95 protein-coding genes and 1 pseudogene are annotated in these 115,343 nt (G+C 54.5%); 43 read left to right on the forward strand and 53 right to left on the reverse strand.

What is annotated here, in order from left to right:
- The first annotated feature begins 165 nt into the window (after positions 1–165).
- Positions 166–435, forward strand: a complete 270-nt coding sequence (locus tag N5098_RS14580) for a DUF5827 family protein (RefSeq protein ID WP_267638623.1) — start codon at positions 166–168, stop codon at positions 433–435.
- A gap of 7 nt (positions 436–442) precedes the next feature.
- On the opposite strand, the gene N5098_RS14585 is transcribed toward N5098_RS14580, so the two are convergent.
- The 5 genes from N5098_RS14585 to N5098_RS14605 form a co-directional block, all read right to left on the reverse strand.
- A complete protein-coding gene (locus N5098_RS14585) occupies positions 443–1,024 on the reverse strand; it encodes an MBL fold metallo-hydrolase (protein ID WP_267638624.1) in 582 nt (193 codons plus the stop codon).
- A gap of 54 nt (positions 1,025–1,078) precedes the next feature.
- On the reverse strand, positions 1,079–1,651 hold the full coding sequence (locus N5098_RS14590; RefSeq protein WP_267638625.1) for a hypothetical protein: 573 nt from the start codon (positions 1,649–1,651) through the stop codon (positions 1,079–1,081).
- Positions 1,648–2,907, reverse strand: a complete 1,260-nt coding sequence (locus tag N5098_RS14595; protein ID WP_267638626.1) for an iron transporter — start codon at positions 2,905–2,907, stop codon at positions 1,648–1,650. Before N5098_RS14595 ends, N5098_RS14590 begins: the two co-directional genes overlap by 4 nt.
- 5 nt (positions 2,908–2,912) lie before the next feature.
- A complete protein-coding gene (locus N5098_RS14600; RefSeq protein ID WP_267638627.1) occupies positions 2,913–4,157 on the reverse strand; it encodes a DUF7405 family protein in 1,245 nt (414 codons plus the stop codon).
- A gap of 82 nt (positions 4,158–4,239) precedes the next feature.
- Positions 4,240–5,049, reverse strand: a complete 810-nt coding sequence (locus N5098_RS14605) for a sulfite exporter TauE/SafE family protein (RefSeq protein WP_267638628.1) — start codon at positions 5,047–5,049, stop codon at positions 4,240–4,242.
- Between the two features lie 124 nt (positions 5,050–5,173).
- On the opposite strand from N5098_RS14605, the gene N5098_RS14610 reads away from it, so the two are divergent.
- Positions 5,174–6,205 carry an amidohydrolase family protein gene (locus N5098_RS14610; RefSeq protein ID WP_267638629.1) on the forward strand — a complete coding sequence of 344 codons (1,032 nt, stop codon included), beginning with the start codon at positions 5,174–5,176 and terminating at the stop codon, positions 6,203–6,205.
- A gap of 45 nt (positions 6,206–6,250) precedes the next feature.
- On the forward strand, positions 6,251–6,697 hold the full coding sequence (locus tag N5098_RS14615) for a universal stress protein (protein ID WP_267638630.1): 447 nt from the start codon (positions 6,251–6,253) through the stop codon (positions 6,695–6,697).
- A 33-nt stretch (positions 6,698–6,730) separates the two neighbouring features.
- Here N5098_RS14615 and N5098_RS14620 read toward each other — a convergent pair whose 3' ends face one another.
- The 4 genes from N5098_RS14620 to N5098_RS14635 form a co-directional block, all read right to left on the reverse strand.
- Entirely contained in the window at positions 6,731–7,657 is a 927-nt protein-coding gene (locus N5098_RS14620; RefSeq protein WP_267638631.1) for a biotin--[acetyl-CoA-carboxylase] ligase, read from the reverse strand.
- A gap of 97 nt (positions 7,658–7,754) precedes the next feature.
- Entirely contained in the window at positions 7,755–9,593 is a 1,839-nt protein-coding gene (locus tag N5098_RS14625; RefSeq protein ID WP_267638632.1) for an acetyl-CoA carboxylase biotin carboxylase subunit, read from the reverse strand.
- A gap of 16 nt (positions 9,594–9,609) precedes the next feature.
- The gene (locus N5098_RS14630) at positions 9,610–9,903 is read right to left on the reverse strand and encodes a DUF8022 family protein (protein WP_267638633.1); all 294 of its coding nucleotides are present in this window, start codon (positions 9,901–9,903) and stop codon (positions 9,610–9,612) included.
- 1 nt (position 9,904) lies between these two features.
- Positions 9,905–11,455 carry an acyl-CoA carboxylase subunit beta gene (locus N5098_RS14635; protein ID WP_267638634.1) on the reverse strand — a complete coding sequence of 517 codons (1,551 nt, stop codon included), beginning with the start codon at positions 11,453–11,455 and terminating at the stop codon, positions 9,905–9,907.
- Between the two features lie 371 nt (positions 11,456–11,826).
- Between N5098_RS14635 and N5098_RS14640 the strand changes: the two genes are divergently transcribed.
- Together N5098_RS14640 and N5098_RS14645 are read left to right on the forward strand one after the other, a co-directional pair.
- A complete protein-coding gene (locus N5098_RS14640) occupies positions 11,827–13,254 on the forward strand; it encodes a methyl-accepting chemotaxis protein (RefSeq protein ID WP_267638635.1) in 1,428 nt (475 codons plus the stop codon).
- Entirely contained in the window at positions 13,247–14,011 is a 765-nt protein-coding gene (locus tag N5098_RS14645) for a bacteriorhodopsin (protein WP_267638636.1), read from the forward strand. The genes N5098_RS14640 and N5098_RS14645 overlap by 8 nt, the downstream gene beginning before the upstream one ends.
- On the opposite strand, the gene N5098_RS14650 is transcribed toward N5098_RS14645, so the two are convergent.
- Genes N5098_RS14650 through N5098_RS14670 form a run of 5 tightly spaced genes read right to left on the reverse strand, consistent with a single transcriptional unit; the run spans position 14,008 to position 18,472 of the window.
- On the reverse strand, positions 14,008–14,820 hold the full coding sequence (locus tag N5098_RS14650) for a 2-amino-3,7-dideoxy-D-threo-hept-6-ulosonate synthase (RefSeq protein WP_267638637.1): 813 nt from the start codon (positions 14,818–14,820) through the stop codon (positions 14,008–14,010). The genes N5098_RS14645 and N5098_RS14650 overlap by 4 nt on opposite strands.
- 42 nt (positions 14,821–14,862) lie before the next feature.
- Positions 14,863–15,693: a tryptophan synthase subunit alpha gene (gene trpA / locus N5098_RS14655; RefSeq protein WP_267638638.1), complete on the reverse strand. Its 831-nt coding sequence runs from the start codon at positions 15,691–15,693 to the stop codon at positions 14,863–14,865.
- Positions 15,690–16,964 (reverse strand): tryptophan synthase subunit beta, encoded by a 1,275-nt coding sequence (gene trpB / locus N5098_RS14660; protein WP_267638639.1) that lies wholly within the window; start codon positions 16,962–16,964, stop codon positions 15,690–15,692. Before trpB ends, trpA begins: the two co-directional genes overlap by 4 nt.
- Positions 16,961–17,740 (reverse strand): indole-3-glycerol phosphate synthase, encoded by a 780-nt coding sequence (gene trpC / locus N5098_RS14665; protein ID WP_267638640.1) that lies wholly within the window; start codon positions 17,738–17,740, stop codon positions 16,961–16,963. The genes trpB and trpC overlap by 4 nt, the downstream gene beginning before the upstream one ends.
- 51 nt (positions 17,741–17,791) lie before the next feature.
- Positions 17,792–18,472 (reverse strand): class I SAM-dependent methyltransferase, encoded by a 681-nt coding sequence (locus N5098_RS14670; protein ID WP_267638641.1) that lies wholly within the window; start codon positions 18,470–18,472, stop codon positions 17,792–17,794.
- Between the two features lie 96 nt (positions 18,473–18,568).
- Here N5098_RS14670 and N5098_RS14675 point away from each other — a divergent pair, with 96 nt between their 5' ends.
- From N5098_RS14675 to N5098_RS14685, 3 genes are all read left to right on the forward strand, one after another.
- Positions 18,569–19,498 carry an HhH-GPD family protein gene (locus N5098_RS14675; protein ID WP_267638642.1) on the forward strand — a complete coding sequence of 310 codons (930 nt, stop codon included), beginning with the start codon at positions 18,569–18,571 and terminating at the stop codon, positions 19,496–19,498.
- 241 nt (positions 19,499–19,739) lie between these two features.
- A complete protein-coding gene (locus N5098_RS14680) occupies positions 19,740–21,434 on the forward strand; it encodes a sensor histidine kinase (protein WP_267638643.1) in 1,695 nt (564 codons plus the stop codon).
- A gap of 45 nt (positions 21,435–21,479) precedes the next feature.
- On the forward strand, positions 21,480–23,279 hold the full coding sequence (locus N5098_RS14685; RefSeq protein WP_267638644.1) for a PAS domain-containing protein: 1,800 nt from the start codon (positions 21,480–21,482) through the stop codon (positions 23,277–23,279).
- Between the two features lie 111 nt (positions 23,280–23,390).
- On the opposite strand, the gene N5098_RS14690 is transcribed toward N5098_RS14685, so the two are convergent.
- Together N5098_RS14690 and N5098_RS14695 are read right to left on the reverse strand one after the other, a co-directional pair.
- A complete protein-coding gene (locus tag N5098_RS14690; protein WP_158832887.1) occupies positions 23,391–23,534 on the reverse strand; it encodes a hypothetical protein in 144 nt (47 codons plus the stop codon).
- A gap of 108 nt (positions 23,535–23,642) precedes the next feature.
- Positions 23,643–23,870, reverse strand: coding sequence for a HalOD1 output domain-containing protein (locus tag N5098_RS14695; protein ID WP_158832885.1), 228 nt, complete (start codon positions 23,868–23,870; stop codon positions 23,643–23,645).
- 508 nt (positions 23,871–24,378) lie between these two features.
- On the opposite strand from N5098_RS14695, the gene N5098_RS14700 reads away from it, so the two are divergent.
- The 6 genes from N5098_RS14700 to N5098_RS14725 all read left to right on the forward strand — a co-directional run bounded on the left by N5098_RS14700 (position 24,379) and on the right by N5098_RS14725 (position 30,065).
- Positions 24,379–25,428, forward strand: a complete 1,050-nt coding sequence (locus N5098_RS14700) for a two-component system sensor histidine kinase NtrB (RefSeq protein ID WP_158832883.1) — start codon at positions 24,379–24,381, stop codon at positions 25,426–25,428.
- Positions 25,429–25,596: 168 nt separating this feature from the next.
- Complete coding sequence (locus tag N5098_RS14705) at positions 25,597–26,616, forward strand: PAS domain-containing response regulator (protein WP_267638645.1); 1,020 nt, start codon at positions 25,597–25,599, stop codon at positions 26,614–26,616.
- A gap of 23 nt (positions 26,617–26,639) precedes the next feature.
- On the forward strand, positions 26,640–27,809 hold the full coding sequence (locus N5098_RS14710; protein WP_267638646.1) for an ISH3 family transposase: 1,170 nt from the start codon (positions 26,640–26,642) through the stop codon (positions 27,807–27,809).
- A gap of 123 nt (positions 27,810–27,932) precedes the next feature.
- Positions 27,933–28,094 (forward strand): hypothetical protein, encoded by a 162-nt coding sequence (locus N5098_RS14715; protein ID WP_267638647.1) that lies wholly within the window; start codon positions 27,933–27,935, stop codon positions 28,092–28,094.
- 138 nt (positions 28,095–28,232) lie between these two features.
- Positions 28,233–29,189, forward strand: a complete 957-nt coding sequence (locus N5098_RS14720) for a winged helix-turn-helix transcriptional regulator (RefSeq protein ID WP_267638648.1) — start codon at positions 28,233–28,235, stop codon at positions 29,187–29,189.
- Positions 29,190–30,065 carry a hypothetical protein gene (locus N5098_RS14725; RefSeq protein WP_158832877.1) on the forward strand — a complete coding sequence of 292 codons (876 nt, stop codon included), beginning with the start codon at positions 29,190–29,192 and terminating at the stop codon, positions 30,063–30,065. It abuts the gene before it with no gap.
- Positions 30,066–30,637: 572 nt separating this feature from the next.
- Here the strand turns inward: N5098_RS14725 and N5098_RS14730 are convergent.
- Positions 30,638–32,815 (reverse strand): Eco57I restriction-modification methylase domain-containing protein, encoded by a 2,178-nt coding sequence (locus tag N5098_RS14730; RefSeq protein WP_267638649.1) that lies wholly within the window; start codon positions 32,813–32,815, stop codon positions 30,638–30,640.
- Between the two features lie 772 nt (positions 32,816–33,587).
- Between N5098_RS14730 and N5098_RS14735 the strand changes: the two genes are divergently transcribed.
- Together N5098_RS14735 and N5098_RS14740 are read left to right on the forward strand one after the other, a co-directional pair.
- Positions 33,588–34,025 carry a hypothetical protein gene (locus tag N5098_RS14735; RefSeq protein WP_267638650.1) on the forward strand — a complete coding sequence of 146 codons (438 nt, stop codon included), beginning with the start codon at positions 33,588–33,590 and terminating at the stop codon, positions 34,023–34,025.
- 252 nt (positions 34,026–34,277) lie between these two features.
- Positions 34,278–36,551, forward strand: a complete 2,274-nt coding sequence (locus tag N5098_RS14740; protein ID WP_267638651.1) for an Aq_aa27 family P-loop NTPase — start codon at positions 34,278–34,280, stop codon at positions 36,549–36,551.
- A gap of 43 nt (positions 36,552–36,594) precedes the next feature.
- On the opposite strand, the gene N5098_RS14745 is transcribed toward N5098_RS14740, so the two are convergent.
- Entirely contained in the window at positions 36,595–37,281 is a 687-nt protein-coding gene (locus N5098_RS14745; protein WP_267638652.1) for a hypothetical protein, read from the reverse strand.
- A gap of 181 nt (positions 37,282–37,462) precedes the next feature.
- Here N5098_RS14745 and N5098_RS14750 point away from each other — a divergent pair, with 181 nt between their 5' ends.
- The 4 genes from N5098_RS14750 to N5098_RS14765 are packed head-to-tail and all read left to right on the forward strand — an operon-like array spanning position 37,463 to position 45,079.
- A complete protein-coding gene (locus N5098_RS14750) occupies positions 37,463–38,647 on the forward strand; it encodes a DNA repair exonuclease (RefSeq protein WP_267638653.1) in 1,185 nt (394 codons plus the stop codon).
- Complete coding sequence (locus tag N5098_RS14755; protein ID WP_267638654.1) at positions 38,644–41,913, forward strand: AAA family ATPase; 3,270 nt, start codon at positions 38,644–38,646, stop codon at positions 41,911–41,913. The genes N5098_RS14750 and N5098_RS14755 overlap by 4 nt, the downstream gene beginning before the upstream one ends.
- Positions 41,913–43,199 carry a DNA double-strand break repair nuclease NurA gene (locus N5098_RS14760; RefSeq protein ID WP_267638655.1) on the forward strand — a complete coding sequence of 429 codons (1,287 nt, stop codon included), beginning with the start codon at positions 41,913–41,915 and terminating at the stop codon, positions 43,197–43,199. Before N5098_RS14755 ends, N5098_RS14760 begins: the two co-directional genes overlap by 1 nt.
- Complete coding sequence (locus tag N5098_RS14765; protein WP_267638656.1) at positions 43,199–45,079, forward strand: ATP-binding protein; 1,881 nt, start codon at positions 43,199–43,201, stop codon at positions 45,077–45,079. The genes N5098_RS14760 and N5098_RS14765 overlap by 1 nt, the downstream gene beginning before the upstream one ends.
- Before the next feature lie 99 nt (positions 45,080–45,178).
- On the opposite strand, the gene N5098_RS14770 is transcribed toward N5098_RS14765, so the two are convergent.
- The 14 genes from N5098_RS14770 to N5098_RS14830 form a co-directional block, all read right to left on the reverse strand.
- Positions 45,179–46,696, reverse strand: coding sequence for a hypothetical protein (locus N5098_RS14770; protein WP_267638657.1), 1,518 nt, complete (start codon positions 46,694–46,696; stop codon positions 45,179–45,181).
- Positions 46,693–47,943, reverse strand: coding sequence for a hypothetical protein (locus N5098_RS14775; protein ID WP_267638658.1), 1,251 nt, complete (start codon positions 47,941–47,943; stop codon positions 46,693–46,695). Before N5098_RS14775 ends, N5098_RS14770 begins: the two co-directional genes overlap by 4 nt.
- Positions 47,944–48,335: 392 nt before the next feature.
- Positions 48,336–48,617 (reverse strand): hypothetical protein, encoded by a 282-nt coding sequence (locus N5098_RS14780; protein ID WP_267638659.1) that lies wholly within the window; start codon positions 48,615–48,617, stop codon positions 48,336–48,338.
- Positions 48,618–48,991: 374 nt separating this feature from the next.
- Positions 48,992–50,155: a hypothetical protein gene (locus N5098_RS14785; RefSeq protein WP_267638660.1), complete on the reverse strand. Its 1,164-nt coding sequence runs from the start codon at positions 50,153–50,155 to the stop codon at positions 48,992–48,994.
- A gap of 67 nt (positions 50,156–50,222) precedes the next feature.
- Positions 50,223–50,957, reverse strand: coding sequence for a hypothetical protein (locus N5098_RS14790; RefSeq protein ID WP_267638661.1), 735 nt, complete (start codon positions 50,955–50,957; stop codon positions 50,223–50,225).
- A gap of 453 nt (positions 50,958–51,410) precedes the next feature.
- The gene (locus tag N5098_RS14795) at positions 51,411–53,942 is read right to left on the reverse strand and encodes a hypothetical protein (protein ID WP_267638662.1); all 2,532 of its coding nucleotides are present in this window, start codon (positions 53,940–53,942) and stop codon (positions 51,411–51,413) included.
- Between the two features lie 271 nt (positions 53,943–54,213).
- Entirely contained in the window at positions 54,214–54,375 is a 162-nt protein-coding gene (locus tag N5098_RS14800) for a hypothetical protein (RefSeq protein WP_267638663.1), read from the reverse strand.
- Between the two features lie 203 nt (positions 54,376–54,578).
- On the reverse strand, positions 54,579–55,664 hold the full coding sequence (locus tag N5098_RS14805) for a hypothetical protein (RefSeq protein WP_267638664.1): 1,086 nt from the start codon (positions 55,662–55,664) through the stop codon (positions 54,579–54,581).
- A 1-nt stretch (position 55,665) separates the two neighbouring features.
- Complete coding sequence (locus tag N5098_RS14810) at positions 55,666–56,763, reverse strand: hypothetical protein (RefSeq protein WP_267638665.1); 1,098 nt, start codon at positions 56,761–56,763, stop codon at positions 55,666–55,668.
- Between the two features lie 287 nt (positions 56,764–57,050).
- Positions 57,051–57,314: a DUF8172 family protein gene (locus tag N5098_RS17815; protein WP_465261609.1), complete on the reverse strand. Its 264-nt coding sequence runs from the start codon at positions 57,312–57,314 to the stop codon at positions 57,051–57,053.
- Between the two features lie 145 nt (positions 57,315–57,459).
- On the reverse strand, positions 57,460–58,764 hold the full coding sequence (locus tag N5098_RS14815; protein WP_267638666.1) for an SAVED domain-containing protein: 1,305 nt from the start codon (positions 58,762–58,764) through the stop codon (positions 57,460–57,462).
- Positions 58,761–61,097, reverse strand: a complete 2,337-nt coding sequence (locus N5098_RS14820) for a ThiF family adenylyltransferase (RefSeq protein WP_267638667.1) — start codon at positions 61,095–61,097, stop codon at positions 58,761–58,763. The genes N5098_RS14815 and N5098_RS14820 overlap by 4 nt, the downstream gene beginning before the upstream one ends.
- Before the next feature lie 17 nt (positions 61,098–61,114).
- Positions 61,115–62,224 carry an SMODS domain-containing nucleotidyltransferase gene (locus tag N5098_RS14825; RefSeq protein WP_267638668.1) on the reverse strand — a complete coding sequence of 370 codons (1,110 nt, stop codon included), beginning with the start codon at positions 62,222–62,224 and terminating at the stop codon, positions 61,115–61,117.
- Between the two features lie 104 nt (positions 62,225–62,328).
- Positions 62,329–63,492, reverse strand: a complete 1,164-nt coding sequence (locus N5098_RS14830; RefSeq protein WP_267638669.1) for a hypothetical protein — start codon at positions 63,490–63,492, stop codon at positions 62,329–62,331.
- Between the two features lie 230 nt (positions 63,493–63,722).
- Between N5098_RS14830 and N5098_RS14835 the strand changes: the two genes are divergently transcribed.
- Entirely contained in the window at positions 63,723–64,607 is an 885-nt protein-coding gene (locus tag N5098_RS14835; protein ID WP_267638670.1) for a hypothetical protein, read from the forward strand.
- Positions 64,608–64,622: 15 nt separating this feature from the next.
- Complete coding sequence (locus N5098_RS14840) at positions 64,623–65,813, forward strand: DsbA family protein (protein WP_267638671.1); 1,191 nt, start codon at positions 64,623–64,625, stop codon at positions 65,811–65,813.
- A gap of 80 nt (positions 65,814–65,893) precedes the next feature.
- Here the strand turns inward: N5098_RS14840 and N5098_RS14845 are convergent, their stop codons facing one another.
- Entirely contained in the window at positions 65,894–66,880 is a 987-nt protein-coding gene (locus N5098_RS14845) for an HNH endonuclease (RefSeq protein WP_267638672.1), read from the reverse strand.
- 77 nt (positions 66,881–66,957) lie between these two features.
- Complete coding sequence (locus tag N5098_RS14850) at positions 66,958–67,200, reverse strand: DUF8139 family protein (protein WP_267638673.1); 243 nt, start codon at positions 67,198–67,200, stop codon at positions 66,958–66,960.
- Between the two features lie 193 nt (positions 67,201–67,393).
- Here N5098_RS14850 and N5098_RS14855 point away from each other — a divergent pair, with 193 nt between their 5' ends.
- From N5098_RS14855 to N5098_RS14870, 4 genes are all read left to right on the forward strand, one after another.
- Positions 67,394–68,407 carry a type II restriction enzyme NmeDI-related protein gene (locus N5098_RS14855; RefSeq protein ID WP_267638674.1) on the forward strand — a complete coding sequence of 338 codons (1,014 nt, stop codon included), beginning with the start codon at positions 67,394–67,396 and terminating at the stop codon, positions 68,405–68,407.
- Between the two features lie 80 nt (positions 68,408–68,487).
- Positions 68,488–69,558 (forward strand): hypothetical protein, encoded by a 1,071-nt coding sequence (locus N5098_RS14860; RefSeq protein WP_267638675.1) that lies wholly within the window; start codon positions 68,488–68,490, stop codon positions 69,556–69,558.
- A gap of 55 nt (positions 69,559–69,613) precedes the next feature.
- A complete protein-coding gene (locus N5098_RS14865; RefSeq protein WP_267638676.1) occupies positions 69,614–70,309 on the forward strand; it encodes a hypothetical protein in 696 nt (231 codons plus the stop codon).
- 231 nt (positions 70,310–70,540) lie between these two features.
- Complete coding sequence (locus tag N5098_RS14870) at positions 70,541–71,209, forward strand: tyrosine-type recombinase/integrase (RefSeq protein WP_267638677.1); 669 nt, start codon at positions 70,541–70,543, stop codon at positions 71,207–71,209.
- A 41-nt stretch (positions 71,210–71,250) separates the two neighbouring features.
- Here N5098_RS14870 and N5098_RS14875 read toward each other — a convergent pair whose 3' ends face one another.
- Complete coding sequence (locus tag N5098_RS14875; RefSeq protein WP_382231189.1) at positions 71,251–73,431, reverse strand: Eco57I restriction-modification methylase domain-containing protein; 2,181 nt, start codon at positions 73,429–73,431, stop codon at positions 71,251–71,253.
- Between the two features lie 179 nt (positions 73,432–73,610).
- Here N5098_RS14875 and N5098_RS14880 point away from each other — a divergent pair, with 179 nt between their 5' ends.
- Complete coding sequence (locus N5098_RS14880; RefSeq protein ID WP_267638679.1) at positions 73,611–77,243, forward strand: Eco57I restriction-modification methylase domain-containing protein; 3,633 nt, start codon at positions 73,611–73,613, stop codon at positions 77,241–77,243.
- A 30-nt stretch (positions 77,244–77,273) separates the two neighbouring features.
- Here the strand turns inward: N5098_RS14880 and N5098_RS14885 are convergent, their stop codons facing one another.
- Both N5098_RS14885 and N5098_RS14890 read right to left on the reverse strand, forming a co-directional pair.
- Positions 77,274–81,086 (reverse strand): helicase-related protein, encoded by a 3,813-nt coding sequence (locus tag N5098_RS14885; protein ID WP_267638680.1) that lies wholly within the window; start codon positions 81,084–81,086, stop codon positions 77,274–77,276.
- A gap of 343 nt (positions 81,087–81,429) precedes the next feature.
- A complete protein-coding gene (locus tag N5098_RS14890) occupies positions 81,430–81,642 on the reverse strand; it encodes a hypothetical protein (RefSeq protein ID WP_267638681.1) in 213 nt (70 codons plus the stop codon).
- A gap of 218 nt (positions 81,643–81,860) precedes the next feature.
- On the opposite strand from N5098_RS14890, the gene N5098_RS14895 reads away from it, so the two are divergent.
- The 9 genes from N5098_RS14895 (at position 81,861) to N5098_RS14935 (ending at position 88,538) form a co-directional block, all read left to right on the forward strand.
- Positions 81,861–82,460 carry a DUF8112 family protein gene (locus N5098_RS14895; RefSeq protein WP_267638682.1) on the forward strand — a complete coding sequence of 200 codons (600 nt, stop codon included), beginning with the start codon at positions 81,861–81,863 and terminating at the stop codon, positions 82,458–82,460.
- A gap of 2 nt (positions 82,461–82,462) precedes the next feature.
- Positions 82,463–83,428 (forward strand): hypothetical protein, encoded by a 966-nt coding sequence (locus N5098_RS14900; RefSeq protein ID WP_267638683.1) that lies wholly within the window; start codon positions 82,463–82,465, stop codon positions 83,426–83,428.
- On the forward strand, positions 83,425–83,742 hold the full coding sequence (locus N5098_RS14905) for a hypothetical protein (RefSeq protein ID WP_267638684.1): 318 nt from the start codon (positions 83,425–83,427) through the stop codon (positions 83,740–83,742). The genes N5098_RS14900 and N5098_RS14905 overlap by 4 nt, the downstream gene beginning before the upstream one ends.
- Complete coding sequence (locus N5098_RS14910; RefSeq protein ID WP_267638685.1) at positions 83,717–84,577, forward strand: DUF8168 family protein; 861 nt, start codon at positions 83,717–83,719, stop codon at positions 84,575–84,577. The genes N5098_RS14905 and N5098_RS14910 overlap by 26 nt, the downstream gene beginning before the upstream one ends.
- A 448-nt stretch (positions 84,578–85,025) precedes the next feature.
- Positions 85,026–86,015, forward strand: coding sequence for a hypothetical protein (locus N5098_RS14915; RefSeq protein ID WP_267638686.1), 990 nt, complete (start codon positions 85,026–85,028; stop codon positions 86,013–86,015).
- Positions 86,015–86,698 (forward strand): 3'-5' exonuclease family protein, encoded by a 684-nt coding sequence (locus tag N5098_RS14920; protein ID WP_267638687.1) that lies wholly within the window; start codon positions 86,015–86,017, stop codon positions 86,696–86,698. The genes N5098_RS14915 and N5098_RS14920 overlap by 1 nt, the downstream gene beginning before the upstream one ends.
- Before the next feature lie 49 nt (positions 86,699–86,747).
- Entirely contained in the window at positions 86,748–87,488 is a 741-nt protein-coding gene (locus N5098_RS14925; protein WP_267638688.1) for a hypothetical protein, read from the forward strand.
- Between the two features lie 253 nt (positions 87,489–87,741).
- The gene (locus N5098_RS14930) at positions 87,742–88,044 is read left to right on the forward strand and encodes a CopG family ribbon-helix-helix protein (RefSeq protein ID WP_267638689.1); all 303 of its coding nucleotides are present in this window, start codon (positions 87,742–87,744) and stop codon (positions 88,042–88,044) included.
- Entirely contained in the window at positions 88,041–88,538 is a 498-nt protein-coding gene (locus N5098_RS14935; RefSeq protein WP_267638690.1) for a PIN domain-containing protein, read from the forward strand. The genes N5098_RS14930 and N5098_RS14935 overlap by 4 nt, the downstream gene beginning before the upstream one ends.
- Positions 88,539–89,070: 532 nt before the next feature.
- Here the strand turns inward: N5098_RS14935 and N5098_RS14940 are convergent.
- Positions 89,071–90,354, reverse strand: coding sequence for a hypothetical protein (locus N5098_RS14940; protein ID WP_267638691.1), 1,284 nt, complete (start codon positions 90,352–90,354; stop codon positions 89,071–89,073).
- Between the two features lie 172 nt (positions 90,355–90,526).
- Between N5098_RS14940 and N5098_RS14945 the strand changes: the two genes are divergently transcribed.
- Positions 90,527–92,293: a macro domain-containing protein gene (locus N5098_RS14945; RefSeq protein WP_267638692.1), complete on the forward strand. Its 1,767-nt coding sequence runs from the start codon at positions 90,527–90,529 to the stop codon at positions 92,291–92,293.
- A gap of 145 nt (positions 92,294–92,438) precedes the next feature.
- Here N5098_RS14945 and N5098_RS14950 read toward each other — a convergent pair whose 3' ends face one another.
- The 7 genes from N5098_RS14950 to N5098_RS14980 all read right to left on the reverse strand — a co-directional run bounded on the left by N5098_RS14950 (position 92,439) and on the right by N5098_RS14980 (position 101,744).
- Positions 92,439–94,952, reverse strand: a complete 2,514-nt coding sequence (locus tag N5098_RS14950) for a phospholipase D-like domain-containing protein (RefSeq protein ID WP_267638693.1) — start codon at positions 94,950–94,952, stop codon at positions 92,439–92,441.
- Positions 94,949–96,856, reverse strand: coding sequence for a hypothetical protein (locus N5098_RS14955; RefSeq protein ID WP_267638694.1), 1,908 nt, complete (start codon positions 96,854–96,856; stop codon positions 94,949–94,951). The genes N5098_RS14950 and N5098_RS14955 overlap by 4 nt, the downstream gene beginning before the upstream one ends.
- 131 nt (positions 96,857–96,987) lie before the next feature.
- Positions 96,988–97,932: a hypothetical protein gene (locus N5098_RS14960; protein ID WP_267638695.1), complete on the reverse strand. Its 945-nt coding sequence runs from the start codon at positions 97,930–97,932 to the stop codon at positions 96,988–96,990.
- Positions 97,933–98,319: 387 nt separating this feature from the next.
- Positions 98,320–99,363: an HNH endonuclease gene (locus N5098_RS14965; RefSeq protein WP_267638696.1), complete on the reverse strand. Its 1,044-nt coding sequence runs from the start codon at positions 99,361–99,363 to the stop codon at positions 98,320–98,322.
- 156 nt (positions 99,364–99,519) lie between these two features.
- Entirely contained in the window at positions 99,520–100,035 is a 516-nt protein-coding gene (locus tag N5098_RS14970) for a DUF8154 family protein (protein WP_267638697.1), read from the reverse strand.
- On the reverse strand, positions 100,028–100,720 hold the full coding sequence (locus N5098_RS14975) for a nucleotidyltransferase domain-containing protein (protein ID WP_267638698.1): 693 nt from the start codon (positions 100,718–100,720) through the stop codon (positions 100,028–100,030). Before N5098_RS14975 ends, N5098_RS14970 begins: the two co-directional genes overlap by 8 nt.
- A 100-nt stretch (positions 100,721–100,820) precedes the next feature.
- Complete coding sequence (locus N5098_RS14980) at positions 100,821–101,744, reverse strand: hypothetical protein (RefSeq protein WP_267638699.1); 924 nt, start codon at positions 101,742–101,744, stop codon at positions 100,821–100,823.
- Positions 101,745–102,181: 437 nt separating this feature from the next.
- Here N5098_RS14980 and N5098_RS14985 point away from each other — a divergent pair, with 437 nt between their 5' ends.
- The 5 genes from N5098_RS14985 to N5098_RS15005 all read left to right on the forward strand — a co-directional run bounded on the left by N5098_RS14985 (position 102,182) and on the right by N5098_RS15005 (position 106,856).
- Positions 102,182–102,973: an ABC transporter ATP-binding protein gene (locus tag N5098_RS14985; RefSeq protein ID WP_267638700.1), complete on the forward strand. Its 792-nt coding sequence runs from the start codon at positions 102,182–102,184 to the stop codon at positions 102,971–102,973.
- Positions 102,974–102,977: 4 nt separating this feature from the next.
- A complete protein-coding gene (locus N5098_RS14990) occupies positions 102,978–104,717 on the forward strand; it encodes a hypothetical protein (protein WP_267638701.1) in 1,740 nt (579 codons plus the stop codon).
- A gap of 219 nt (positions 104,718–104,936) precedes the next feature.
- Positions 104,937–106,361 carry an alpha/beta hydrolase gene (locus N5098_RS14995; RefSeq protein ID WP_267638702.1) on the forward strand — a complete coding sequence of 475 codons (1,425 nt, stop codon included), beginning with the start codon at positions 104,937–104,939 and terminating at the stop codon, positions 106,359–106,361.
- A gap of 4 nt (positions 106,362–106,365) precedes the next feature.
- Positions 106,366–106,587 (forward strand): hypothetical protein, encoded by a 222-nt coding sequence (locus tag N5098_RS15000; RefSeq protein WP_267638703.1) that lies wholly within the window; start codon positions 106,366–106,368, stop codon positions 106,585–106,587.
- A 59-nt stretch (positions 106,588–106,646) separates the two neighbouring features.
- On the forward strand, positions 106,647–106,856 hold the full coding sequence (locus tag N5098_RS15005; RefSeq protein ID WP_267638704.1) for a hypothetical protein: 210 nt from the start codon (positions 106,647–106,649) through the stop codon (positions 106,854–106,856).
- Between the two features lie 49 nt (positions 106,857–106,905).
- Here the strand turns inward: N5098_RS15005 and N5098_RS15010 are convergent, their stop codons facing one another.
- The 6 genes and pseudogenes from N5098_RS15010 to N5098_RS15030 form a co-directional block, all read right to left on the reverse strand.
- Positions 106,906–107,721 carry an ABC transporter ATP-binding protein gene (locus N5098_RS15010; protein ID WP_267638705.1) on the reverse strand — a complete coding sequence of 272 codons (816 nt, stop codon included), beginning with the start codon at positions 107,719–107,721 and terminating at the stop codon, positions 106,906–106,908.
- Positions 107,722–107,728: 7 nt separating this feature from the next.
- Entirely contained in the window at positions 107,729–109,363 is a 1,635-nt protein-coding gene (locus N5098_RS15015) for a hypothetical protein (protein ID WP_267638706.1), read from the reverse strand.
- A 21-nt stretch (positions 109,364–109,384) separates the two neighbouring features.
- The gene (locus tag N5098_RS15020) at positions 109,385–109,585 is read right to left on the reverse strand and encodes a helix-turn-helix transcriptional regulator (RefSeq protein ID WP_267638707.1); all 201 of its coding nucleotides are present in this window, start codon (positions 109,583–109,585) and stop codon (positions 109,385–109,387) included.
- 3 nt (positions 109,586–109,588) lie between these two features.
- Positions 109,589–110,008, reverse strand: a complete 420-nt coding sequence (locus N5098_RS15025) for a DUF2178 domain-containing protein (protein ID WP_267638708.1) — start codon at positions 110,006–110,008, stop codon at positions 109,589–109,591.
- Between the two features lie 318 nt (positions 110,009–110,326).
- A pseudogene (locus N5098_RS17650) lies at positions 110,327–110,763 on the reverse strand (toxin-antitoxin system TumE family protein).
- Positions 110,756–111,322, reverse strand: a complete 567-nt coding sequence (locus tag N5098_RS15030; protein ID WP_267638709.1) for a DUF7342 family protein — start codon at positions 111,320–111,322, stop codon at positions 110,756–110,758. The pseudogene N5098_RS17650 and the gene N5098_RS15030 overlap by 8 nt, the downstream one beginning before the upstream one ends.
- A gap of 712 nt (positions 111,323–112,034) precedes the next feature.
- Between N5098_RS15030 and N5098_RS15035 the strand changes: the two genes are divergently transcribed.
- Positions 112,035–112,535: a hypothetical protein gene (locus N5098_RS15035; protein WP_267638710.1), complete on the forward strand. Its 501-nt coding sequence runs from the start codon at positions 112,035–112,037 to the stop codon at positions 112,533–112,535.
- Here N5098_RS15035 and N5098_RS15040 read toward each other — a convergent pair.
- Both N5098_RS15040 and N5098_RS15045 read right to left on the reverse strand, forming a co-directional pair.
- A complete protein-coding gene (locus N5098_RS15040) occupies positions 112,523–113,806 on the reverse strand; it encodes a Cdc6/Cdc18 family protein (RefSeq protein ID WP_267638711.1) in 1,284 nt (427 codons plus the stop codon). The two genes, N5098_RS15035 and N5098_RS15040, sit on opposite strands and share 13 nt — an antisense overlap.
- A gap of 557 nt (positions 113,807–114,363) precedes the next feature.
- On the reverse strand, positions 114,364–114,765 hold the full coding sequence (locus tag N5098_RS15045) for a MarR family transcriptional regulator (protein WP_267638712.1): 402 nt from the start codon (positions 114,763–114,765) through the stop codon (positions 114,364–114,366).
- Positions 114,766–115,343 lie beyond the last annotated feature (578 nt).

A 115,343-nucleotide genomic window follows, 5' to 3' on the forward strand; every position in this document is an offset into this window, starting at 1 on the left:
TTTCGTTGCGCTCTGCCTCCGGGTTGTCATTGCAATCACCAACTATGAGCGAGGAAACGAACCGGGCTGTGAGAAGCTATGAGATGGATTCTATGACAGGCTCCACTGCAGTAATCGTTGTTTGGGACCGGTGTGTTTACACTATGGCTTCCCCAACGAGGTGGTATGCCAATTCAACGAGACGAGATAGGCGACCTTCGCCCGCTTGAGTTCCGTGAGCCAGAGGAAGTTTTAGATGCAGACAAACTGTACACCATCTACGAGATTTCCCGTCTGTTACAGGGACTAGAGGTCGATGCGGAACTCGATGTCGAAACAGAAAACGTCCTGCTTGATTGGACAATTCCGTGGATGATGAAACACACTGACGCGTTTGTTTTCGCGGAACCACAGGAAGAGTCAGAGCCAGGATACTACGGTCTGACTGCTGAGTAGGGCCGTTTTAGGCACTCATTTTTGCTGCCTGTAGTGCGAGTTCAATATCGTGATATGGGTTTGCAGTGACGCTCTGTCCGTGCCCCACGTGGAGCGCTTCGAGCGTCTCATCGACCGTATCGGCAACGCGATTAATGCTCTCGATGAGTTGTCGTCTGTTCCCTTCATCTAAGTCAGTCCGACCGAAGCCACCGTTGGCAAACACGAGGTCGCCTGCAAACAGCACATCTCCCGAGTGACCGTAGAGACAAACGTGGTCATTCTTGTGGCCCGGTGTATGGAGGATATCGTATGTCTCGTTACCAAGCGTGACGGTTCCGCCATCTTCGAGTTCGTGGTCTACGCCGGGCTGAGAGGTATCGTATCCCCAAACATCAATATCAAAGGCATTGACTACGCTGTCGAGATTTCCGATGTGGTCAGGATGTGTGTGCGTTAGAACGATTGCATCAACATCGTCGACGTAGTCGGTAGCTTCGTCCACGATGTCGAACTCGTTGCCAACATCGACAAGTACGGTCCGTTCACCGGTCACGAGAAACGTATTGCTCGTGAACCCAGTCTGTCGGGCTGCGAGGTTCTGAATCATACCCGTAATAACATGTGGCCCCGTTTGGATATGTCGGTTACTGCCTGTCTTCTCTCAGGATTCGTTTGTCGTGTTGCCGACCGTAACAGTGAGTACGGGGGTCGTCCAGACAACCGTGTCGCCCGATAACAACTCAAAGAGCAGTTTCCCTTCCCCGGCTGACAGTCCATGGAAGTTGAGGAGTTTCCCCGTAACTTTCACTTCGAGCAAGTCAGCAGGGGTATCTTCAGTCCGCACGGCTCGGATGTGAAACTGCTCATCAGACCCGAGCGGGAGAACTTCGCTTTCGGCGTTGTAGACGCGAGCATTGACAGGACGGTACTCTTCGAGAGGTATCTCGAATGGGACAAAATGCCAGTGACTGAACTCAGTATGCCAGTGTACCTCGGAAACGCGCTCTTTGGAGTTCGTATCGTACAACCGAATCGGGAACGAGGAACGGAGTATTTCGCCGTCGATGCGGCGCTCCTCGTCAACGTCGTCGTAGCTCTCGGTCTCGTTTTGCTCATCGTCGCTGCTGTCGTCTCCGAGACAGCCAGCAAGGGCGAGGGAGCCGGCAGTTGTCAATCCTGTAAGATACTCTCGCCTGTTCGATTCCGTTGGGCCGCCATCGAACAGAGCAGTCACTCTGATACCTCCACAGTCATCGATTCCATCTCAAGGAAGGCAGTCTCGTACCCAACGTGGCGTGCCACCTGGGGCGGTGAGTCGACGGTCAACTCCACAGTATCACCCGGCGCGAGACTTCCAGCCAGACCGTAGTGATGACCGAGGTTGCTGTCGAGAGTCTGGACCAACTCTCCCTCAACTGCGCCTGTAACTGAGAGTGCCATGTCAGCAAGCGGAACGCGGTTGTACGGTGTCCGTGCCGAGACGAACAGATAGCCGTCCTCAACGGGTGCTGTGTCGGTCAGATACCGAACCACGAAGGAGGCGTCTCCGCTTGTCGGTTCACCAACTGCCTGTCCGGGATAGGAGTTGGCAGCCGGGAGTGACGAGTAAGGCATCATTCCACCACCCATCTCCATTCCGCTGTCGTCATCCATCTTCGAACCATCGCCGCCGTCGTTCATATCCGAGCCGCCCTCGTATGTTCCCTGTGTACTTTCGTCACCACCCATACTCATGCCACCCATTGGCTCCAATGCTTCTTGTTTGCCCCACTGTTTTTTGTCGAAGTATGTGATATTATTGACAAGCTGTTCCTGTAGCTCTTCGTCGAACTCAAACTCGAACGTGGCCGTCTGCGTTGTTTCAAATGTGTTTGCAAACTCACCGGTGCGCCTGACTGTTATCGGGTTCAACTGGACCTCGACGGTGTACGTTCCCGGTCCAGCAAGCGAGATGTTGTCGCCAAAATGGAAGCCCATCGTCTGAGAAATCATCGGCCAGGGCGACCGTGTGTCGACAATCTCGCCGTCGCGGCGAACCTGTGTCTGTGCTCCGACATCAACTGGTAATACCGTTCCTGTTTGTCTGTCCCAGACCGAGAACATCAGGTGTACTCCCGGTCCCTGCGGACGGACCCGTTCGGCCTTGGAGCCGGTGACTAACCAGAACGAGTGAGGATAGCTGAGCATCGGACTCACCATGTACGGTCCGGCTTCGACCGCGCCGAGGTGGTTCATGTCCGCCATGTGAGCTGGCCGGTAGACTGCCTCTGGTGGGTCCGAGACTTCTGGGATTTGTGGGCTACTGTCAGTGTCTGCGACTGGCGGCGGTGTCGGTGTTGACTCGTCAGGTCCTGACTTGTTGTCTCCGTCGCCATCGGAGCCAAGACAGCCGGCTAACGCTGTGAGCAGCGTTGCTGACCCACCGGCAAGAATCTGTCTTCGTGGCAAGCGATTCCGCTCGTGTACTGTCGTGTCTTCATTCGATGTCATGAGTATTAATCAGCAGGCAGCGCCCGGTTGTCCCGTGGCGGGATAATAAAGTTCCCTCGTCGACGGACGAACACATACTGAAGAATGCCGTTATTGAGTCGCTTACCGACACCTTCTCCGGCGATATCTTCACCAGCCATCGCTTGACGAACACGGGCAAAATCCGCGATACGCCGCTGGTGTGCAAGGAAGTGGACTCCCGGTGTCCCATTGTCGGTCGTATTAAAGTCCCGACGGAGCAATGGTGGTGCCCCGTCTTCATCCCGCTCGCGTGCGGCTTTCTGTGCGTGACCGACGGTTCCGAGCTCGCGGGCATCCTGTTCGGTTCTCTCGGCGATTTCGCCGGCAACTCCCGTCTCCCGTTCGAGCTTTTTGCCTATCTCGCCGACGCGTTCGTCCATCGCGTGCTCGGGGCTGAACAGCTTTGCTACACGCTGGAAGTGGTTGTCCTGTTCGAACCACGTTTCGAGTTGCAGTGTGAGTGATTCGATATGTGTTGTCGTTCCTCCGGAATAGGGTCCCTCTTGTATTGTTACCCGACTCTCCGGAGCCTGACTTTCGGCGAACCCTGACCGAAAACCCATAAAAAAGGGTGCGTCCTCCGGAATCGAATCGGGCACTTCCGGCATGTCGGTGTGTTCGGCGGGTAGTCCCGGCCCAATAAATCCAGTCCGACGTGGCTCACCACGCTCAAACACGCCTTCGAACGTCGCATCCATCTTAGCACCGTTAGGCGACACCTCGCCAAAGAGCGCTTCTTCGGCTTCAAGTACAACCTCGGGGTTATCACTCGCCAGGTGTACTATCGCATCGAAGTCGTCGAACTCTGGTGATTCGAGCGTCGTCATCGTTTCCGGCTCTGGCACAGGTGAGTCACTGCCAACCCGCTCGAAGTACGACGACGTATAGCCAACGGTAAACAGCAAGCCAGCGGGGTCATAGGCATACGCAGATTCCAGAGAACGGAGAGCCATCTCGACTTGCTCTCGTGTCTCCTGTGTGATAGTAGCGCTCAGTTCCAGTGCGAGCAGAACGTGGTGTTCGGGCGACTGGGGATTCCCATCGTCGTCAGCTCTGAGCACGCCATTCCAGGCATGTTGACGTGGTGGGCGTTCTGTCGGATCGCCCGCCGGAACAGATGTATCCCCAGGCGCATCGACACAGGCAGCGAGGGCAGCAGTACCACCGGCAGCAACCAATGCTCGCAGATAATCCCGTCTCGATAACGTTGACGGATCCGGTAGTCCCATTGTTCTGTTGTTAGGGCTCCTCTTGTTTTCACGTTGTGGTACAGTCGTCGAATGAGAACGAATAGAGCGCGAGGTGTCGAAGCTAGTGACCCATCGGGGAGTCAAGTGGGCTCCAAAACGGCAGGCCAGGGTGGGGGATATGGTACCCAAGGCTCATCAAGCCATGAGCAAACAGAATATACCCGAGAACGATGAAGGCGAGACCAAGAACCCGGTGAAGGCGACGACGATGAGCGGCGTCAACACTGTCGATGAGGGTTCCATAGATAAAGACAGCCGGAATTGTCCCAACGCCAAGTGAGGCGAGTGCAACACCGCCTGCCAGTGCTGAGCCACTCGCAAAGGCATAGAGGTATGCTGGATAGAGAATTGGACAAGGCAACAGTCCGTGCAGCGCACCGAGGCCCATGATACCGGGCCCGCCAGCGAGTCGTTCAACCCAGTTTGTCATCCATGCTGACACTCGACTTGTCCCGGGGAGGTGAAAGCCCATAGTCGTCCGGCCAGCGAGGTAGTACCCGCCCATCACGACGACAAGTGCACCGATGCCGACACCGACAACACCGCGAACGTTGTTTGCAACTGTCGTCACCTCATCCATGCTCAGATAAAGCAAGCCGCCAATAGCCCCCATCAGCGCGCCAATGAGTGTATAACTGATTGTCCGGCCGATGTTAAATAGAGCATGTTGACGCACCTCGAACAGTGTCAGGTGCGCTCCTCGCCCGCCTGCAGTTGCGGTTTGAGTGCCACCATCTGTGCGGGTTGCCCCCATGTTCTGTGCATAAATGGTCACGAGTGGCCCACACATCCCGATGCAGTGGGCACCGCCAAGCAACCCGATCCCTAAGAACAGGAGGACATCTACCCCAATCAGTGCTGAGAGTGCCATTAACATTCAGTAGACCGCCACTACATTAAGAATCATTGGTGCAGTCGTCTCATGAACTCAAACACACCGTTTCGTGATATCTCAATCCTGAGATACAAGTAGTATCCCTCCGTCAAACCTACCCATGTTACTCGAAGGGACCATCCTCGCTGGCCGTCTGTTCGACCCAGTACAGGGTCGGGTTGTCGTTGAGGATGGCCACATTCAGGACATCGAAGAAGGGGAGGCCCGGAGCTCTAATATCATTCTCCCAGCCTTCGTAAACGCGCACACCCATCTTGGAGATTCTATCGCCAAAGGTGCCGGAGAGGGACTCTCACTCGAAGAACTCGTCGCCCCTCCGAACGGGCTCAAACATCAACTGCTCAGTCAAGCAACAAACGAGAGAAAACGCACTGCGATGTCGAACTCACTGGCGTTGATGGAGCGAACCGGAACAGCCGCATTTATCGAGTTCCGCGAGGGTGGCGTTCCGGGGGTAGAGCTCATCAACGATGTCCTCGATAGAGTTCCCCTGAAAGGGCGTATTTTGGGCCGGGGAACTGTCGAAGCGATAGAGGCAAGCGACGGATTCGGTGCAAGCGCTGCGAGTGACGGTGAGTTTACGAGTGAGCGAACAGCGACTGGTGACGCGGACAAACTGTTCGGTATTCACGCCGGAGAGGTCGATAGTAGCGATATCAATCCAGCACTCGATCTGGAGCCAAATTTTCTCGTCCACATGGTCCACCCAGACCCTCTCCATTTGGAACGCATCGAAGACAGCGAGACTCCGGTTGTTGTCTGTCCGCGCTCGAATGCATCAACAGGCGTCGGGCTTCCCCCAGTTAGCTCTCTGCTTGACCGGACGACAGTTGCCCTTGGGACAGATAACGTCATGCTCAATAGCCCCTCGATGTTCCGAGAGATGGCGTTTACAGAGAGAGTTACCGATGTCTCCAGCCGTGAGGTCCTCTCAATGGCGACGCATTACGGGGCAGATATTGCAGGCTTTAACTGTGGCTGCATCGAAGAGGGGCGAGATGCGGCCTTGCTCATCCTTGACGGGGAGTCTCCGAACCTCGCGGGCGTGACCGACCCCGTCCGAGCAGTTGTCCGACGAGCCAGCGTGGACGATGTTTCCGAGGTTATCTATCCGTGGAACTCCAGTTCCTAACAATCTGCAACTGGAATTAAATACCTGCTCGTTGTATGTTATCATATGTACAACAGCATACTCCTCCCAACCGACGGCTCAGAAGAGATGGATTCGGTTATCAGCCAGGCAATCGAAATCGCTGAGATACACGATGCGACGATACAGGCCGTCTACGTGAAAGATACCGCCTCGTTAAGCGGTTTACCAACAGAATCGACGTGGGAAGGCCTTGGAAAGGCTCTCGAAGCTGAGGGACAGGCATCACTCGATGCGGTGGCGACGCGAGCTGACACAATTCCTGTCGAGACAACAGTTCTCGACGGCGATCCACCCATTGAAATCGTCGACTACGCAGAGAACAACAGCTGTGATATCATTATCATGGGAACACACGGGCGCTCCGGTGCCGAGCGATTGTTGCTTGGGAGTGTCGCCGAGCGAGTCGTTCGAACCGTTTCGATTCCCGTGATGACTATCCCAATAGAAGATGCCACCCGTGCTAAACAGTAGGCCCACCACAGTCACCGGGTAATGGACTCGTCACTACTGGGGGCGGAGATGTTCACAGTCGCCGACAGTCACACGTTCGGTGCCGTTGTCGGTCTCGACAATGAGTGCGCCGGGGAACGCTACGTCAACTGCTTTGCCGGTAACTGTTCCGTTCGGCGTCTCGACTCTGACGTGCCGGCCGAGTGTTCCTGATAGAGACCGCCATGCTGGCAGAATGTTGTCAGTCTCTGCAAGCAGGTCACTCAATGTTTCGAGTACTGTTTTGACGACATGTCTGCGGTCAACTGCTCCACACTCAACCTGCAGGCTGGTTGCGTCTGCATCCTCCGGTAGCTGGCTTTTGTCGACATTCGCGTTGAGTCCGATACCGACAACGAGCCAGGAAATTCTGTCAGCTTCCCCTTCCATTTCGGTGAGAATCCCTGTGAGTTTCTTTCCATCGACCAGTATATCATTTGGCCACTTGATTGTCGGCTCGACACCGGTGGTTTCGACAGCTCGTGCGGTCGCAACCGCAGCGGCCATTGTCACAATTGGCGCGTGTGTCGGCGGGATTGTCGGCCGTAGCAGTACGGAAAGCCAGATACCACCGCTCGGAGACGACCAGTCACGGTTGAGTCGACCTCGTCCACCGGTTTGCTTGTCTGCGACGACAACAACGTTCTCGTTGCCATCAGTGGCGATTTCCCGAGCACGATGGTTCGTGCTTCCGATTTCGTCGTGATATTCGACAGCAAAAGGAGCCTCCAGGCCGAACTCGATTGCCTCCCCACCGTATTCGGGGACCTCCACAAGCTCGTAGCCGGTGCCGGAACTCGATATCTCAAAGCCCGCCTCTCGGAGTGCTTCAATGTGCTTCCAGACGGCGGCACGCGTCACATCCAGTTGCTGGGCAAGCTCCGGGCCAGTCACTGGCTCCGCAGATAGCGCTTCGAGAATTTGCGCTCGCGTCTCCTGCATACTCATGCCGTCGGTGCGGTCCGTAATGGTGGTTTGGGTCTTAGACGATGAGGCCGTACTTGCTGTCGGAGACGTTGGCACCGGCAACGACGAACCCTCAGTCGATGACGAACAAGAGGTCGCCCATGTCGACGCTCTCGTCTCCCGAGACATGCACCTCTTCGACGCTCCCGCCGTACTCTGCGACAACGTCATTTTCCATTTTCATCGCCTCTAGTACACACAGCACGTCACCCTGTGACACATCGTCGCCTTCGTCAACGTTGACTTCAAGAATGGTTCCCTGCATCTCCGCAGTGACTGTCTCGCCCTCACCAGCAACCTCGGTTTCATTGTCGTCATCACCCGGGCCAGCGCGGCCAGGACGTTCTGACGACGCCTCAGCTTCTTGGACCTGAACTGCGGGCGCGCCGTGCTCTTCGAGTTCGACACCAAAGCGCTGTCCGTCCACCTCAACGGTAAACTCACGGGTTGTTACGTCTTCGCTGTCGCTGCCGGCGGTCTCGGTTCCCCACTGTTCTTGTGCGTCAGTGATGCGCGAGCGGTCGATGTGCTCGTCGAGATATTTCGTTGTGTGTTTCCCGGCGACAAACTGCTCGTCATCAAGCATCAGCCGGTGGAACGGAATTATTGTGACAATTCCCTCGATGTCGAACTCGCCCAGCGCGCGTTTGCTCCGGGTAATCGCCTCTGTCCGGTCCGAGCCGGCGACGACCAGTTTGGCAATCATCGAGTCGTAGTCGGTAACCAACTCATCACCCTGCCGCAACGCGTCGTCAAGACGAACGCCAATACCACCTGGCGGGTCGTACGTATTCAATGAACCACCGGTTGCCGGCGCAAACTCGTCTGCTGCATTCTCTGCGTTGATGCGGAACTCAAAGGCATGCCCCGCAATCTCGACGTCGTCTTGCTCGAAAGAGAGTGGTGTACCCTCGGCAATACGAATTTGCCACTTGACAATGTCGATGTCCGTAATCTCCTCTGTGACCGTATGCTCGACCTGAATACGGGTATTCACTTCGAGGAAATAGAAGTCTGTCTCCGGGCCGAGCAACTCATCAGGGTCTCGCCCAGGGTCTTCCTCGACGAGAAACTCGACGGTTCCAGCGTTTGTATAGTCTGCTTCCTTGACGCCACGGCGGGCTGCTTCCCCAATTTTCTCGCGCAACTCCTCTGAGATTGCTGGAGAGGGTCCTTCCTCGATAACTTTCTGGTGGCGTCGCTGAAGCGAGCAGTCACGCTCACCGAGATGACGCACATCACCCTGCTCGTCGCCAAGAATCTGTACTTCGATGTGGCGAGGCGTTTCGAGGAACCGCTCCAGATAGACTGAGGCGTTGTCGAAATACGCCTCACCCTCGCGTTTTGCGCTTTCAAGCTTGTCGGCGGCCTCATCGGCACTTCGCACGACTTTCATGCCGCGGCCACCGCCACCACCTTCGGCCTTGATAGCAACTGGGTACCCATACTCATCACCAAACTCGATGACTTCGTCCGCCGAGTCGACAGGGTTCGTCGTTCCCGGAACAATTGGCACGTCTGCATCCTGCATAATCGTTCGGGCGTTCGTCTTTTCGCCGAGGCGCTCCATCGCATCGCTCGATGGGCCAATCCATGTAATTTCGTCTGTTTTCTCGACTTTGTCCGCGAACTCAGCGTTTTCAGCGAGGAACCCATAGCCGGGGTGAATTGCATCTGCACCGGATCGCTTTGCGGTGTCGATAATTTCCTCGTGGTCCAGATATGAGTCGGCGGCCCGAGCGGGGCCGACGTTGTAGGCTTCGTCGGCGTACCGAACATGGCCGCCATGTTTGTCAACGTCGCTGTAGACCCCAACGGTCTCGATGCCGAGGTCACGGCAGGCCCGCATGACCCGCACAGCGATTTCGCCACGGTTCGCAATCAGTATTTTCTCGAATCCATTGTCCTTCATGTGTATCACCTTGTGTTTACCTATTGAACCGATCCCGTCTGCCTGCTGCTGTCCACCCGTCAGTTGGTGCGGTCCGTGGGACTCTATTCCCACTGCCGTTCAACCCTTCCAGTCGGCCCGCAAATGAGAACCGATTTCCGTCCCATGTCTCTTCGTCGCTTCCGGAGTCTGCCGCCAAGGCAGCCGCTGCTCGCTGGTCCCGGATATGTGCCCCGACTGCCGCGACGATAGCGGCAACCTGCTCCGGGGAGGCGTTTTCGGGCACAGTCAGTGCGCCCGAGTCGGTCGAGAGCGTTATCGTCTCGTCCATGTTAGAGTGGGATGTTGCCATGCTTCCGTTCGGGCTGTGATTTCCGTTTCGAACGCAGCATTTCGAGGTCGCTGATTAGCTGTGGCCGGGTTTCTGGAGGTTCCAATACGTCGTCGACGAACCCGCGGTCAGCCGCAATATACGGGTTGGCGAACTGGTCGCGGTACTCGTCGATAAGCTCTTGTCTGCGCTTTTCAGGGTCCTCGGCGGCTTCTAGCTCGTCGTCGTAAAGCACGTTGACCGCACCTTTCGGTCCCATGACGGCAATTTCAGCGGTTGGCCACGCGTAGTTAACATCCGCACCGATATGTTTCGAAGCCATCACATCGTACGCCCCACCGTATGCCTTCCGAGTGATGACTGTCATTAGCGGAACTGTTGCCTCGGAGAACGCGTAGAGTAGCTTTGCCCCCTCCATAATGATACCATTGTGCTCTTGATCCGTGCCCGGCATGAATCCGGGTACGTCGACGAACGTGAGGATTGGAATATTAAAGGAGTCACAGAATCGGACGAATCGTGCGCCTTTCTTCGAGGAGTCGATATCCAGTGTTCCCGCGTTGACCCGAGGCTGATTGGCAACGACACCGATGGCATGACCGTCTAAACGGGCAAACCCGGTGACAAGGTTACGTGCAAATGCTTCGCCCACCTCGAAAAACGAGCCTTCATCAGTAACGCTGTCGACAACATCGATAATATCGTAAGGTTTCTGTGGCGCGTTAGGAACGATTGATGTGAGTTCCTCGTCTTTACGTTCAGGGTCGTCCCATGGGTCGACTCGGGGTGGGTCCTCGACATTGTTCTGGGGCAGATACGAGAGGAGGTGCCGAAGGTCGTCGAGTGCTGCTTCCTCGTCGCCTGTGGTGATGTCAGCAACGCCAGACTCAGAGGCATGGGTGTTTGCCCCCCCAAGCTCGTCGAAGCCGACCTGTTCGCCGGTGACTGTCTCGATGACATCCGGGCCGGTGATGAACATGTGACTGGTGTCTTCAACCATCATGATGAAATCAGTGATAGCCGGTGAGTAGACCGCCCCGCCTGCACACGGCCCCATGATTGCGGAAATCTGTGGAACAACACCACTTGCTTGCTGGTTACGGTGGAAAATCTCTGCATAGCCCGCAAGCGAATCGATACCTTCCTGAATGCGTGCCCCAGCGGAGTCGTTTAGACCGATGATTGGTGCCCCTGTCTCCATCGCCTTGTCCATCACTTTTGTCACTTTCTCTGCGAACACCTCGCCCAGTGACCCACCGAAAATTGTGAAGTCATGCGCGAAGACGAAGACAGTTCGACCGTCGACGTCACCGTAACCCGTCACGACACCGTCACCGAGGAACTCTTTGTCCTCCATATCAGCGGCATGTGACCGGTGCGTTCGGAACTGGTCGAACTCAGTAAACGTTCCATCATCGAGGAAATACTCGATTCGCTCACGAGCAGTCATTTTCCCGCGGTCGTGTTGTTTCTCGATGCGTTCTTGCCCACCGCCTTTTGCAGCCTCCTCGCGAAGCTCGCGTAGCTCCTCGATTCGGTCATCTATTGTCATGAGTAATGCCTCCAAGCCGTCATTGGACAGTTCACCGTCCAGCGTCGTAAAAAGGATTCTGCAATCGACTCGATAGCCCGCCTTACGGATTTATGATTTGGAATTTTTCTGCGTATCATACCCGATATTTTGCACATAACATTTTAGTAATAGTCCTCGGTTGTGTGAGATGTTATCGTAAAACGTGTCATATGGTAAACGCAATTAACCGAATCCGAAGGCGATACAGCTATAAAATAAGTGGTATTTTAGCTGGTATATTTCTCCTGACACTGTTTTTTGCAGTATTATTCGGATTACACGTTAGTCGCAGCCCCCCAGAAGAAGCGGCACAACGAGGTATCGCAGCAATAACTGGACTTGTTGTCCTCATGTTGTTGAACCTCGGTCTTGCTGGCATCATTTTGGGCGGGAATGTGGCGCTTTCGTTACGTCGACTCAGCAACCGGGCCGAGCGCATCGGGGCTGGGGAGTTTGATATCGAAATATCGACGAGGCGAACTGACGAAATTGCAGACCTGTACGATTCGCTTCGGGTAATGCGCAACTCGCTGGATACGATGGTGACAGACCTTGATGAGACGCGCAAGCGGATACAAGAAGAGCGCGAGCGCTCGGAGAACGCCAAAGAGAACGCTGAGCGACTTACCGAACAAGTACAGGAACAAAACGACGAACTGCTTAAAGTCGCTGACCAACTCTCGTCGGCGATGGCGGCTTCTGCCAACGGTGATCTTGAGCAGCGAACAACTGTGTCAACCGAGGACAAGGCGATGCAAGAGATTTCAGACTCGTTCAACGAAATGGTTGACAGACTCAGTATAGCAGTAGCCAGAGCCAAAACCTCCGCTGAACGTATCGACGAGACGTCTACGACACTTGATACGTCGAGTCAGGAAATCCGCCGTGGTAGCAACGATGTAGCGGAGGCGATTCAAGAAATCGCACACGGTGCAGACGAGCAGACAACAGAACTCAACGATGCGGCCAGCCAGATTAGCCAGCTCTCAGCCTCAACCGAAGAAGTAGCGTCAACGACTGCCGAAATTGCGTCTCAATCGGCTGCTGTCAGCCGCATAACTGCTGAGGGACAGGAGATTTCAGCGACGACTGCCGACCAGATTGAACAATCCGTTGAGCGAACTGCAGAGGTAGTCGAGACAGTCGATACCCTCGTCGCGGAGGCTGAGCAAATCGAGTCGGTTATTGCCACTATTGACGATATCGCGGACCAAATCAACATACTCGCGTTAAACGCGAACATCGAAGCCGCACGCGCCGATGTGGGGGCCGGTGGAGAAGGGTTTGAGGTCGTCGCGAACGAAGTCAAGGAACTCGCCGAAGAGGCGATGACCGGCGTCGAAGATATTGAGACGACGCTCCAGCACGTCCGTAAGCGGGCCAAAGAAACGGCAGCTGGCGTCGAAGAGGTTGATGAAACGATACGTACTGCGGCTTCGGATGTTTCGGAGCTACAGCAACGATTGAATCAAATCTCCAACGATATTGATGCTGTTGACACGAGCATCCAACAGATAACCGAGGCTGCCGACGAGCAGGCAGGGACGGCACAGGAACTCTCGTCGATCGTCGACAATGTCTCCGAGATTTCCGAGCAGACATCCAACCACACGGAGGATGTCTCCGCAACGGCTCAGGAAGTAACCGCGTCGACAGAAACTGTTGCACAGTTAGCGAGAGAACTCGACGGTGAGGCACAGGAACTGGCCGAAATAATGGGCACATTCCACGTCTCACAGGAAACGAACCCTGAGATGGAGGTAAGTACAGATGACTGAACAGCTTCTCATCGGACAATCGCGTCTGTACCTGTTTACCGCAGGAATGTTCCTGCTTGGCGCGGTCTTATTCGCGCTGCTTGCGCTCCGTCAGCCATCCGGCCCCCGCCGCTTTCTCCTTATTTCGACGATACCGCCGGCAGCAATGGCGATTACGTACATACTCATGGCACAGGATGTCGCAACTGTCGAGGTAACAGCTGCCGGGCGCCAACAGTCCGTTATGCGGTTCGTGGGGTACACTGTTGTTCTTTCTGCCCTCGGGCTTGTCTTTAACCGGCTTGTCTCTCCCTCTAGACGGCTGTTTGCCGTTCTGTTTGCTGTGTTTGTCTTCACCCCATGGGCAGCACTGGCATCGTGGCTTGTGTCAGGGGCTGCTGAATCGCTGATGAACGGACTCGTTTTCGTCGGATACCTGACTGGGTGCTATCTTCTCTTTGGGCCAACAGAGAGGAGTGCCAAAACAGTCTCTGACGGCCGACGATTGCTGTTTGCCAAGCTACGGAACCTCTTTGTCATCTGCTGGGCTGCGCTGATTATCCAGTCTGTCGTTTCCGAGCAGTCGCTCGGGCTGACCAACTTTTTCGTAGGCCAGATAACTGTCGGATACACCGATGCCGTCCTCGCATTTGGTATCTTTGGCCTGGTCTATGCAGGAAAGAATGCACTCACCGATGATTCTTCTACTGAGAGTCGACAGAACAAGCAGACAGACAACTCGATTAAAGAACCAACCGAGCTGCGTACGCAGGACTAGGGTTCGACAGTCAAACCGGTTTTGTCGGCCGCTTCGTGTGGTGATTTCCGTTCGTGAACGACTCCAGATATTGCCTCAGTGATGGCACCGGGTGCGCGGTGCTGGAATATAGACCGTCCCATTGAGACTCCTGCAGCTCCAGCATCCATCGCGCCGGCAACCATCTCTAGGGTCTCTTCGTCGGTTCCTTTGCTTCCGCCGGCGATGACGACAGGCAATCGGGTCGCCTCAACAACGCGTTCAAACGTTTCAGGACTCCCGGTGTAGCCGGTTTTGACCACATCAGCACCGAGTTCCTCGGCGAGCCTGACCGCATGGGCTACGTCTTCGGCGTATCCATCGGGGTCATCCTCTGGGTCCCGAACATCCGGCCCACGGGCGTAACTCATCGCAAGCACTGGCATGCCATACTCCGCAGCCTCTGTCGTTAGCTCGTTGAGGTCGGTAATCTGCTTGGGTTCGTACTCACTGCCGACATTGAGATGCATCGAGACAGCGTCAGCCCCAGCACGGACTGCGTCTTTGGCGGTGCCAGTGAGACGCTTATCTCGTTCGTCGGGACCGATTGTTGTCGACCCGTTGAGGTGTGCGATATATCCCTTCCCGTTCTTATTTCCGTGAACGCGCGGTGCGATGCCCTTTTGGGTGAGAACCGCATCGGCACCACCTTCGGTGACGGCAGCAATTGTTGACTCGATATCTGCAAGCCCGCCGACTGCCCCGAGCGTGAGACCATGGTCCATCGGGACAATGAGGTATCGTTCGTCTGTACTGATTCGTGTTAGTCGTGCCTGTACGCCTGTGTTCATCGTGTTCGCTGACCTCCTGTGTGCATATGTCGTATGAGTTGATTACTGCTTTTCCGGTGCTGGCTGCTGGCTGGTTCCAGCGAGTGCACCGTCTTTGAGTTCCTGTGCTTTGTTCTCTATTCGAGAGGCTGTTTCGGTCGTATTTATACCCTTGTTGTCACCATCGGCTACGATATCGACAAGCGCCGAGCCAACGATGATGCCGTCAGCCCCTGCAGTGATGACCGCTTGTGCGTGGTCACCGGTTGCAATCCCGAAACCGACTGCCTTCGGTACCTGCCAGTCTTCAATGCGCGCGAGCGTCTCTGCAGTGCGGTCCGATAGATCAGCCCGCGCTCCGGTTGTTCCCAGTCGAGCCTGAACATAGATATAGCCCGAAACCTGCTCGCGAATTCGTTCGAGGCGCTCTTGTGTCGTTGTCGGAGCGACGATGAAAACCAGGTCTAGCCCGTGTTCGTCGCATGCAGCCCGAAGCTGGTCAGCTTCTTCAGCCGGCAGGTCAGGAATGACAAGTCCTTCGATACCAACTGTGGCTGCCCGCTCGACGAACGACTCGGGACCGTCCGACTCACCGTACTGGTAGACGAGATTGTAGTAGGTCATACAGACAAGCGTCGGGTCGACAGCTAGCTCCTCGACAAATTCGAAATACCGGTCGGGAGTCATCCCGCCATCGAGTGCCCGAACGATAGCCTGCTGAATCGTGGGTCCCTCGGCAATTGGCTCCGAAAACGGCAAGCCGAGTTCGATAATGTCTGCCCCACCACGGGCGAGTGCTTCAACATACTCCATAGACTCCTCATATGTCGGGTCGCCGGCAACGAGATAGGGGATAAACGCCGATTCTTCGCTGAAGACGGCTTCGAGACTCACTTTCCATCACCCGCAGAACGACCGACCTGCCGGAACAAGTCCATATCCGGTCCGGCATCGATATCACGAGCGGTTGTCTCTTCGACAACGGTTTCGAGATCTTTGTCGCCCCGGCCAGAGACGTTAACGACGACGGTCTCCCCGAGTGCAGCGTCGCGTTTGCCCGCCTCGACCGCTTCGAGGAAGCCAAAGGCATGCGCCGTTTCAAGTGCCGGAATAATGCCCTCTGTCTGTGAGAGTCGATGGAAAGCATTGAGCGCCAGCTCGTCATCAACGTTGACGGGACTTACTCGGTTGGTATCGACGAGGTGGGCAAGTTCGGGACCCACACCGGCATAATCAAGTCCAGCCGACACCGAGTGAGATTCGAGAATCTGGCCGTCACTGTCCTGCAAGAGACGGGTACGTGCGCCATGGAGTACACCTTCTTCGCCTGTCGATAGTGAGGCGGAGTTAGGTGCCACGCCAGCTTCCTCGTCAACGGAGAGGGAGTCACCACCGGCCTCTACAGCATAGAGACCAACGTCGTCGTCCTTGACGAAGTGATGGAAGGTCCCCATCGTGTTTGAGCCGCCGCCGGCACAGGCAACTACCGAATCCGGAAGCGAGCCGGTCTGGTCTCGAAGTTGCTCGCGGGCTTCCTCGGAGATGACTGCTTGGAAATCTCGGACCATCGACGGGAACGGGGCCGGGCCGACGATGCTACCGATAACATAATGGGTGCGCTCGACGGTCGCTGCCCAGTCTCGCATCGTCTCGCTGATTGCCTCTTTAAGCGTCCCGCGACCGGTCGTAACTGGGTTCACTTCCGCGCCGTTGAGACGCATCCTGAAGACATTTGGTCGCTGGCGGCTGATATCGGTTTCCCCCATGTAGATTTCACAGGGCATGTCCAGATGAGCCGCGGCCATCGCTGTTGCGGTGCCGTGTTGGCCTGCTCCAGTTTCGGCGATGATGCGCTCTTTGCCCATGTACTTAGCCAGCAACACCTGTCCGAGCGCATTGTTTAGTTTGTGCGCTCCGCCATGGAGCAAGTCTTCACGTTTGAGATAGATGTCACGGTCGTAGCGAGCTGAGAGTTGCTCTGCGTACTGGAGGGGCGTGGGTCGCCCCCCAAAATCTCGCAGTCGTTCCCGGAATTCGTCGACAAATCCGTCCTCATTGTTGAGGACGTACCGCTCGTATGCCTCATTGAGTTCTTCGAGCGCCGGCATCAACGCTTCCGGCACGTACTGTCCTCCGTATTTCCCGAACGGCCTCTCTGTACTCATATGTCTCCTTTTCCGTGTGGTGTTTCTGTAGTCACCAGCTCTTGTGTGTTGTTCTCAACCGGCCCATCCATGATGGCTGACCCAACAAGCAACGCATCAGCACCGCTATCGCGCATCCGCCGAACGTCTTCCGGGGCACTGATGCCGCTTTCAGCGATGAGTGTCACGTTATCCGGGACATGTGGAGCAACCTGCTCGACGGTCCCGAGGTCAACTGACAGTTTACGCAGGTCACGGTTGTTGATGCCGATAATATCGGCTTGGGCGTCAACTGCCTGCTCTACTTCCTTGGCTGTGTGCGTCTCGACGAGAACCTGAAACCCTCGCTCGTTGGCTGCAGCAATCATATATTCGAGGTCATCGATAAACCGGGCGATGAGCAACACCATATCTGCCTTGACGGTATCGAGTTGGGCTTCATCGAGTATGAAGTCTTTCCGAAGAACGGGCACCTCAACCGCGGCGCGAACCTTCTCAAGTGCATTGGCCGAACCGCCGAAATGGTCCGGCTCGGTCAGAACCGACAGCGCCGTTGCGCCCCCTGCCACCATCTCTTGGGCGAGTGTCGCCGGGTCATCGGAGCGCTCACCGGCGGTCGTCGGTGAGGTGGGTTTGATTTCGGCGATTATCGGCACATGACCGGCTGCTTCCGTCGAATGTATCGCTTCCGGAAGTGACCGGGCGTTCACCGAAACACGCTCGTCCCCGCCTTCACGGTCGCGGGCAGCAGCCAGTATCGACCCGACTGCAGGGGCAAGCTCCTCTTGATTAGCCATTCTTGGTCACTATTGGACAATAATGTACATAAGGCTTGCGTCTTTCGCGAGTTATGATATCCATTTCGAGGGGAGGAGACGGTCTCTGAGAGACTGGGGCCGACAAACGAGACGACCTCGAACTACCGGTAACACGGTCCCAGCGATCCCTTCGCTACGTTCGAACTCGACAGTCCTGAAGCGGTCATCGGTGAGAAAGAGTCGGTCTGTTTCGCGGTTCAGATTACAGCCACCGGCGACTGCATGCCAACACGGCGCAAATATGTCGTGGGCGATACCAGCGATATCTTCGCCGCGGACGTGTTCGAGAAAACGGAACTCGCCGCCGGGTTTCAGTACCCGTGCAACTTCAGACAGGGCACGTTCGTGGTTAGGGATGGTACAGAAAACGAACGACGCACAGACTGTCTCGAAGGCGTTGTCTGCAAACGGCAGTGCCTCACCACCGGCGTCGACAATGTCAACCTCGATAGAGAGGTCGCTTGCCCGGTCACGAGCCTGCGCTCGCATGTGTGGGTCAGGCTCAACAGCAGTCACGTCCGGCATTTCCTCAGGATTGTCAGCAAAATACGGTAACAGCACCCCTGTTCCAGTACCCAAATCGAGCACCGACCCACTAACGCCAGCGGTTAGGGCCTCGCGGTGCGGTCCAAGAACGAGTTGCTCTGGAAGCGCCATAACCGGGTCATAGAGTCGAGCAACGAGAGGATGTTCGCTGGTGGTCTCGTTCATAGTACGCCATTTGGGTTGAGAGTTACTTGGGACTGGTGGGGGGACTGCCGTTCATGACCGGCAGACACAAATCGAAGACAGCCTCAGTACGAGCTAATGACTGCTGAGTCGGCCCAATGGTTCGCAGAAACCGACACTGAATCCGTACAGGATGCATTACGGAGCTGGTACCGAGCGGACCACCGTTCGTTCCCTTGGCGCGAGACGACAGACCCGTACGAAATTCTTGTCTCTGAGGTGATGAGCCAGCAGACCCAACTTGGACGCGTCGTCGATGCCTGGGAGGCGTTTCTCGACCAGTGGCCAACTGCCAAAGCCCTTTCTGAGGCTGAGCGTAGCGATGTCGTCGGGTTTTGGACAAATCATAGTCTCGGCTATAACAACCGCGCGAAGTATCTCCACGAGGCGGCTCAACAGGTTACCGAAGAGTACAACGGCCAGTTCCCGACGGAGCCGACGGAACTTGCGGAGTTGATGGGTGTTGGGCCATACACGGCAAATGCTGTCGCCAGCTTCGCGTTCAACAACGGTGATGCTGTCGTAGATACGAACGTCAAGCGCGTTCTCTATCGGGCATTTGCAGAAATCCATAATGCGGACGACCCGGACTACGAAACCGTAGCGAACGCCCTCATGCCGGCTGGAGAGTCCCGAATCTGGAACAACGCCATCATGGAACTCGGCGGCGTTGCTTGCGGGAAGACACCGCGGTGTGACGAGGAAGGTTGTCCCTGGCGAGAATGGTGTCACGCCTACCAGACCGGTGACTTCACTGCGCCTGACGTGCCGACACAGCCGAGTTTCGAAGGAAGTCGGCGGCAGTTCCGCGGACGCATAGTTCGACTCCTCGGCGAACACGACGAGATGGAACTGGACACGCTCGGGCATCGGATTCGAGTGGACTACACACCAGACGGCGAGCATGGACGGGAGTGGCTTCGAGAGTTACTGTCTGATTTGGCGGAGGATGGACTGGCCGAAGTTGACGAAGCTGGTGACGTGCCTATCGCCCGCCTCCAGAAATAGTGAACTCTAAGCGTGTATCAGTCACTCGACCCCGGCGTCATATCCGGTCTGTGTAGGTATTTTAGAACTCTCCGCGTGAGCGACCCGAACGCGGTTTATTGGAGTCGAAGGAAATGAGGATTCAGCCTTGCGTAGATTTTTGCACCGAGTTTACATCTTACTTCGTCTGACCGGCTTCCAAACTCAGTGGCTGTGTAACCATAACGACTAACAGCAGATAGGGAGAACAGCAGAAGTCAACATGGAGTTCATCTTTTTCGCCTACGTTGTTCTCTTTGCGGTCTCGGGCCTGGCGTGTCTCGGGAGTATTCCACGGGCACGCGAGATCAAGCACCCAGGCACACGGAAGGCGTTTGTGGCGTTTCTCGCGTCGGTTACGCTTTGGTGTGGCGGATACCTCGGCTACTTGCTCGCGCCGACAACAACGGGAAAAACCGCGATGTACATCACCGGATTCATTTTCGCGTTCGTCGCCGTCGGCGCGTGGGTCTGGTTCTGTGCCGAATACACCGGCCGATCATTACAGAACACGCCATTCCGCTACCCAGCACTGGCCGTGTTTCTGTTCTTCATCGCGCTCAAAATCACAAACCCACTCCACAACCTCTACTTCACCACTCAGTGGACGACACAGCCCTTCCCTCATCTCGCAATCAACCATCAGATATTGTACTGGGTCGTTCTCGGTCTCTCGTACGCGGTTATCATGGTCGGATTCTTCATGCTCGCAGAACGCCTCTACCATACCGGCACCGATAGCCGTCCGCTCGTCCTTCTCTTCGGTGTCACTGGTATCCCAGCAATCGCCACGATCCTCAGTGAACTGTCCGGAACGTTACTTCCCCTGATGTACGAACCGCCGGGTGTCGCCATCTTTGCTGTCGGAACACTCTTCGTCTATTTCGACCGATTCGAAGCGATTCGACTGACCACCGGGACGTCGAAGCCAGCAATCTACCTCGACCAATCGGATCAGATTCGAGACTACAACCAAGCTGCAGCAACGATCTTCCCAGAACTCCCCAATGCAATCGGGGACTCGATTGCCGTCGTCAGCGAGACTCTTGCCGAGCACATCTCCGAAAGCGGAGTTGTGCAGGTCTCAGAGGATGGTGAGACGCAGTATTACGAGGTGGCTACGACACCGTTTCTCTCAGGGGAAGTTCGGACTGGACAACTCGTGACAATCACGGATGTCACTGAGCGTGAGTCCTATCGGCAGGAACTCGAAGAGAAGACTGAGCAACTCGAAGCGCTGAATCGAGTTGTCAGGCACGACATCCAAAACGATATGACGGTGGTACTCGGGTGGGCAGAATTACTGGAGGACCACGTGGATGCGGAGGGAGAGGAGGCACTCGAACGTGTGATTCAGAGTTCTGAGCAGGTCGTAGAGTTGACTGAGACAGCGCGGGCGTTTGTTGAGTCGCTTACAGATGAGTCTGTTGCAGATCTGAAACCGATCAATCTCCGCGCAGTAGTTGAATCAGAGGTAAGGACAGTCCGGGAACGGCATTCGAGCGCTCACTTCAAGATTGCTGGTGAGTTCCCAGCGGTCTCTGTTCAGGCGAATGAGATGCTGTCGTCGGTGTTCCGGAATCTTTTGGAGAACGCTGTCCGGCATAACGATAGCACAACTCCTCACGTCACAATCAGTGGGGCAAAACACGGTGACACCGTGCAGGTACGAGTGGCAGATGATGGGCCGGGAGTGCCAGACAGTCAGAAAGACCAGATCTTTGGGAAAGCCGAGAAGGGGGTTGATAGTCCCGGCTCAGGAATCGGCTTGTACCTCGTTCACACGCTAACGAAACAGTACGGCGGTACTGTCTGGGTCGAAGACAACAACCCAACAGGCGCAGTGTTCGTCGTTGAACTCCCACTAGAGACCGTCACAGCCACAGAGACGGCACAAACTGATACCACCCCGACGTAACTCCCTACCGAATCTTTATCAAATCTCCATAACAAGTGGTAGGGGATGGCGTCGTATCAGGAGTATTCTGAATTTGACGGCAGTCTTGACGAGGGTGCGCTCCTCTCAGACGTCGATGGCGGTGTGACGATCCTCCATATCGAAGACGACCAGAGCTTTGCGGATCTAGTTTCGACGTTTTTAGAGCGTGAGCGGGAGTTCTTCGATGTCCAAACAGAAACGACGCCGACCGACGGTGTCGAACTTGCCCGCGAGAATGACGTGGATTGTATCGTCTGTGATTATGATATGCCCGGACTGAACGGGTTGGAGGTCTTGGAATCTATCCGAGAAGACGAACCAGATCTTCCATTTATTCTGTTTACCGGGAAAGGAAGTGAGGAGATTGCCAGCGAAGCAATCTCGGCTGGCGTGACTGAATACCTGCAGAAAGCAGGTGGCACCGAACAGTACGAGGTGCTTGCAAACCGCATTGAACAAGCCGTCGCTCGTCGGCGCGCAGAAACACAGGTCACGAGAGGATTCCGCGCCATCGAAACAGCTCACGACGGTATCAGCCTCCTCGATACGAACGGCGAATTTATGTATGCTAACGAGGCTTACGCCGAGATTGTCGGTTATGAGCGGACGGAACTGCTCGGTCAGCACTGGGAGACGATATATCCGGAGGAGGAACTGACTCGCGCACGTGAGGTGATGCTTCCCCAAGCGAAAGACGGTGAATGGGTTGGGAAAACCGATTACGTTCGAAAGGATGGTGAGACAGTCAGCGTCGATCATCGGTTGGCCTACACCGATGAGGAGACGTTGATCTGTACTATCTCCGAGATTGACGACGCCGAAGTCGTCCGGAACGAACTCTCTCTCAAAGAACGCGCAATGGACCAAACCCCAATCGGGATCACGATTACTGATCCAGAGCAGCCAGATAATCCGATCATCTACGCGAACGACAGCTTCACCGAACTGACTGGGTATTCCAAGGAGAATGTTCTGGGTCGCAACTGTCGATTCCTACAGGGCGAGGCCACACGTGACGAACCCGTCGCTGAGCTAGCCAGTGCTGTTGAGACTGAAGATCCAGTGAGTGTAGAGCTGCGGAACTATCGGGAGGGTGGAGAGTTGTTCTGGAATCGGGTCACAGTCGCTCCCTTGACTGACGATGATGGAGAGGTCGAACACTTTGTTGGATTCCAGGAAGACGTGACGGCACGGCGGGAACTGTTGGAAGAGTTTGGATCGCTTGCTGGCGTGCTCTCACACGATATGCAGAACCCCCTGCAGACGGTTCGAGGGCGGCTAGAGCTTGCGATCGAAACCGGCGACGTCGAACATGTTGCAGACGCACTTCCATCGTTACAGCGGATGGGCCAGTTGATCGATGACGTTGCCGACGCACTGGAGTCAGGAACGATCGTCGGCGAACACAAAGAAATCGACATCGGTGCGGTGGCTCAGACGACGTGGGAGTCACTAGACCGGCACAGTGACATTGAATCGCTCGAAATTGACGGTACACCGACAGTCTACGGGAATGAAGAAGCGGTTCGGCGGATGTTCGATAATCTCCTCGGGAACTCGTTAGAACACGGCGAGTCGCCAGTGACCGTTACTGTCGGCTCATTCGATGACGGGATTTACTTAGAGGATAATGGGCCGGGAATTCCGGAGGGAAATCGAGAGCAAGTATTTGAGCAAGGGTTCACCACGAAAGAGCATAACGGCGGCACTGGGATGGGTATGGCAAGCGTTCGCCAGATTGTCTTAGCCCACGACTGGCGTATCGATATTAGCGAGAGTGAGACACTCGGTGGTGTCCGGTTCGAGATTACGACACGAGAATGAGTGCCGCTGCCGTCAGATAGGCCGTTATAGTTCCGATGCTGATTCGCGGTACTCAGGTTTCACCAAGAAAAGCATCGAGCCAATAAGGAGTCATCAGGGCTAGACTTTCCCCTAATCCCTGATCGACTCCCTATGACGCTCGATTGCCTCTTCCATCTCCTTCGAAGCCTCAAATTCATCGAGTTTCTTCAAAATCTGATGGAATTCGGCTGTGGTAACGTCACAGACACTGTGTGGCCGTTCCTTGTCAGTCATTGTTTGATGAGGTACCGAATACAGTAATTCGCACACATATTCAAACTTGGGATGGCAAAATACATATCTATTCACCGGCTGATCTATTCAACCCGGATATTCACTAACCTATGTTTTGTTATCACCGTTTATTTCATTAACTTGTATTTCTTCACCAGTCACCACAACACAATATCCGAGATACGTAAATTCGATTCGATCAACGTCACTCGCCAAGACTTCTAGTGCGTCTGGGTCGATTGTTTTGGCTAGTGGAGGCAGACTTTCGGAGTGTTTGTTTTCAAGTTCAGCGACGCGGTCGATGACTTCGTTGATGACCGTGTTACGTTCGCTCATGTGGCTTTTTAGATAGTAGCGGTGTAGACTTCCCCACAGTCTGGACCGCCACGATTCTCGTTCGGCCCAGTATTCATCTCATTATACAGGGTTGATGCTCCGCAGATGTCGTCTTCTACTGTAGTGTACATGATTGGGACTTCGCTATTATACCGGTCGTGCTGGGAGCAAGCTCATCAGAGTCACGTCGTCACAACTAAATCGTCGCGTAGACTACCCACGGGTGCTCCCATACGGGAGCCGCATTGAGAGGGAGGCTTGCTTGCAGGCTGGACTCCCTCTCTACGCGTTCGCACGCGCACATCGGAATTTTGGTCAGATTATAAAGAGCGTTCGGGTTTCTCACTAGTCGGTGGTGGGTGTGTTGTTAAGTAAAGAAAATTGTCTCATCAGATACCACAGATTCATCTCCTTATATCAAGTGTAGGTTATATGAATAACACATCCTCTAAAAAATCGACCGGCAACCGTTTATGCTCTACTTCCGTACTTCCTATCTAGTAGGTAAATGACAAGGAATAGTTCTATCGTCCGTTCTGAAGAGTTCTATCGGACTCTCGTGGGGAACGCTGCAGAAGGCATGTTGACGATCGATGTGAACAGCGATATTGTTTACGCGAACCCTGCTATCGAACGTATACTTGGGTATTCTCCCGACGAACTCATGGGAAGTTCGAAAATGAAGATTATTCCAGAGCGTCTTCAGTCTGTACACGCCGCTGCGTTGGACTCCTACGTCGAAACTGGTGAACGAAATATTGACTGGAACGGAATTGAACTTCCTGCACTGCATAAGGATGGCCACGAGGTACCGACGCTCATCAGCCTCCGAGAACACGAACACGACGGTGAACAGTATTTTACTGGCATTATCAGGGATATTTCCGAGCGGAAGCAACGTGAGGAACAGCTACGCGATCAGAAAGAGCGTCTCGATCAGTTCTCAGACATCCTTACCCATGATATTCGAAATCCATTGTCAGTTGCCCGCGGGCATACGGAAATCGCACAAGAAGAGTACGACATTCCGGAACTGGAGCAGATCAATGAATCGCTTGAACGAATCGAGACGCTCGTTGAGGATGTGGCTGCGCTCACGAGGGAGGGGCAAGCAATCGGGAGGACAGAGCAAGTTGATGTCAAAGCCTGTGCTACCGAAGCGTGGCGAAACGTGATGACCAACGATGCCGAGTTGTGTATCGCTACGAATACCGGTGTGATCGAAGCCGACGAAAGCCGCATGCACGGCCTGTTTGAGAACCTATTCAGTAACGCGATCGACCATGTCGGTAAGGATGTGTCCATTTGTGTTGGACGACTTTCCGATAAAGATGGATTGTATATTGAGGATACTGGCCCCGGTATCCCAGAGTCAATCCGAGACGATATTTTCGAGTACGGCTATTCGACGAGTGACACCGGGACCGGCTACGGACTGGCCATCGTTAGACAAATCGTGAACGGACACGGGTGGAAGATCACCGTGACTGAAAGCGACACTGGTGGAGCACGTTTTGAGATCGCAGGAATAGACTCCCTCTCAGTTGAGAAGCAGTAGTTGTTCACAAGAATGGGGAGAGGAACCCTCGGTGGTCTCACTTTTTCGTCCGGGCGTTTTGATCAAAATCCTGTCGAAGTGTTGATTTTAACAGTCTAGTATGGTGGGGCGTTGATTCAGCATGGTTCAGCACCAGAATTCATATAGCTTGAGTTGGCACTGTTGAGTATGTCTAATCAAGAGAATCTACGGGACTTTGAGGATTTTAGTTTTTCTTCTACAACCGATTCTATACACGCGTTACACGTTGACGACGATAGAGCGTTCGTTGGGATGGTCAAGACGTTTCTTGAACGTAAGCGAGAAGAGATTCGTGTGACTACTGAAACAGCAGTTGAGGACGGAATAGAGACTCTTCGAGAGGGGACCATTGACTGTGTGATTAGTGATTATGAGATGCCAGATCAGGACGGGCTTGATTTTCTAGAGTTAGTCAGAGACGACTACCCTGATCTCCCCTTCATTCTCTTTACCGGCAAGGGTGACGAAGAGATTGCAAGTGAAGCGATCACCGCTGGCGTCACAGATTACTTGCAGAAAGGAACTGGAACAGACCAGTACACTGTACTGGCAAATCGTGTAGAAAACTTAGTCGAAAAATACAGAGCAGAACAAGAAGTGTTCCGCGGTTTTCAGGCCTTAGAATCTGCTCAAGAAGGAATCGGGATCCTAAACGAGCAAGGTGAGTACGTCTATCTAAACCAAGCCTACGCTGAGGTGTACTCTACAGACCGTGAAGAGATACTTGAGGACCACTGGGAATCTCTGTATCCAGAAAGGGAAGCTGATCGGTTCCGTCAGGAGATTCTACCCGCGCTTGAATCCGCCGGGACGTGGACTGGCCAGTCAGTCGGCCTCACCATTGATGGTGAACGTGTCACCGAAAATCTGAGCCTCACACAGTTAGATGATGGTGGACACGTTTGCGTGGTCCGCGACATTACTGACGAAAAACAGCGTGAGGAGGAACTCCGACGTGAACAACGGTTTTTGGAGACGGCACTCAACTCCCTTAACGACCTCTTTTACGTCTTTGACGAAGATCTCAACTATATTCGTTGGAACGACCAATTTGAGGAGGTTATCGGATACTCTAAAGCGGAAATCCAAGAACTGACGCCAATGGATCTATTCGAAGGTGAGACCAAGGCTGAGATTGAAGCCTCAGTACCTCACAAAGCCTGTTAGTTGAGAGGTCTGCTTGCTGAACTGTGACCAAACAGAACCAACAAGCAGACGGTGAAATCCACGAGGACCAGCTTCTTAACTTTCTCGTCAACGCACTCACCGGTGCATTCGGCGTAAGTCTCGCTGAGAATGCTGAGATCAATCCCGAAGACATCTACGAGGTCCTCGTCGGCGCAACCGCCGACGGGACCTCGATCTCCATGCTCTGTGATCGGAGTGAAGACAGTCCATCCAGTACGGATATCCTCTACCACCTCCGAACCAAGTTCGATCTTGACACCGTCAAAGCCGTTGGCAACACACTACTCCAAGAGTACACGCTTGAGCTGCTCCCTGAGCAGGTGGAAATCGTCGTGGATTTCCACCTGCGACCCTACTACGGCGACAGAGACGAAACAGACGGTCTCTATTACAACGAAGCGAAAGATGGAACCACCGCATTCCATGCCTATGCCACATTGTACGCCCGCGTGAAGAACAAACGCTACACCTTGGCGGTGCGCCGTCTGACCGACGGCGACACCGCCAGCAGTGTCCTTGCAGAGTTTCTTGGCCTTGTCGATGACTTCGACTTCGAAGTCAAGGCGCTCTACGTGGACAGTGAATTCTACGACGGCAAGTGTCTCACGCTGATGCAAGCGCACAACCACGCCTATGTCGTCCCGATCATCGCGTGGGGAACAAAGATTCAGAACGAACTCTCCAAAGGATGGAGTCGTGAGATTGAACACGACTTGACGACGGAATTCGACGGTCACGAATGGACCGTCGAATTCCCGGTCATGATCGACTGTACCTACCAACAAGGGCGGTACGGGGAGCATGGAGTGGCGCGTCACGGCTACGCCGTCGACGCGCCGTTCATCGACACACCGGGTCAGGCCCGCAAGCACTACAGCAAACGCTTCGGAATCGAAGCGACCTACCGATTATCAGAGTCATCGTTGATCTCAACGACGACGCAAGATGCGACGAGACGGCTCCTGTTCGTGGTACTCAGCTTGCTGCTGCAGAACGTCTGGCGGTATTTGCATTGGGAGTATGCGGCGACGCCACGCCGAGGCGGGCGTCGCCTCTGGTGGTGGCCGTTCGAGGAGTTCATTCGGCTGATCACTCGTGCAGCGTGGAACGCGCTGTCGGTGAGACGCAAGATTCCAACAAACAAACCACCTGACGACCGGTTCATCCGGTAGATATCGACCGGGAAAGCCTGACTTCGTAGTGGCAACGCTGTCGTCGTGGGGGGGGGGGGNAGCTGCAGCGTTCATCTGCGGGTTGCGGTCAATCAGCACCGAACCTTTGTGAGGTACTGAGCCTTGATTGACCAAATTCTATCCGATGGCGAACGAGTCGTCGTCGAAGCTGATCTCTTGACCAAGCACGGTGAAACGATACCGTATGAGTTCACAGGCATTCCAGTTGAGGACGACAATAGAGTTATCGGTGTCGTTGGGATTGGACGGCGTCTCTCTCCATAACTGCATGATCAGTTGGAAAGGAGCAATACCTACACAAGAGTGAGGTGGTTCTGTTTGTCATCTCTCTCACCGATTCTCGAATCTGTAAACCAAAATGCGCAAACACTTATATACGATAAGACAATATAGTTTACAAAGATGCTTACGAAGGCCGGGCTCGCTATTCTGGACCTGCTGAGTTCCGGGGGGGACGCGACCGCACAAGAGTTGGCCGCAGAAACTGGGTATAGTCGCAAGCAGGTCTACCGCGTCGTTGACGACTTACTCGACAAAGGGGTACTGGACGAGTCCCGAGCAAAACACAACCAGCGTGTCCTGCGCGCCTCTGACGATCCGATTGTCGAAGCGTACCGAGGCCTGACATCGGACCTCGGGCACGTGGACTGGGCAGACCTCCTCTCACCGGCTACGATACAGGTCTGCTGGTATCTCGATGAACCACGCCGCATCACCACGATCGCTGACCGATTAGGAATCACGCGACAGGCCGTCCACAAGGCGTTATCCCCGCTGAAGGACCGAGCGATGCTCGCCCCCGCCGGCCCAGAGTACGCACTCGCCGACGACCTTCACCCCTTACTCGAATTCGCCAACACCGTCATCAGGCATGGCCACCGAGACCGCGTTCGACAACTCGCACCCAGTGCCACGATCGCGTGGTGTGACCCGAAACGCGCACTCGTTCAAGTACAAACCTCCAAAGACACGGAGAAACTCCAAGATGCCGACGACTGGGACGTGACTGGATTAGCGGCATTCCAAGCGTATGGTCTGCAGTTCTTCCTCGCAGGGGAACCTGCTTTCTGGTACGCGCCAGACGACGATCTCACCCCTGCAGACATCATTTGCCATACCCTCACCCTCAACACGGACTCCCGGCGCGTGAGCTACGCGATGCTGCTCATCGAGCAGGAACGAATCGAACAGGAAACACTCACCGAGACCGCGACTTGGTACGGTCTGAGCTCAACGATACCCCGGATGTATCGCCTCATAGACGAGGATATCGACGCTGACGATGAGATGGCGGCGGAGAGTCCGTTGCCGAGCGCACAAGAATACGCGGTGCTGAAAGACCAGTATGGTGTCGCATAAATGACTGTCTTCAGCGGCGAAGAGGCCATCAAGACGTTTCTTGCTGAGTTTGACGAGTGGCTCGCAGAACCGGTGAACGTGTACCTCCTTGGCGGGTCTGCAATGACGGTTCACGGGCTGAAAGACCAAACCGAAGATATCGACTTGGCCCTCGGCGTCCCAACCGAATTCGAACACGTCTACCACGCCCTTCGAGAACAAGGATTTCAGGTGACGGGTGAGCCGACCGCGTCATTCGAAGGGGTTGGAAAAACGGTTGAACTCTACCATCCTGGCCGCGGGTTTCGGGTTGACTTGTTCGAGCAACAGGTTGTCGGGAAAGTCTGGATCACAGAGAGCATGCACGACCGGGCGGACGAGTTCTGGACAGGGGAGTATGCAACGGCGTACGTGCTCGCTGATGAGGATTTGTTCTTGTTGAAGGCAGTGTCCGGTGGCGACTTAGGGGCTGGCAGACGACGCGACATTGAGGATATGCGGACGTACGCGCAGCGTGGACTCGCCTACGAGGAGATCCTCAACGAGATTGAGGAACAGCGCCCGTTCAATACGGGGTCAATTGAAGCGACGCATATCCGTAATCAATCTCATCCGTTATTTACTATCGAGGTGGCTGTACAGTCGCTTTCCGGGCTGCCATCCTCGTTTACGGATCGCGTGTCGGAGTTCGCAACCGAATTCGAAGTTGAGTACGGTATCTTGGAAGCGGTCGATGAGGGTCTTCGGAGTCCACGCGCGATCAGCGAACGTGTTCTTTCGAACGTCCGAGAGCTCTCCGTTGGCGACGAGGAGGCGGTGTCTGCTGGGATCGATCGTCTCGTCGAAAAGGAAATTCTTGACCGAGAAGGGGAGACTGTTCACCCCTCGTCCAACTAACTCGGTGCTTTCGAATCTCTTAGTGACGGCACTGGGATGAGGATGGCAAGCATTCGGCAGTACGTCTCTGGGTACGTACTTGTGTACGTCTCTGGGTACGTACTTGTGTACGTCTCTGGGTACGTACTTGTGTACATCCATGTGTACGTCCACAAGTACGTGAGTACGTACATTCTACCGAACGCCAGAATCCTCAGTGGATCTCGTGGTATTGCTTGTTCCAGAACATCCGTACTCAGCCGCTATGACGGACACATCTTGATTAAGACGTTCTCAGGATTATACCCACAGACGCCCAACCAGAGCCACGTCCAATCCTACGCGGCCACAAGCACTGGCACCAGTATGTGATCAGCAACTGACCCCCCAATCTTGGAAACCGCTGAACGTCCGTATTCAGAGTGTGCCGCTTGCACGAGAGCCCGACGGTTCTGGAAGATCTATTGGTCACCGACGCCATCATCGTAGGATTCGGGAAATCCGATCCGGCTGAGAGTGGTATTTACCGCGACTCTCGTGAAGGAGCGTCGGGATCACCAAGCCAAGTACCTGAGTCAGAACCGAACGCTGAATCACAGGGTCTGCTGGAGTACAGCATCGATGCGATTAATGACGGACTCGCAATCATCGTCGCGGCGGGTGGTCTCTCGCAGCGTATCGAATAAGTCAGCAAGGTCAGTCGTCAACTCATCATCGATGTCGGTCACATCAATCACAGGCAGTTTTTTGAGAGCTCCCGGCCCCAATTTTTCCAAACCACCTTGCCGGGTCTGCGTGTAATTGGAAACGACGCGCTCGGCAACGCCACTATTCAAATACGCGAGCAACGCCTTCAGTTCCGTCTCGTTCAGCGTTACGTCGTAGAGTCCATCGAAATTGTGGATGTTTCGGGCCGGTGTCTCATTCAGCAGGAACGTGAATCCGTCTCCGCTCGCGTTTTGAATCAGAACCTGGGGAGAGTCTTGTCTCCTCGGCCGGTACCAGTACGGACGATCTTCGAACGTAGTCGTCTCTGATAGACCGTGATTGCTAACGCCGTCACACAGATATGCAAGCACATTCGCTGCACTGCCGTAGTCGCCGTCTGGTAGTCCCGATGCATCTCCAGCCATCTGCTCGGTAAATACGCGGATCGACTCCGGGATCTCTTGGATCAAGTCAGGATCGAACAACCACACGTCCTCCCCGCTCCCTCGTAGTTCCTCCCAGTCTTCGTCACGGAAATCATACCCGTCGACGAGTCTTGGCCGCCGAATCAGCCGGGAAAGATGCTTGTTGTCTAATTCGAGGTCGTCAACGTCGGCCTGTGAGAGGCAGAAGAAATCGACTGCGCCAGTCGTCACGCCACGATGTACTGTGGCGAACTCGTCAAGGCGTCTGAAACTGCTCGTATCGATGTCCGTCGGGGTGAATAATGCTTCCCAGTTCTTGACTGGATCGAGCTGTGTTTGTTGCACGCAGTTGATGAACCCCCAGTCGGTGCGCCCCGGCCCACCCTCCTTGACTGCGTCACGAAGTTCAGACACGCTGACCGAGTCATCGACGCGAATGAACCGTGTTTCGCCATCTGATTCATTCTCAGGTGTTGCTTCTAAGAATGTGATGAGGGCAGTCGTGTGAGCGTCCGGGAAGATTCGTTCACCAGCCGGGTTGAATTGGACGAACGCTTTGATAGAGAACACCTCTAGGAGGAACTGCTTGAGGGATTCTCCGTAACGTGTCGTGAGGAGGCTTTGCGGTGTGAGGAAGGCTGCACGATCTCCTGCAGAGAGAAACTGTCGTGCGTGGTAGATGAAATACGCATGGAGCGGCGAGCGTGCGCTGATTTCGCTCCCGATCGACCGCTCTATTTGCGCATTGATCCGGTCTTTGTACGCTGCCGGGAGCGAATCGCCACTCGTGTAGGGAGGGTTGCAGATGATCGCGTCGACATCTCGCTGCAGGTCTGCCGGTGAGAGGTCGAGAAAATCAGTCGTACGCGGGTCGTGTGACTGCCCGTACAGCGTGAGCGCGGTCGTCCCCATGAGGTTCGAGAGGGGGCTCTTGTCAATCCCGTTAACGTGGGCTGGTTCTGTACTCACATCCCACTGTGGGTGGAATGGGCTTGATAGGACACCAGCTCCCATCCCGGGGTCAAGCACACTGTCATCGCCACCGGCTGCCCACGCCTGCATGAGCGTCCCGACGGATGGAGGCGTCCGGAATTGACCGAGTATCTGACGGTCGTCGTTCGACGTCAGGTCTGCATAGAGCCGGCCGATGGCTTCAGCCGGCTCTCCCGACTCCAGCAACCAGTCCCGAGCATCGACTACCGGTGCGAGATTGGCGTCGTCAGCGAACCAGACGATCTCATCAAGAACGTACTCGTTGAACGCTGGATTCTCTGTTTGATCCGCTGCTCGTTGAAGTGCCTCTTGCGTATTGGTGGGTAGCGATGGCAGGTCGGCGTGCTGGTGGTACCACTCGTAGAGTGTCGTCTTGAGAAGTACGTTCAGTACAGCTTGCCGAGCGATGATCGTCCGAGTATGCGTCGTAGCCGGAGTATCAAGCCCGTGGAGTGCGCACCACTCCGTAACCTGATCCTGTAGGGACTCGGGCAGAGCAGAATCGATGGTCGCGGTAAGAGCGTCGGCTGCCGTCCGGAGCCTCTCTACGAGGGCATCATGCGTGCTCTCGTCGAGTCGGTCCGGAACAGGTTCCCAGTCACTGACGCTCAGTCTCTCAGTCCCGGTTGGAGTGATATGCGACACGACACTAGCACTCTGGGTGGCGGTGACCCGTTCGGTATCTTGAGAGTTGTAGCACTCACCAGTAGACGGTCGTAATCGACCGACGGACTTTGTTTCTGAAGTAGTTCGAGACATCGGAGTAATGCAGTTTCAAGAGCCGGTATTTTAAAACGGTAAGCCACTCAAGGAGTTAGCGTTCTACCCACTGCCAGCTACGGCCGCACCGGACACCACGACAGACATGCTTCTTAGCCCCGTCCACGGCGATTCCGAGGGGGCCCCGTCGAATTTCATAGAGCCATAGTTCTCGTTTAGACGTCGAACAACGAGAACGATCAGCGATACCAAGCGCGCGTGAAACCGCTCTTCGATGTAATGCTTTCTCCAGAACAACGGCACTCAGCCGCTATGAGGGACACATCTTGGTTGATACGTTCTTAGGATCATACCTACAGGCACCCAATCAGAGGCACATCTGATCTGATACGGCCACAAGCACTAACGGTGGTATGATGAGCAGCGCGCCTTTCAGAACCTGAAGAATGTTGAACGTCCGTATCCAGACTGTGCCGCTCGCATGAGTGCGGTTCTATAAGTTCCATTGAATTACCGACGCCATCACAGCAGGATTCGGAAAATCCGAGCCGGTAGAGAGTAGTACTTATTGCGACTCTCGTCGTATTTCCCGAATCCGGGGGGCGGGGCTCTCAGCGGGCCAGGGTTTATACCACGGTGGTTATTTTGCCGGTGTACCTGAACGGCAAGCAAATATACGCAACCGTTCAGAAGCACTATGACAGAGACACGCACTACCAACTCGGCTGACGCGGAATGGACGCATCCAATCCCGAAGGATATCGTCCTCTCCGTGGCTGACGAACACGAAATCGACGCAAAGTTGTTACACACACTTCTTGAAGAAGGAAGTTCAGTTTGGGACGGGCACAGAGAGGACCTAGAGGAAACCTTCTACGCGCTACATTTCGGACCGACCGGGTTCCGAACGTTCACAGTGGAAGGATTTCTGATCGCGTGGGGCCCGGACTATCACCCCAAATACCTCCTCCGTGACGTACATCTCCCTGACCATGCGGGAGATTACCACTGGGAAATGAGCGAAGTCCGCCTCCTCATGGCAGTAACACAAGCACATCGACGATTTGCTGGACGCTTACACGGCCGTGAGAGTGATGACTGGTGCCCAGTCGTGATTCGAGGCCCAAGCGAGTAGCGATCTCGCTTACGCAGGGTATAGAACGATTCGAAGACTGTCTGTCTCAACTATCTCTTATAAATTTAACAATAGGGGTGTCGAATCAACGACCAAATCCAGCGGTGTAGTGCCGTGGAATTCCCTTGTCTCCGGCACGGGAGGATGTCAGTCTCGCTCATCGCTGTCGAAGTGTCACCAAGTGTCGACAGCGTGTGTTCTACTACCGCCCCACGGCACGGTTTTTATTCGTTTCAGACCGCTGCCGTGTGTATGGACGAACTGACAGCGAATATCTCATTCGACCGATTCGCAGATATGCCGGAGTTCTACGGATCGGGGGCTGCGGAATACCGCCTGGCGATGGTGAAAGAGCGTGCTGACTTTCTCGATCTGTTCGCAGGCGCTCGTCACGTGGACGCCGTGACGTACGCGGAGACACCTGAGCTGATGGTACAGATGCTGACGGAGTACGACATCGGGTCGCTGGACGTACTTATCGGGAACGCTGAAGACTACGCCGACCAGGTGAACGAAGTCTCTACAGCGAGGTCACTCGTTCGACTTCGACAGGATGACCGACTCACGATTCGGCTGAAGAACCGGAAGACGGTCCACTCGAAGATTTACCGGATCGTTATGCCGGACGACACGGTGAAGCTCGTCCAAGGATCGGCGAACCTCTCGCGGAACTCCTGGGAGTACCACACGAACCAAATCTCCGTCATTACGACCGATGTCGGAACCGAACTGGACGAAGAGTTCGAGCGGTTCATCGACGAGTACCGCGAAGGGTACAGCGACCAGACGCTCCTCGAAGGGCTCGTTGAGGCGCTAGAAGAAGCCGATTCGCCGGAAGAGCGGGAGAACCGCATCGAGTACTGGGTCGGAGCCGGCGACCTCGACGTGAGTGACACTGCCGCCCTGAATCAGGACGCCGTCGAGGACCTGAAAGACGTCGCCGATCAGGTCACTGCCGTCGTTGACGACCCAGAGGAGGCCGACGAGACAGTTGCATTCGTCGAAGAACCCGAGAACGCCGACCGCAACGTCATCGAGCCAGATGACTCCACGGACGAGGAAGACTCGACCGTCGCTCCGGACGAGGATGAATCACCGGACGTCGGGCTCGTCGAATCAGATCACGAAACGGGGCTGACGGACGGGCTCGACCGGCCGCGGATCCGCGCGCCCGACGAGAAGATACGAATGGGAACCAGCAAGGTGGACAAAGACACTGCCGATGAGTTCGGGTCCGGGCTCCGTGACCGTGGGGCGACCGTCGAAGATCATAGTATCACCGCGCCGCTGAGCGCGTACAATAACCAGGTCAAGGAGTCGACGGCCATCCCGACGATGTCCGTCCTTCCAGAGGCCGAGCAGGTCGTGATCGGGGAGGATGACGAGATGATTCTCGTCGCCACTGACGAGCCGACCCCCGAAGTTCTGGATCACTGCCTCGAAACCATCGAAGACTACATCGAGACTGTCCAGAACCACGGCCACACGCAATCCGAGACCGCAGTGATGGCGCAGATGTACGAGGCGTTCCTCTACGGGTTCTGGGCCCCGTTCGCCAACCAGTACGCCGAGGCATTGTCGTCACCGTCACGAACGCTAGACAACGTCCTGCAGCACCTCTACATCGAAGGGAAAAGCGACGCAGGGAAGGACAAACTCACCGAGTACATCTTGCGACTCGTCTCCGACAACACGGTCATCTCCGGTGTGGACGCAGACGACGTCGGCGTCAAAGAGGTCCGCGGCGTCCGCGAATGGGACACGTGCTTCCCGTACGCCATCATCGACGCCGAAAAAGAGAAGATCCAGCGCTGGAGCCCGATCCGAAACTACTGGGGCGACTGGACACCCACCAGCGTCGATCAGCCTTGCCTCATCTTCACGACCAACGACGCTCTCCCGAAATCCGAATTCCGGAACCGAATGAAAATCCTGAGCATGGACGTCTCCTTCCCCTCCAACCCGGAGGATCCAGGCTTCCGCGAAGCACAAAAAGACCTCTCGGGCGTGCTAGAACGGCAGAACCCGATCTTCAGTTACGTGGCCCGCCGAATGCTTACCGAACAACCGTGGACCGACGGCAACGGCACGATCGAAGACGTCCGCCGTATTGTCCGCGAATTCTACGACGAAGCCGGTCGGGAGCAACCCGAGTATTTCCCCGCCGACGAACCGGCCGAGAAGACGTACGATACGGGGCGGCTGAAGTGGCAGCGCGACATTCAAGGCGGCCGTGTCACGTTCGAGTCGGAGCCGAATGCCATCACAGCTGACTTCGACCGCGAAGAGTACGAGGTCTACGACTATGAGAAACGCCTCCCCAAACGGTTTATGTCCGAGAAATCGTCCACGAGCGTCTACATCGGCGCACCCGAAGAATTCGCCGAGTGGATCGGGTACTCCGTCAATGACCTCCTGAACGGGGCGGCCGAAACCGGCACAGACACCGAGCAGTCAACAACCATGGAAGACGCATCGGATACGGACAACTCCAGGGGATTCCTATCTCGACTGTTCGGAGACTAGTCTCGTCTGTTTTCCGCCTAATATGAAGTTCTGTAGTACTGGGTCAGTGGTGATTTTGGTATAGGAACGGGTCGCCCCATTCTTGCTCCTTGTCTGCGGCCAGTACTTGATCCAGTGTTTCTACTACCCTATCCACGCCCATCTCGTCAAACTGATCTCTGAGTTCCGTGGCGAGCGGTCGCCACTCAGCACCGTGGATTTTGTTCCATTCTGGCGGGACGAGGATGTCGGCGAACATGTGTCCGTAGTCCTCGTAGTGGTGGTCGCATAGGGGTGCGAGATTCTCTGACTCTCTAGAACCACCGTATCGAGGTGGAACCATTCGGACAACATACGACGCCTCCTCATTACAGACCAAGCATTGGCCGTCAGTCTTCTCCATCGCATCCTCTCGCTGTGTAGCCGTTATTTGCTTGATCTCACTCTTCGGAGTAGGACGATAGCCACGCGCTCGAATATGTTGCTCTCGGTCGATAGACGGGTACTCACCGCATTCCGGACAGCGCTTCTGCCCACCATTGCGCCATGACTTACAGTTCGGCCACGAAACTTTCCCCTCGTCACCTGTATCAAGTATCTCTGGCGTCAGTTCCGCGCCACAATCGCATGTGTACGGTTCTGGCTCAATCCGACTGAGTCCATGCGACTCCGCATTAGCGAGTACGAACACCAGATGCGGCTTCCGATTATGGTGGTGATCTCCCTCTTCAAAATATGTCGTGACATACATATCTCGTCCTGTTTCACCCCCTGGACAAAGACATACTGAAACAATTTCCACACCTCAGGTGGAAAGAGAAGCGCCATTGCCGTCATCACTTCTGAGCCTTACTCAGCCTCTCTTTAGTTTCACCTTGGTTGCCATACGTTATTGTACCCTCCGCTGTCAGGTTACAATAACCCGGATACCAATGACCAAGATCCTCCATCTAAGTGACACGCATCTTGGAAATCGACAATATGGAAGCGACACTCGCAGAGACGACTTCACACGCGCTTTCGAGGCCGCCATCGACCGCGCACTCGAAGAGAACGTCGACGCAGTCATCCACACCGGCGACCTCTTCCATCGCCGAACACCGTCACTCCCTATCGTTACAGACTGTATCGAGATTCTCAGAAAGCTCGCTGATGAGGACATCCCGTTCTACGGGATCGTCGGGAACCACGACCGGAAAATGGATCAACAGTGGCTCGACCTCATCCGCGAAACGGGGACCGCAAAGCGCCTTGACCAAACGCCGACGATAGTGAACGATGACGTCGCCATCTACGGGATTGACGCCGTCACCAAACCGGCATGGCACGCAGCAGACTTCACCCTCGAAGATCCCCCGAACCCTGACGCGTTCCGACTGCTGGGCATGCACCAACTCTTCGAGCCGCTCGTGCCCGAGTTCTACGCAGATCACGACTTGACCGACGTCCTTGACCGGGTGGACATCGATATTGACGCACTCGCGCTCGGTGACTACCACAAGACGGAGAGCCGCATTGTCGAGGGTGTTCCAGCGTGGTATGCCGGGTCAACTGATCGATGTGCGACAGACGAAATCGAACCGCGCACCGTCAGTCTCCTCGAAATCGAAGACGGGGATCTCGACCGCCGGGAGATCGAACTTAACACTCGGGAATTCGAGTCGATCCGCATCGAATTCGACGAGGATGACAGTCACGGGTTCGCCCGCGATGAACTGGACCGGCACCAGCTCGACGACAAGGTCGCTATTGTGAAGCTCACGGGTGAGCGGACGCCCGTCACGTCAAGCGACGTGTACGATATGGCGATAGACAAGGGCGCGGCAGTCTGTAAAGTGGATGATAGTCGCGGCCGCAGACAACTTGACTTGGAGGACGGACCGCAGGGGGATATCCAGAGCGCTGATAAGCTCATCGAGGAGAAGCTCGCTGACCAGAACCTGAGTGACATCGCCACCGACATCGAAGAGCGGGTTCGCACAGACGACGATCTTGCCCAGACAGCCATCGATGATACGATGGAAGAACTAATCAAGGAGGCCCAGGCGGACGCCTTCGACGAGCGGGACGTCGACCCTGACCTCGATGACGCGGACGGGGAGGTGAGCGGCGAATGAAGATTAAAGCGCTCACGCTGCAGAATATTCGAAGCTACGAGGATCAGACGGTCGAATTTCCCGATGGAACCATCCTCATTCGCGGTGACAATGGTGCCGGGAAAACGTCTCTCCTGATGGGGATCTTCGGCGGGCTGTTCCTCTCGAAGATTCGGAACGTCGGAACGAACGACTTCAATCTCGATGATTTAGTCCGGCGCGGTGAAGACAAGGGCGTCGTAGAACTGGTCTTCGAGATTGACGGGACAGAGTTCACGGTGACCTGGGAGTTGTACACGACGAGCACCCAGAACAGTGCGACGTTGGACTCCGAGTCGTTCTCGGATCCAGTAACCGGTATCGAAGACGTCCGGGAAGAGGTGATTGGGTTACTCGGGATGGATGAAGACGACTTCTCCAGTTCTGTCTACGTCAAGCAAGGCGAAATCGACCGTCTCATCGAAGCAGGTGACCGCGCGGAGATGATCGACAGCCTCCTCGGATTAGACGAACTTGACGAGCACATCGAACGGATGAAAGCGGCACGCCGCGGTGCCGGTCGCGTCCAAGACCAGAACAAAACGAGTCGGGAGAACTACCAAGAGGACCTCGATGACATCGGGAAAACGGAAGCTGAGTACGAAGACGAAATCCACTCGCTCACCGACGACATCGCCAACCTCGAAGCAGACATCGAGGAAATCGAGGAGTTCATTGACGAGCTGAAAAACCACCGAACCAGCATCAAGAGCGACATTGAGGACTACGAGGACCTGCAGGAACGCAAGGACGAGAAGCAAGAACAGATCGAGGAGACAAAATCGAAGCGGGCTGATCAACAGTCCACCATCGACAAGAGTGAGACCACCATCGAGGAGGCACAGGACGAGATCGACACGCTCGAAAGTGACATCGAAGCCCTCGATACAGCGGTCGAGTACGACCTGAATTCTGCAGAGAGCGCTGAGGACGCGAACGAAGCCGTGCAGGAATCCTTCTTAGAGGCGACGACGGAACGCAACGATTGCGAGAACGACCTTCAGAACGCCCAAGAAGAACTGGACCGTCTCGAAGACGGCCTCTCTGAGGCCAAGACCGAGCGTGAGGACCTCATAGAGGAGCGTGAGGACCTGCAGTCGGGTTTCGACGACGCTACTGACCGTCTCACCGACGCGGAAGCAGAACGAGACTCGCTTACGACTGAGCGGAACGAGAGCGTGGCTGCGTTCCTCCCCGCGGTTGCTGATGGGGACGAGGTCACAGATGACCACGAGGAGGCGGTCGAGGCGCGGCTTGCAGAGCTCCGCGACGAGCGAGAAGACGTGACCGCGACCAAGCGGGAAGTCACGACGAAGCGCGACCGTGCCGAGGAGGACCTCGAAACAGCGCGTGCGGAACTGGAGACGGCAACTGGTGACTTCGAGGAGGCAGAGTCCGACCTCGAAACGGTGCAGTCCGAACTGGCGACTGCTAAAGATGAGCTCACGGCTGCCGAAGCGGAGTTCGAAGAACGTGTCGAGGCACTCGCAGACCAGGCCTCTGAGTTCGACGTGGAAGTCACATCTGAGAACTTAGACGAGCTTCGTGACACGGTGGTCCCGGAGCTCATCGAGGACACCAACGCGGACCTGAACGACATCGGGAACGCGGTCACGGAGCATCGAAACGACAAGCAGCGCTACGAAGAGGACCTCGCGGAGATCAAGGAACTCGGTGCGCAGGATAAGTGCCCGAAGTGTGGGCAGACTGTTGAGGACGCGCACATCGAGAGTGAGGTTGAGGAGCTGGAAGCTGCGATTGCCGCTGCGCAGGAGGCTGTGGAAGACGCCCAGGAGACTGAGGTGGGCCTGCAGTCACGGAAAGATGAGTTGCAGGCGTTCCGTGAGGACTTGCTGGACACGATTACCTACCGTGACGAGACGTTGGCAACGGCACGAGACGAGGTGGAATCCCTTCGTGACGAGGCGGACGAGCTGCAGTCCCGTATTGAGGAGTTGGAGGACACTATCCAGGACCACGAGTCCACCATCGCAGACTTAGAGGCAAACATCGATGACCTCGAAGAGCAGGAAGCAACGCTCGATGCGGAACTCTCTGAGGTCAACGACGCCATCGAGACTGGGGAGGATGTCTTAGACGCGTTCGAGCAGGTGGCCGACCAGCAAGAAACGGTGGCCGATCTTGAAGACGAGATTAGCGATATCGAGAGAGACATCGAGGACATCAACGACGATCTCGCGGACGTTGAAGAGGAAATCGAGGGACTGGAAGGCACTATTGAAGAACAGGAGACTGTCGTTGGTGACTGTGAGGCCGCGCTTGAAGCTGCCGAGGAGCGCGTCGAAGAGGTCGAAGCTGTTCAGGAAACCGTTGAAGACGCGGTTGGGAAGCACGATACCATCAGCGAGTTACGGACGACGATTGAGCAGGAACAGCAAGCCATCCAGCACGCTCGTGATCGGATTGACGACCTCAACAGTCAGATCGCTCGCCTCCAAGACGAGAAGGAGGATATCGAGGCGCAACTCGGCGACGAGGATGTAGAGGACCTACGTGAGGACTTGGAGCGCGTCAACACACGGATCGAGCAGCGCCAGGAGACGCGCGACGAGTATCAAGACGAACTGCAGGAGACACGTGACGAGCGTACACGGCTCGAAACGGAGCTCACCTCGCTGCGTGAGACGAAAGCCCAGATCGAACTGTTCGAGGACAAAGAGCAGTGGGCAAAGGAGGTTTACGACGAACTTGATGCGGTCATCTCGGTCTACGAAAGCACGAAATCCGATCTCCGCGAGCAGTACCTCGCCTACATCAACGAGTACACGAACGACATCTTCAAAGAGATTTACAAGAACAGTAGCTACCAGCAGGTCATCATCGAGGAGACGTACGACGACCGGCGGGACAGCTACGAGTACGACATTCGGCTGCTCCGTGACGACGGGACAACCGAAGACCCGAGCAACGCGAGCGGCGGCGAGCGCGCAATCGTGAACCTCGCGCTGCGCGCGGGGATCTACAAACTCATCGCCGAACTGCACGGTGGGAACCGCGGGCAACTCCCACCGTTCATTCTTGACGAGCCGACGACGTTCCTGGATGAAGGACACGTCGGGCAACTCGAACAAATGCTGACGACCATCAAGGAGTGGGATGTCCCGCAGATCATCGTTGTCTCCCACGATGAAGCCCTCATCCACGGGGCTGATCACGAATGCCACGTGACCATCGACGAGTCGGACAACACGAGTCAGATCACGATGCGTACCGCGGGGGCTGATTGATGGACACGAACGCACTCAGCATCGTCGAAGACATCTTCGACCACATTGACACGAACATTCCGCGCGATGTCACCCCACAAGCCAACTACGCCCGCCGGCTCTTCGAGCACCTCTCACAGGACGGTGGACGCGTCACCACACTCGGTGACCCGACCTACCAGAAGACGCGGATCGACGAACTCGGCACGTGGACCGGCGACCCGTGGGGGACACCGACCTATGGGCTCGATGCCAGCACCACTCGCCCGTTGGAGTTCAACAACGGACTCATCGTGGACACCGCGTACGCCAAGCTCGGCGTCGCCGGCGCTGACACCGATAAGCGCATTGAGGAGACCGGCACTGTCGAAACGGTCGTGTACCTCGCAGACAGCGAAAGCACGCTCCACGCCGAACAGTTCGAAGCCGATCGCGTCACCGGCGAAGTCGTGCAGTTCCCACCGACAGATCGCTCTGCGACTCTCTCAAAGTCAGTTGCCAGCGCCGCGCAAGGCCTTGCGGAGAGTACTCACGCCGCGACTCACGTTGACGATCTTGATGGCTTACTGTTCATCGACGGTGCAGTCTACCCGCTTGGCATCCTCTACTGGGTTCTTCTTGACCAAGTCGGCCGCACTACGCCCGCCGGCGCATGGGACAAGCCCGCCGAGATCATTCGGAACTACATCGACGTCATCGACACCCAGTACGAACACGGGTATCCAGTCATCGGCGTCGTGAAGACCTCCACGATCAGTCAACTCCTCGATGCCCTGGACGCGAAACTCGCCGCGAATCACGTGACGAACGACCACGGTGGACAGCTCGATGTCCCGTGGACACGCGACCATCAGTTCGTCGCCGAAGTGTTACGCGACGACAGCCTCGAACACCTCACGTACACGTCATGGTTTGTCCACAAGCAAGCCCCTGTTGACGGGCAATCGTTCGAACTCCTAGAACCGTACAGCGAGAGCCTATCACACGGAGACCCCGCCGACTACCGGCGAGCGTTCTTCTACGTCCGACTCCCGAAAACCGGTGACGTACTCCGCGTGGAAACACCGCGGCTCATGATCAACGACGAACAGACCCGCAACCAGATCCAGTACAAAGTTCTGAAAGAGATTGCGCAGACCCAGGACGTCCCACAGGCCGTCGGGCGCGCCGACCGGATCGCCCGGATCAGCCGTGACAACCGTGACACGATTCGGGACTTCCTTACGACCGCCGACTACGCCCACGACTACAACTGGGACGGCCGCTGGAACGACATCGAACAAGCACCCGACACCCAACTCCAATAATGAGCGACAACACAGACGACATCCTCGACCGCGATCCCGTCAGTAACGACGAATCAACGAGTGCCGACACCGGTACCGACGAACCCACCGATAACGAGACGGACACTACAGACAGGGAGACGGACGATCAGACCACCGTCCCAGAAACGACGGTTCCGAACTCGCTGACTGACGCCGACGAGGACGAACTCGGACACGTCGTTGCCAGTGAAGAAATCCACGTCACGCGTAGCGAGTATACCGTCAACGCGTTCGTAAAAACCGACTGCCGTGATGACGTCCGCGTCGGCGATTACGTCCAAATCCCATACCCTGGGTCAGACCCAACCGAGCAAGCTGACGAACTGTTCGCCGTCGTCGATGGGCTCCGATACGAACCCTACACGGAACTCGACGACAAATCGGACACCCACAACCGGATCGCGTCAGTCCACGCCCTTGACGAGACAGAGTTCGTCCTCGTCGCCGAACTCGAACCCATCGCCATCATCTCCTCAACCGACGACGGACTCGAACGCAGCATCGTCAACAAAATCCCGAAACCCAACACGCCTGTCGCGTTCTCCCTTGACGAAGAGTATCTTCGCACCGGCCTCAACATCCCACAAGACGGTGTGTTCGCCGGGTACCTCTCCGTCGGCGGTGACCGTATGACCGTGGACGGCGACCCGCTCCCCTACTTCATCAACAACCCCGGCATTGACCCCGTGACCGAGGACGTTGAGTCCGGCGAACCCGCAATCTTCCGGCACACCCTCGTCGCCGGCTCCACCGGGAAAGGGAAAACGCACTTCACGAAAAACCTGCTCCGACAGTTCGCTACGGACAAGCGGTACCCAATAGAAAACCACCAGACCGGCGACACCGAATACAGCCGCCTCAACCTCGTCATCCTCGATCCCGAAAACGAGTACTCCGAAATGCGGAACGGCAACCCCGAACTTCGTAACGAGGACGAACTCGTTCAGCGGCTCGAACGGCAAGGCATTGAGGTCGGCGGTATCGATAACTTCGAGACGTTCATCCCCGATATCGGGAACACAAACGCTCCCACAACCGGAGAAAGCCGGAACCTGACGATCCCGTTCTCTCTCGTTGAACACCGCCCGCAACTCCTCATGCCGTACACACCGACGGAAGTCACGCGCGGAGCCCTCGAAAACTGTATCGACGCCTACTTCTCCGATACTGACACGCCAACGTACGACGGCTTCCTCCAATACCTCCGTACCAACGAAGATTCAGAAAGTCCGCTCCGCCAGCGGTACAACATCGAAGACGGCACATGGAGCGCGATCATGCGCCGCGTCACCGACGCCGCCTACCGCGACGTCTTCGACCACGGCACGAATCCCCTCCCCGACGTATCAAACGCCGTGTTCCGTGAAGGCCAGGTCACTGTCGTCCCGACCAGTCACCTCCACGGCGCAAAAGAAGAACTCACCGTCCTCTCCATCCTCTCCTACATCATCGACAACAAAATCGACGACTACAACGTCGATCCCAACGTCAAGGATACCCCGCTCCTCGTCGCCGTTGACGAAGCCCACAACTACGTTTCTGACCCCGACACTCTCCGGGAACAATACATCGTCAACCGCGCTCGTGATGCCGTCAAACAAGGCCGCAAAGACAAACTCGGCCTCTTCATGATCACGCAAAACCCCGAAGACATCGACGGCGACATCCTCAAACAAACCAACACCAACATCTTCCTCGGTCTCCGCGAAGAAGTCATCACCAAAGTCCCCTCCATCCCCCGCGGCTACGAACAAGACCTCCAAAAATACGGCAAAGGCCAAGCCGTCATCAAAGCCCCAGACGTCGAAGCTGTCGAAGTTCTCGGCCTTCCCTACTGCCTCACCCAACACAGCAACTGAGAAGCCACCTAAAGCGCTCTACACGATCATTCAAACTTGTTATTGCACACTGGAACCGCCCACAGCGTGTATAGAGATAGGTACTGAGTACTGTGGTGTTCACTTATCAAGTCGTCTCATCGTCTCTCGAAGAGATTCTGAATCAAGACCGACTTGGGGCGGTGATTTTTTCGCCAACGCATCTTCGAACAGCCGTTCAACATCGTCAACTGTCACGTCAAAGAGCGTAATCTCAGTAGAGCCAAGCGATGGCCAGTTTTCAGGTTCCATGTCGTCGTGCTTCTCCTCATGATACTCTCTGAATTCTGTCTCCGAAATATGATCAGTATCTTGCTGAAGCAACCGATTAAACTCCAAACGGAGAGTCTGCTGGATCTTTTTTGCTTCAGATTTGTTATCGCGTACTGCCCGGTACAGTTCGATCAGAGCGTCAGCACGAATCTGAATGATCGGTGCGCCGTTCATGTAACTGGCGTCACTGTACTGTTCAGCTAGCTTTGATGCGAAACCTTCCAGATCACTCGCATCCATTCTTGGAGAAATGAAAATGAAACCAGCAAATGAATCAATCGGGAAATCCTCCTCGATCATCTCAGAATTTTCTCGGATCAGTCGAGGATACTTCGTCATGTTTCGCTGATCGCTTGCGCTTAGGTCGTATGGCTCTTTCTCTGGAATTGAATACTTGGCATCCCAGAGATACAATCGGCCAGTACCATCGACTTGAAGACATAGAGTCCCGTCCGGAAATTCTAGCCCGCTTTCCGTGGTCCCGAAGAGTTGAGAGGTTCTGAAGCAATAATTGAAAAGAGTATTGACGATGTATTCAAACACATCTTCATTGATTCGATCTATATCTCCGACTTCCTCTCTGTGATTCTCGTACAATTGAGCAGCAATGCGTGCTCGCGTATCGAGATCGGTGAGCTCCCCGATATGGCACGCTGACTCGATTAAGTCTTGGAGCTTCTCTATCTGTGCATCCGATTCCATTTGATATAGTTCTCCGAATTCGATGAACGGCAAATTGAGTTGCTCCATATAATTCCGGTTCCCGACCCCATTGCCAACAAGAACAAAGAATGCTTGTCGTCGGTAGAGTTTTATCGTCTTTACAACTGGCTCTGGAAGCCTGGTCGTACAAAGATGAACATCAACAGTATCTTGAATGGGTTCTCTATCTCGGAACCCCTGACGCTTTATTCTCAGGACCTGACCGTTGAATCTGTATCCTAAATATGTCAGTGACTTCTTCTGAGCAGAAAAAATTGATTCTATTTTCTTAGATTCGCTCTGGATATAGTTCCGAACCTCATCGAAGTCTGTCTTGAACCGAAACTGGGTTTTTGGCCTCTTTTTACTGAGATCGATTTGACGTCCACAGTCGCACGATACAATTCCTGCGTCCTGCTGTGCCTCTGTAACCTCTATGGCTCTATCACACCCCTCAATTTCTGCAATTTCAAAATCATCGTCCTCACGCGAGGTACACTCAATGAGAGTAACCGGCACCTTGGACCCGAGTCCAGCCTCCTCAAGTTCATCCAGCTGATCTTCTAAGCCCGGTCCATTCCCCTCAAACGACGGGTCAAGAATATCGTCGATAGAGACACTCATTCTGATGAAACAAAACAAGGAGTGATATCTAGGGCCTCCTCCATATCGTGTTCAAACTCCTCACGTTCGGTATCAGAGATACCAGCAGCTTGGTACCGGACGTACCATTCATAGTCATTCCCCTCATCCTGACGGGGAAAAATCGTATAGGTCGTGTCGTCTTTTTCGATTGCGATATGTTTGACCCTCCGCATTTCGGTAAAGAATTGATCGCTCGTCGTTTGCAGGTCCTGAATAGCCGGAAGCACCCTTTCACCGTTGGTTCGTAACTTCACAGTGGGGTTATTCGTCAGCTTTGAATCACCAGTGAGTATCCCCGTCACGACGTATTTCCCTACATTCTCAACATTTTCAATAAGGTCTATCGGGGAGATTCCATCGAAATGGTCGTGTGGCTTACGCTCTTCAGCCCTCTCGAACTCTACGTCTGTGTCATGATACGCACCGGCCAATGATGTTCGAACCGTCCCCGCCGTCGATTTCTTCTCAGTATGAATCTCAACCTTGTCGTCAACGAACTTAGAAACGACATATTCCGCTTGCTCTACTTCTTCGTTCGTCGTGGTTTGGGTATCTACCGCGTCACGGTAGTGCCGCTTGATCGTCAAAAAATGACTACCGCCATACTGGAATGAATGCCACTCTTGCGCGTCTCGACTTGACGTTTCTAGTACATCTTCGACATCTCCTACAGTGAGATCATCAATCGGATTCGAAGGAGGGTTGTCAGCTTGGCCGATTTCACGAGGCTTGGGGCGATCAATATGATCAAGCGTAAAGATACTTTTCAGTGACTCCTTGTCATACAAATAAATGAACATACACTTGCTGACTCTCCGGTTCTGCTTATCAAGTGAATCATAGAGGTCCTTGTACCCCGAATCTACGTCCCCAGCAATTTCATTGTAGTAATAGTCGATATACTCCTCTTTTACCCCTCTCGTGAATCGATAGGCTGCGTACATACACTTTAATCCACCAGAGTCCATTGAATCGATAAGATCGAAAGTCTCCTCCTTACTCTGCTTCACTTGATCACGGTCAGACTCACCCTCCACCTGCTTCCAAGCGATTCGCAACGCGTCTTTGCTAATACTCGGACTAGCCGCCCGGTGTCGAGCATCACCTCGAATGTCCTCATCAGTCCAATTATTGTCAATAATCTCGCCCGGAACTTCGAGGTTTACCCAGTCTGACGGCTGATACGAGAGCGTCGTGAGAGAAGAAGTAGTTTGACTTGAAGACATGATTTGTAGTGTATGTGTGATAATGATAAACGTTGCGTGGTATTCATCTCTTCAGACTTAACTCTATGACTACTACTCAAAATGAGATCTATCACACTATCAATCTTCACAGTCACGAACTTCACCAGAAAGTTATGCTCGGCGCTAGTAGCGATGTTCCGCGATTATGTTTCGTGTTCAACGACGACATCACTCTGGGAGAGGGGGTTTGGCTACCTGTTCGGTAACTAGTTCGATACCGGGGAAAATTTAGCTGGGACTCCAAGAGTGCTCTTGGGCGAACGAGTTCTACGACCCCAACGGATAGTGACTCTCAACTCTCACTAGATCTGCTGCGAGACTCCAATTTACCAGTAAGAGCCCGCACGAACGATGGTAGTGTGAGTAACCGCTTAGTCGTCGTTTGACTGGCTCTCTTGGAGATCTGCGATGAGCTGGGAGGCTTTCGACGCGACATCGTCGTACCCACCTTCGATAGCCAGTCCCGCTGTTTGTCCCATCGCCTTCTCCATATGCCCTCTGTAGGCCCGCACGGAATCCACAGTGCCACCAGCACGGAACAACGCACCTCGCGGCCCGCCTAATTCCATTCCTTTCTGTTCTTCTAACTCTGCGATGATTTCTTTTGCTTCGTCGAGCTTCTGTACTCGAACGCTTGCGTTTGTCTGTTGCATTGGTTCGACCCGAACAGGTTGAGAATCTACCCACTTTTAAAACTCTGCCTCATAGCCGATTCAGACCCCAGATAGAACACAAACATCTGGCTCCAACTACCCCAACGATAGAAGAGACGACACGTGAAATATCGAATACACCCGTTACAGCGCCTGGTGTGGACGAACTCTTGAATTAGTGTTACAGAACCTGTATTTGCGTCCGAAGCTTCCCAGACCAGCGAGGCCAACAATGGAAACTACGGAATCGCTGTACAGACCACACGTGAGGGTGTTGATTGGCGGCTGTCCAAGCGGACGCGAGAAGTCTCCAATACCACCACCGACGGTCCTCTGCAGAAGGAGGGGGTACCACCTGACACCACGCAGCAGCATCACTCCTCAATCAACGGGTTGATTGTCCGTTCGATAAGTGCGTCCGTCAACTCCTGGTCGTGCCGGATGCATACCAGATCGATATCGTGCTCGTCGCACAGTTCCTTCTTTTTCTGGTCACGCTCCTGCCGCTGTTTGAGGCCTTCCTCGCCACCCCAGTGCTCCACTGCCTCGTAGTGCTGGATTCCCTGATATTCAATCCCGACCTCGGCTTCTTCCAGAAAAATATCTAACTCCAGTCCGTCGAGAAAGTCCGGTCGGTAGTGACGCTTGATGGTGTGATCAGGATAGTTCGACTCCACGATCTGGTAGAGGATGGTCTCGCTGGTCCACCGGTTGCCCTTCTTGTAGTGGCCGAACGCCTGCCGAACCTCGTTCTCGACAGTGTCCATGATCTCCTTGCGCTCCGCCTGCAACTGGTCCTGCAGCTCCGCAAAATCCTCGGCTTCGTCGTCGGGTAGTGGATCCATCTCTTCGTAGGGCTCCCGAACCTCGCGGATCCGGCGGTACCGCTCCTCCCGGTCAATATCATCCGGCAATTCGTCCCGGACCTCGTCAACCGCTTCCTCTTTCTGCTCCCGGATTTCCCGTTCGCGTTCCCATTTCTTCTCTTGGAGGCGTTCGAATCGGTCAATGCGGTCCCGGAAGCCATCGTCCACGATGTCGGCGATATCTTCGGGGAGGGCATCGTGGAGATAGTCATTTCCACCGCAGACTCCGTATTCATACTGTTGCTGATTGACATACCAACCGTGTTTTTGCATGAAGACAGTGCCGTACATCTCGTGACAGTACTGATATTCGGGGACAACGCCATTGCAGCGGTGGCAAAGCTGGTCGGCAAAATTGAGGTCCTCAATAACGGCATCCGGTGAGTCAACATCCGTATTAGGGACTTGGTCAAGCGTATCCTCCGGAAATTTCCGACTGAAAATGTTCTCAACTGAGGGGGTACGGCCAGAGACAGCAGGATTCTCCACCTCACACCGAATATAGTTCCGAATCGCGTCCTTCGCACAGCTGCAAAAATGGAGGTCGCCATCCGGCTCTGGTTTGAAGCCGATGAACACACCGTAGTGAGCGGGGTACTGAACGATCGGATAAGGTAGTTTGTCCTGCCGGTTTTCACGGCCGGGATCCACGACGATAGGGTTCTCCGCCATAGATTGTCGTTATCAACTAACAGAACGAGGTTTCAAAAACCCATGTCTCAGCATTGCTTGAGTGATCTTAGTCTACGAGCGTCACCTCCACTCCATATTCCAGATGCGGTGTTCGTCGGCTACGGTGATCTCTGATCGCGTCATATAACACCTCTACGTAGATGTCCTGAAGGGTCGCTTCGACGTCGTCACTCACATCACCGGTGACGTGCTCGTCAATGAACCACGTTGCCGCCCTGTCTGCTTCAATGTAGATGGCTTCATCTTCGTGCGCGGTCCACGCAGTGCGCCCGGTCCATCCAGCATGCCCTTCGTAGAGCCTCTCTTTGACGACTTGTTCCGACCCAGTCAGCCATCTGGTTACGAGGTCGTCCGCGACCTCCGTGACGTTTCGGACAAGGGCAGTGAACGGTTTGACCGGTTGCCCAACCGTTTCGTGAGTGTCGATCGCGTCAAGCGCTTCACTGCAGATGCGGTCAGCGATGAGATCCCGATCAAGTTCCAACGCTTCAACTTGAAGAGTTTCGCCGTGATCTTTGACTGCAACGCCGCTTCCGCCGCCGACTTCTGACCACGTTTGAACCGCGATCCACTCCTCGCCTGTTCTGATGAGGTGGTCAGTCACGCTGTGACTGGAGTCGTGGTCATGGTTATGAGCGCGAACGGTGACGTCACAGTCCTTCACTGGGTGATCGTGTTTGAGAGCTTCCCTGGCTTTGTCTTCTACCGTTTCAAGGGCCACGTTCTTCTCGGTGCCCTGATCTGTGCTTTCACCGACTTCAGATGCGGTTTTTCGTGTCATTAGTATCGCGTGCTGTCCGCTGATCGTACTGCTAACACGCGACGTCCGACGACGCGCTGGCCTCGCGTCGGCAAGAGTCTATGATACCAGGGATTGCGGTATCGAATTAGTGTACCAGAGAGGGTCTATGCATCGTCAGCTTGTAGATGCGGGGGATTCTCGGGCGTCGCTTAATTGCTCAAAGGAACCTGAAAGGTATAAACCCTCGTCCGCTTGACGTGCAGCGATCACGACTTCTCGCTCAGCAGGACACGCGTGGAGCGAAGTGCGGACTATTTCTAAGTTCCCTCACTACGTCACCGGTCGTCACGCAACACCCACGGTTTCGCATCAGAGTCGTACTCGCTGATCTTCCTGCTGTGACTGCGTGTCTCCGCGGCAAGCACGCCGATAGTGGATCGGAACTTCTTCAGCTAGAGTAGTTAGGGTGGTTCGGCAGGGGTGGAGAATGGCTTACGGGAAGATATCTTGCTCCATGAAGTCGCGCAGGGTGCTGATGTCAAGTGAGCTCCCTGTCGTATGCTCGTCAAAGTTTTCGAACAGCGCCCCAGCGTCTTCAACAGTCAAGTGGACATAGAACTCATCATCCACGTCACGATGATAGTAATTACCGTCGTTTAGAATCAGATAGAACTGCTCATAGAACTCCTGGATATGTCGTTTGATTGCCTCAACGTTTTCGTTGAAGCCGATGTGAAGTCCGAGAAGGAAGTCAACATGCATTAATACTGGAATTCCATCCCAACTCTGCATCTTGTTAATACGTTCGGCGACACGTGAACCAAAATTGCCGGGCTCGGCGTTAGTAATCACGACAAAGTTTCTGAATTGCGTATCAGATGACTGAACATCAGGAGAATCCTTGATACGATGGATATAACCGCGGAGATCCTTAGCTTCTGAAGCATCGATACTCAATTCGTCAGAAGTAGTGAACTTTCCATCCCACGCAAAAGACCGGAAGAAGCGCCCCTGACTCTTAGAAAACAGGAGTTCCGCAAACCCATCTGGGAGATTCCCCCGTCGTTTCGTACCCCACTGCTCGGCATTCGTGATTATCTGATTGATAAGATGGAAGAGTTCCAGTTCGAAATCCCCGCCTACGTAGTCTTCGGGGTTCTCAACAATCTCCTGTAGTTGGTCATACGCGTCAGCGGCGGTTCGTGCAGCACGCTGCTCAGTAGCCCGTGCCACCTCTTCGATGTGCTGGGTGATATAGTCATCCGACAGCTCGTCATCGAGATACTTGTCGATTATCTCGCTCAAATCCAGATACGTGGCGAGGACCTCCCCCATCAACCGCTGATTTTTGACTGTGCCCGGATTCAGCAGTGTCACCGGATTAATACTCCTGTACAGGTGATCGATGGACTTCGGAGTGATGCTCACTTCCGGGGTATTAATCAGCACATGGACAATATCGCCTTCATGACGGACACGACGGAATCGATATTCTGTCCGGTATATCTTCTCTGTTTTCGTCCCTAGGTAGTCCAGTCCCTCGTCTGCAAGCCGATTTTGAAAGAAATTCAAAACGCCGCGACTCGACAACGTCACCTTCTCAAACTCCGCGAAAACAACTAAATCGCCGCCACATGCTGGACAGGTATCGTCCTCCCGCTGCTCATAGATTTCTTCACAACCTTGACACTGCTTCCGATCGACAGAGTGCGTGTTGACCACGCCGAGTTCGGCGAGATCATCAATCAAGTCTTGATACAGATTATTCTGTGTTTCATAAGTAGGCGGATTTTTGAGGATAAAGGAGATTACCTGCTTCCTCTCTCCGGTCACCCAGTGTAAGGGTATTTCCTGGTCAAGCGGAATTCCAAACCGGTCTTGGAACGTATCCCGAATTCTGCCAGAGAGATCACCTGAGTGTGTCTTGATATCTGAATCAAGTCGAAGAATATTCTCATCAGTTTCAATATCGACGTGTACCCGAGCGTCAACGCCATAGGCGTTAAACCAGAATCGGCGAATGTTCAGGATGCTTGGATTAACGACATCTTCAGCGAGCGCTGAAACGACATTTCGTATTTCAGTGTCGTAGGATTTTTTGGAGACCGTAAGCGGTACTGACGGAGTTGTCTCCGTCCGCCGAAATTCGACGTTCAGCAGCCGGATTTCGCTTCCCTCCGCGTCATCGTCTAATTCACGGAGAGACGACTCGAACTGTGCCGCATCGACAGCCATCTGATTTTGAACGGCATCAACATTCACCAACGAAATAGCGAAAATCTCCTCAAGCTTTTCTACAAGCGTGTCACGGATTGTCTGATTGTTCGCAATAATCTTGACGACGCCTTCCTCCTCTTTAACCTCTACAAAGATGCTTCGTAGGTTACGACGCCGTTGAGCGCCGACAACGTCACGTCGATCTCTATCAGAGGTTTGACGGTCGATTGCAAAGATGGTCGAATTCATAAAGGAGAGTTCGTTTCGGTCTTCATATCTGAAATGGCCGGTGTTCATACGGCGTGATAGGGTAACCTGGATTTTCCGAAAGTCATCATCAAAACGATCGATATAGTCATCAGGAAGGTCGTTTTCGACACTGTATGTCCGTTCATTCTTCGCATCGGACCACTCCTTATAAAGCAGCGATTGATAGGCGAAACTCTGATTCCCATCTAGGAACGCTTGAAGCAGATATCGATATTCCTCATCCTCCTCAACCTCGTCTCCATATCTTCCTGCCATTTCCCGTAGGAGCGTGCGTTTATCGGCAAGAAATCGGTAGAGGGTGTAGAGTGTAACTGCCTCCGCTTGATGGGACACAATCTCTGATTGGAGATTGTCTGTCCCATCGTCGATATCCAGAAGCTCACGAATAACATCTAGCGTATCAGAATCAAGATTATCCAGGAGATCCTCAAACTTCGATTTGTATATATCGTCCCATCCGTCCTCATACCGTGGCCGATCAGCGGGGACATCCCTCAATATGGTATCGGGGTTTAACTGGGCTTGAACCGCTGCCATGCGGCTTGAGACGAAGGGCAGTCTTTTATTGTTTTGGCTCTACGTGATGCGGTCTCTATCACTATCCAGAACACAACGACCTCGAATTGTCGAGACTCTGGAAAGCAATACTGAACAACGACCGATCACAGTCATCTCGCGGTCAACAAACAGTAGATGACTGATCAAGGCGATAGCTGCTTCCAGCTGAAGCTCTCAGGGAGCGCTTGAATTCAACTTATTTGCGATCCGGATCAATATCACTCACGTCTCACCCGTCTTCGCGCATTATCTACGGCTTCGCATCTGGGGCGTACTCGCTGACCTTCTCGCTGTGACTGTGCATTTCCGCGGCAAGCACGCCGATATGCTTGAGTTGCTGCACGAAATTGAACAGGACGTTCGTTCGAATAATGTCCTTCCAGACGGCTTCCTCCTCGTAGATTCGGGACACCTAGCCGGCCTCGATTAACTCTCGGGCTCGCGTTCGGCCTGCTTGCGTGCAGAACGTATTTAGGAGAGACAGAAGAGTAGAGTTTCGACATCAGGAAACCTGTTCCCCCTCGCAACCCTGTCGGTATCCAAGGAGTGAGCGTATACACCCAAGTGCAGGTTCTACTTTGACTTCTAGTGTACTCCGTGCATTATTCTAACTTATCAGAAGTCATCAAGTTGGCTTTGCTTGCCGAGCTCTGCAACAATACGCTCCTCACACGCATCTCTTAACTGGTCCTTCATTCCCTCAATCCGCCAGTCTACCCACTTGTTTTCGAGTGCTCGTTCAAGATCGTCTTTAGCGGTATAATTGGACACGATCTTGAACTCTGCTCGATCATCATCCCATTCAGACAAGAAGTTGAGGTGTTTCCCTGATTCGATGAGCTCATCGACGATTTCTGAGATGCGCTCCTCGGTGTAATTCAACGCACTATTCGAAACGTACTCCTTGATATCGTCACGGTCAACACACGGGTATCGATCTTCAACTCGGCGAGATTGTATGACAACACGTAGACGGTCTACAATGATGGAAGTCGGTAGAACATCTGCCTGCCCGAAGCTCGTGGTCACCCGATCCAGTTCGCTGTTCAGAGACGAAATGTCGTGAGTATGTCGGCGGTCAAGCTCTTCGAGCATAGCATCAGGGTCGTCAGATTCCAAGTTGTCAGGAAATGACCCGGGTCTTGCCTGCCGAATCCACAGCGTATCGGAGTGAGCATCCACGACCCACGTAATGAATTCCACACCGGTCTCGATAATCTCCTTCGCAATCTTATCACCGTGATTGACGTATGTCGCTACCACGAACTCCATATGGTTGATATCGCTTCCGAGATACTCCTCTTCGATGTATTCCTTGTGATCCTCTGCTACTTCCTTTCGTTCTTGAATTTGGTTTACAACAGTGGCTGCGCTATCAGGTATCGAAGATTTCGCTTCGCCGAATATCACACTACCGTCAAGATTCCAAAGTAAGAAATCGAAGTTTGGAACATCGAGTTCCTCCAGCGGCTCAGCGGTGATGAACTTGTATCCAGCAGGGTTTCCTTGTGCGAACGGGAAGATTGAGTAGCTGATGAGTTTGCGATGATGGCGTTGAACGTCGATCTCCTCACGGAGGGTTTCACGTTTTGACTGCTCCGGGAACTCTTGGAGCTTATGATGGACACACTTGCCGTATAGCCCACGGTATTTCGTTTTTTGACCCTCTGGCACCGACTCTGGAGGGTCAACGTTCGTCATATTATGCCGCGGTCTGAGATTCGTAGAGCTTCATTTTCGCCCCACCATCCAACATCTGGATTACTGCGAGATAGAACTCAACGAGAGACGGGAACGAGCAGTTATGCTTCGGAACGATCCGCATCGATTCCTCAGTCGCACTTACGTTGAAAAGCGACCCTCTATTTTCGTCAGTCACCTGTGCAGAGAAGTCCAGCGATCCGGCTTGTTTCGTGACGTCGGTGAAGCTGAAGTTCAGATCATCGCTATTCTTGGTACCCCTGATGAAACTCTCGGCTTGCATCAACGTCACTGGGTGATCAAAATCTATTTCGCCAGAACTCACCTCCGGTACTTGGAGTTTCAAGTTTCCCGGCTCCACCTCACGCTTCTCGAACTTGATCTGATTCGCCACATCGAGCAATTCGAGAACGTTCACGACAACCTCGCTGAGCAGTTCGAACAGGATGTTGAAGCTTTCCTGATTAACGGTCTCTAAAGTGAACTTGCCAGAGGTGTCGATCCTGATGGAGACATTCTCGTGTTCGTATTGAATACGGGTCGGGACAACACCGTACTCCTCGCGGAATTCGTCGAGGCGGTCACGGCCGTCGATGCCTTTGTATTCGATCTCTCGATCAACGTCCGGTCGGGTTCGAGCGTCCGCCAGACTCGGAACGCGCTTTGATTTGAACTCGGAGATCCGCATATCATCGTAGCTACTGAGGACGATCTCGTTCATCGTCTGGAAGTCCTCAGTCATAATCGGCATCGGTGACAGGCAGTCACTGTGCTCTGACACCGGACGCAAGGCTTGTCGAATAGCCTCCTCGGTTTCGGCAGTGAGCACCATCTGGAGATCGTCCTTGTACTCCCCGACGTAGAATTTAGCTGGCTGATCTGCACCTTTCCTATTCGTATACTCCCCGACGAACTTCGTCATCCCGCCGAGTTCCTCGGTCTCGTAATGCTGGTCAAGGTAATCGCGCCAGCCGTCATCTGAGAGGTATAAGAACGATTTGATGCGTTGTCCATGATATCCCTCTAGGACAGACTCTGGCGAGTCGAAAATAACCCGACAGAACTCCTTGAGATTGTATTGACCTTCAGGGATATGCATAAGCGAACCTCCGACAACGCTGTTTGTTGAACATGGTATGCCTGACCGTATATTAGTTCCCCATCCTCGGTGAAAGTGAACCGTCGATTCCGACCGATTTGCTCTCCTGAGTACTACGCTTGGTTCGGGAAAACTCTTATGCGGGAACTGCCCCAGCTAGAACCGGCCTAACTGGAGACTCCAACGATGACCTTCCAAGAACAACTCCGCTCAATAGAAGAGCGGTATGACGTAAGCGAGAGCGAATATGCCCGGGAGCTTGGGCGCACCGTCGCGGATCTTCAGGACTAACGCGGATATTCTGCCTCTTCAAGGGACGAGACGAACTCCACGTTTCCGATACCGTCCGTACTGCTGAGCTCGTTGTGTCCAGCTCGTGTGACGGATTCAATGAGGAAGTCCGTACAGAGTTCGGTATGCACATTCCCATAGTGCGCGTAAGCTTCTGAACGAATGAAATTAAGGTCGTGCTCTGCAAGAACGATCTCGATACCATTCTTCCGTATAACGGTGTCACACCCCCACTCAGAGAGTAACGAGAACGATTCTATAGATGTGGAGCCGGAGACGGTTAACCGGTTGCTCGGATACGAGGAGTTATCCTGGCCACAGGGACTCTGGCGGGTGAGTGACGACCGTCCAACGGAACGTATTGTTCTCAAGTTTGATGTATGAAATTTGAACTTCTTATATGTTTCAGGAGTGGGGGAGCCAGTTTGTGATGGTCTCTTTTATACGGTGACCGAAAGTGGACGGGGGCTCCGTTGTCTCTTCTTGGTTATCAGCTGGTTGGTTGTTGAGGAGTAGCGCTGCTCTGTGATACGTATTGACTCCGTTTGGGAGGAGATAGGTTTGGATAGGTGGGAAGGTATTGGTTTGTTGGCCGAAGAGGAAGGCGAGTCCTGTTGGGACTGCCATGAAGAGATGAATCTTGGATACTGGGCCTATGTTATTGACTGTTTCACGTATCTCAGTGCGAAACACCGATGCAGCGTGACCTGCTTGGTCGGGAGTCAATCTGATGTCTGGCCCGTCGCCCGGTGTGAACTCAAGAACGCCTCGAAACTCGGAGAGATCCGATACCGTGTTGGCCACTTCAGGACGTACATTACCAGAAATGCTGACTAAGACCGCGAGGTCAGATCCTGAGGCATTTTTCCGGGTAAACTCGGCTGATATCCCACTGTTCTCTGCATCCTTGTCGAGCGACCATGCTTGCGTGTTTCCAGCCTGATCAGCTTGCATCCACGTTGCATTGACATTCCGCGTTGCCTGGAGGCACCGACCTAACGCAAACGAGGCAGGGAGATGGCTATGGCCGCGCAACTGGATCGGGCGATCAGGCGCTTCGGATCTGATCCGATTGGTGACCGTCGTGATCGCGGGAATCAGCCGTTGGTTCCAGATTTCCTGCGATGGTGGCCCATGGTCAAAGTGCTGGGACCAATCTATTCTGAGGGCGGGCCATGGCTTGTGGGCTGGTTCTTCATAGGTATCAAGCGAACACGTGATGGGTTGGCCATCGTCAAGTGCTGCATCCAGCTTAACCAGGCGTTGTTGCAGCACGAAATCAGCGACCTCAGCAGCCGCTTCAGGCGTCTTCTCGTCCAGTTGTTCCATATACCATGAAGAGAAATCATGGAGTGACGTAGATTTGCTAAGAATAGCTTTCGCATCCGACACACCTAGATCTGGACACCGAACGATGACTGCCAAGAACGTATCGTCAGCCTCCCACCGCTCCCGAAACCGAGGTAGCTCAACATCTAGAATCACATCTGAGTCGGCAACATCCTCACTGATCAGTCCGATACCGCCGGCGATCTGCTGTTTGTCCTCAATGATGTGCTCTAAGCCTGATTCGAGTGGCTCTGAGGGTTGATCCGATTGATCGCGCCACACCGGAATACCATGGTCCCATAACGCATCTTCGAGCAAATCTGCAGTGTCCGATTGCTCGTGCTTATAACTGAGAAAGATCTTGCCTGTTGGATCAGTCATACTGTCTTACCATCCGTACCCGCTTCCCCTGTATCATCTGGTCGGTCGCTCATACGGTAGAGTTGCTCATAATCGTTATCGCGGTGGAACAAATACGCGTTGACCGCAAACTCCTGCGTATCGTCCTGACCGACAATGAAGAGTAGAGGGTGCGGACAGTCATAGCCATCATCAGCCGCGATCTCGTTCATCGCTTTCCGATCGTCGAGACTGATATCAGGTGGTGCTGCAGGATGGTAATGCCATTCACCAAGATAATCGATACCAAGGCTTTCCCGGGCATCTCGAAGCCAGTCCTCAACCTTGTCAGTTCCACGGAGGAACTTTGTTGGCTCTTGGATTGAGTCAGGGGGCGGCTCTTGGGCATTGATGAGGAGTGCAGGGTCGTCCTCGCGGTCGATCCCTGCTAGAATTCCACCTGTCTCGCAAGGGTGATCCTGGCGACAGCGTTCGAACATCGCCTCACGACATTTTTCGGGTACTTGGACAGTGACTGGCGAAGTCGCGGCCTCCCATGTCGTCACATCTTGAAAGGGCGGAGTAGCCTCCGAAACCGTTGGTACCTCGTCGTCTCCAGAGGTTTCCAACACGGTGAAGTCTGTTTCGCCAAGAGTTAATCCGGTCGCATTGTCGAGAAGCCGGGTCACGGTTCCTGCCCATGTCATGACGCGATCTGTCCGAATGACGGACGCGGGGTGCCAGCAACCGATACGCTCGGGAACTGCATCCGTCTCATCATCCCATTCAATCTGTTCCTGCAACCGCCACAGGCTAAATGCCTCCTCGTAGTCAGTGTACGGAAAGGTGTGGGAATAGGCGGTGAAGCAGAACAGCCGGTTGGCTCGGCGACCCATAGCAGCAGAGCAAAAGACGACGCGGTGATCCCAGCGCTCACGATCAAGTGCGCGGCGAACAACACGCGAGGCCGAACAATCAATGACAACCTCTGCGTCGCTGATTGATGCCGGCATCTCACCGCTCGGTGGAAACGCGGTGTCCACGTCCACGGCTTGAACATACGGAGCCACGGATTGGAGGCGGTCTGCGAGCATTGTTGCTTTGTTTCGGCCTACATCATCCAGCGACAGGGTATGACGAGACACATTCCCAATCTCATACGTGTCGCTATCGACAATGGTGAGCTGCTGGCACCCGGCCCGCACTAAATTCTCTGCCACCATACTACCGAGTGCACCCGCTCCGATGAGCACGATGGTGCGATCAAGAAACCACTCGTCCATGTGGCCACGTCGGATGAGCTGGTCATGCGACCAGTTGTTTGCCTCAAGCCACCGGATCTGTTCGCGCCCCGCTACTATCCGGGCAGCTCGGCACTGTCCTTGACCGGTTGATCGGTGACCGACATCCTGTGGATCTTTGAACTCCTCAATCTCACTCGGTTGCCAGTAGATGAGTTCTGGTTCGTTACCAACTTGTGCAGGGATCGGAAACCCGATTAGGAGGATCTTGACCGATTCCTCCTCCAGGACTGGCTTGATATTCGCACGAAGGGTATACGGATCCGTCGCCGTCTCTTCGAAAAAGTCTTCGAGATCCCGCCAGGTTTCCGGGGCTTCCCACGGCGGGTCAATCGGAACCTGATCTAATAATGCCCACGCCCCACAAACCGCATCGTCCATTTCTGACTCAATATATCCGCCCCAATCAGGCTCATAGACGACCTCACCGTCATCATCTGTGAATACGTCGGTCACGTAGGTCTCTTCAGCTGTCGGAACAGAATAGAGTGCGACGGTTCCCCATTGGCCATATACATCTACCCAATCGTCGAATGACTCCCGGGATTCGTTGAACGCAAGTGTCGGCCCTTGGGCATCGGCCGTATTGAACGCCGGAATTTCAAACGGTTCGTCCGGCTCACGGAGCTCGCCCTGGGCAGCGTTCCGCAGCCATTGCAACGCACGATCCATATGCCAACAGAGCCGGTCTGTTCCCGTACTGGGTTCGCCCGTCGCTCCGGTCTGATTAAGCGTATGCCCGTACCGAGCAACACAGATGTCACCTTTGCGCCACGGCGTATCTTCACTGCCAGCAACGTTCAGTTTTTGGTGGGCAAACGTAGCAGTAATCGTGTTCGCGTCCTGATCCGCAGGGTAGATTCCGATTGACCCCGCCGGAAAGGTGTCGCGCAGATGGAGATACCAGTCAGTCTCGCGTGGTACCTCCGAATGATCAGCTAAGTCGTCTGGTCGGAGACGGATTTTGACGACCCATCTTCCCCTCTCTTCGTCAAGATAGAGATCGTCAAGGACAGTGACTCCAGCGCGCTCATCGATAGCTGCCACGGCCTCAGTGATTTCGTCAGAAGGCATATCTCAAATCAGTATGACTAAGCGAACTGATGGTCCGAGGGGTCATCTACTTGTGACGACGAGCCAAGGGTCATTGCCTTCTCTCCCCCGTCATCGCTCTCGTCATCACTTCCATACGGCGGGAACTCATCCCCGAAGAGTTCGTACCACAGATCGCGGGACGTTGCTTTATCGTCCTCCTCCAATGCCGCGCGCGCCAGCTGTGCGGCGTCTGATACCTCGTTGTGGAATGCGGCGAAGGCTTCTCCATCAATGTGCTTAAGGGCGTTATGTTCGGGGATAGCCGGCAGGCCGTGAGCCGGCAAGAACGGTATATCTTCATTTCCTGCTTCACTCTTGAACTGCCGTTCAATCTGTTCAAAAGTCCGTGTGACGCCTTCAGCGACACTATCGATATCATCGGGACAGCACTCCCAGATCATCCGCTCAAGGGGATAGCTTCTGGGCCCGTCAATTTCTGGTATTTTGGTCCGCCGCCACCATTTGATGGCCTTGACGACATTCACATAGTGGCCGCCCGTGCTATCATTCTTGTCCAGGGTGACAGCAATCGTCGCAAGCGGATGTGTCGATTCCCAATTATTGGCCTCCCGATCTGGGACCTCAAGTGGCTCCTCCTTCCACTGCTCGTCACCATCAACGGACATATTGAGAGCCCCAGCCACTGTTGAGAAATCGTCCTCGCTCAGTGCAGTCCCGACATCCAGTGACCCGAGAGCTTTCGCAACTTCCTGAATAGCTTCGCTCGGGGCAACTGTCAACACGAGGTCAAGTTCCACATCCTCTTCTCGTATCTCGTACGAATGGTCGTTCGGTTCCCATTGGTCCTCGTAGTATTCTTCAAGGAATGGTTCGCATTGTTCTAACGCGTCTTCGGCCTCGTAGTCCTGAAGATCGGTGACGAGGACAATATCGACGTCGGACTTTTCGCCTTCTTTAGGTCTGAGTGCGGTCCATCGTCGATAGCTTCCTTGGAGGAAATCGGCAACATAGAACTCTTGGATATCGTCGTCATCCTGTAAACGGTCTCGGAGTGTTTCGTGCCCCTCTTTGTACGCGTCTTGATGTTCGTCCTGGGGTCTAATATCCGAAAGAAAAGTTCTGAACAGAGATGGGAGCGTGGCCATGCTGCAAGCGATGGACTGGAAAGGCATAAGTTTCGATGACCGCCGAAAGCTCTTACGCCCGGCGTGGTCCGATGTATCAGTGACAATACTACTCCGCCGAGGACTCACCGGTCGTCTCGCAACACCCACGGTTTCGCATCAGAGTCGTACTCGCTGATCTTCCCGCTGTGACTGCGTGTCTCCGCGGCAAGCACACCGATGTGCTTGAGCTGCTGCACGAAATTGAATAACACGTTGGTGCGGATGATGTCCTTCCAGACGGCTTCCTCCTCGTAGATTCGAGATACCTGGCCGGCCTCGATCAGTTCCCGCGCCCGTGTACGCCCCGCTCGCGTGCAGAACGTGTTCAGGAAGACGTTCGGATACTCGTGAACCAACCGGCGAACCAAGTCGGGAAAATGAATCCGCGGGCCTTCTTTCCGCAGCGCATCAAGTAACAGCCGGAATTCGGGGTGTCGCTCGTAACAGTTCCGGAGCAGAATGGCGAGCGGCTGGTGTTCCGCGACGACCGTTGATCGACCGACATCACTCTTGACCGCATCAAGCTCTTCAAGTGTCGAAATCCCGGACCCACGAAGCACCGTCGCCGCGAGTTCCCCCTGGTCAGTCAGCGTGAATCGACCAGTACCCTCCAACAGTCCGAGCGACAGCGCACTCCGCCGAGCCTGAGTGCCCGCACCGAACCCGTACTCAGCTTCGATCACATCCACCAACTCATCGCCAGCCAGCGGCCCGTGCAGATCAACCGCGACGACCGGCGCGAGATAATTCAGCGGCTGGGCAAGCGAAAGACTCGCAATATCACCAGCAATGTCACTCCGACGCAGCCGAACCGACAACTGCCCCTCAATATCAACGACCTGCTCGTGGGACTCCGAGGTCGGCGGGCCCGACCACCGCGTCACGCCATCGTCCGTCGCGCCAATCACACCGACGCCCTTCGACCGGAGCAAATCAGTATGTTGCCCAACCGTGTCGGCCGCCGCCGCGAGGTACGAGACGTGCGCGCCCTGCTGGTACGTAAGCGCCTGCCCGATCCCGCGGAGGAGGCCGCTCGACCCCTTCACCTCAACAGCAAACACGCGATCAGCATGCGTGAACCCGAGCACATCCGGATACCGTCCACCAATCGTAATCTGATGGGTTTCGCACCGATCCAAGACATCCGCGTACGTGTCTTCATGTGCACCCGGGACATGGACGAGTGGCTGGTAATCACGTGTTTCGAGTTCATCGATGACGTGCCCGAACACCGCCGATTCCTCCATCGTAGCAACGCATTCACACCGGGACCGCTTGAATGTCACCCAGTCGAATTTCAGAGTATTAGATGCCCATTGAGAATCTGTTTTAATAGCAGGACGCTTTCGGATCTGCCGGTATTAGCGGTCTAGGGCGGCCTAGACGGCGTTTGACCGGCGATAGTTATATGGGGGTGAAAGTCGTAGTGGATCGTGTCTCCCATCTGAAAGCACAACCGGAGACGAGGAGAGAAAGTTTGAGTTCGCACGCTGAATCCCAAGAAATCGGTAGAGGCCAGCAAACACTGCACGAGGCGGTTAATTCTCACCGCATCTACGAGCCGATTAGAGGAGTTCATCCTCGCATCGAACTTCCGGACGAAGAGTTTGAGGAGTGGCTTGATGGCAATCAGGAAATCGAGTACGTGGTTGTCAATTTCACTGACGCCAAGGAGGTCATCGAGCGGGACGGTGACCTGAGCCGGGTTTTAGAGCCGTGGCATATCCCAGTGATCCTCGGTACGGAATATGATGAGGCTGTGAATGCACGTACCTTGCAGGATGTTTTAGACGTGCTGGCGATAGCGCAACCCGCGATCTACGTCCCGGACGTGGTCTACAGCTACAACTGGATGGAGGACGAGATTCAAGAAAACGCTCTTGAAGCCTACACCAGCCACGTTAGAACGCTGCAGGAACTAGTTATTGAGGAGAACTTGGATGTCCGGTTGATCCCGACGAACAAGGGCTGGACGTACGAACACTTCCTAGAGTACCGCGAGTTGTTCGAGGAGTTCGACTACGATGAGTTCGCGTTCTACGCCGTTCAGTACACTGGAGGTGACGCTGGTAACGCAATCAACGTCCTCCGGAGCCACGTTAGGAACTCCATTGCCGCCATCGATATGGAGAATGTTTTCCTGATTGGACGGCTCGCGGAGGACGACCTGTTGGATTTCGCTCCGCGAGTGCGTGGAGCAACTGGACTTCGACAATGGACGGACGCATGCTCTACTGAGAGCGGGCTTTCGCAACGTCTGTGGCCGGCGTTCCAGGAGGGACGGGAGGCCAAACTGTCGGTCAACGATGGTCAAGAACAGAGGCCTGTAAACGAGTTCGGCGGCACGAAGGAGGACAACTGAACGATGTTCGTATTCATGGGTTCATACAGTGGCGGCGATTACGATTCGTCAGACGATGATGATTCGCAGGACGACGAATCGACAGACGACCATACGCAAACCGGTGTAGACGATTACACTGGTGATGACGAAGGTGACGGTTCTGGAGAGGATTCAGGCGGTGGTAAAGCCGCTGCTGCGGCTGGCGCTGCCGGTGCCGCTGGTACTGCAGGTGCAGGTGGTGCTGGTGCTGCCGGTGCTGCTGCTTCAGGTGCCGGCGGCGGTGCGGTTACTGAGCCGCCCGCGGGTGAGGATTCCGGAGATGGCGATGACTCGGACGACGAAGAGTGTGAAGAAGAGGAAGAAGAAGAGAATCAGCCGGAATCGCCAGATGTCGAAGAGTCGGATATAGAGCTGGAAGACGACATCGAGGAACCCGAGACGGAGGAAGACGCGGAAGAAGAGGATGCCGACGAGGAAGAGGATGAAGACGAAGATGAGGAGGAAGATGAGACGATGGTTGTGGTCCAGGAAGTCGATGCCCTGAGTGCGCTGTCCTGGGGTGTCCAACCGGTGATGAAACACGTCGAGGAGTGCTACGGTGAAGAGATCGAACTCTTCTACAAACCAGCTCCTGTCCGAGAGATCGACCCGGAGCAAGCGAAACAACAGTGGGTAGAGTGCAGCGAGGAACTGGAAATGCCAGTCGATCCTTCGTTCTGGGATGAGGACCCGCCGGAGTCCACGGAACTGGTCAACCGAGCGTTCGAGGCAGCTCTCCAGCAGTACCGAGGTATGGAGTACATCAGGACGTTGTGGCGGCACGGTGTTGCGGCTGGCCGCGATATCAACGACCGGGAAATACTGATCGAGTTGGCCTCAGATCTGGGTCTGGACTTAGAGCAGTTCGAGAAGGATCTGGACGAGGTGGAGGTAGAAGCCGGGGAGCGTGGTGAGCTTCCGTTCACGTTGATGGAAATCCAGGGTAATCCAGTTCCGAAGAATGGCCGTGTCCGGTATTCGGACTTCAAGACCCAATTCACGTTCCAAGGGATAGACGAGCAGGGGCCGCAGGAACTACAGGGGTTTGTTGATGAGCACGGTCCTGTAGCTACACCAGAAGTGATGGAGGTCTACGACATCCGACGCGACGAAGCTGTTCAACGCCTCCAAGACCTGGACGATGTTTCGTCGTTCGAGAACAGTGGCGAAAACCTCTGGTACTGAATCAATCCTCTTTCGTCGAGGCTACACTATCTTTCGCGTTCGGTGATGTCCATAGTCTGAACGTCTCTCAAACCCTGTTTTCACACCCACTCAAGCGCTGCGTTGTGCTGCGCAACATACTGCGGCTTCAAGCTATCATCCGGGATCGAGATTCGCTCCCCTGCACGGTCAAGAATCGTCTCCTGGAGCACCTCACTCTGTGTTTTAAACTCTGGGTTCACCCGCAACCGGTAGTCCTGATCAATAGTGAACAGCTCCCGATCGAACGCCGCGTGATGCGTCTTACTGAGCGCCAGTACGTTCGAGAGGTCAGCCCGGTGATCCGGATAGTCACTCCACGAAAGGACGTGCGCTACGTCCAACAGTCCAGGATGATCCACGCCGGAAATCGGACACGTCCGGTCGTGACGGGACAGTACCATCGCACGGAACTCCGGATCCACTGAACGGGCGTGAACAGTCGCGTCGTACGTCCCAGCACGCATCCCAGCATCGCTCACCAACGGTGTCCAATCCGAGTCACTCCACTCCTCCACCGCACTCTCGACGAACTGAAGGCCGTCATCCGTCAACGCGTACTCATCGCCGCGCTTCTCAACGAAACCCATACTCCGCAGCCAATTCGCCCGCTGCTTCGCCATATCCGTCTCCCCGCGACTCCACCCTAACTCCGGATGCGTATCCAACTGCTGCGCACTGATCTCCGTAATCGACATCGGTCCAGCGGACAACGCGTACAGCAAACTCCGAAGCCCAACATTCCGCTCACACATAATTCGCAGCAGCGTCCCCACGTCGTACTGCTGCACATACTCCCGACCAGCATCCCCGAGCACCCAGTGATCATTCTCCAGTCGTACAAACTCTGCCTGCTCCAGATACGCGACCCGCCGCATAATCGACTCCCGACTCGACACATTCGAAAACGAACCACGATGCCAGCCCACCAGTTCATCTGTCGTCGGCTGATGATTAGTCACGAACTCAAGCACCGCATCCAACGTCTCAACATAGCGTGTCCCGCCTCCAAACATTGGGACAATACTACGGAGGCGATCCGGAGGCATACAGAAATTGTGACAGGGCCAAGTGATGATCCTTTCCCCGGACGACTACCGTGAGGGAGACAGAGAGTTGCCGCCAATTATGCGTTAGGTGAATCGTCGAGGGGTGGCCGCAAGTCACGCCACCGGAAATCAGCAGTCCCACCCGAGTCAAACGCGACCCGATACAGTTGCGCATCCCGCTTGTCACCAGTTAACGAATCTACATCATCACTTAGTACTGCAACGACCTGTCCGTGTTCCCCATGGTACTCCTGATGATCGAGATCTGTCTCATCAGGAATATCAACCCGGACGCGATCTCCCTCAGAGAAGCACTGCATTGAGGTTCAGTACGGTTCGACTACAGTTAGACCATATGATTCATGACGAGTGTAGGTAGGGCTCTGTCCCGGTCAAATGTAGTGCAAATCTATTATATACTGTAGCCAGAATTAGATTAATCATATTGGATTACACTTTTCTGTCCCTTTATCCCGATAAGCTACAAGACATTCCAGTCGGTATCAACTCACTGTGACTCGCCTGTATGTCGTTCCTGTCGGTGACGATTGGATTCAGCGATTCAACAACACCGTCGCCTCACCAGTATCTATCCCTGCGGAAGCGCCTGAGGATCTTCAGAAACAAAACGAAGCACGCATTTGGGGTACCACCGATGGGAATCAGAAACGCACGTTTTTTGAAGAAATGGAGACTGGTGACCCACTCCTCTTCTATAACGACGGTGATTTCTTTGCTGCCGGTCGTGTCGGTGCTGCCTTCGAAGACCCGTCAGTCGGTGACGCGCTGTGGGACAATCCTGACAGTCGATTCATCTATACTGTCACCGATTACCAAGAAATCTCAGTTGATCGAGAACGAATCGCGCAGTTGCTTGGATACGAGGATAACTGGGTTCCCTACCGGTTCCTTCGCGTGTCCCAAGACGCAGTCAGTAGTCTACTCCGGGAATACAATTCAATCGAAGAAGCCTTCCAAGACTTTCACAACGGCGGTACGATCGATCCACCAGACACCGGTGGAGACAATGACGATCCGCGTGAACACACAGAAATCCAGTGGTTACTCATTCAACTCGGCCTGCGACACGGCTACGACGTGTACGTAGCCACGAATGACAAAAACCGCACGTACAACGGGAACCGACTCGGTGATGACTGCGTTGAGAACCTCAACCTCCCCGGGTTCAGTGCCGCCGCCACACGCATCATCAAATACGTAGATGTGATCTGGCTGCGAGACGATTTCATCGTGAAAATGTTCGAAGTCGAAAGTACCACCAGCATCTACAGCGGCATTCTTCGCATGACCGACTTCATGGTGAAAGTTCCGAACATCGCCGTCGATATGCACATCGTCGCCCCGGACGATGATGAGGACAAGGTCCGGGAAGAGATTAACCGCCCAACGTTCCAGCACGTCCTTCAACCCGCTGACCACTGCACCCTCCGATACCTCTCGTTTAACGATATCCGGACCACCCACGAGACAGTCGAGCAAGCCGGACCACTGCAAGACGTTTTTTGATGCGATAGTATCCCGCTTGATTCATGCGTGGTCTTATCAGGATAACATGAGTATGTGCCCACAGTAGTATGGCAACCGGTGTGACGGATTTCATTCAAATTGACGAAGTGCGGCATGAGATCGATTCTACGTATCCTGACCCTGGCACCGACGCCTCACGTGATCTTTCGGTTCCGAACAACGGGTACAGTCACAAACTAATCGGACAGACAGTCGAATTCCTCTGTAAGGTATGGTTGTACCGGAACTGTGAGGAAGTTATTCGACCGTCGATCCATTCTTCCAGAGAATTGGAAGACGATGATGGCGACAAATGGATTAGAGGCGCTCGATACCGTAAAATACCGGAGGTGACAGTTACCGTCTTTGACGGAAAGAAGTGGGAAGACCGTGATTCGGGCCCGTCAAATCAAAATGAATGGGATGTGATGAATGAAGACAGGCCAGACTGGGATCAACGAAGCCCGGTTCAGTGGGCAGAAAATGAGGATCTCTCCAAAATAGTCAATCAGTTCATTGAGACCGGAATGAATACAGACGGTGTCGTGAAAGCCGCGCTGCTCAACGCGGGCTGGCAACCCCCTGACGCAATCCAAACTTGGATCAACCGTGAAGCGATTGAGAATGAACTCCTCCATGAAATAGAAGAGCTATTCAGACTTCTCCGTACCCAAGAATGGGGCACCGGTGAGGTAGTATTTGAAAAGCCTCGATTCGGACACTTTCGCCATATTCTCCCAGGAGAAGGCGACTTCATCGTTGACGATTTACTCGTCGACATCAAGACAACAGAGCGCAAATCATTCACGAACGCATTCTGGCGACAACTCCTGTTGTACTACGTACTGAATGACGTACAACGCGAACTATACGATTCGGAAACAGTCTCCCGAAGCGGGCGAGAGTTATTCAATGGGAAGTACCCTGAAATAACCCGTGTTGGTATCTATTTCTCCCGCCACGGAGAATTACAGACCGTTGATATCAGCGAGCTCATTGATGATACAGACCGGTACGAAGAGTTCCGAGCTTGGATCGTGGATCGGGCAATCGAAGAGAACAGGCATGCCCAGATCAATTACTCAGCAATCAGGGGAGTACTCACTGAACCATACGATTACGAGCGGCAACAATCCCTCTTCGATTTCTAACGCTACACTCGAAAAAAGTACTGAAGAATAATCGATTGCCACTTCACCTACCTCAATGACAAACCAATCTACCACCTTCGATGATCACGACCCACTTGCCAACCACATCCTGAACGTTCTAGAGGACTTCATTGATGAGATCGGAGCACGCGAATGCACCGCACACTTCGACACTGTCGTTGACGGAAAATACTTTCTCAAAGGACAAAATCTCATCCAAAAACCAGAGCGGTTCATCGAAGACCATCTCGTATTCCCGATGCTCCGACAGGCATTCGGGTATTCGTTGCGCCCACAACCGAAACAGTACGCACCGCGATGGCCACGAGGCGGCGGCATCCCGGACTTCGCAATTACTTCGATTCCAATCGAGACAGCGATGCAGCAAGACATCCGGTTTTTCGGCGAAGTAAAACCCCCAAAGAAAATCAAAAACGCCGGGAACGACATGGAGAACTATCTTAACAGCGACCTTGACATCCATGCAGTAGCAATACTTTCTGACGGATTCGACTGGGAACTCTGGATTCGACCGAAAGGAGAATCCATAGACGATCTGGATAACCCGGTTCAAGAAGCCAGTCTCCGAGACTCGCTCAGAACTGTCCGTACACGAAATATGCAGACCGCATCATACCGACCACACAAAGTCCGCAGCAACATCAACACAGAAGCCTTCTCTGAATTCACAGTAGACACAGTTCTGGATGCGATTGAAACAGAGCTTAATGTGCCAGTAAACCATTACTGATAGTTCGTCCCCCCCCTCCTACACGGCCAACTGATTCTCATGTCTCAAAGACATCACGACCAGAATCCACATACTATGCCGTTCACAGTAGTGTGCCGTCTACTTCCACAGATTCTTCACCCTCTACTACACTCAGTAGCACAATGTCATATCGTCCAACAATACATCACGCCAGCGGGTGAATCCGTGTACTGACCTTCTAAACAGGATTACGGTCTTTTTCTTCAGTAGATGGCTCCGACACGAGAGAAGTCGCTTAGTGAACGAGAGTTTGAATTACTGCTGGAAGGCGCAGGACGTATTGACGACCCCACTCAGCGACTCGAATCACGGGCCGCTATTCTAATAGGAGGTCGGCTCGGACTGAGACCTGGAGAGACAACACATCTGAGCGCATCGTGGATCGACCAAGAGCGACAGATGATCCGCATCCCCGAACACCACGCATGTACGAAGGGACGAGACGGTGATCTCTGCGGCTATTGTCGTCAAGCAATCGAGCAACGCTTACGACATAACCCCGATAGTGAATTCAACGATTTTGCAGATCTGTATTGGCTTCCAAAAACGGAAGCAGCCGCACGAACGGTCCCATTCCATTTCTCGTATCGGGTTCGGGTAGCGATTGATCTTCTAATCACAGAACATAGTGGCTGGCCATACTCATTCTCAACTTTACAACGAAGACTGAATACTGCTCTTGATCTCGCACCACAACTTTCCAGAAACGATACGTCCCTACACGGCCTTCGAGCAACGGCTGCTTCCCACCACGCCAGCAGAGGATTAGACTTGGCAGCACTTCGAGCAATGTTTGGCTGGGAGGACATTACTACAGCCCGTCAATATCTTAACGTGGACGGTGCGATGACTCGTCGAGCATTAGATAATATCCACTGAGTTCAGAAGATAGGATACAGGGGAACACCCAGTTCAAGGTACTATGGTTGTGGTCCGGTTTGTTCGAGGACGTCGTACTTTTCGAAGACCATATCGAAGTACGCATCGGTCATAATTCGCGGGTCAGAGACACGGTGGAAGTCGTTGAGAATGAACTCTACATCACGGCGATTCAGTCCGTATGCATGGAATGCGGCAGCATCGATCTCGGCCTGTAGTTCACGGCGCTCTTGCTCATCAGTCACAGGATTAATTCCACCGAGCCGATCCCGCATTTCGGTGAATTCCTCGCCATAGCAGTTCAGCTGGGCAGCCCGCTTTGAAATATAATAAAACCAGTCAGCACCTTCGGTTAGACGAGGTAATTTGGATTCCAAGAGCTTGTACTCTACAAGGTGCTTGTCGGTCTTCGTACGCATTAGGTAGTCGAAAGAAAGGCTGTTGATGAGTCCTAAGGCAACGAACAGTTCATGGTCGGAGAATCGTCGGTCATACACTCCATGAAGTGGCGACTGTTTTAGATTATCCTCGGTAGGGTTGATTTCATATGGTCGGAAAGTTGCAAGCGTATGGACGCAAAGAACGTCTTTCGGAAGGACTGTTGCGATCATCGTTCTCTCATTTGTCGAACTGGCCACATCACGATACGCGATGCGGTACTCCGAAGAGTCCAAGAGGACATCTTTCTCCGATAGTTCTTCACCTCTGTGTTTGGTCAGAAGGTCGTTCACGAACCCAATTTGTGACTTACTGGTTGATGATCCTCCAAAGTCGTCGTAGAGTGCCTTCTTTGGTTCACCGGCGTTGAACCGCTTTTCACGGATACGACGCTTTGCACTACTATCGGGGTCTCGGTCCTCCTCTACACTCCAGTAGGTAGGGGAGTCATTCGCGTCACTCAGCGTATCGTCATACTGGTACTGAAAGACGTTGCTCCCTGTGTAGACTGGATAGTCTGGGTTGTCAACGTCCTCGTCGAAATAGCCCTTACGCTTGTCACGTGTCTCATTCAGCTCTTCCGGGAGCAGATTAATACTCCATGCATCATCTACCTGTGCGGAGAGTGGGGGATGTTGCAGAATCTTATCAAGTACTTCGACCTCCCGCTGGCTCTTCACCCATGGAAAGATGCGAGCTTCTGGCGAATACTCAGCAAGTACCCGCCGCGGAAGGTGAAGTCCAAACTCTTCCAGGTTGGTGAATGGTCGTGTATCCTTCTGGTCGAAGACGCCCCACAGATCCTCTGTTCTGCCGGAGTTCTTGAAAGTGATTACAGCAAATCGCTGCTGTTTGTGGATGTCGAAAATGCCGTTATTCTCAAACTCAATGATTGACTGAACACTCGTTTCGTTCAGAAGTTGCATCCGTAGATCCTTCGACCCTTCCCCGTTCACGATAAGTCCAGGAAGCACCTGTGAAAGATAGGCATCGTCATCAACGAGGTGTAACACCCGCTCAAAGAACAATTTTGAAAGATCGTTCTTGTAGGTTGCAGTCTCGCCAGCAACTTCTGGCGTTTGAAGCGTGTATTCACCACTGTTCTTGAAGTACTCGGTGAGCCGCCTAATATTCTCCTGGTAGGACTCCCACTCTGACTTGATCTCAGGGTCGGACAGCTTCTCGTCCATGAACGCTTCTTTCTCTTCTCGATCCAGACTTCTGAAGGTGGGATTATATTGTGCAAAAAACTCGTCACTGCTCGAACTTAGGACATCCCACGGAGGATTACCGACGATGACGTCAAAGCCACCATCGCGGTAGACCCTCGCAAACTCTAGCACCCAGTGAAATGGCGAGTATCCCAGAACATCGTCGAAGGTAATGTTCTCAACACCAGATCCCTTGAACTGCTTCAGAATCTTCTTATGAAGATGTTGGCCATACTCTTCGATGAGTTTCTCTGCCTCGCGGCGGGCCTCAGCTGCTTCTCTAGCAGATTCGGATTCCCGGTGTCGCTCCACAGATCTGATTACGTCTCTGTACATCTCTTGTACGTTCTCACCGATTCCACCGCCATAATTCGTAAGCGAAGCGTCACCTTCCTCAGTAGCGACTTCTTCGACATCCGTAAATCCGATCAGGGTGTTCCCCTGTCGGATATTGAAGTCAATATTGGGGAGCGGCTCCACCTCACTCGGTTCGTCTTCAATGTCTGCAACCATTGAAAGCCATAATCGAAGTTTACAGATTTCGACCGCCCCCTGGTCAATATCTACCCCCACTCAATCAGGCGTTAATAAGCAAATCCGGTAGTAGAGTGGACCTCCGTTTCCAGAGTAAGAATATCGAGAACCCACTGGCTAATCAATCAAACGAACAACGTTGGAAAAGTCTCCGCGGAGATTCCATCTAAACAGTTGCTATCCGTACATTCATTACGGTGTCATTACTTCCATATGCTATGGCTCTCCAGCAGATCACCGCGAACGATATCGCGGGCTGGGACTCTTTACAGGATATCGCTGACTCGTTCGAAAAACGTGGCCTGAAACCACGCCCTAATCTCGGGGAAGACAACGAACTGGTCCTCCAACTCGCCGATGACGAGTTTATTGTGCTCGTTAATGCTGGACCCGGGGAGGCGGCGACAGATTTCAAGCCGGATAACAGATCCCGACATACGAATCTCGTTGCCACGAATGATTTTGAAGACTTCACGTTCCTTACCCGCACGCGAAGCTGGGAGGGTCAACAGCACGGTCGTATTAAGCACCAGAAAATCTCGTTTAGTAAAGATCAGTTTACGCGAGACAGCGGGGAGAAGAACACTGTACTGAAGAAACTCAACTCGATTGAGTACGGTTCGTCTGCTGCAATCTACGACACGCTGTACGACACACAGCAGGTGGTCAAAGAATTCTACGAAGAGTTTGAGGAGCTTCGCACCGATCTCGTTCAGGAGGTCTCCGGAATTCCGGATGACCGCGGTGACGCGAAGCAACGCTACGTACAGGTCATCCTTGACCGGATGATCTTCCTATACTTCATCCAGGAGAAACGACTGCTAGACCGGAACCCGAACTATCTGCATGAACAGCCTGGCGACGTCATAGCTGATGGTGAAGATCGGTATGAGAACTTCTACAGGCCACTGTTCTTCGACTACCTCGCTGAGGACAAGCAGAATCCTGACTTCGGGAGCCTTCCATACTTGAATGGCGGATTGTTCGCCAAGAATCCAGTTGAGGAAGAATTCGCAGATGCGAAGCTCGGTGAGTCCGCTGAAGAGACAAACGAACTTTTCGACGAGATTCTGGACTTCCTCTCGGACTGGAACTGGAACGTAGACGAGCGGTTGGATATCGTTGACCCAAAGAACTTGTCTCCAGCGATTCTGGGACACATCTTCGAGCAGACGGTGAACCAGAAGGAAATGGGTGCGTACTACACACCCGAAGAAATCACGGGGTTCATGTCCCGCCGAACGATCCATCCGTACCTGCTGGATCAACTTAACGACGCTGTCGATGCTGAATACGACGAAATCGACGACGTGTTTGGATTCCCCGGGATAGAAGCCAGCAGCGATGAAGCGGCGTTAGCGGACGGCGGTACGATGACTCGCCAGGTCCCCACTAACAACGTGGAGACGAAACACGTCGAAACGCTGTATCACGACATCCTAAAAGAGGTACACGTCCTTGATCCGGCGGTCGGTAGTGGTGCGTTCCTGCTTGCTGCACAGGACGTGTTGGTGGATATCTACATGCAGTGTATCGAGTACTTCCAGCAACTCGAAAGCGAAGGTAAGGGATGGGAATTAGATTCTCGAACACGTGATGAACTGGAAGAGGTCAATAAAGGACAGGGAGGGGTATCGCTATACGCGAAGCGGACGATCATTCTGAATAATCTGTACGGGGTAGATATTGACCAGGGGGCGGTCGAAATCTGTAAACTTCGATTATGGCTTTCAATGGTTGCAGACATTGAAGACGAGCCCAACGAGGTCGAACCGCTGCCGAATATCGATTTCAATATCCGACAGGGCAACTCACTCATCGGGTTCACGGATGTCGAAGAAGTAGCCACTGAGAGTGGGGATGCATCTCTTTCGAACTACGGGGGTGGAACTGGGACTGGCATCAAAGAGATGTACGAAGGGGTGATCGAAGCCATTGAACGTCACCAAGATGCGACAAGCTCTAAAGTTGCTACAAACGCGAGGAAGCTGGCAGAATCACGGATTGATTCCCACAGTGAGAAGCTGAATGAAAAAATCCTCAAGCAGTTCCACGATGCTGGTATCGAGAAGGTTGATGAAAAGACGCTAGAAGAATATCACCCGTTCCATTGGGTGATTGAATTTCCTACAATCTACCGGGATGGTGGGTTCGACATCATCATCGGGAACCCACCCTGGGACGTACTCACACCTGATCGAAGTCACTTCTTCCCCAAATACGACGAGCGGTTCAGAACCCGACCACCAAGTGAAAAAGACCGAAAAGAGGAGGAGCTTCTATCGAATCCTGACATCGCAGCCGAGTATGAAGAATTCAAGAAAAATATGCAGATTCGGTCTGATTATTATAACTCATCAGACCAGTATGAACTACAGAAACCCACTGTCGGTGGTCAGACCGTTGCCACTGAAACGGACCTTTCACTCCTGTTTTTTGAGCGGGTTACCCAGTTAGCTGGAGACCAATCATATGTTACCCAGATTATGCCGGGTAATTTCTTCCTTGGAGCGACGGCCAAGGACCTTCGGGAGTATATTATCAATAAAACTGAATTGAAGCACTTCGTCCAGTTTGAAAATAAAGACCTTTTCAACAATGTGGATGACCGCTATCATTTTGCCATCTGTACTTTTCGAAATTCCGGCTCTACAGAAGTAGTAAACGGCGGCTTTGCAAGCGGAGATACCTCCATACTTATCAATTTCGACAGAGATTCAATTGATATCCCATCAGAAGTTCTTGCTGAATACTCACCCGAATCACGTATCTTCCCTTTCTTCCGGTCACAAGAATTGATCGACTCGCTGTCTAAATTCGTAGACCATCCTCCAATTGGAGAGAAAGTTGGGGACGATTGGTTTGTCTCTCTGTACATGAAGGAGCTTGACCGGGCAAATGACTCCGATCTCCTCATAGAACAACAAGAGGACGGCGATTACCCAATCTACGAAGGGAAGAATATGCACCAGTTCGCCTATGATGACACCTCCGTCTTCGACATCAATCCTATATCTCTCTGGGGAGTGGACGAAGACGACCCAGGCCGAAGTGCGAAACACAGAGTTCGGATGAAGAACTTTCGGTCACGTGATCCTGATGCGAGTTTGAAAAAGGCGATCTACAACAAGTTCGATGGGTCAGGCTCGCAGAAGTCGTTCGTCAACGGTCTGCTTGAGCAACATGGTCGGCCAGAGCTATCGAAGGAAGATGTGCTGCTTGACTGTACGAAGTACCGAATCGCTATTCGAAAGATTACGAATAGCACCAATGAGAGAACATTAATCGCTGGTGTCATTCCAAAGGACACCGTCACTGTACACAGCATCGCCACAGTTCGCCCCCATGTTGTGGAACCGACAGAGGATGATCTAGGTAATTACCCGATGCACAGCGCCTACGAAGAGGTGTTTACCGATGAAGAATTATTCGTCGTCCTTGGATTATTGAATAGCATCCCCATCGACTACCTGATGAGGACGAAGATCGACACCAATATCGTCCAATACAAACTTAATGAGACGCAGCTTCCTCGACTCACTGCCAGTGACAACTGGTTTAATTGGATTTCTCAGCGTGCGGCGAGACTGAATTGCTATGGAGACGAATTCTCCGAAATGCGCGACCGCCTAGGAGGTATTGACCCAGCTACTGATGCGCAAAAACGCCGGGAGTTACAAGCAGAGATCGACGCTGCTGCATTCCATGCCTATGGGATGAACGAGGAAGAGACAAAATTCATCCTCAGTGACTTTTACCAGGTAGACAGTCCAAAGCTAATGGATGATCCCTATTTCGATCTCGTGTTTGAGAAGTACTCCGATTTAGATGAAGAGGGGCCTTACCCGTAGGTTCCCTCACTACAGGTTACCGAACATTGGTCAGGTGCCGATAACGCCCCAACACATTAACCGGGCTTGCACCTCACTTTCTCCGACCAACTTAGCTTGGTACTCCGTCGATTCTTCCACGTTCTCCTCCAGGAACGATTCTAACTCTTCTAAGAACTCCACCGGTGGCCAATCTGGGAACGAATCATACTGCTCGTTATGCCGGAAGGTCTCCCGAAGGATACGATCTTCATCAGTATTGGCTAACTTCACGTCCTGTAAGTGTTCTCGTAAGTCTTCAGCCCATTCTTCAAGCGTTTCGTGCTCGTCTACAGGAGCGGATATCTCACCGTGGTTCGGTTGTAAGTAGCGATCGATGAAGTCTAGAATCGTTTCTTGCTCTTTCGAGAACTTTGCCCCATCCTTGAATATTTGCTCAGTCTGACTGCTCCGAATCGCTTCAAGCCGGTCGTCAAGGACATCTTGGATTGCCTCCCGGTTGGACAAGACATTGTCGGCATTCCCGGTGATGGGTTCTCCACCCACCTCAGGGTCGATTTTAAGCGTGCCGACAGGCCGTTCCTTAACTTCGTCTGTGAACGGCTTGTAGTAGAAGGCCCGTCGGACACGCCCCAGTGGCGATTCGCGGTCGTCATCATCGAACCAGAGGTGTGCAAGTCCGAACACACCCGGGCGTGGACCGGAATCGTGATCGGTGATATTCGTGTACAGGCGTTCGCGTTCCTCGGGGGACTCCTCAAAGTAGTCTGCGGCGTACTCGAAGTCGTCTTCTGAGAGCCCGAACTCCTCGTTCAATTCCTTCTTGAGCAGGAACCGCTCGTACGCGGCGTGCTCGTTACTCCCCGCATTTCGAAGGAGCGGGTTCTTACTCGTATCATCGAGTTCGTTCACGTCCTCGATCTCTCGTGACTTCTGTAGCGAGTCTTCGATCTCGTCCACCTGCAACTCTCCAATCGTCTTTTCGGTTTCTACACCGGTCTTCTCCAGTATCTGGTCCTCGTTCGGGTCCAGGATGTTGTTCTCTTTCCCAACAATGAGTGCAATGTCGTTGATCTTCGCCTGTAGCCGCTTCAGGAGCTTAATGGCGGCTTCGATGTCTCCATCAGGATAGAAGTTGTGGACGTACTTCTCTTCGGTACTCCCGATCCGGTCGATACGCCCTACGCGCTGAACGATCCGCATCGGATTCCACGGCAGATCGAACGATATTTGGACAGACACGTCCTGGAGATTGACCCCCTCCGACAGGGTGTCGGTTGCTATGACGTACTGTAGTTCGGATTCACCGGATTCGGCCAGCGTTTGCTGGTACCCCGAGGCTTCGGGGGCGAATCGCTGAATGACGTCTTGCTTGTTTTCATCACCGCCTTTGACTACAGCACTATTGGCCTCTGTGAGGGGCGAGTCAGGGTCGTTGAGAAGCGTTCGGTGGACGTAGTCTGCCGTGGCACGGTATTGGGTGAAGGCGAGAACCTTCTCGTCATCATACCCGTTAAGGACATCCGCGAGCCGCTCAACTTTCGGGTCACGGAACTCCCGTAACGAGAACACTGCTTCGTAGAATTCCCGCGTCTCCTCATCAACGTCACTCAAGTCACTTCGCGGATAGAGAATCGGGTTTAGTTCCTCCTCGGGAACGTCTGGGAGGACACCGGCATTATGATCGTGAAGCCACTGTCGTGTCGCAACAGCTTGGTCGCTCACATCGCCGGCGTCCTGTGCGATATCACCGATAAACTGCGACAAGAAGTACGCCAGTAGCGTCAGGTCCTCTCGAATATACGTCTTCACCTCACCAATTGTTGCATCTGCCAATTCGTCCGTACTGTCACTCTCAGCATCTTCATCGGCACGGACCGAGGTCGCATCGAATCCAAACTCTTCCAGCGTCTGTTCGAGATCTTCGGCGGCATCATCTCCTTCTACAAAGTCATTAAGCGTCTCCGATTCTTCGTCGTCCTGAGCAGCACGCAGCACATCGATCTGCTCATCTTCTGGAAGCCCATCAAGAAGGCCGAGGAGTTGGCGTTCGCTACGGTGTAGCGTTTCGATTGACTGTACGAACGCGTATGTTGAAGATTCTAACCGCTTGAGCAGGTTTAGCTTATACAGCGCCTTCAGTGTCCCCCCAGCTTTCGGGTTCTTCACCGTAATGTGCGGAAGGTGGAGCGCGTCCATCACGTCCGGCAGCATCCGGTACACTGGCTGGTATGCCGCCGGGAGCGAGTACTGCTCCTTGCTGAGCGTTGGCGGCTTGAAACTCATCTCGAAGTCCTCCTCATCCTGGATTTGGTCTTTGACGTGCTTTCGTGTCCGGAGCACCATTACCTCATTCAGAATCTTCGAGATCTCCTCCGAATGCCGCTGGAGCTGTTCGGTGATTTTTCGTTGTTCCTCCTCGGTGGCTTCCTCCTTCCCCGCGGCGATCTTCTTCCGCGTCTCAGAAAGCTCAATGTATTCTTCGAAGGCGTCGAAGTCTAGTGATGCCTTGTTCCGAAGTTCTTCCGGGCTGGTGAACAGGCTGATGAGGTTTTCTAAGTCGGTCGCGGAGTTGTTGATCGGCGTCGCCGTCAGCATAATCATTGTTTTCCCACGGAGCTGACGCAAGTTCGCGTGCCGCCGAGTGCCTTTGTAGTCGTCTTCGTCTTCTGGGTTCGGTCGCCACTTCCCGTGGTTCCGGAAGCGGTGGGCTTCGTCAATCAGGACGACGTCGAACGCGTCCTTGAGATTCTGCACCTCATCGTATGTGAGGTTCTGAAACTTGCTAATGCTCATCACGTCCAAATGCGTCCCATCGATGTCGAGTCCGAAGTATGGATTCCCGTCTTCGTCTGTGTCGTCTTGGAGGAGGTCTTCCCACTGTTCGGTGAGATTCGCAGGCACGACAAGGAGACAATGGTCACCACGTTGGCGGTAGTCATGCAGGAGTTCACCGCCGATGAATGATTTTCCGAGCCCGACAGAGTCGGAGATGATGCAGCCGTTGAACCGAGAGAGTTTCTCCTTCGCGCTTTCGTATCCGAGTGTCTGGAAGTAGTACAGCGGGCTGTCGCGGATGTTGACATTCCCGCTCAGTTCGTCGTATGCCAGAAGCTTGTACAGTTCAAACGGCTCGATGTACGTCCCTAGGTCATCAGGCGTGTCTTCATCATCCGGCTCGTTTTCTTGTTGTTCCTGCCAGTCTTGGTACTTTTCGCTGTTCTCGATGATCCGGATGATTTCCTCGCTAAAGTCTTCAGCATTCGCCCACTGGTTATCGTACCAGTTTTCGAATGCCTCTGCTTCAGGCCGGTCTTGGCTCGTGAGGTTCAGTTCGATGTTGTTTCGGTGTCCACTCGCGGTGAAGTTTGAGGAACCAACAATCGTTGCACACGGACGCGTATCAGTATCGTCGTCAGTACTCCAGTCATCATCATCTTGCGGTGCTCTGAACGAGGCTCCTTTGGCGTGGAAGTAGCCGTTTTCTGGATTTCGCACACGGACGCTAACCTTGTCTTCGGCTATGAAGTCTCGCAGTCGATCTAACCGTCCTAACTGGGCGTTGTTCAGCTCCTCAATACTCTCTTCAACATCGTCTTTGAGTTCATCCTTTAGATTTTGGCCCTCGTCAATTTCCGCTGCTGTACTGCGGTTCGTTTGTCGCCCCATCAAGATTCGAATCGGGGCATGGCCGAGTTCGTCTGGGTCAGCAAGCTGTTCGAGATCATCGCGGTACAGGTCGAAGCCAGAGAGATAGAAATAGCCGGTGGCGATACGTGCTTCCTCGATTTGCGGGATGATCTTCTTGTAGACGTCTTCGACAGACCGATTGGCGTTATCGACGAGAGGAGGGAGAGAGATCATTGTGTTGCCGAATGTAACCAGCATAGTGACTTAGTGTTTAGTGACTAATGACATATGCTGTCTGTCAGTTTGTCCCTGTGAAGAGTCTGACTAGGACGTTCTTGACGGTGTAATTGAGGAGTTTTGGAAAGTCAGAGATGGCACATCTCCATTGAGTTTCCTCTCAGGATGTCGATGTCACCATCATAACTGGCGCGCAGATCCTCCAACAGGAGTCCACCCCACTCGATGATCAACTCCTCCGAATTTGGCCTAGAGGTACGAATACCACAAAATGGAGACACTCTTGTCCGGAAAACGAATAGGTACTGTAGGTGTCAACAGAGAGTTTAATCGAGGAGATTCATTGACCGTCTTCACAGACGACTTCGCGCAATTCCTTAAGCAGGTCTTCCCGATTGTTGGCTAAAATATCAATGTCTCCATCTACGTTCTCAATCTTCGTGCGGATTCGACTGACGACTCTATACCGGTAGTTATCGGAGACATCGGCGTCCCCTTTGATAATTTCTCGCTCACGTTCGGTGAGGAGTCCACGATACTGGTCATCAACCATATCTGCCGATTGGCTTCGCCACCATATATTAGCTGTTACTGTGTATGGTCATATTAATACTGTTTACAGTAATGGTGACCATATACAGTAACTACTAAGTGACTACAAGTAGTAACCACATAGTGTGGAACCCGGTTCTACAGGGCATAGCGGTAACAGAATGCGCCCGGGTGGTTGGAACACCCGAGCTGGGTCCCCCACAGTATGTGAAAGAACCCATGAATCACTCGACACCACCCACGCAAGAACCCATCGACAGTCAGCTAATTGAAGAAATATCACAATTTAAACAAATTGCGCTCGGGGAAGGGGCCGCGGTTTGTGAAGTCTGCGACGAAAAACTGCGGGAAGGCGCACCGGTCGTTGTGTTTGCCTTCCGGCCGGTTGAGCAACCGGTCTTCCAGATCGGGCACGTGAAATGCACTGAGTGTCGGCACGAGCCAACGGAGTACTTCACGCTCGGTGTGCGCGAGCTTGTCTTGGATGGCCGGATCGGGACGTGTACTGATCCTGCGACGCAGTCATGGTGGCCTGTCTTCCTGGCCCCACAACCGCGCGCGGTGAGCGCGCCGGACTCGACGGCGGTGCGACCGCTGCCGGGTGTGGCGTGGTTTCGCCAACCGGTTGCGCGGAGCGACACGTTCGTTGCTGCGGATTGTGAATCAATGCGCAAGCCGTGGCAGCGTCCGGTGGTGCGGGCTGACGACGTTGACCCCGATAGCGCGTCCGAACCTAAACGGGATCCGAAGAGCGACGATGTGACTGAAACTACTGCCCCACACGCCGCTGATGGCGGCCGATCAGGAGGTGCTCGGTGACGATGCACGGGGAGCAAGACGCGCAGGCGTTCGACGCCTCGCACCTCGACATCGATTTCGACTTTCCGCGTCCTGTCGATGAGACAGCGTTCCCGGATCTGTACGTCGGGCTGGATATCGACTTGCTCGCACCGGGTGATGGGATCGTCACGGATCGACACCATGCGTCGGCGGACCGGTACGAGGCTGATGATCCGCAGAATCAGATTGCGGGGCAGATTTCGCCGTTCACGTTGTCGGGCTGGCTGCGCCATGGCTGTGAGCGGGTGGTGCAGGCGGCGGGCGCGACGGTGTGCCATCCCGGCGAGTCGAACGCGGATTACATGCTCGAAGACGTCTATGACCGCGATCTCGATGCCGGGTATCACGAGAAGGGGAGCTGTGTTGAGGGCGATGATGGGACGGGCTGTGTTGTCCACGACTTGTTCGGCGGGTTCGGTAATCGGGCGGGCCGCGTGATTCGCCGGCCGATTCGCTTCTCACCCATCCGCAGGCAGGTGGATGTGACGAAAGGTGAGGCGGAAGCGCATTACCGCCAGTTGAATACGCAGGTGCGGTCGCGGAATGCTGCGGATGAAGGGCAACCACTTCGGCAGGCGACGCGGGATGTCGTCGGGAATCTCGTGGGGACGTGGCGACTCACGCTCCGCGAACTGAAGCCCGAATACGTGGGGTTGCTCGTTGAGGCGATCGATTACCTGGATGCGCATAGCGATGAGTATGCGATGCAGCTTGGCGGTGCGCGGAATTTCGGTGCAGGGATCGTCGATGCTGAAGTGGTGAACCCGTTGTATTCGGATGCTGAGCTGCGGCGCGTGTATAATCGCGCGCAGGATGCGACGAGCGGGATGGACACGAAGGATGATGTGTGGCGGGAGCAGTGTCGTGCAGAGTTTGTGCGGGCGTTGCAGGCGCGGACGGCGGCGCGTGATGGTGACGTGCCGGTGCCTGGAGGTGAGTCGGTGTGACGGGGTCTGACGGGGCTGACGGTGGCGGTGTCGATGACGATGTGGAGGATGAGGATCTTGATGAGCTGCACCCGGTGTCGTCGTCGTTGCGGACGGCTCAAGAGCAGGAGGGCGGGACGAGTCGAGTGGTGGAGGCTGACGATGGGCAGACGGAGTCGAAGGGATCGGGTGGTGGCTCGGAGTTGGATGAATTAGCTCCTGTGGCGTCGGGGGTTCGAACGACACAGAGCCAACCTGTGGCTGATGATCTCGATGCTGCGGGTGATGACGGTGATGCGGGTGCGTCGGATGAGGAGAGTGGTGGCGATGACTGATTCGTCGGCGACTGCGGGCGCTGGTCGAGAGTCGGGTGACGGTGAGGCTGTGACGGATGTGGTTTCGATGCTGGCGGTGTATCGGCATGACGTTCACAAGCTGCGTGGGCGGTCGCATTCGTCGGCTCGTGACTGGGTTGCTGGTGTGCGGGTGAATGAGACGGTGCCGTTGGGTGCGGATCGGGATGCGGCGTTGTTGAGCCGCCCGTCCGGGGAGCCGGAGCAGACGCTGGCTGCGCACGAGTCTCCGTCGCGGGTGTCGCTGCTGACTGGTGACGTGGTACTGTCGGGCCCGGTTGACGCGGATGGTCGTGGCGCGGCTGTGCGGGAGTTAGTCCGGGTCGAGGACCCGGTGGCGATGCATGAGGCATGGCTGTCGTCGGACGTGGCGGGGCTGTTCAGCGAGTCGCTGTTCTACCCGTACACGTCGTTACAGTATCACACGCTGTTGGCGGCGGCGCTGCTCGATAATTACCGTGCAGGGTTCGAGTTCGCGGATCTGTTCTTGGCGGTTGAGGATCCGGATGGGTCGGTGACGCCGCATCGGACGGTGCTTTCGATTCCTGAAATGCAACTGTGCGTGACTGGTGAGCCGGGTGATCGACCGGCTGCGCGGCTTGGTGACGGGCCGTCGCGGTGCTTCGCGGACGTGTGGGCGCGCCTACCGGAACACCCGCTCGATGTGGATGGCGACCGGGTGTGGCGGGTGTTGGATGCGCAGTTGCGGCGGATTCGGTCGTGGTCGGTGGCGCTGCAATTCGTCAAGGAGTATTGTCGGCGCTTCGACCCGGGGAGTGATGCGGGTCGCGGTGGTCGTCGTGGGGGTGGGAGGTGATGCCGGTGGGCTGGGGGTGCGGTGGTGTCTGGTGTGGTTGTCGTGGCGGAGCGGCGGTGCTCGTGGTGGAGCACCGTTCGTGCCGGGTTGTGGCTGCTCGTGTGGCAGGCTGTGGTGGTCCTGGCGCTGCGAGTAGCAGTGAGAGTGACCGTGGAGTCGATGGGCGGGGACAGCCGTCGGGATGCGTGGTGGTGTCCCGACGTCGTTGCCCGACCGCTCACTGCGTCGGGGCGAGTGGGTCTGCGTGGCCGCTGCGACGGGTTCGCGCTCGGTCCGATGCTGCGTGGCGAGTATCGAAGACACTTGAAACGGGGTGTGTCCCTGGTCGAAGAACACTTGAAACGGGGTGTGTGGGGGTGCAGTGGTGTCGTGAGTGTGGTGGTTGTCATCGTGTGCGTGGTGGCACACGGTTGGGCAGTACTTGGAGTGGAAACGGAGGGGTGTGTGGATGACTGTCGTCCAGCAGGTATTGTTCGAGCTGGACGGCTCGTACCTGGGGCACCCGTATTTCGTGACCGGAAACGCGCTGTTCAATTCGATTGCGCGGCGTGTTGACGGGCGGACGCGACGGGCGTTACACGTCAGTCACGGCGTGTTCGTCCCCGGAGAGTACGGCGAGTACCCGGCTGCGCATTCGGAGTCGGGGTACGCGGGGAAACTTGGCCAGTCGCTGCCGCCGGTCGAGACGTACGACGATTTGTTCGTGTTCCGGGACGCGGCTCAACGGTGGTTGTTGGAGTCTCGGCCGCGGGACGCGCATAACACGCACGACATCGAGCGGCACGGTGACCGGGTAGCGTTCGCGCCGAAATGTTTCTTCGGGCGACCGGCGGAAACGAGGAATTCGAAGCGGTCGGTGCAGTGGTTCGTGCACTGCTACCTGCACGCGGATCGCGCCACGGACGATGTCCTGCCGCTCTCTGAGGACGTGCTTGACGGAGTCCGGGTTGGCGGGGCGCGAAACTACGGCTTCGGTGAACTGTCGCTGGTGGATTCGCAGGTCGTTGATCTCGATGCGCTCGACTACGGGCGACTCACAGACGGAGAGTCGGGCGCGTATGTGCTTGAGCTCGTGTCGCCGTACGTCCTGGCGAGTGAATGTCCCGGGGCGGATGACCAGTCGGTGCCGTGGTGGTGGGACGCGAAGATGGAGTCGTCGATGATCGAGGCAGGGTCGGTGCCGGGAACGGGTGCGACGGGTGGGCGGCGTGATGACGGGTTGCGGCGACGGGACACACAGCTCGTTGACGGTGGCGAGGCGTATCGTGTTGAGACGGTTGATCATGGGCAGGTGGTTGGGTACGCGGGGAGTGACCCGGTGGCGACGGCACGGAACGGCGTGTTACGGGTCGGGACGCATGCGAAGTATGGGTTCGGTGAGTTCCGCGTCCAGCCACCTGGTGATCGGCGAGTGGAGCCGGTTGGAGGTGATCGGTGATGGCGTTGGAGATGGTGCCGTTCGATATTGAGACGACCGGGTTCGAAGTTTCGGATGAAGTGACGGTGGTCGGGTTCGAATTATCACTTGGGTGCCGCGTGTTCCTGCAGGTGGATGCGGACACGGTGACCGGTGAAGGCGCGGCCGGTGAGTTGGAGGCGACTGTTGCGGATCGGTGTGGAACGCATGTGAAGCTCTCAGTGCATTCGTCGGAGGCGGCGTTACTGCAGGCGGTCGGGTCATTCGCTACGGACCGGTTGAGCGGCGATGACATGTTGCTAGTGGCGTATAATGGTGAACGGTGGAAGGACGGGTTTGACTTGCCGTTTTTGCGGACGCGACTGGCGGCGACGGGTGTAGAGTGGCCGTTCCGCGACATGCCGTACGCGGACTTGTTGCCAGTCGTGACGCGACGGTTCAATCTCGTCAGGGATGATGAGGAACAGTCGAGTCTGCCGGCAGCATATGCGACGCTCGTCGGCGGGGAGCTGAACGACCGGGACCCGTTCGAAGACAGCGCTGCGGCGGTGACGGCGTTTGAGAACCACCAGTACGCTAACCTCGTGACGCACAACGTTGTTGACGTGCTGCGAACCGGCGCATTAGGCCAGGTGACGCGGCGGTACTGCTCGAAATCGGATTACTCGCTGAAATCACTAACACCAACGATTCACGACACATGACACGACACACGAGCCACCAACAGCAGCAGAACCGACAGGTGAGACACGTATGAGTGGGTTCGAGATTTGGGGTGATGTTGAGAGGTTTCGAACGGCAGGAACGGAATCGGTCGAGCATCTGTGGGCGAAAGTAGAGTTAGATCGGCGACGGGAAGATAAACGTAAGCCGTTTTTCCCCGGCAACTACCGATTCGAAAAGAAGTTTGCTGACCGGGTGCCTGATTGTCTGGTGTACGGCGGGCCGGTGAATCGGTGGATCGAGATCGTGGCTGGGAGTGACCAGCCGTACCGCGAAAAGACGCGGGAAGCGCTCCGGCTCGGGTGTGTCGTTCACTGGGTGTTCCACACTGAGCATCGTGAGCAGCAGGCAGCGGCGCGAGCGGCGCTCGAACCGGAGCTTGAGGGGCCGTTCGAGTTCGGCGAGTATGATCCGCGGGCGGGCGAGTTAGATGTGGGCACCCCGATCACGTTTAAGAACTACGCGTTCCCTGTCGAGGAATTCGCTGAGTTTCAGCCTGAGGAGATTCTCGGGTATCGGAAAGGGAAAGCGCGGATTGCACGGCGAGCGTGCGGGTGGGATCTCGGGTTGTTCGACCTGGCAGGCAGTCACCGCCGGTTGATCGCTATGACCCGTGACGGCCGGCATAGCAAGTCACTGGCACCAGGCCAACCCGATGAAGACGCTGTCTGGGACTTCCCAGCGAAAGACGGGATTAAAACATTAATCGAGAACGGGCGGGTCACACGGCTCGGGCCAGTCGGGCAACCCGACAATCAGGACTCTCGATAGGCAGGTAGTCAGGCTCATACAAGAGAACCGAGGACAGCATCCGTCCTGCGGGAGGCACTTGCTGTGTGCGATCAAGCACTTGATATCGGGACATCTGATGGGACGAAAGGCGGGTTCGGGGGGCGGAAAGAATACCTCCGCAAGAATGAACGATTGATCGAACCGGTCATCCAGAATTTCTTGCCCTGTAGGGGGTGTGGAACGGTGACTGGCGATACACCTATATGATTGTACATACAACGTACGTACACTGATGAGCACGAAGCGAGTGAATTTCCGGCTCCCGGAGGAACTGATCGCTCAAGCGGACGTCGCTGCGGAAGTTACGCACAAGAACCGGACTGAGATCCTGGTCGAGGCACTACGGCAGTATTTAGAAGAGAAGGAGTCTGATGAAAGCTTCCGAGAGGCGGTCGTGGAACTGTACCTCGACGACCAGATCGGGTTTGAGAAACTCGCGGAAGTCATCGGTCGGCAGGATGCCGAGTCAGTGCGTGCGTCAAAGAACGTGCTAGATCGGGGCGAGGAGCTCGCTGACGATCTCGCAGAGCTGTGACTGTCGTCATCGATACGAGCGCGCTTATTTCACTCGCTGTCGGTGACGTGCTCGATCAGACGTTGGCAGCGTTCGACGTCGTCACGACGCCGACAGTCATCGTGGAACTCGAAGAGACGGCTGAGTACGATGATCGGCATGGGACAGCGGCGACCACCGTACTCGGACAGACAGACGCACTAACGGTGCAGGACGCGGATGGTGCGCCGTTCGAAACGAGTCGTGTTGATACCGGAGAAGCGAGTTGCGTCGCCGCCGCACGCGACGTTGACGCTGCGTTCCTCGTAACAGACGATTATCGAGCACTGCCCGAACTAGAGGGACTGGTTGATGCGGAGGTGGCAGTGTCACCGATCGTGCTCCGAGCGCTCGTCAAACGTGACGCGCTCAGTTCTGAGAGCGCGGAAACCGCGTTCGAAACGATCGCGTCCGGGCGAGACTGGCTCGACGCGCCGATCTACCGGTACGCGCGCCGACTGTTCAACGAGTCCTGAGAAATGACGTTCCAAATCCGGCTTCTGGCTGATCCAACGAACCATAGTGTTATGTTTTCACTCTGATTCAGCGTGACGCTGCGAGCCAGAAGAGGGCGCACCGGGATCATACGCTGCCTCTTAGTACTTCCCCGCCGCTAAGCCTGGGCAAGCGTTCGACACGGCAACCTTCGGCTTCCCCACAGAAGACGGGCTTGAACGGCTTGTTGAGGCCGGGCAGATCACGCGGCTCGGACCAGTTCGACGGCGTGACGCTGAGGAGTGGGACGTGTCTCGGTAGGATCCACTCCTCTCGCCGGTGTGAAACGATTTGAAGAATAGAGTCTGCAACTAGCGGCACGCGGGTTTCAGGTGCAGTTGGACAGTCTAGAGTCGGTCTTGTAGCGTTTGATGAGTCTCTCAGACGTCGGCTCAGGTCATTGTTCTAGGGCTGGGAATTCATCCAGCGATCCGGCTACGTGTGTTACTTCGTGTTCTGATGAGCAAGAATCGTCAAACGAGGGAATGCGAATGACGGGGTATGAGTCAAGTGTTAGACCTTGTTGAATCCGTATTGGCGCGGCAACTCGTGAGACCCAAAGTCTAGCAGCGTTACTTCCTTAGTCTGGTCGTCAATTTGTACAACAAGCCGCTTGCTCCCTGTGACATCGATGTATCGTTTGTCTTTTGGACCGAAGCTCATTCCCTTCCAAGTCAGATGCCCGAACCGGTTTTTGATATCTTCGACAAGATCGTCAACATCGCGTTGCAGCGTTCCATCGGCCTTCTGGTAGCTCCGCTCAAATTCGTCCGTCCGAGAGATTGGGCGCGGTTCTAACTCAAGCGAGCGAGTTCCTGGTCGATTCGTGATCGTGCCATAGTCCGAATCAGGTTCCCGTCGCGTGATGTACACCTGGATTCGGGTGGGAACACTCCGGTCGAGGCGGCGGCTGGGAAGTTCATCAGCAAGAAAGCCTTCGGAACGTGAGGTGTTGATATCGAACGCTGACGAGAGCACGCTAACCTGTTGCCGGTGAAGCGTCTGTGGCGACTCACTGCTGAACTGTGAGAGAACGTTCCTGTTGTTGTTCGTGAAAGCTGCAGTCATCCGGCGGAGCAACGGGTCATACAGGCCGGAGGGAGCGAGACGGCGACACGCGGTGCTACGGTCAAGTTGTCTGAGTAACCGGTACCGCGTAGCGATTTCGTCTGCGTCAAGCCGCCGATTCTGGTCGTAGTAGACGTCGTACGCGTCAATACCAGTGAAGTCAGCCAGATGTGTAGCGAGTACCTCTAGTTGGTGGTCTGCCCAGCGGTACCGGACGAGTAATTCCGCTGCGAGGTCGAATGCTTGGGTTAGAGAGTCGAATGGTGACTGGGGGAGAGTATTCGTAGTGGCGTCGAGATGGATTGCTTCAGGCGCGGTGTCCGGTTCTGCTGTCAGTTTTCGTGCCCAACCGTCTAGTAAATGTCCTAGACTGCGGATGCAGCGCTGCGGAATGTAAATCCCGTATGATTGCTCATCGGTATGGAACGGGATGTATTCGGTAACACCATCGAGCCCGTATGCGCCGACTGCGGTATCCCACTCGGCTTCAAGAAAATGTGAGATGTCTTCAGCACGCACCTCGTCGGTATCGGGGGTGGTGTCTTGAAGTCGGTGTTCATACTTGTCTCGTGGGATAACGTGCCCGTCTGCTGGCCAGCCGATGGTTGTCTGATGATCATTGAAAACCGATGGAGGACTGGTGCCGTCTTGGAGAGGGCCGCCGTACGGTTTATAACTCTCACCAGCTGCGTACCGGGAGAGGAACTCCCGGCAGTCCATGAGGCGCATATGCTCCAATCGAATTCTGGGAACGAGTTATACCTCGGGGAAAAGAGGCGATATTTCAGAGTCACTAACCAGCGTGAGAAATAGACCTCTCATCTCAGGAACGTCATCGGTTTTGATTTATTAGGCAACTATGGGTCAACAGAAATATCACGGCACCTACGGATTATCAGATATGGCCCGACTCTATCGATATGCGTCTTCAAACGACAAAAGCGGATATTTTCTACGAGGATGGACGCCAAATACCGGAAATACAACAATTCAGGTGACGAAAGTTGCTTCAGACATCTTTGATTGGCTCAATCTTCAACCTGAAGACCAGATTCCAAACGACCTTCTATATGCTATGCTGGATACAGGGTTAGTTTATACCGACTCGGGAGGGTCTCAGCAGAATGAATATTCGGTAGATGTACAGCGAATCGAAAATTCCCTTTCTGAGACTCAGTTTCAGCGTCTGATCGGGTTCTTGAAATCGTTCGATGACGATGCACCGAGTTCAGTACGTCAATTAGCTTCCGCTCTTGGAGCAAAATCGCGCCAAGTTGTAGGTGAGTCCATCCCTGATACTGCGAAGTATCCCACAACAACAGATAGTTCGCGTACGAAAACAGCGGAACTAGAATCGATAGTCAACCGTGTTTTCCGGGATCGTGATGGCCTCCCTGATCTCCACGAACACACTATATCGACGATAAAACAAGTACCAGGATCCGTTCTTCTGGAGGATATTGATGCGTTACCCAATGGTGAGCCGTTAGTTCAGGCAATGGCATCGTATCCTGGGACAGTGCGACGAGTTTCAACCTCGGATACCGGAATTCACTACTCCACACCGGCTCCAAGTCCTCAATCTACCGATCAGTTCGCTCCGATTGGGAACTGCCGTGTGAGTGATCGATCTACTCCAGAGTCAACTGAGATTCAAGTTAGTATGGTGTTCTCATTATCTGATCCATACAAACTTAGAACAGGTCAATCGGAGGATGACTTCGTTTCGTACGTCTGGGAGGTTATCGATGGTAAGGTAACGAAGTTCAACATCCACGCGTTCACATCTGACACTGACTCAGAGGACGCCGAACAGAAGGTCAGAAACTTAGAATCCTTCTTTTTTGATGTGCTTGAATTATTCACAGAGCACCATCCGAGGCTAAGTAGCTCCATTCTTTCCCATTTCGACTATGGCGAGACCAACCCCGAAATAATGGATTCTTCTGCGTCAGAGATAGAGTCAGGATATATTACAAACATCCTCCAGCATCAGTCCAAATTCGGATTCATTCGAAGTTCTAAATACGATCAGAATGTTTTCTTCCACGAATCAGAGCTCCAAGATCATATTGACAAGTACAGTATTGGGGATTATGTTCGCTTCAAGATCCAGGAGACTGAAAAGGGATTGCAAGCAAATGATCTTGAACACGTCTCTCCTCCAGACACAGAACCGTCCCCACCGCGACTCCTATTCACGCAAGATAACCTGATCAAACTAGACGTAGACTGTATTGTTCTACCTCAACAGGCGAGTCCAAAGCTCAAAGGTAACCTTGGTAAATCAGCGAAAGCGGTGGGTGGAATGATGTTGGAAAAAGATGCAGCAGCCTATCAACCGATGGTCCCCGGAAGCATCTTTGTGACCGATGGTCGCCTGTTAAATGCAGACGTCGTGATTCATGCGGTGACAGCTGATGGAAACTCCACCTTGGATGAACACGGAATCGAAGATATGTATCAATCCGTATTTGAAGCGGCGAAGAGCTTGGATGTGTCCTCCATCGCAATGCCCCTAATGGGAACGGAACACTGCCACCTTTCAATTGATAGCTCCGTACAGACGTTGATAGATTCCACGTGGAGTGGTCTCGGCTTATCTGAAACGAGAGTAGCTATTCCGTCTGAAGAAGCGTATTCCATAGCAGTCGGAAAAGAAGTATAATACCAATAATCCGTTTCGCCTTCGGATGTTCTGACTGACTCACGACCGACTCTTGGAGGGTCTATATGAAACACTCACTATTATCAGAGATGCCTGTCACACACGACTGGGGTCTCCGGCAGAGTTACCCAAGCTAGTGGCGCTATCACTGGGTTGCTAAGGATTTGATGTCGTCGAGTTCTTTTTTGATAGTCACGGTCAGCATTAGTGAACTCATGAGGTCGTAGGTGACGAGTGCGTCTTCGGCTTGAATCACGTATCCTGCTACTGTCGAGATATCTTCCTGCGACGTGTCTGGGTGCGGTGTTGCTCCGTTGAAGAATGCATCTTGGTTCGCAAATCGTTGAATGAGAAGATAGAGCAGTAGTGCTTGAATCCCGCGGCCAGATAGTTCGATTTCGCTGTCGTCGTCACCGAGCTCAACTGTGAGATTGCTGAGAAGCGTGTTCACTTGCTCAATGAGTGGTGTTCCCATCATGAGATGCTGTCCGATGTATGGGTGTGTGTCTATGAAGACAGAGACGAGGTGGCTGGCAAGCCTGTTTTGTGAGCGGAAGACGGTGTAGTCTGAGTGGTGTTCGAATTCGAGGACGATGCCCGGGTGTAGGAAGAGGATCTCGCAGAGTGATTGCCACGTTGGCTCGTTTACGATGGGTTGGTCACGATGCCCGAATAAGAGTTCCTGTACATCCGGGTTCTGCTCAGCTTGATCGATTATCCCGTTCACCTGCTGAACTACCTGTGGCAGTGCTGTAAGCCACGCGTTGATCTCGGATTCGCACGCTTCGAATAGGTCCTCCGTGTCGATGCGGTCCGTGTCGAGGTGGCCGAGTCGGTCGAGTGCAAAACACAGTTCAATTGTTTCCCAGAACGTCTGGGCGTGGTCAGTAAACGCGTCGAGAGTCGCCGGTTCTGGTCGGTCCGTGATTGTTAGCGCGGCCAGTGCTTGTTCACGATGATAGGACAGGTGGTCCTCGACAAGTGAGTGTAGCGACGGCAGCGATCGATCCCCTTCGGTGATCTTTGGCGGCGGGCGTTCACCGTCCGGGTCGTTCTGTGAACGTGTGTCTGTCTGGGGGCTGTCGTCGCTTGTTTGCGTTGCTCGTTTCTGTAATTCGGACAGCGCGATATCGAAGACGTTAACGGCTGCAGTGTCCGGGTTCTGCAGCACTTCGCGCAATAATGTGTTCGAACTCTGGGTGCCGGCACTCCGCGTGATCTCTCGGTACTCACGGTAATATGCCTGCATCTCTTCGACGATGCGCCGTGGATTACTGGTTGCCCCAGCGACTGTGACGGTAACGACTGCGCCGGTCCACTGTTCACGCTCAGCTGCTGTGAGCCGGAGTGTCACCTCCTGTGAGCTCTCATCAGTGGAGATTCCGACCGTTTTCTCAGCTCCGGTGTCTGTGTGGACCTTGATCTCCTCGTCGTTCGACAATTCGGCGACAGTCAAAATGAGCTCGGATTTACCCTCAGAGCCAGGCTGAGTGACTCGTGCATCCTCTAACCGAACCCCTCCTTCCTCGACTGGGGTGCCTGTTTCCCAGTCTTCGTAGCTTGCCGACCGGAGGTCCAGTTCCGCTGGATTAGCGACTGGGTCAGACACGGTGAACTGGAATGCTGATGAGTCAAAGACTGACTTCTCTAGTGTTTCGTCATCGGTTTCCTGGGCGATGGTCACTAAGCCAGCTTCGACGTTTCCGTGTGATGCCGACGCTGTCAGCGCGGTACTGGTCATGTTCGGACTGCCATAGAGACATGCCTGACCCCATTCGCCGTCGAGTACCATGAATTTCGCATGCACCCATCGAGTTGTTCGGTCCGTCTGTAGTCGGCGCACAGAATACTCGAATGGCGAAAGCGTCTCGGCTAACTCGTCTACAGCGAGGGCAGTGCTTTCCGGTTCAACCAGTAATTCGAGATGACCGGCATCGAGTCGCTCTGCAAGGTCACGAAGTACAGTCGGCGATCCGAAATACGGCGCGTATAATCGGGCTCGGTCAATTTCACGAGCACCGTGTTCTGTCACTCGGTTCAGCAGTTTCGTTACGATCGGGTCGTCGAGGTTTGACACAAACCACGTCTTCCGGTTGGCCTCATCGACAGCAGACTCCTCTATGTCGTCGAGCCATGCGAGTGTCTCCGCTGTTTCGGTGATGTAGGTGCGGGCGTCTTGCCCGGTGATGAAATCCTCGTATTCGAGCAATTCGGTGTAAAAATCACGGATGGATTTCGCAACGAAGTACGAATCGCCAAGCTGCGCTGTCTCCTCTTCAGAGGTTGGTTTTTGAAAGCCGTCTGCGAACCCGATCTGGGCGGCCTTACAGTACTCTTCGAGCGTGAGATTTGCAGAACTCACCGAGTAGAATACGCTTCGTTCTGACGCGAACAGATTCACTTTCGGGTGAAATACTCCTGATGACTGGACTGGCTCCAACAGGTAGTCCGTTCCAATCGGGGCTTCGCGCCAATCAGCACTCGTGATTTCCTGATCGTACCTGTTGCCGTCAACAAGGACGAGTGGCAACTCGCAATTCCGGCGTTGTAACCGCGGCCGTACGTAGCTACTGTAGAACTGTGGATCGAACGGATACGTTGTTTGAATCGCTTGCTGGATACTCCACCCACGGCCATCCAGCACATCCAAGAGATTCATACGCCGTCCACCTCAACGAGTCGTGACAATACGTCTGAAGCCGCTGGGGTCGGCGCGTACCCCTCTTCAGTCGTTGTCAGAAGCCCGGCATCGCGGAGCAGCGTATTCATCTCACTAAAACGGATGAGTGATGACCGTGCGGTAAACGGTCGGGATCCGCGTTCAACATCCGCTTCCAGACACAGCCGTTCGTCCTGATCGAAAGATAAGGCGCGTTTGAGATTCCCCGGACTCAATCGACTGTAAAACACTTTCAGATGGGTCTGCACCACTTTTTCGTGCAGCACCGTCCGTGCGAACTCACCCAACGGTAGTTCCTCGTCAGTAGCTTCGACGAACCGAGTTAACTCTGAGAGCGAGGTATACGGCGAGTCGAACCGGTTGTACGCATAATTGTACAGCCACTCACGGTCTGGTTTCACCTGTTTGAACCGAGCGACAACCAGCAAGAGTAGTGCAACTGACCGAGCTAAACTCGTCGTCCAGGCTTCCAATTGGGCTTGCTCGTTATCAATTCCGTCGTGGAGTTGATTCAGTGACGAACGAAGTGATTGCCCCAACAGGACCTCATTCAAGTGAGTCTCATCAGCTACAGGCGGGTCTGCCTCCCACCCTCTGGACACGAAAGATTCAATGTCTGCCATTGCTTCGCCGACCGTCACTGTCTCAGCGGCGGTGTCCTCAGACACAGTAATGGACAGGCCATTCCGTTCAGCCACGCCGTACAGCATCAAATCACGTACTGCGTTGGCTGGGGCAGTCGTCTCTTCACTCTGTGTCGTTGAAACACCGCTGGCCACTGCTGAAAATGCTGCAGACATACCGGGATCGTCTGTCACCGCAGCCAGTAGTGTCTCGTAGTCCGCTCGCGGCGGTATGCGCGAATTTAAGAATGAACACGCGGCTTCCAATTGCCCTTCGATAGCGAGTCCTGCATAACTCTGCAACCAGTACAACCGCATCAATTCTCGATATTGATTGAACTGCTTCGCATCACTCGCAGTCAAGTGCAGCTGATTGGCGTCATCAGCGGTATACAATTGCCAGAACCGACACAGGAAACACGCATGGGCTGATCGCATCTCGTGAAACCCGCGGAAATACCGTTGATACAGCGAACTTGCCCCGGCCTCTTCGAACTCACCTTCTTCTATCGTCGTTTTCAGATGCTCAAGAACATCTAATTCAAGATTCTCGGGAAACCCATCTGCCAATTGGACTGTCCCTGATTGCTTGTCGCCATCCCAGGTCACGAACCCGAGCATGAGCTGTTGTAGTGCTCGCCGCTCTGTTTCGAAATCATCCTCCAAGTACACTGACTGATTCGCAAAGTCCCGCGCAATCGCCTCAAGATCACTGCGTTCGGCCCGTCCGTTGCGTGCGCACGCAAGAATTCGGTCCCGTTCGTCACCAACGGTTCGATCAACGATCTCTGCGAGTTCGCGTCCAGCTCCAGTCAAATCGAAATCGCCTCGTTTCAACAGATAATTCTGCAGTTGATTCTGGTAGAACTGAGCGTACGCGTAGCCATCATTCTTGAGTAGCTCTAACTCGTTGAGATCAATCTCCTCAAACTCCTCGCGGTCAAAGTTGAACTGGGAGTTCCCGTCCATCCCGCGGAGCGCTTCTCCGTCTTGATCTGTTTCTAACTGCTGGTACCGGCTAGCAAGACAGAACACCTTCTCGACGTTTTTCACCCGCTGATATCGATTGTCTGCATCTGCATCCAGTTCCTCTAATGCCCAACAGAAAATTGACAGGTATCGAAGTCGGAGCGTGATCGATGTAATTGAACCATGGGCGAACAGATTCCGAAATCGATTCCGTGACCGGTTCGCATTTAACGGATCCGCGGGCATTCCCCGTTCATCAATCTTCGCGCTCCAGCGGGGCTCAATCGGCATATGCTATTCTATATAATCTGGAAAGAAATATTTTCGGAGCGATTTTTGTGGGGCATTGGAACAGTGCGCAGTAGTTCACAGATGTGTCTCTCTGTGAAATATGAGCGCTGCTGTGGCGTGGAAGCCCGACGTTAGTCTATTTGACGAGTGGGGAGCGGTTTCTCGCGTTCGAGTACGTCACGCATGTGGTCGTCTGCGGCACTAAGTCCTTCTTTCAGTGGGACTCCGTCCATCCCGGTGATGGTGTCTGAGGCGTACAGCGTGATGCGATGGTTCTCATGCGGTCCGGATGGGTCCTCGTCGAAGTGGAGGTCGTACCGGTGGTCGTGGTAGGTGATGGCGTCGGTTTCCGTGACGATGTCCGGTAATTCCTCGTGTGCGGCTGTGTGTGCGGTGATGTGGAGGGCCCCGGTTTCGAGGCTCTGACGCTGGATCGCAAGTTGCGCGACGTTGTCCTGAGCACGAGCATCGAGGTAGTCACGCGCGAAGTCTTCGAGTGATCGTCGCGTTTCGGTTTCGTTGAGGAGGCGCGTAGTGACGTCGTTGAGTGTGTCCTCGTTGGACTGGCACCGGCTCTGGAGCTGGTGGGCTGTCTGCGAGTCAAGCCACACCATCTTCGGACTGCTCAGGGCGTCTTCCCGGTTGGGGAAGGTAACTGCTCCGAGGATTTCCTTCGCTTGTTCGACTTTTTGTTTTGCAGCCGCGTAGTGTTCCTGCACCTCTTCACTCGTAGCCGGGATGCACATCTTAAGCTGCTCATCATTGTTCCAGCCGCCGCTGAACCCAGCACCAGGAGTGGAGAGGATGAGCGTTGCTGCGTCTTCGGTGAGGAAGTAGTTGTCTTCGTCAACAGTTTCGAGGAGGACCCACACCTCGGCTTCGCGTCGGGTAAATGTCGTGTCGGCGGCGAGGGATTCGAGGTGTTCTTCGACTTGGCTGCGCAGGACTTGACCGAGTTCCTGCACGTCACTCATTGAGATGCCGCCAGGATACTTGCCCTGCTCAGTCCAATGGTCGGCTATGCTGTTTAGCTGTGCTCGCTCTGTCTGTTCGTCTACGTTGGTGTTTCGTACCATTGTTTGTGATTCTGTGGATGGTACCGTCCGAGTTGCTGTGTCGTCGCGGATTGGCGCTTGGCTCTGTATGAGCGCAGGTAAGATCGATTACCCCGCCGTTTTGCCCTACGTTATCGTCAACTTCGAACGGCAACCATTCTATGTGGGGCATCGGTATAAACGTCAGTAAATTAGAGCTCCTAGGGCGTCTATAGTACCTACAAACGCATCTAAGGCGTTATTTCCCCATCTCAATCCCGGCGCATGGTGACGGTTTTACAGATTCCATTGTTATTGGCCAATCCGTTAGAGCAAGTACCAACTTCATCTGCATGTTGCCTCCCGGATCGATTCTCCCGGACAAGGACTCTAATCTCTGAAGTAGCTACAGAGCCAAGATACGCGGTACTATAACCATGAGAGGCCAGTATTGAGTTCCTCTAGAAACGACGGTTGCACTTGTGCGCCGGGTGGGAATGCGAGTTGTTCGCCGTCTCGGTTGAGGATGGTTTCGCGGAGGAACGGGTGTGCTGGGTCGAATGAGGGGCTTGCTTGGATTCGATAGTCACTGTCGATGGTGAACAGCGCGGCGTCGAATGCGCGGTGGTGCAGCGAGTTCAACACGAGGACGTTGTCCGGATGTTCTGCGAGTTCAGGGCGTTGACTCCGTGGAAGGATGTGCGCGAGATCTAGCAGATCATCTTCTTGAATGCCGGTCAGGGTACACTCGTGGTCGTAACGGTCGAGTGCGTCTGCACGGAAGCCCTCACTCACGGTGATTTCGGACGTTTCATAACGGCGAATCCCGCCGCTCGAATCGAGAGGTTCGCCAGTCGGCCACTGGACAACCTCTCCGGTCTGAACCCAGTGCTGCCAGATGTCCGGTGCTGCGCTGTCGTCATTCTGCAGGGCACGCTCGTGCAGCCACGTGACGGGGATAGAGTTGGTGTTGAGGATCGAGAAGCGGAACTGGTAGTTCGGGACCTGCGTCCCGTCATCGGCCTGGTACGCGTGAACTTCGAAATGGTCGGGAACGCAGAGCCCACAGAACTCGACAACGCCCGATTCGGGTTTGCGGAAGACGAGGACTGGCGGGACGTCTTCACGCCGACTGGCCGCGGCGTTGTCGAAGGCGGCTTTGATTTTCTGATTCTGCGCGGAGTCATCGTAGGGGTTCGAGGCCTTTGCGTCGCCCCAGTAGCTGATGTAGCCGGCGTTGACGGCGAGCGTGTCCTCCCACGGGTCGTCGTGCTGGGAGATGCCGCTGTCGTTCGAGACGAGTACGAGCGCTGCAGGCGTATCAGACCGATCCGCACCGAGATCGCGGATCCCACCGGTGTTTTTGATACCGCTGTCAAGCGGGCCGCGGATCCACCGCAGGAACTGGTCGTCCGAATTGCGGTAACTCCCAGTGTCACGGTAGTGTTGTCCGACCCGAAACGCGTGTTGCATGATACCGCGGCATTACGTCTGTCAGCCAATAAATACCTGCGTGACACTTGAAAGATCGCTCAAGATGTGATTCGTGGGACTTGCGATAATCGCGTTTGGCATTGCTGGCCTCCCCGGTTTACTTTCTGTAGTCGGCTGGATGTGAACCAAGGTCCGTCAATCCAGAGAGTTGCAGACGCAGACCCCGCCTTCCCGGATCTGGTCGGTGACGTACTCGTGGACGCTTTGGGCGAGTTGCTGCATCGTCGCTGCTTGGCGTTCTGTTGGACGCCGGCCGCCGTAGTAACTGTCTGTGCGGTTGGTGTCGTACAACTGCCGAAGTTCACGCGTTGTTGTGTCGGAGAGGAGGCCGAGGGCGGTTGCGCGGTCGTAACAGGTGGTGTGGTCGTGAAAGTCTTCGAGGTCATCGCCGCCTTCGGCTAAGGCGTAGGCTTCGACTGAGCGTTCGGTCGCACCGAAGCATAACTCGATTGTCGCGGTGTAGAAGCCTTGATCGGAGAGTGTATCGACTGCCGCCAACAGCCGGCATGCTTTCGTCAGCTGGGTTTTCCAGTCGGCGTCGGAATTAATTGCGTCTTCGCGCGTCGGGACGCCGTATCCTTCTTCGTTGAATGCGTCGATGGCTGCGGAGAGCGCTTCCGTGATCGTTTGTGGGTCGGAGTCTCTACTCATCGAGGTCACCGTGGAAAACCATCTGTCGAACAGTCTCGAATTTCTCTGAGTCGTAGACGACGAGGCCATCGCCGAGTACGTCGTGAAGCTCGTCAGTGTAATTCGGGACAGCTGGCAGCGATTCGATGTCGATTTCGTATGCGTACCGGCCGGTGTCAAATTCCTGGTCTTCGAGGTCTTGTCGAACGCGGTTCGCGGTTCGCTGATTCGCCATTCGGTCGTCTTCAACGAGGACCCACAGGTCGATGTCACTCCGTCGGTCAGCGTCGCCGCGCGCGACACTCCCGTACAGGATGATTCCGACTACATTGTCGAGTTGTTCGACTAGCTTATCGATAGCTGTACGGACTGGCGTGTGGAATTCGGCCTGCGGGATGTGCAGAACTGGATCGTCTGGCCGGGAGAGCCGCCCGGAGTTGATTTGGACTAACCGTGCGTTCCCGTCGCGCCGGTCGGTAACGAGGTCGTTGGCGACTAAGATATCGACGGCCTTGGTGATGGTCGGCTGGGAGTAATCTACTGCGTCAGTCAGTTCGGTGATGGAGAATTCATCGGTATGATACCGGGTTAAAAAGGAGAGAATGTCGTGGACGGCCTGACTTTTGAAGATATTCGCGTCGTGTACGGGGATATCAAGCGATATCGTCACTCCGTTTCCCCTGTCAGTATTCGATCTGTTTTCCATACAAAACCGTTCTGACGGCTAGGTACTTAAACTTCATAGGTAGCACTACATTCTACTTATATAGGGTGTGATGGAGATGCAACGTTCGACCTCACCACCGTCAGTTCCACAGTCGTTCTAGGAAGTCCCGGAAAATCCGTATGTCCTGTACGAAGTGATACCCGACGTAGACGAGGTACGCGACGACCAGCACCGCGAGTGGCACGTAGAACTCGAACCAGAGGCTGACAGCAACGGCAAGGAGACCCACAGCAACGAGTCCTTTCCGCAGGGTCTGCTGGCGGAGCCAGTGTCGATGCCTCTCGAACCCGGCGTCAGAGAGTAAGAGAGGTGTGTTGCTGGTGCCGCGAAGGATTGGCTCGCCTTGCTCGACGTGTACCTTGCCGGTGACACTCACCGGTGTTCCTTCGAGCAACGGTCGTGCTTCCAGTAAGTAGCGGTCAGGATCGATATCGTTGTTGTGCCGCTGGACGTAGCCGATGAACTCTCGGAACGAGCGGTGTTCTATCCGGTCACGGAGATAGGTGTACCACCGGTCCCAGAGGTACGTCGAGAACCGTTCTGTGTTCGTGATGCCGCCAAGGGTCACCTCGGTGAGTGGCTCACTGTCGGTTTTGTCACGGAGCCACGACGGATCGATGCGAACAGTCTGACCGTCGGCGGTGACGCCGAAGTGACCCCATTCGATGCCGGAGGCGAACGTGTGCCAGTGCTGGCGTTCCCAGCCCCATTCATCGATTGTGAGGTCGCTGTTCGTGTTGTCCGGAAGGCGAGCTCGCCAGAGATACGCGCCGACTGCTTCGTCCGCGTTTTCAACAGCGGCGTCACCACTCTCGACCGGCTGTTCAACCTCGATCTCACCCGTAAGAGCGACTGTTGCTCCGTCAACAATCTCTGACGGCCCGTCCGTGTCATCTGAGGGGAGAGACCGAAACACCAGGAGTGCTGTGAGTGCTCGATACCCGTAAACTAGCGCGATTGCTCCGAGGATGGCAATCGCTATGAGGACAATCGTCGGAGGCATATATTGGAGGGGGCGGTAATTCCCAGCACGGTCTATGTGACCGTATTGTCTCAAAGATTGTTATTTTTATGAGATTGGTTGCTGCCGGGTGAACCGCCTCGGGGTCAAGCCCCGAGGCACTCGGCCTGCCCCGCCCGTAGAGTTCTCGTAGAGAGCCTTCACACCGGAATGGTGAGTGGTGAATACAGTACTATGTCTGGATGATACGGTGAGGGAATGATTCCCTCAAATGGGGTTTGAATGGGCGAGACCAGTGGACAGCTAGGTTCACCGGTACTTTTAACAAGCGGTGTAAAATACTCTTTACTGTAAAGGAGTGTTTACACCACGATGCTTGACCGACCACGAATGCCGCCATACCTCGAATCGCGTCCCCACACCAGCCTGTCGCCCTCCACCAACGACCAGAACACACCGATACCGAGAGTGATCGAATCATGACCGACCACGCGATCATCGCGGACGGACTTACGAAACAGTACGATACCGAACACGCCGTTGACGACCTTTCCCTCTCGATCCCAGCGGGAACCGTCTACGGATTCCTCGGTCCGAACGGGGCCGGGAAAACGACAACAATGCGAATGCTTGTCGCACTTACCGAACCGACAGCCGGTACTGCACAAATTGCTGGCGTTCCGATTACAGATCGCGCCCGCCTCACGCAGCGAATCGGGTACCTCCCAGCGGAACCACCAGTCTTCGACGAATTAACCGCCTGGGAACAACTCCGTCACGTCGCACGTCTCCACGGTATCCCCGACGACGAGGCTGACAGCCGGATCGAAACGCTGCTCGATCGCTTCAGTCTGCTCGCTGACGCCGACAAACGCATCGAATCCTACTCTACTGGGATGACCAAGAAAGTCGGTATCATCGCAGCGTTGTTTCACGACCCGGACGTGGTGTTCCTGGACGAACCGACGAGTGGACTCGATCCCCGTGCCGCACGCACTGTTCGGGACACGATCGCTGACCTCGTCACCCGCGAGATGACGGTTTTCCTATCGACGCACATTCTCCCGATTGTCGATGAGCTCGCGGACACCATCGGCGTCATCAACGACGGGACACTCGTCGCAGAAGCCCCGCCCTCGGAACTCAAATCCCAGGCAGATGAGTCACCTGATCTCGAAACCGCCTTCCTAGAGGTCACTGCCGAACGGGACACCTCGAATTCTGGACAATCACAGCTGACCGACAGCGGTGCCATCAGCTCCGAGGGGTAGCCATATGTCCGAGGAATCCACGAGTCTTTCAGAACCGTCGTCATCGACACCAGCTAGCACCGGCAGCCTCGGATCGCGTCAGCATACCTCGTTCACGGGCGTTGTCCCGTCGCCAAGTCAGAGCTGGGAGATCGCCCGAATCGAGTTACTTCGTGGCTACCGGTGGGTGAGACATCAGGACTTCTGGCTTGTCTTCACTGCCCTCATTGGTCTTATGAGTGCGTTCTTCCTCGTACAAACATTCGACGCTGCCCGATCTGTCGGGTCGGCGCTCGCTGCTGGCGAGGCACTTCCAGCGTGGCTTGTGACTGCGACGAGTGTCCTCTGGGTGTTCCTGACGATCCTGCTCGTTGGTGACGGGTTCGGGAGCAACGGCGACCTCGATAATGACGGGCAGTATCTTACGATTTGCCCGGCAGCTGACGTCGTCGGGGGGCTGTTGCTCGCAGCCGCCGCCAAGTTCTCGGTGTACACGATCGGACTTGGGCTTGCTGCTGGCGCAGGACTGGTCGCTGGGACCGGCTCGCTCCTCCCGCTGCTGGGCATCACCGCCGCAGCGGTCGGCATCCCAGCCACGGCCGCAGCAATCGGCTACCCGATCGCGTTCGCGCTCAAAGGATTCGTTCGTCGCTCGGAAAACCTCGGGCAACTCACGACCGTTCTTGGCGTCGTGCTCGGCCTTGCGTACGTCACACTTTCTGTCACCGGCGAGTTGTTGACTGTCGTTGAGCGACTGGAGCCAGTCTTACAGTCCCCGCCGGTCGCGTGGTTCGGACACCTCGCGCTTGTGACGACACCGAACGCCGGAATCAATCTGACCGGCCCGCTTGTCCTGCTCGGACTCGTGCCAGTTCTCGTTATTGGCGGAACGGTGCTTGCGGTTCCAGCGGCTCGATACGCGTGGCTGGCTGATACTGCTCGGACGAGTGCTGATGAGGGGGCGGAACTGCCGTCCGCGCCGGATTCGCGTGTCGATGCGGTACTTGCCGTTGTGTGCCGAGCGCCCGCGACGCGGGGCATCGCTAGTACGACGCTTCGTCGAGCGGTCCGCTCGCCGTTCCAGTTCGTGTTCGTTGCGCCGCCGCTGGTGGCCGCGATTGTCTTCATTGAGGGGGCTGTGACCACAGGTTCGGTTCCCTGGTACGTGCCGTGGTTCGTCGTGTGGTACGGTGCGTGGGCTGCCGGGGCGGTGTTGCCGTTGAATCCGCTGGGGAATCAGGGTTCGACACTTCCGACGCTGCTGACGGCTCCGGCACGCGGCCGACATGTCGTTCACGGAAACGTCACCGCGGCAGCACTCGTCGGTGTCCCGCTGACAGCTGTGGTGGCACTCGCTGCAGGCTATCTCGCTGGCAGTTCTCCGCCTGTGTTGGGTGCGCTCGGAGCTGCGAGTGTCGTCGCAGTCACTGGAAGTGCGGTGGTGGCGACCGGCATCGGATCTATGTTCCCACGTTTTGACGCGGTTAGTTTCGATGGGTCCCGACGAGCGGTGCCGCCAAGCAAACGCGCATACAGTCTCTTTTCGGCGACGTTGAGTCTGATCGTCATCGCTGGTGCGTTCGTCGCTGATGAGACTGCGCGCGCGGTTGGTGCAGTACTCCTCTCACGGTGGCTGCCTTTCGGACTCGACATCGGTGTCGAAACGCTGGCAATCCTCAGCGGAATTGTACTCGTTGGTGGTGTTGTCGGTATCGCTGCCGCGTATCGGGTTGCGATTCACCGCATTGAGGACTATCAAATCTAGCGAGGTCTGTCTGATGAAACTCTCAGCGAGCGCGCGCGGGGTCATTGACTTCCAGCAAAGGTGGATAGCCGTTGACACCGGTGGTTTTATTATTAGCGGTGTAAAGAACTCTTTACTGTAAAGCAGACTTTACGGAAAGGGTGCTTTACACAGACGAGGTCTGTTACGATGCACGATCGAAACTCCGCCCGACCCCGTTCAAAGCACCGTAGTAGAAGCATGAAGCGGCGACAGTATCTCGCGGTTCTCGGGGCAGCAGGAGGTGCCGTCCTCGCTGGCTGTAGTGGCACTAGTGACGACGACCCTGCTACTACCGGCACCACCAACGATACCGAAACCCAAACCGAGCCACCGGATACCGAGACCACCCCCCAACAGAACGATACGGAATCTGAACTGGAAGCAATCACACAGGACTTTCTGGAGGCGCTCATAGCAGAGTCCTTCGACGAAGCGTACGAATACGCCTCCCCAGAGTTCGCACAAAGCGTCCCGCAGGACAACCTTGTCCAACAGTGGGAAGCGAATATTATTCCATTAGGGGAGTTCAATCAGTTCACGTCCATCGATTACCAAGGCGAGGAACAAGGATTAGATATCGTCGGCGCTCAGGCAGCGTTCGCCGACGGACGGGCCGAATTTTCGGTGCAGTTCGACGAACAGGTCATCGAGGGATTCTTCTTCAACGTCGATGCGTGGTCGCCGCCTGCGTACGCCGATGAATCGGCCTTTACGGAACAGGAACTCACGCTGGCTGCGTCTGGTGACTGTGAGTTGGGAGCGACGGTAACGATTCCCGATACCAATGAGCCTGTCCCGGGCGTCGTCCTCGTTCACGGCAGTGGCGATCAAGGCAGAGATCAACAGGTCGGCCCAAACAGGACGTTCAAAGAGATCGCGTGGGGACTGGCGACTCGCGGTGTTGCAGTGTTACGGTACGACCAACGACCAGTCGCGTGTGATATTGATCGGACAGAAGCGACCGTAGACGACCTGGTCACCGACGACGCAGTAACTGCCCTCGAACGTCTCCGTGAGTACGACCGAATCGAGGAGACGTTTGTCGCTGGCCACAGTCTGGGCGGGCGGCTCGCCCCACGAATCGCGGCACTGGATGACGAACTGTCTGGGGTCATTATGCTTGCGCCACTCGCTGAACCGATTTCAGATGCGATCGTTCGGCAGACCGAGTATCAGTTAGAACAAAACCCAAACCTCACAGACGAACAGCGCCAAGCCCAACTGGAGCAGGCTGAAGCATTGGCTGAGCGGATCCGAACGCTCGATATTGGCGACGACGAACTGATCAATCTCGGTGGCGGTGAACGTGGGAAACCGTTCTTCCGCACACTACAGGAATACGATCACGTCGAGACAGCCGCGTCACTCGATATCCCCCGGTTCATCCTCCAGGGGGAGCGCGATTATCTCGTGACCGTCGAAGACGATCTGGCCATCTGGGAGGAAGAACTGGCGGGAGATCCTGAAGTCAAGATCAAACGGTACGAAACTCTTAATCACCGCTTCCAGCCCGGCGAGGGGATGGGGAGACCGTCGGAGTGGTCCGACCCGAACCCTGTTGCCAAGCAGGTCGTCGTCGATCTTACAACGTTCATAACCAACCAGTCACAAAACCTCTCATAATCCAATGGCTGACGAGGAAAGCGTCTCTACATCAGAACGGCTGCTCTTTGCGATGCTTGTCGGAGCTGTATTTGGAGCGGCGTTCGGAACTGCAGTCCTTGGAGACAGTACAGAAGGCATCACAGCCGGAATTGTCGTCGGAACCGTGGTTGCAATCATCTTTCCGACACTGACAACCCAGGGCTTCGAACGTGTCCAGGAACTTCTGGATGAAACGGAAGACTGAGTGTTCGTAGTGTCGTGAGAAGACGGGTGCTTATACGATAGGCAGATGAACGGCGTGACATGACCGCGAACGGCGCGTCGCTGATGCGGGCACTGTTTGCTGGTATTGTTTTTGTCGCGCTGGGGATGCTCGCTGTTCGGGTCTTCCAAGTCCCGTTCTCCGGCCTTCTGGTATCAGTTGGAAGTTTTCTGCTTGTCGGACTTGTCGTAACGATTCTTTATTTGCACGTCGTCAAGAACGTGTCACTCCCCGTCGCCGGGTCCGACTAACCCTCCGGTAAAAATGCGCTCCCTGTTCATTCATTGCTGTTCTTGCCCCTTATTCGTCTTCTGAGTCCTCTGCAGCGTACTGCTCGTCAGTGGTAACTTCGAGAAACACGTCTTCGAGGCTGCTTTCCTCACCGGCTTCGAGGCGTTCCTTGAGTTCAGTTGGTGCCCCTTCTGTGACTAATTGGCCGTCGTAGAGAATCCCGACCTCGGTTGCGAGTTCTTCGACGACCGGGAGAATGTGTGTCGAGAGGAATACGGTCGTGTCGTTGGCGGCGAGGTCAGTAATCGTCTCTCGAACGGTGCGTGCGGCACGGGGATCGAGACCACTCGTCGGCTCGTCCAGGAAGACCACATCTGGTTGGTGCATGATTGCTTGGATGAGCCCGGTCTTCTGACGCATCCCCTTCGAGTACGTGACGATACGATCATCGGCATCCTCGGCCAACTCGAACCGGTCTAGTAGCGTCTCGATTCGTGATTCGATCTCGGTCGGCTTCATCTCGCGCAGACCGCCGTGGTATTCGAGTTGTTCACGGGCAGTGAATTCGTCATGGATTGGCGGTGACTCAGGGAGGTACCCGATATGGTCGATGAGTGCTTCTCGGTCCGTGATTGGCGCACCGGCAACGCGTCCGGTACCGCTGCTCGGAGGGAGTAACGCTGTCAGCATCCGGATCGTGGTCGATTTCCCAGCACCATTCGGGCCGAGGAACCCGTATATTGTTCCGCGGTCAACGGTGAGGTCAAGTCCATCAACTGCTATCGTCCCGCCGTATTCTTTTCGCAGATCGTCGGTACTGATCGCTAGCTGGTCATCTGTTCCGTGGTCGTTCACAGCGGCTGGGTTGGATTGGTTCCGTGTCATCGTCTCGTTAGTGAATCGGATATGTTTGGAATCGCTGGACAGCGATTCGGCTGGCAATTCTGGTGACGGCGGTGACGATCAGTATTGTGAGAAGCAACGATCCGGTTTGAACAAGGGGACCTGGTATCCCAACGGTTGCTATGGGCTCGGAAATGTACGAGGACGTTCCAACAAAGGCCGGTAGGCATGCCAGCAGGACGATTCCAAGGATTTGTCCATATCGAAGGAACGCGTTCACCCCCTGTTCGGCGTAGATCGGGACGTCGGTGAAGAAAAACGGGAGCGGTGTGAATTCCTCGTGTTCCACATCTAATCCAACTGCGAGAGCCACAGCTGCCGTACAGACACACACAGCCCATCCGAGGAATGCGGTCAAGACGGTCTGTGCGAGCCCTATGGGACCGATGATACCAAGCGGGACAACGATAACGGCAACGAGTGGAATGCCGACCATTGCTGCGGCAAGGAGTCCACCAGTGATGAACTGACGGCCGCTGACTGAGGTGAGGACCATCGGTAGCGTTCGGTACTCTGTAGCGATGGGATCAGATCCGAACGCGATACCGGCGACCAGGCCAACCGTGACCGCAAATAACACTAACAGCGTGAGCGTCTCACCAAGGAAGAGTACTGCTGGGAATCCGACGAGGCCCATCACGGCGAGTACATACCCCGTAGACAGGACCCCGCGTGGAATGCGCCGCTCCATGAGCCATCGCTCCCGGGCAACGGTGTACACCGCTCGTGGTATTCGTGATCCAACAATCCGTTCTAATATTCCTGTCTTGAGGAGGGAATGGGAGCCACGAGTGCCCGTTGAACGAGCGGGCACACTCTCCCAGATTTGACGTGCAAGAATCGTGGTTCCACCGACGAGGAGCGGGACGATGATGATGAGAAGGCCGAGGACACCGAACGCGTTTCGACTTGATACCGTTGCTTCGCCGGTAGCAACGAACGCCAGATCGATGAACCATGCAATCGGCAAGGCTCCAAAGATAGAAATCACCGGGGCGAGTGAAATCGAGAGCTCCTGCAGAATCATCGCCCCGATCATCAGCGGAATCCAGCCAAACACGATGAGCAAGTCCCGATAGTAGCGAACTCGTACTAATCGGAGGGCGATGAGTCGCCCAACGAGTCTGCCCGTCATCCCGAGAGCAACGGCGAGGGCAGCCATCGCGGCGACGGAGATAGCGATTGAAATTGCAATACTCGGTGTTCCGAATCCGACCACTGCCCCACCGATTAGGCCGAGCATTGGAACGATGAGTGTCGTACTTAGCCGGGCGTAGACAAAGCCCAAGAGTCCAATTGCCGCTGTCCGAGCTGGGACGGTTGTCAACAGCAAATCGGGATCAAACTGTTCGAACCGAATACGTGTGTACTGGGAACTCCGCCATGTCATCCAGACGAAAGCAACACTCACAAAGAGGCTTAGCCGAGTGTAGGGAAGTGTCTGACCGGAGGCAACGGTTCGTCCGACTGAGTACGCAAGCCAGCCGAGACCGATAGCGACACCGACGAGTAGAACGAACAGGACAAGGTTGCCTGTCAGTGGAGTCCCGCGTTCACGGCGGTGGCGCGTCCACTCCGCGCGGGCAATTTTCGTCCCCAGTTGAAGCGTCCTGATGACACTCATAGTCGGAACTGTATTTGTGCGCTACTCGTCCTGATCTGGTTCGAATATCTCTTCGATACGACAGTCGAAGTGGTCAGCCAGTTTGAAGGCGAGTTCCAGTGACGGGTCGTATCGGTTTCGCTCGATCGCATTGATCGTCTGACGGGTAACACCGACCGCTCCGGCGAGTTCGCCTTGGCTAAGCCCTTCGTCCTCGCGTCGGTTGGTAAGATTGTTCTGCATAGGTTAGACACGACGTTTCGCAATTCCGAAGCACACACCGTACAACAGGAAGAGTGCTGAGAATGTAAGGATCACACCTGAGACGACACCAGTGATTTCTAGATGATTCCCCGCTTCGAGGACGTATAAGGCTGGTAGAATACTTAGTCCGAGCACCATCGTGATCCCAATCAAGATACCACTGGCACGGTTGTGTAACTCCCAGTCTCGCTCATCTTGGAGTGTCGCCTCGCTCCACATCGGTGCGAGAACAGCGATTCCACCGGCAATCCATGCTCCGAGCAAGTAGACTAGCGTCCCAGCGAAGTGTTGATCAAGTACAAATCCGGCGAGTAAGCCGAGGATCGCTAGCCCGCCAATTCCGTAGACGAGCCCCCGATACCGTTGGCGAGTGAGTTTTGAGTTTGTGTTGGTGGCCGTCATAGCGTAACTCTGGTCCGGTAGTAAAGTATGTTTTACACCGAGTATTAAAACTGGCGATCAGTTCCATATCGAACGGTCTTTGAGATGAAGACCCGTGACTGCAGGCGTTTGTCAGCGGCATCTCTTATCGGAATCAGCTTGCGTCGCCAAGGTGCGTTCCACCCGCGACAGTAGGTACTAGCTCCGTCTGAACGTTGGCCCCCGAATCGTTCCGCACGGATGATTTCTCGTAATTTCTGAAGCGAAACTACGACAGCTGATCAGAGAACTAGATAGTTGTCTCGTAGAGCTGGACACCCCGGTTCCGAATTGGGGCTGCTACTTGTTCCAGAACGTCTTGATCCGTGTGTCGAGACGAGTGAGTACGGTGGCGAGTACGTCCCGCCACTCATCAGGATAGCCTTCGTCCTCGCCTGGCGTCGGTGCATCTGGGGGCGGATGGAAGTGTTCGCGGGTGTTGTGGTCATTGGGATGGCGGTCCCAGCCGCACTCCCACGAGTTCCCGGTCCGGTATTGCTCGGAGTAATGGATGCTGAAGTCATCAGTTTCGAACCATCGGATACGAAGATACGCTCGCGTAACCCCTCCGGGGAAGTACCTGAGGTCGTAATCAACAACGACGGCGTTCGATGCATACTCAGGGCGTGTTTGGATATCATCGAAGCGGGCGCTCCGGGAGAGGTGCGGGACAATCCGGGCGAGAATTTCAGTATCGATGGGGCGATACTTCGCGGATCGGCCGGGGTATCAGGCATCGATATGACTGAGAGTACAGGAAGTTGGATGGTCACGTCGCGCCGCGTCGAGGAGGGCAGCTCTGCGTTCGAGCGTTTTCCACTCGGAGAGTGCTTCCCACGCGTCTTCAGTTGCCATGTCTTGACTGGCTTCGACGAGAGAGACGGCGTCAGGGTCGTCTGCGTCGAACTGATCTCTGTACTCGTCGATCTGTTCGATGGCATCTGAAAGCGCCTCGACAATCTCTTGGTCGGAGTATTCGTCGCGGATGCGGTCGATACGTCGCCACTGGAAGTACGCATCGTTGCGCTCATACCGGACGGGGCGGCCGTCGTGACGGTGAACCAATCGCATTCCGTCGAACCATTCCAAGTAGTCGCGGGCAGTCTCAGGATCGCAGTCAGTGAGATCGGCGATGTCGGAAACCTTCGTAGGGCTTCGAAGCCCGGTGACGATATCGAGGAGCCGCTCGCGGATCGGACCACCCTTAAGCAGCGAATCGGGCGACTCTAAATCATCGAGATCCGGCGGTGATTCGTCGCCAGCGTACGCATTGTCGGGGGTATCAGTGAGATCCATTCGTGACGCCTCCGTGCCGAAGCTAACACTCGGACTGGTATATATCTATTATACGTTGAATTATTTCTGCTTCGGTATTCGACACTCTGAGTGCACCAGGACATCCTGGATTCAGAAATCCCGATTTCAACTGTAATGGAGGTGTCCCCTCTGCTTCTTCACTCTATTTTCGGGTACTGTGGTTTGTGAAGACATTCAACGGTGGGTATGGCTCTTGGTGATATGGTCGTACTGTGAGTTGCTCCTGTCTGCTCTCAATCGGCGTGTCTTTTCGGTCCTCCCTGCGCGTTTCGGTTGGGATCGATGAACATCCCCGACTGTAGCCCATCCGCGGCGTTGGACGCGTTGAATGTTGCTGCGAGTGCGCCCGCGTCGGCTTGCAAGCAGGCAGCTTTTCGTGGCGGATGGGACCGTCTCTGGATTACGAAGAATTCGTTGCAACGTGGGGTGAAGTAGTGGGAGTGTTGCGTTGAATGGGTGAGTCGGAATCCGGCGGGAGACGCAGTGTGTAGGCGACTTCTCGACCTGGTTGCTGAGAGTACGAGGATTTATACCTGCGTGCTGGTTTTGCCTGTTCACCACGCGGCAATGTGTGAGTCGCTTCACGGCGAATCCGCCGGTGTAACAACAGAATGCTATTCGAAAGAGAACGAGTTTGGAAACGAGAACAGAGTCATCCCATCGACGCGGACGCAGTGGTTGGTGTGAGAATATGAACGCTGCTACAAGATACGTGGAGACATCGAAGACGAACTCCCCAGTGCACGCGTATGTTGCAGATCATGGGCGAGGCGTCTCGAAAAGTGATATCGAACAGACGACGGTTGCTGGTCGGTCGATAACCCTCTCTACCGACGTGGATACTGACGACCAGAATCTTATCGCGGACGGGATTCAGGCCACTAACCCGACCGAAAAGGAGTGTTTCGCTAATGCACTGAGGATGTGGAAGCATAACTCCAGACTCAAATACGTCGAAGGATTCGCAGTGATGAGTGACCTCAACGCCGGTGGCTTCGAACACGCGTGGTGTCTGCTCGATGGAGAAAAATTAGTCGATCCGACAACAGAATCATTTGATTGCTATCACGGCGTCGTCATCGACGATCCCGAAATCCTACGCCGGTATGCCGATGAGCCCCCTTACGAAGGGGTTATCGGGAATCGCAAGAATCAGCGTGAATTTCTTCGAGAGCAGGGTTATGTCGGGTAGAAATTCAATTGCTGGAGGTCAACATCGATATTTTCTGACGACCAGTCGTTCGACAGAAATTCTTCAATATCTACCTCGTCCGGGTTTTTGAGATGGTCAAGCGACACGTCGTACTTGCGGAGTAATCGGGTGAATCGGCCTGACGTTATGTCCGCCGAGCGGAGTATCAAGCGGGATGATGGGGTCTCGTGTACTGACCACATCCCTCCGCTTCGGCCGATATTCTGATCCTGAGTGGATACAAGCCTTTTTTCACGAAGATTCACGATGAGCTGTTCAAGCCGTCGTTTCTTAACACTCGTAAGATCAAACGACCCACAATGTTCCTGATATTCTTCTACGAGTGATTCAGTTGAGACCGGTTTCTCGTCTACTTCGGTATGTGCGGCGATGATCGTACACAAGAGTTGTTCCTTCGGATTAAGCTCCTGAGTGAAGGTGGTGTGCAGACGTAGGGAATGGAGGGACTCTTTCGCTGTCTGAACGTGGGTTTCTGTCACTTGGTCGGCGTCAGTTGAGTGAGAGGCCACATAGCCGGCGAGTTCGAGCAATTGCAGGGCATCGGCTGCGCTCCCCGTTTGTTGTCCGATAATGGCCGCGCAGAGTTGGATTGCAGGTTCACAGAATCCGTCGTCGATGAAAGCTACTTCTGCATGCTGCTGTAGGATTTCCCGTAGTTCGGTGGCCTGGTATGGATTCGTCTTCACCGTGAACATGTATGGTTTGTGGAGGACGTCACCTGAGAGGTGGTCATGAAGGCCAGTTGAGTTGGAGATTCCGATGATACCGCACTCAGTGTGATCCGTTCCGTACTCTGAGAGACCGTCCTGCAACTCGTGGAACGGAAGGTTGTCTTTCCCAAGTGCTTCGAGGTTCTCCAATAGAATATACCACGTAACACCAGGATCCGACATCTCCTGAAAAATCGCCTCCTCTAAATCCAGCTGATGCGTCCCTCTTGGATAGTCATCCTCACAGAGCCGGTAGGCAAGTTCGAGATAGATCTTATAGAGGGAATCGTGCTCGCCGCAGTCGATCGTTATAACTTCAATCTCTGTCTCGACTGCCTGTTCAGCGAGAGTGAGAACGTGGTGGATAACCGTTCGCTTCCCCGTTCCTTGGTCACCACGAACAAACAGATGGGGCACGCAGAAACCGTCTACGAACTCCTGAAAAACACTAGTCAGTTTGGAGATGGTCTCATCACGCGCAACGATCGTATCGGGCTCGTATCCGTCACGGAATGGTTGTCTGGTCTTGAAGAGTGTCATGTGAGACGGTATTGTCGAAGGGTAGCTGGCAAGGGTGGGTATACAACTGTATGAATGGGTCAAATAAAGGAGTAAGCCCTGAGATTGTGATGATTCTCACTAGTGCCACGTGCTGTAGGTGGGGGGACCCTCACCCCCCATTTCGCACGTTTCTGGTTATTTGGGAAGGGGGGTGAGGTGAAGAATTGAAAGAAGATCTACAACTCCGTTTACGATAAGTGATGTAGCGGTACTGTATGACTGTCTGGCTGTTATACGGTTTACTCCTGTGGAGTTGTGAAAGATCTTGGTTCCTGTAACCGTCTCGTAACACCTCTTATTACATTATATTATATACCTTATGGTATAGGTAATATATGTATAGTCGAATCGATTATAGAGACGCGATTAACGGTATCTGTATAATGTAGTTTTGAGAAATCCTCTCTCTTAAATGCCGTGAAGGCTCAATACAGTCAAAATAGGGAACGGGACCCTGACAGCAACTCTTATTCGATGCCTGCGGATCTCTCAGGCCGGATCCACTCCAATTAGGTCAAGCAGTGTCCTGTGGGGAGTTATTCTTTGTCGAACTCGGCTTCTAGCTCGGCGAGGTCAGCAGTGAGTTCTTGTTCGTCGATGTCTTCTAGTTGGGGGTCATCTCTGTTGATGTGCTCGTCGTAGTTCTTGTCGTCGAACATCGTCTTTAGCTGATTGAGGCTCTCGACGTAATGCCGGAGGTCATCTCGGTAATCAAGCGCGTGGTAGTACCTGTCCCCAGTTTCCCCGATGAGGCCACCGTTGATGAGTCGAGTGAGAGTCGTTGAGACCATTCTATGCGGGATGTCGAGCTGCTCTCGAATATTGTCGGCGCTGAATCTATTGCCTGGGTTTCTGTAGAGGAACGCCACGATATCGGATTTCGGAGTCCCCGGAATAAGGTCGATATCAGCGTCGTGTGTGTCTGATGGAGGGGACATAAGCTGTAGGTAGTAGTACATCACGGTGTAGTAACGATTTTTCGATCATTTTCAGCGAAAGCCCTCACGAATGGTATTTCCGGCACTCACGGCAAGCGCAGTCTTGCAGCCCGCAATAATGACGACTAAGCAACTCGCATACTTACTCACCAGATAATTCAGACTTCTATTTTCGAAAGAAACTTCCTGAGCGTGTTTTTATGATACGTCCTCATTAATGAAGTACAGAACTTACTCCCAAACCCCCGGTGGGAAATCAGTGGAACGTACGAAATGGCGGGTGAGTGTGTTCTAAATTGCGTCAATGTTGTACAGACACACCTGAAATGCTTGGCATCTGATTATCAACCGCATTCGAGGAAGCGGTCGTTTGGTTGGTTTACCACTCATTGAGATTACACCCCCCCTCCGCTAAAACAGTCTAACGTGCGAAATCTGGGGTGAGTGAGGGGTGTTCAAGACCAGGTCTCTGCACGTACAAACTCGGGTACGACAGTGTTCGTTCCCAAAGCCAATCGAGCCGACCAGAGAGTGCGAATGGCTCTCGCAACTTCAGCAATAGTGGGATGACCTGGGGT

This window comes from Halovenus rubra, assembly GCF_026586665.1.
GTDB classification, from domain to species: Archaea; Halobacteriota; Halobacteria; order Halobacteriales; family Haloarculaceae; genus Halovenus; species Halovenus rubra.

Coding starts and splice junctions, on each gene's coding strand:
- N5098_RS14580 (WP_267638623.1), top strand. CDS start 166: ATGCCAATTCAACGAGACGAGATAGGCGACCTTCGCCCGCTTGAGTTC.
- N5098_RS14585 (WP_267638624.1), bottom strand. CDS start 1,024: ATGATTCAGAACCTCGCAGCCCGACAGACTGGGTTCACGAGCAATACG.
- N5098_RS14595 (WP_267638626.1), bottom strand. CDS start 2,907: ATGACATCGAATGAAGACACGACAGTACACGAGCGGAATCGCTTGCCA.
- N5098_RS14600 (WP_267638627.1), bottom strand. CDS start 4,157: ATGGGACTACCGGATCCGTCAACGTTATCGAGACGGGATTATCTGCGA.
- N5098_RS14605 (WP_267638628.1), bottom strand. CDS start 5,049: ATGGCACTCTCAGCACTGATTGGGGTAGATGTCCTCCTGTTCTTAGGG.
- N5098_RS14610 (WP_267638629.1), top strand. CDS start 5,174: ATGTTACTCGAAGGGACCATCCTCGCTGGCCGTCTGTTCGACCCAGTA.
- N5098_RS14615 (WP_267638630.1), top strand. CDS start 6,251: ATGTACAACAGCATACTCCTCCCAACCGACGGCTCAGAAGAGATGGAT.
- N5098_RS14620 (WP_267638631.1), bottom strand. CDS start 7,657: ATGCAGGAGACGCGAGCGCAAATTCTCGAAGCGCTATCTGCGGAGCCA.
- N5098_RS14625 (WP_267638632.1), bottom strand. CDS start 9,593: ATGAAGGACAATGGATTCGAGAAAATACTGATTGCGAACCGTGGCGAA.
- N5098_RS14630 (WP_267638633.1), bottom strand. CDS start 9,903: ATGGACGAGACGATAACGCTCTCGACCGACTCGGGCGCACTGACTGTG.
- N5098_RS14635 (WP_267638634.1), bottom strand. CDS start 11,455: ATGACAATAGATGACCGAATCGAGGAGCTACGCGAGCTTCGCGAGGAG.
- N5098_RS14640 (WP_267638635.1), top strand. CDS start 11,827: ATGTTGTTGAACCTCGGTCTTGCTGGCATCATTTTGGGCGGGAATGTG.
- N5098_RS14645 (WP_267638636.1), top strand. CDS start 13,247: ATGACTGAACAGCTTCTCATCGGACAATCGCGTCTGTACCTGTTTACC.
- N5098_RS14650 (WP_267638637.1), bottom strand. CDS start 14,820: ATGAACACAGGCGTACAGGCACGACTAACACGAATCAGTACAGACGAA.
- trpB (WP_267638639.1), bottom strand. CDS start 16,964: ATGAGTACAGAGAGGCCGTTCGGGAAATACGGAGGACAGTACGTGCCG.
- trpC (WP_267638640.1), bottom strand. CDS start 17,740: ATGGCTAATCAAGAGGAGCTTGCCCCTGCAGTCGGGTCGATACTGGCT.
- N5098_RS14670 (WP_267638641.1), bottom strand. CDS start 18,472: ATGAACGAGACCACCAGCGAACATCCTCTCGTTGCTCGACTCTATGAC.
- N5098_RS14675 (WP_267638642.1), top strand. CDS start 18,569: ATGACTGCTGAGTCGGCCCAATGGTTCGCAGAAACCGACACTGAATCC.
- N5098_RS14680 (WP_267638643.1), top strand. CDS start 19,740: ATGGAGTTCATCTTTTTCGCCTACGTTGTTCTCTTTGCGGTCTCGGGC.
- N5098_RS14685 (WP_267638644.1), top strand. CDS start 21,480: ATGGCGTCGTATCAGGAGTATTCTGAATTTGACGGCAGTCTTGACGAG.
- N5098_RS14690 (WP_158832887.1), bottom strand. CDS start 23,534: ATGACTGACAAGGAACGGCCACACAGTGTCTGTGACGTTACCACAGCC.
- N5098_RS14695 (WP_158832885.1), bottom strand. CDS start 23,870: ATGAGCGAACGTAACACGGTCATCAACGAAGTCATCGACCGCGTCGCT.
- N5098_RS14700 (WP_158832883.1), top strand. CDS start 24,379: ATGACAAGGAATAGTTCTATCGTCCGTTCTGAAGAGTTCTATCGGACT.
- N5098_RS14705 (WP_267638645.1), top strand. CDS start 25,597: ATGTCTAATCAAGAGAATCTACGGGACTTTGAGGATTTTAGTTTTTCT.
- N5098_RS14720 (WP_267638648.1), top strand. CDS start 28,233: ATGCTTACGAAGGCCGGGCTCGCTATTCTGGACCTGCTGAGTTCCGGG.
- N5098_RS14725 (WP_158832877.1), top strand. CDS start 29,190: ATGACTGTCTTCAGCGGCGAAGAGGCCATCAAGACGTTTCTTGCTGAG.
- N5098_RS14735 (WP_267638650.1), top strand. CDS start 33,588: ATGACAGAGACACGCACTACCAACTCGGCTGACGCGGAATGGACGCAT.
- N5098_RS14740 (WP_267638651.1), top strand. CDS start 34,278: ATGGACGAACTGACAGCGAATATCTCATTCGACCGATTCGCAGATATG.
- N5098_RS14745 (WP_267638652.1), bottom strand. CDS start 37,281: ATGTATGTCACGACATATTTTGAAGAGGGAGATCACCACCATAATCGG.
- N5098_RS14750 (WP_267638653.1), top strand. CDS start 37,463: ATGACCAAGATCCTCCATCTAAGTGACACGCATCTTGGAAATCGACAA.
- N5098_RS14755 (WP_267638654.1), top strand. CDS start 38,644: ATGAAGATTAAAGCGCTCACGCTGCAGAATATTCGAAGCTACGAGGAT.
- N5098_RS14760 (WP_267638655.1), top strand. CDS start 41,913: ATGGACACGAACGCACTCAGCATCGTCGAAGACATCTTCGACCACATT.
- N5098_RS14765 (WP_267638656.1), top strand. CDS start 43,199: ATGAGCGACAACACAGACGACATCCTCGACCGCGATCCCGTCAGTAAC.
- N5098_RS14770 (WP_267638657.1), bottom strand. CDS start 46,696: ATGAGTGTCTCTATCGACGATATTCTTGACCCGTCGTTTGAGGGGAAT.
- N5098_RS14775 (WP_267638658.1), bottom strand. CDS start 47,943: ATGTCTTCAAGTCAAACTACTTCTTCTCTCACGACGCTCTCGTATCAG.
- N5098_RS14780 (WP_267638659.1), bottom strand. CDS start 48,617: ATGCAACAGACAAACGCAAGCGTTCGAGTACAGAAGCTCGACGAAGCA.
- N5098_RS14785 (WP_267638660.1), bottom strand. CDS start 50,155: ATGGCGGAGAACCCTATCGTCGTGGATCCCGGCCGTGAAAACCGGCAG.
- N5098_RS14790 (WP_267638661.1), bottom strand. CDS start 50,957: ATGACACGAAAAACCGCATCTGAAGTCGGTGAAAGCACAGATCAGGGC.
- N5098_RS14795 (WP_267638662.1), bottom strand. CDS start 53,942: ATGGCAGCGGTTCAAGCCCAGTTAAACCCCGATACCATATTGAGGGAT.
- N5098_RS14805 (WP_267638664.1), bottom strand. CDS start 55,664: ATGACGAACGTTGACCCTCCAGAGTCGGTGCCAGAGGGTCAAAAAACG.
- N5098_RS14810 (WP_267638665.1), bottom strand. CDS start 56,763: ATGCATATCCCTGAAGGTCAATACAATCTCAAGGAGTTCTGTCGGGTT.
- N5098_RS14815 (WP_267638666.1), bottom strand. CDS start 58,764: ATGACTGATCCAACAGGCAAGATCTTTCTCAGTTATAAGCACGAGCAA.
- N5098_RS14820 (WP_267638667.1), bottom strand. CDS start 61,097: ATGCCTTCTGACGAAATCACTGAGGCCGTGGCAGCTATCGATGAGCGC.
- N5098_RS14825 (WP_267638668.1), bottom strand. CDS start 62,224: ATGGCCACGCTCCCATCTCTGTTCAGAACTTTTCTTTCGGATATTAGA.
- N5098_RS14830 (WP_267638669.1), bottom strand. CDS start 63,492: ATGGAGGAATCGGCGGTGTTCGGGCACGTCATCGATGAACTCGAAACA.
- N5098_RS14840 (WP_267638671.1), top strand. CDS start 64,623: ATGGGTTCATACAGTGGCGGCGATTACGATTCGTCAGACGATGATGAT.
- N5098_RS14845 (WP_267638672.1), bottom strand. CDS start 66,880: ATGCCTCCGGATCGCCTCCGTAGTATTGTCCCAATGTTTGGAGGCGGG.
- N5098_RS14850 (WP_267638673.1), bottom strand. CDS start 67,200: ATGCAGTGCTTCTCTGAGGGAGATCGCGTCCGGGTTGATATTCCTGAT.
- N5098_RS14865 (WP_267638676.1), top strand. CDS start 69,614: ATGACAAACCAATCTACCACCTTCGATGATCACGACCCACTTGCCAAC.
- N5098_RS14870 (WP_267638677.1), top strand. CDS start 70,541: ATGGCTCCGACACGAGAGAAGTCGCTTAGTGAACGAGAGTTTGAATTA.
- N5098_RS14880 (WP_267638679.1), top strand. CDS start 73,611: ATGGCTCTCCAGCAGATCACCGCGAACGATATCGCGGGCTGGGACTCT.
- N5098_RS14885 (WP_267638680.1), bottom strand. CDS start 81,086: ATGATCTCTCTCCCTCCTCTCGTCGATAACGCCAATCGGTCTGTCGAA.
- N5098_RS14890 (WP_267638681.1), bottom strand. CDS start 81,642: ATGGTTGATGACCAGTATCGTGGACTCCTCACCGAACGTGAGCGAGAA.
- N5098_RS14895 (WP_267638682.1), top strand. CDS start 81,861: ATGAATCACTCGACACCACCCACGCAAGAACCCATCGACAGTCAGCTA.
- N5098_RS14900 (WP_267638683.1), top strand. CDS start 82,463: ATGCACGGGGAGCAAGACGCGCAGGCGTTCGACGCCTCGCACCTCGAC.
- N5098_RS14910 (WP_267638685.1), top strand. CDS start 83,717: ATGAGGAGAGTGGTGGCGATGACTGATTCGTCGGCGACTGCGGGCGCT.
- N5098_RS14915 (WP_267638686.1), top strand. CDS start 85,026: ATGACTGTCGTCCAGCAGGTATTGTTCGAGCTGGACGGCTCGTACCTG.
- N5098_RS14920 (WP_267638687.1), top strand. CDS start 86,015: ATGGCGTTGGAGATGGTGCCGTTCGATATTGAGACGACCGGGTTCGAA.
- N5098_RS14925 (WP_267638688.1), top strand. CDS start 86,748: ATGAGTGGGTTCGAGATTTGGGGTGATGTTGAGAGGTTTCGAACGGCA.
- N5098_RS14930 (WP_267638689.1), top strand. CDS start 87,742: ATGAGCACGAAGCGAGTGAATTTCCGGCTCCCGGAGGAACTGATCGCT.
- N5098_RS14940 (WP_267638691.1), bottom strand. CDS start 90,354: ATGCGCCTCATGGACTGCCGGGAGTTCCTCTCCCGGTACGCAGCTGGT.
- N5098_RS14945 (WP_267638692.1), top strand. CDS start 90,527: ATGGCCCGACTCTATCGATATGCGTCTTCAAACGACAAAAGCGGATAT.
- N5098_RS14950 (WP_267638693.1), bottom strand. CDS start 94,952: ATGAATCTCTTGGATGTGCTGGATGGCCGTGGGTGGAGTATCCAGCAA.
- N5098_RS14955 (WP_267638694.1), bottom strand. CDS start 96,856: ATGCCGATTGAGCCCCGCTGGAGCGCGAAGATTGATGAACGGGGAATG.
- N5098_RS14960 (WP_267638695.1), bottom strand. CDS start 97,932: ATGGTACGAAACACCAACGTAGACGAACAGACAGAGCGAGCACAGCTA.
- N5098_RS14965 (WP_267638696.1), bottom strand. CDS start 99,363: ATGCAACACGCGTTTCGGGTCGGACAACACTACCGTGACACTGGGAGT.
- N5098_RS14970 (WP_267638697.1), bottom strand. CDS start 100,035: ATGAGTAGAGACTCCGACCCACAAACGATCACGGAAGCGCTCTCCGCA.
- N5098_RS14975 (WP_267638698.1), bottom strand. CDS start 100,720: ATGGAAAACAGATCGAATACTGACAGGGGAAACGGAGTGACGATATCG.
- N5098_RS14980 (WP_267638699.1), bottom strand. CDS start 101,744: ATGCCTCCGACGATTGTCCTCATAGCGATTGCCATCCTCGGAGCAATC.
- N5098_RS14985 (WP_267638700.1), top strand. CDS start 102,182: ATGACCGACCACGCGATCATCGCGGACGGACTTACGAAACAGTACGAT.
- N5098_RS14990 (WP_267638701.1), top strand. CDS start 102,978: ATGTCCGAGGAATCCACGAGTCTTTCAGAACCGTCGTCATCGACACCA.
- N5098_RS14995 (WP_267638702.1), top strand. CDS start 104,937: ATGAAGCGGCGACAGTATCTCGCGGTTCTCGGGGCAGCAGGAGGTGCC.
- N5098_RS15000 (WP_267638703.1), top strand. CDS start 106,366: ATGGCTGACGAGGAAAGCGTCTCTACATCAGAACGGCTGCTCTTTGCG.
- N5098_RS15005 (WP_267638704.1), top strand. CDS start 106,647: ATGACCGCGAACGGCGCGTCGCTGATGCGGGCACTGTTTGCTGGTATT.
- N5098_RS15010 (WP_267638705.1), bottom strand. CDS start 107,721: ATGACACGGAACCAATCCAACCCAGCCGCTGTGAACGACCACGGAACA.
- N5098_RS15015 (WP_267638706.1), bottom strand. CDS start 109,363: ATGAGTGTCATCAGGACGCTTCAACTGGGGACGAAAATTGCCCGCGCG.
- N5098_RS15020 (WP_267638707.1), bottom strand. CDS start 109,585: ATGCAGAACAATCTTACCAACCGACGCGAGGACGAAGGGCTTAGCCAA.
- N5098_RS15025 (WP_267638708.1), bottom strand. CDS start 110,008: ATGACGGCCACCAACACAAACTCAAAACTCACTCGCCAACGGTATCGG.
- N5098_RS15030 (WP_267638709.1), bottom strand. CDS start 111,322: ATGGATCTCACTGATACCCCCGACAATGCGTACGCTGGCGACGAATCA.
- N5098_RS15035 (WP_267638710.1), top strand. CDS start 112,035: ATGAACGCTGCTACAAGATACGTGGAGACATCGAAGACGAACTCCCCA.
- N5098_RS15040 (WP_267638711.1), bottom strand. CDS start 113,806: ATGACACTCTTCAAGACCAGACAACCATTCCGTGACGGATACGAGCCC.
- N5098_RS15045 (WP_267638712.1), bottom strand. CDS start 114,765: ATGTCCCCTCCATCAGACACACACGACGCTGATATCGACCTTATTCCG.